The sequence below is a fragment of the Lactobacillus sp. ESL0233 genome (assembly GCF_003692995.1).
GTDB lineage: Bacteria > Bacillota > Bacilli > Lactobacillales > Lactobacillaceae > Lactobacillus > Lactobacillus bombicola.
Map to the genome: position 1 here is coordinate 1 of NZ_REHH01000006.1, position 115,343 is coordinate 115,343.

General features: G+C 34.2%; 100 protein-coding genes, 29 tRNA genes, 1 rRNA gene, 1 pseudogene and 1 riboswitch (1 of these 132 running past the window's edge). Of the genes and pseudogenes, 118 read left to right on the forward strand and 13 right to left on the reverse strand.

The genetic code is table 11. The features are described from left to right. Positions 1 to 8: 8 nt before the first annotated feature. From rrf to F5ESL0233_RS01625, 17 genes are all read left to right on the forward strand, one after another. Positions 9 to 125 (forward strand): 5S ribosomal RNA (gene rrf / locus F5ESL0233_RS01545). 4 nt (positions 126 to 129) lie between these two features. Next, positions 130 to 202 (forward strand) — tRNA-Val (locus F5ESL0233_RS01550). A gap of 4 nt (positions 203 to 206) precedes the next feature. Further along, positions 207 to 279: transfer RNA gene (locus F5ESL0233_RS01555), tRNA-Lys, on the forward strand. A 14-nt stretch (positions 280 to 293) separates the two neighbouring features. After that, positions 294 to 375 (forward strand) — tRNA-Leu (locus F5ESL0233_RS01560). A gap of 31 nt (positions 376 to 406) precedes the next feature. After that, a tRNA-Thr gene (locus tag F5ESL0233_RS01565) sits at positions 407 to 479 on the forward strand. A gap of 12 nt (positions 480 to 491) precedes the next feature. Further along, positions 492 to 563, forward strand: a tRNA-Gly gene (locus F5ESL0233_RS01570). Positions 564 to 573: 10 nt separating this feature from the next. Next, positions 574 to 659: transfer RNA gene (locus F5ESL0233_RS01575), tRNA-Leu, on the forward strand. A gap of 9 nt (positions 660 to 668) precedes the next feature. Further along, positions 669 to 742: transfer RNA gene (locus F5ESL0233_RS01580), tRNA-Arg, on the forward strand. A gap of 7 nt (positions 743 to 749) precedes the next feature. After that, positions 750 to 823: transfer RNA gene (locus tag F5ESL0233_RS01585), tRNA-Pro, on the forward strand. 37 nt (positions 824 to 860) lie between these two features. Further along, a tRNA-Met gene (locus F5ESL0233_RS01590) sits at positions 861 to 934 on the forward strand. A 13-nt stretch (positions 935 to 947) separates the two neighbouring features. Continuing rightward, positions 948 to 1,021: transfer RNA gene (locus F5ESL0233_RS01595), tRNA-Ile, on the forward strand. A 24-nt stretch (positions 1,022 to 1,045) separates the two neighbouring features. Beyond that, positions 1,046 to 1,119 (forward strand) — tRNA-Met (locus F5ESL0233_RS01600). A 2-nt stretch (positions 1,120 to 1,121) separates the two neighbouring features. Continuing rightward, positions 1,122 to 1,195, forward strand: a tRNA-Asp gene (locus tag F5ESL0233_RS01605). A gap of 6 nt (positions 1,196 to 1,201) precedes the next feature. Next, positions 1,202 to 1,274: transfer RNA gene (locus F5ESL0233_RS01610), tRNA-Phe, on the forward strand. Positions 1,275 to 1,291: 17 nt separating this feature from the next. After that, positions 1,292 to 1,362: transfer RNA gene (locus F5ESL0233_RS01615), tRNA-Gly, on the forward strand. A 4-nt stretch (positions 1,363 to 1,366) separates the two neighbouring features. After that, positions 1,367 to 1,440, forward strand: a tRNA-Ile gene (locus F5ESL0233_RS01620). 11 nt (positions 1,441 to 1,451) lie between these two features. Beyond that, a tRNA-Ser gene (locus F5ESL0233_RS01625) sits at positions 1,452 to 1,541 on the forward strand. 922 nt (positions 1,542 to 2,463) lie between these two features. Here F5ESL0233_RS01625 and F5ESL0233_RS01630 read toward each other — a convergent pair. Continuing rightward, the gene (locus tag F5ESL0233_RS01630; protein WP_122058404.1) at positions 2,464 to 3,708 is read right to left on the reverse strand and encodes an MFS transporter; all 1,245 of its coding nucleotides are present in this window, start codon (positions 3,706 to 3,708) and stop codon (positions 2,464 to 2,466) included. 126 nt (positions 3,709 to 3,834) lie between these two features. Between F5ESL0233_RS01630 and F5ESL0233_RS01635 the strand changes: the two genes are divergently transcribed. From F5ESL0233_RS01635 to F5ESL0233_RS01735, 21 genes are all read left to right on the forward strand, one after another. After that, positions 3,835 to 4,689: a helix-turn-helix domain-containing protein gene (locus F5ESL0233_RS01635; RefSeq protein ID WP_158592374.1), complete on the forward strand. Its 855-nt coding sequence runs from the start codon at positions 3,835 to 3,837 to the stop codon at positions 4,687 to 4,689. Between the two features lie 744 nt (positions 4,690 to 5,433). Then, positions 5,434 to 5,505, forward strand: a tRNA-Glu gene (locus F5ESL0233_RS01640). A 31-nt stretch (positions 5,506 to 5,536) separates the two neighbouring features. After that, positions 5,537 to 5,623: transfer RNA gene (locus tag F5ESL0233_RS01645), tRNA-Ser, on the forward strand. A 9-nt stretch (positions 5,624 to 5,632) separates the two neighbouring features. Further along, positions 5,633 to 5,706 (forward strand) — tRNA-Met (locus F5ESL0233_RS01650). A 2-nt stretch (positions 5,707 to 5,708) separates the two neighbouring features. Beyond that, positions 5,709 to 5,782, forward strand: a tRNA-Asp gene (locus F5ESL0233_RS01655). 6 nt (positions 5,783 to 5,788) lie between these two features. Then, a tRNA-Phe gene (locus F5ESL0233_RS01660) sits at positions 5,789 to 5,861 on the forward strand. 7 nt (positions 5,862 to 5,868) lie between these two features. Next, positions 5,869 to 5,950, forward strand: a tRNA-Tyr gene (locus F5ESL0233_RS01665). A 4-nt stretch (positions 5,951 to 5,954) separates the two neighbouring features. Then, positions 5,955 to 6,025 (forward strand) — tRNA-Trp (locus tag F5ESL0233_RS01670). Between the two features lie 13 nt (positions 6,026 to 6,038). Further along, positions 6,039 to 6,111, forward strand: a tRNA-His gene (locus F5ESL0233_RS01675). A 7-nt stretch (positions 6,112 to 6,118) separates the two neighbouring features. Then, positions 6,119 to 6,190: transfer RNA gene (locus F5ESL0233_RS01680), tRNA-Gln, on the forward strand. Between the two features lie 21 nt (positions 6,191 to 6,211). After that, positions 6,212 to 6,282: transfer RNA gene (locus tag F5ESL0233_RS01685), tRNA-Cys, on the forward strand. Between the two features lie 42 nt (positions 6,283 to 6,324). Then, positions 6,325 to 6,408 (forward strand) — tRNA-Leu (locus tag F5ESL0233_RS01690). Positions 6,409 to 6,521: 113 nt separating this feature from the next. Beyond that, a complete protein-coding gene (locus F5ESL0233_RS01695; RefSeq protein WP_090093387.1) occupies positions 6,522 to 7,694 on the forward strand; it encodes a glycosyltransferase family 4 protein in 1,173 nt (390 codons plus the stop codon). Next, positions 7,687 to 8,730 carry a glycosyltransferase family 4 protein gene (locus tag F5ESL0233_RS01700; protein ID WP_122058405.1) on the forward strand — a complete coding sequence of 348 codons (1,044 nt, stop codon included), beginning with the start codon at positions 7,687 to 7,689 and terminating at the stop codon, positions 8,728 to 8,730. Before F5ESL0233_RS01695 ends, F5ESL0233_RS01700 begins: the two co-directional genes overlap by 8 nt. Further along, a complete protein-coding gene (locus F5ESL0233_RS01705) occupies positions 8,730 to 9,755 on the forward strand; it encodes a lysylphosphatidylglycerol synthase transmembrane domain-containing protein (protein WP_122058407.1) in 1,026 nt (341 codons plus the stop codon). Before F5ESL0233_RS01700 ends, F5ESL0233_RS01705 begins: the two co-directional genes overlap by 1 nt. A gap of 68 nt (positions 9,756 to 9,823) precedes the next feature. Further along, entirely contained in the window at positions 9,824 to 11,884 is a 2,061-nt protein-coding gene (locus F5ESL0233_RS01710) for an LTA synthase family protein (protein ID WP_122058409.1), read from the forward strand. 69 nt (positions 11,885 to 11,953) lie between these two features. Next, on the forward strand, positions 11,954 to 12,187 hold the full coding sequence (gene secG, locus F5ESL0233_RS01715) for a preprotein translocase subunit SecG (protein ID WP_090093394.1): 234 nt from the start codon (positions 11,954 to 11,956) through the stop codon (positions 12,185 to 12,187). A gap of 71 nt (positions 12,188 to 12,258) precedes the next feature. Next, positions 12,259 to 14,571, forward strand: coding sequence for a ribonuclease R (rnr, locus tag F5ESL0233_RS01720; protein ID WP_122058411.1), 2,313 nt, complete (start codon positions 12,259 to 12,261; stop codon positions 14,569 to 14,571). Between the two features lie 9 nt (positions 14,572 to 14,580). Then, complete coding sequence (gene smpB, locus F5ESL0233_RS01725) at positions 14,581 to 15,039, forward strand: SsrA-binding protein SmpB (protein ID WP_090093397.1); 459 nt, start codon at positions 14,581 to 14,583, stop codon at positions 15,037 to 15,039. 581 nt (positions 15,040 to 15,620) lie between these two features. Beyond that, the gene (locus tag F5ESL0233_RS01730) at positions 15,621 to 16,277 is read left to right on the forward strand and encodes a nitroreductase (RefSeq protein ID WP_122058413.1); all 657 of its coding nucleotides are present in this window, start codon (positions 15,621 to 15,623) and stop codon (positions 16,275 to 16,277) included. 82 nt (positions 16,278 to 16,359) lie between these two features. Continuing rightward, on the forward strand, positions 16,360 to 17,694 hold the full coding sequence (locus F5ESL0233_RS01735) for a hemolysin family protein (RefSeq protein WP_122058415.1): 1,335 nt from the start codon (positions 16,360 to 16,362) through the stop codon (positions 17,692 to 17,694). Positions 17,695 to 17,747: 53 nt separating this feature from the next. Here the strand turns inward: F5ESL0233_RS01735 and hpt are convergent, their stop codons facing one another. Then, a complete protein-coding gene (hpt, locus tag F5ESL0233_RS01740; protein WP_090093401.1) occupies positions 17,748 to 18,317 on the reverse strand; it encodes a hypoxanthine phosphoribosyltransferase in 570 nt (189 codons plus the stop codon). Positions 18,318 to 18,517: 200 nt separating this feature from the next. On the opposite strand from hpt, the gene F5ESL0233_RS01745 reads away from it, so the two are divergent. From F5ESL0233_RS01745 to F5ESL0233_RS01790, 10 genes and pseudogenes are all read left to right on the forward strand, one after another. Continuing rightward, a complete protein-coding gene (locus F5ESL0233_RS01745) occupies positions 18,518 to 19,600 on the forward strand; it encodes a M42 family metallopeptidase (protein WP_090093403.1) in 1,083 nt (360 codons plus the stop codon). Between the two features lie 58 nt (positions 19,601 to 19,658). Continuing rightward, positions 19,659 to 19,747, forward strand: a riboswitch (TPP riboswitch). Positions 19,748 to 19,792: 45 nt separating this feature from the next. Then, the gene (locus F5ESL0233_RS01750; protein ID WP_118906717.1) at positions 19,793 to 20,371 is read left to right on the forward strand and encodes an ECF transporter S component; all 579 of its coding nucleotides are present in this window, start codon (positions 19,793 to 19,795) and stop codon (positions 20,369 to 20,371) included. Positions 20,372 to 20,519: 148 nt separating this feature from the next. Then, complete coding sequence (locus tag F5ESL0233_RS01755) at positions 20,520 to 21,266, forward strand: tyrosine-protein phosphatase (protein WP_233554948.1); 747 nt, start codon at positions 20,520 to 20,522, stop codon at positions 21,264 to 21,266. Between the two features lie 528 nt (positions 21,267 to 21,794). Beyond that, positions 21,795 to 22,784 carry a hypothetical protein gene (locus tag F5ESL0233_RS01760; RefSeq protein ID WP_122058418.1) on the forward strand — a complete coding sequence of 330 codons (990 nt, stop codon included), beginning with the start codon at positions 21,795 to 21,797 and terminating at the stop codon, positions 22,782 to 22,784. Between the two features lie 42 nt (positions 22,785 to 22,826). Further along, entirely contained in the window at positions 22,827 to 23,798 is a 972-nt protein-coding gene (locus F5ESL0233_RS01765; protein ID WP_122058420.1) for a BspA family leucine-rich repeat surface protein, read from the forward strand. Positions 23,799 to 24,062: 264 nt separating this feature from the next. Next, a complete protein-coding gene (locus F5ESL0233_RS01770; RefSeq protein ID WP_122058422.1) occupies positions 24,063 to 24,476 on the forward strand; it encodes a GtrA family protein in 414 nt (137 codons plus the stop codon). 24 nt (positions 24,477 to 24,500) lie between these two features. Then, a complete protein-coding gene (locus F5ESL0233_RS01775) occupies positions 24,501 to 25,946 on the forward strand; it encodes a glycosyltransferase family 39 protein (RefSeq protein ID WP_122058424.1) in 1,446 nt (481 codons plus the stop codon). Continuing rightward, a complete protein-coding gene (locus F5ESL0233_RS01780) occupies positions 25,946 to 26,899 on the forward strand; it encodes a glycosyltransferase family 2 protein (RefSeq protein WP_122058425.1) in 954 nt (317 codons plus the stop codon). Before F5ESL0233_RS01775 ends, F5ESL0233_RS01780 begins: the two co-directional genes overlap by 1 nt. Before the next feature lie 9 nt (positions 26,900 to 26,908). Next, the gene (locus tag F5ESL0233_RS01785) at positions 26,909 to 28,105 is read left to right on the forward strand and encodes a hypothetical protein (RefSeq protein WP_122058427.1); all 1,197 of its coding nucleotides are present in this window, start codon (positions 26,909 to 26,911) and stop codon (positions 28,103 to 28,105) included. Next, a pseudogene (locus tag F5ESL0233_RS01790) lies at positions 28,098 to 31,065 on the forward strand (LTA synthase family protein). Before F5ESL0233_RS01785 ends, F5ESL0233_RS01790 begins: the two are co-directional and overlap by 8 nt. A gap of 111 nt (positions 31,066 to 31,176) precedes the next feature. Here F5ESL0233_RS01790 and udk read toward each other — a convergent pair. Next, complete coding sequence (gene udk / locus F5ESL0233_RS01795) at positions 31,177 to 31,854, reverse strand: uridine kinase (protein WP_370448334.1); 678 nt, start codon at positions 31,852 to 31,854, stop codon at positions 31,177 to 31,179. Positions 31,855 to 32,222: 368 nt separating this feature from the next. On the opposite strand from udk, the gene F5ESL0233_RS01800 reads away from it, so the two are divergent. The 11 genes from F5ESL0233_RS01800 (at position 32,223) to F5ESL0233_RS01850 (ending at position 39,511) form a co-directional block, all read left to right on the forward strand. Further along, a complete protein-coding gene (locus F5ESL0233_RS01800) occupies positions 32,223 to 32,939 on the forward strand; it encodes a GntR family transcriptional regulator (RefSeq protein ID WP_122058430.1) in 717 nt (238 codons plus the stop codon). 10 nt (positions 32,940 to 32,949) lie between these two features. After that, a complete protein-coding gene (locus F5ESL0233_RS01805) occupies positions 32,950 to 33,639 on the forward strand; it encodes a GntR family transcriptional regulator (protein WP_122058432.1) in 690 nt (229 codons plus the stop codon). Between the two features lie 13 nt (positions 33,640 to 33,652). After that, a complete protein-coding gene (locus F5ESL0233_RS01810; RefSeq protein WP_090093411.1) occupies positions 33,653 to 34,120 on the forward strand; it encodes a PTS sugar transporter subunit IIB in 468 nt (155 codons plus the stop codon). An 18-nt stretch (positions 34,121 to 34,138) separates the two neighbouring features. Continuing rightward, the gene (locus F5ESL0233_RS01815) at positions 34,139 to 34,969 is read left to right on the forward strand and encodes a PTS sugar transporter subunit IIC (RefSeq protein ID WP_118896922.1); all 831 of its coding nucleotides are present in this window, start codon (positions 34,139 to 34,141) and stop codon (positions 34,967 to 34,969) included. Continuing rightward, entirely contained in the window at positions 34,950 to 35,771 is an 822-nt protein-coding gene (locus F5ESL0233_RS01820) for a PTS system mannose/fructose/sorbose family transporter subunit IID (protein ID WP_090093414.1), read from the forward strand. The genes F5ESL0233_RS01815 and F5ESL0233_RS01820 overlap by 20 nt, the downstream gene beginning before the upstream one ends. Before the next feature lie 17 nt (positions 35,772 to 35,788). Beyond that, entirely contained in the window at positions 35,789 to 36,859 is a 1,071-nt protein-coding gene (locus F5ESL0233_RS01825; protein ID WP_122058433.1) for an SIS domain-containing protein, read from the forward strand. A 29-nt stretch (positions 36,860 to 36,888) separates the two neighbouring features. Then, the gene (locus F5ESL0233_RS01830) at positions 36,889 to 37,884 is read left to right on the forward strand and encodes an SIS domain-containing protein (RefSeq protein ID WP_090093418.1); all 996 of its coding nucleotides are present in this window, start codon (positions 36,889 to 36,891) and stop codon (positions 37,882 to 37,884) included. Between the two features lie 12 nt (positions 37,885 to 37,896). Further along, positions 37,897 to 38,310, forward strand: a complete 414-nt coding sequence (locus F5ESL0233_RS01835) for a PTS sugar transporter subunit IIA (protein WP_122058435.1) — start codon at positions 37,897 to 37,899, stop codon at positions 38,308 to 38,310. A gap of 129 nt (positions 38,311 to 38,439) precedes the next feature. Next, a complete protein-coding gene (locus tag F5ESL0233_RS08220) occupies positions 38,440 to 38,667 on the forward strand; it encodes a hypothetical protein (protein WP_122058437.1) in 228 nt (75 codons plus the stop codon). Positions 38,668 to 38,813: 146 nt separating this feature from the next. Next, complete coding sequence (locus F5ESL0233_RS01845; protein ID WP_090093423.1) at positions 38,814 to 39,149, forward strand: PTS sugar transporter subunit IIB; 336 nt, start codon at positions 38,814 to 38,816, stop codon at positions 39,147 to 39,149. Between the two features lie 14 nt (positions 39,150 to 39,163). Further along, positions 39,164 to 39,511 carry a PTS lactose/cellobiose transporter subunit IIA gene (locus tag F5ESL0233_RS01850; protein ID WP_122058439.1) on the forward strand — a complete coding sequence of 116 codons (348 nt, stop codon included), beginning with the start codon at positions 39,164 to 39,166 and terminating at the stop codon, positions 39,509 to 39,511. 61 nt (positions 39,512 to 39,572) lie between these two features. Here the strand turns inward: F5ESL0233_RS01850 and F5ESL0233_RS01855 are convergent, their stop codons facing one another. Next, a complete protein-coding gene (locus tag F5ESL0233_RS01855) occupies positions 39,573 to 41,018 on the reverse strand; it encodes a 6-phospho-beta-glucosidase (protein ID WP_122058441.1) in 1,446 nt (481 codons plus the stop codon). A gap of 142 nt (positions 41,019 to 41,160) precedes the next feature. Between F5ESL0233_RS01855 and F5ESL0233_RS01860 the strand changes: the two genes are divergently transcribed. The 9 genes from F5ESL0233_RS01860 (at position 41,161) to F5ESL0233_RS08225 (ending at position 49,848) form a co-directional block, all read left to right on the forward strand. After that, complete coding sequence (locus F5ESL0233_RS01860; protein ID WP_090093428.1) at positions 41,161 to 41,661, forward strand: hypothetical protein; 501 nt, start codon at positions 41,161 to 41,163, stop codon at positions 41,659 to 41,661. 84 nt (positions 41,662 to 41,745) lie between these two features. Further along, positions 41,746 to 43,092: a PTS cellobiose transporter subunit IIC gene (celB, locus tag F5ESL0233_RS01865; RefSeq protein WP_122058443.1), complete on the forward strand. Its 1,347-nt coding sequence runs from the start codon at positions 41,746 to 41,748 to the stop codon at positions 43,090 to 43,092. A gap of 121 nt (positions 43,093 to 43,213) precedes the next feature. Beyond that, positions 43,214 to 43,771: a hypothetical protein gene (locus tag F5ESL0233_RS01870; protein WP_122058445.1), complete on the forward strand. Its 558-nt coding sequence runs from the start codon at positions 43,214 to 43,216 to the stop codon at positions 43,769 to 43,771. Between the two features lie 94 nt (positions 43,772 to 43,865). After that, entirely contained in the window at positions 43,866 to 44,336 is a 471-nt protein-coding gene (locus F5ESL0233_RS01875; protein WP_122058447.1) for a DNA starvation/stationary phase protection protein, read from the forward strand. 126 nt (positions 44,337 to 44,462) lie between these two features. Next, on the forward strand, positions 44,463 to 45,155 hold the full coding sequence (rpiA, locus tag F5ESL0233_RS01880; RefSeq protein WP_122058449.1) for a ribose-5-phosphate isomerase RpiA: 693 nt from the start codon (positions 44,463 to 44,465) through the stop codon (positions 45,153 to 45,155). A 22-nt stretch (positions 45,156 to 45,177) separates the two neighbouring features. Beyond that, a complete protein-coding gene (locus tag F5ESL0233_RS01885) occupies positions 45,178 to 46,107 on the forward strand; it encodes a nucleoside hydrolase (protein ID WP_122058451.1) in 930 nt (309 codons plus the stop codon). 3 nt (positions 46,108 to 46,110) lie between these two features. Further along, positions 46,111 to 46,836 carry a GntR family transcriptional regulator gene (locus tag F5ESL0233_RS01890; RefSeq protein ID WP_090093438.1) on the forward strand — a complete coding sequence of 242 codons (726 nt, stop codon included), beginning with the start codon at positions 46,111 to 46,113 and terminating at the stop codon, positions 46,834 to 46,836. Positions 46,837 to 46,990: 154 nt separating this feature from the next. Beyond that, a complete protein-coding gene (locus tag F5ESL0233_RS01895) occupies positions 46,991 to 49,390 on the forward strand; it encodes a phosphoketolase family protein (protein ID WP_122058452.1) in 2,400 nt (799 codons plus the stop codon). A 170-nt stretch (positions 49,391 to 49,560) separates the two neighbouring features. Next, positions 49,561 to 49,848 carry a hypothetical protein gene (locus tag F5ESL0233_RS08225; RefSeq protein ID WP_158593113.1) on the forward strand — a complete coding sequence of 96 codons (288 nt, stop codon included), beginning with the start codon at positions 49,561 to 49,563 and terminating at the stop codon, positions 49,846 to 49,848. Positions 49,849 to 49,900: 52 nt separating this feature from the next. On the opposite strand, the gene F5ESL0233_RS08230 is transcribed toward F5ESL0233_RS08225, so the two are convergent. Both F5ESL0233_RS08230 and F5ESL0233_RS01905 read right to left on the reverse strand, forming a co-directional pair. Continuing rightward, positions 49,901 to 50,074 carry a hypothetical protein gene (locus F5ESL0233_RS08230; protein ID WP_158593114.1) on the reverse strand — a complete coding sequence of 58 codons (174 nt, stop codon included), beginning with the start codon at positions 50,072 to 50,074 and terminating at the stop codon, positions 49,901 to 49,903. Between the two features lie 69 nt (positions 50,075 to 50,143). After that, the gene (locus F5ESL0233_RS01905; protein ID WP_122058456.1) at positions 50,144 to 50,878 is read right to left on the reverse strand and encodes a PTS transporter subunit EIIB; all 735 of its coding nucleotides are present in this window, start codon (positions 50,876 to 50,878) and stop codon (positions 50,144 to 50,146) included. 161 nt (positions 50,879 to 51,039) lie between these two features. Here F5ESL0233_RS01905 and F5ESL0233_RS01910 point away from each other — a divergent pair, with 161 nt between their 5' ends. The 22 genes from F5ESL0233_RS01910 (at position 51,040) to F5ESL0233_RS02015 (ending at position 76,584) form a co-directional block, all read left to right on the forward strand. Further along, the gene (locus F5ESL0233_RS01910) at positions 51,040 to 52,233 is read left to right on the forward strand and encodes a bifunctional UDP-sugar hydrolase/5'-nucleotidase (RefSeq protein WP_122058458.1); all 1,194 of its coding nucleotides are present in this window, start codon (positions 51,040 to 51,042) and stop codon (positions 52,231 to 52,233) included. A gap of 10 nt (positions 52,234 to 52,243) precedes the next feature. Further along, positions 52,244 to 53,416 (forward strand): nucleoside transporter C-terminal domain-containing protein, encoded by a 1,173-nt coding sequence (locus tag F5ESL0233_RS01915; protein WP_122058459.1) that lies wholly within the window; start codon positions 52,244 to 52,246, stop codon positions 53,414 to 53,416. 174 nt (positions 53,417 to 53,590) lie between these two features. Then, positions 53,591 to 56,260, forward strand: a complete 2,670-nt coding sequence (locus F5ESL0233_RS01920) for a calcium-translocating P-type ATPase, PMCA-type (protein ID WP_122058461.1) — start codon at positions 53,591 to 53,593, stop codon at positions 56,258 to 56,260. A 236-nt stretch (positions 56,261 to 56,496) separates the two neighbouring features. Continuing rightward, positions 56,497 to 57,234, forward strand: a complete 738-nt coding sequence (locus tag F5ESL0233_RS01925; RefSeq protein ID WP_165777861.1) for an amino acid ABC transporter ATP-binding protein — start codon at positions 56,497 to 56,499, stop codon at positions 57,232 to 57,234. A gap of 11 nt (positions 57,235 to 57,245) precedes the next feature. After that, complete coding sequence (locus F5ESL0233_RS01930; protein ID WP_122058463.1) at positions 57,246 to 58,061, forward strand: glutamate ABC transporter substrate-binding protein; 816 nt, start codon at positions 57,246 to 57,248, stop codon at positions 58,059 to 58,061. Further along, positions 58,058 to 58,696 carry an amino acid ABC transporter permease gene (locus tag F5ESL0233_RS01935; protein ID WP_090093447.1) on the forward strand — a complete coding sequence of 213 codons (639 nt, stop codon included), beginning with the start codon at positions 58,058 to 58,060 and terminating at the stop codon, positions 58,694 to 58,696. The genes F5ESL0233_RS01930 and F5ESL0233_RS01935 overlap by 4 nt, the downstream gene beginning before the upstream one ends. Before the next feature lie 15 nt (positions 58,697 to 58,711). Next, positions 58,712 to 59,365, forward strand: a complete 654-nt coding sequence (locus F5ESL0233_RS01940) for an amino acid ABC transporter permease (RefSeq protein WP_090093449.1) — start codon at positions 58,712 to 58,714, stop codon at positions 59,363 to 59,365. Positions 59,366 to 59,822: 457 nt separating this feature from the next. Next, complete coding sequence (locus F5ESL0233_RS01945) at positions 59,823 to 60,824, forward strand: helveticin J family class III bacteriocin (RefSeq protein WP_122058464.1); 1,002 nt, start codon at positions 59,823 to 59,825, stop codon at positions 60,822 to 60,824. Between the two features lie 376 nt (positions 60,825 to 61,200). Beyond that, complete coding sequence (locus tag F5ESL0233_RS01950) at positions 61,201 to 62,343, forward strand: CDP-glycerol glycerophosphotransferase family protein (protein WP_122058466.1); 1,143 nt, start codon at positions 61,201 to 61,203, stop codon at positions 62,341 to 62,343. A 10-nt stretch (positions 62,344 to 62,353) separates the two neighbouring features. Beyond that, a complete protein-coding gene (locus F5ESL0233_RS01955; RefSeq protein WP_122058468.1) occupies positions 62,354 to 63,778 on the forward strand; it encodes an oligosaccharide flippase family protein in 1,425 nt (474 codons plus the stop codon). Positions 63,779 to 63,785: 7 nt separating this feature from the next. Next, positions 63,786 to 64,484: a glycosyltransferase family 32 protein gene (locus F5ESL0233_RS01960; protein ID WP_090093456.1), complete on the forward strand. Its 699-nt coding sequence runs from the start codon at positions 63,786 to 63,788 to the stop codon at positions 64,482 to 64,484. Between the two features lie 2 nt (positions 64,485 to 64,486). Continuing rightward, the gene (locus F5ESL0233_RS01965) at positions 64,487 to 64,951 is read left to right on the forward strand and encodes a SprT family protein (RefSeq protein WP_122058469.1); all 465 of its coding nucleotides are present in this window, start codon (positions 64,487 to 64,489) and stop codon (positions 64,949 to 64,951) included. Between the two features lie 124 nt (positions 64,952 to 65,075). Next, a complete protein-coding gene (locus F5ESL0233_RS01970; protein WP_122058471.1) occupies positions 65,076 to 65,759 on the forward strand; it encodes a MarR family winged helix-turn-helix transcriptional regulator in 684 nt (227 codons plus the stop codon). A gap of 201 nt (positions 65,760 to 65,960) precedes the next feature. Continuing rightward, a tRNA-Leu gene (locus F5ESL0233_RS01975) sits at positions 65,961 to 66,047 on the forward strand. Positions 66,048 to 66,266: 219 nt separating this feature from the next. After that, positions 66,267 to 66,914, forward strand: a complete 648-nt coding sequence (locus tag F5ESL0233_RS01980) for a glycoside hydrolase family 73 protein (RefSeq protein WP_122024475.1) — start codon at positions 66,267 to 66,269, stop codon at positions 66,912 to 66,914. Positions 66,915 to 66,992: 78 nt separating this feature from the next. Further along, positions 66,993 to 69,233, forward strand: coding sequence for a DNA helicase PcrA (gene pcrA / locus F5ESL0233_RS01985; RefSeq protein WP_122058473.1), 2,241 nt, complete (start codon positions 66,993 to 66,995; stop codon positions 69,231 to 69,233). Positions 69,234 to 69,275: 42 nt separating this feature from the next. Then, entirely contained in the window at positions 69,276 to 71,282 is a 2,007-nt protein-coding gene (gene ligA, locus F5ESL0233_RS01990) for an NAD-dependent DNA ligase LigA (protein ID WP_122058475.1), read from the forward strand. A gap of 13 nt (positions 71,283 to 71,295) precedes the next feature. Next, on the forward strand, positions 71,296 to 72,435 hold the full coding sequence (locus F5ESL0233_RS01995; protein WP_122058672.1) for a CamS family sex pheromone protein: 1,140 nt from the start codon (positions 71,296 to 71,298) through the stop codon (positions 72,433 to 72,435). A gap of 11 nt (positions 72,436 to 72,446) precedes the next feature. Then, positions 72,447 to 72,749, forward strand: a complete 303-nt coding sequence (gatC, locus tag F5ESL0233_RS02000) for an Asp-tRNA(Asn)/Glu-tRNA(Gln) amidotransferase subunit GatC (RefSeq protein WP_118906694.1) — start codon at positions 72,447 to 72,449, stop codon at positions 72,747 to 72,749. Further along, on the forward strand, positions 72,749 to 74,188 hold the full coding sequence (gene gatA, locus F5ESL0233_RS02005) for an Asp-tRNA(Asn)/Glu-tRNA(Gln) amidotransferase subunit GatA (RefSeq protein ID WP_122058476.1): 1,440 nt from the start codon (positions 72,749 to 72,751) through the stop codon (positions 74,186 to 74,188). The genes gatC and gatA overlap by 1 nt, the downstream gene beginning before the upstream one ends. Before the next feature lie 3 nt (positions 74,189 to 74,191). Further along, complete coding sequence (gatB, locus tag F5ESL0233_RS02010; protein ID WP_122058478.1) at positions 74,192 to 75,622, forward strand: Asp-tRNA(Asn)/Glu-tRNA(Gln) amidotransferase subunit GatB; 1,431 nt, start codon at positions 74,192 to 74,194, stop codon at positions 75,620 to 75,622. 41 nt (positions 75,623 to 75,663) lie between these two features. Continuing rightward, complete coding sequence (locus F5ESL0233_RS02015) at positions 75,664 to 76,584, forward strand: diacylglycerol kinase family lipid kinase (RefSeq protein WP_122058479.1); 921 nt, start codon at positions 75,664 to 75,666, stop codon at positions 76,582 to 76,584. A gap of 597 nt (positions 76,585 to 77,181) precedes the next feature. On the opposite strand, the gene F5ESL0233_RS02020 is transcribed toward F5ESL0233_RS02015, so the two are convergent. Together F5ESL0233_RS02020 and F5ESL0233_RS02025 are read right to left on the reverse strand one after the other, a co-directional pair. Then, positions 77,182 to 78,192 (reverse strand): choloylglycine hydrolase family protein, encoded by a 1,011-nt coding sequence (locus F5ESL0233_RS02020; protein WP_122058481.1) that lies wholly within the window; start codon positions 78,190 to 78,192, stop codon positions 77,182 to 77,184. 173 nt (positions 78,193 to 78,365) lie between these two features. Beyond that, positions 78,366 to 79,076, reverse strand: a complete 711-nt coding sequence (locus F5ESL0233_RS02025; RefSeq protein WP_122058483.1) for a Bax inhibitor-1/YccA family protein — start codon at positions 79,074 to 79,076, stop codon at positions 78,366 to 78,368. 176 nt (positions 79,077 to 79,252) lie between these two features. Here F5ESL0233_RS02025 and rlmD point away from each other — a divergent pair, with 176 nt between their 5' ends. Beyond that, positions 79,253 to 80,605: a 23S rRNA (uracil(1939)-C(5))-methyltransferase RlmD gene (rlmD, locus tag F5ESL0233_RS02030; protein ID WP_122058484.1), complete on the forward strand. Its 1,353-nt coding sequence runs from the start codon at positions 79,253 to 79,255 to the stop codon at positions 80,603 to 80,605. Between the two features lie 147 nt (positions 80,606 to 80,752). Here the strand turns inward: rlmD and F5ESL0233_RS02035 are convergent, their stop codons facing one another. Continuing rightward, positions 80,753 to 81,112, reverse strand: a complete 360-nt coding sequence (locus tag F5ESL0233_RS02035) for a type II toxin-antitoxin system RelE/ParE family toxin (RefSeq protein ID WP_122058486.1) — start codon at positions 81,110 to 81,112, stop codon at positions 80,753 to 80,755. 405 nt (positions 81,113 to 81,517) lie between these two features. Between F5ESL0233_RS02035 and F5ESL0233_RS02040 the strand changes: the two genes are divergently transcribed. From F5ESL0233_RS02040 to F5ESL0233_RS02115, 17 genes are all read left to right on the forward strand, one after another. Further along, a complete protein-coding gene (locus F5ESL0233_RS02040) occupies positions 81,518 to 82,699 on the forward strand; it encodes an ABC-three component system protein (protein ID WP_233554949.1) in 1,182 nt (393 codons plus the stop codon). Further along, positions 82,689 to 82,916 carry an ABC-three component system middle component 7 gene (locus F5ESL0233_RS02045; protein WP_122058673.1) on the forward strand — a complete coding sequence of 76 codons (228 nt, stop codon included), beginning with the start codon at positions 82,689 to 82,691 and terminating at the stop codon, positions 82,914 to 82,916. Before F5ESL0233_RS02040 ends, F5ESL0233_RS02045 begins: the two co-directional genes overlap by 11 nt. After that, complete coding sequence (locus tag F5ESL0233_RS02050; RefSeq protein ID WP_122058489.1) at positions 82,900 to 84,555, forward strand: DUF2326 domain-containing protein; 1,656 nt, start codon at positions 82,900 to 82,902, stop codon at positions 84,553 to 84,555. The genes F5ESL0233_RS02045 and F5ESL0233_RS02050 overlap by 17 nt, the downstream gene beginning before the upstream one ends. Next, positions 84,536 to 84,784 carry a helix-turn-helix transcriptional regulator gene (locus F5ESL0233_RS02055; RefSeq protein ID WP_122058490.1) on the forward strand — a complete coding sequence of 83 codons (249 nt, stop codon included), beginning with the start codon at positions 84,536 to 84,538 and terminating at the stop codon, positions 84,782 to 84,784. The genes F5ESL0233_RS02050 and F5ESL0233_RS02055 overlap by 20 nt, the downstream gene beginning before the upstream one ends. 3 nt (positions 84,785 to 84,787) lie before the next feature. Next, positions 84,788 to 85,129 carry a hypothetical protein gene (locus tag F5ESL0233_RS08495; RefSeq protein ID WP_370448335.1) on the forward strand — a complete coding sequence of 114 codons (342 nt, stop codon included), beginning with the start codon at positions 84,788 to 84,790 and terminating at the stop codon, positions 85,127 to 85,129. Positions 85,130 to 85,141: 12 nt separating this feature from the next. Next, positions 85,142 to 86,692 carry a DNA methyltransferase gene (locus F5ESL0233_RS02060; RefSeq protein ID WP_370448336.1) on the forward strand — a complete coding sequence of 517 codons (1,551 nt, stop codon included), beginning with the start codon at positions 85,142 to 85,144 and terminating at the stop codon, positions 86,690 to 86,692. A gap of 3 nt (positions 86,693 to 86,695) precedes the next feature. Further along, positions 86,696 to 89,671 carry a type III restriction-modification system endonuclease gene (locus tag F5ESL0233_RS02065; protein WP_122058492.1) on the forward strand — a complete coding sequence of 992 codons (2,976 nt, stop codon included), beginning with the start codon at positions 86,696 to 86,698 and terminating at the stop codon, positions 89,669 to 89,671. A 1-nt stretch (position 89,672) separates the two neighbouring features. Beyond that, the gene (locus F5ESL0233_RS02070; protein ID WP_122058493.1) at positions 89,673 to 90,965 is read left to right on the forward strand and encodes a hypothetical protein; all 1,293 of its coding nucleotides are present in this window, start codon (positions 89,673 to 89,675) and stop codon (positions 90,963 to 90,965) included. Continuing rightward, positions 90,946 to 92,838 carry a DEAD/DEAH box helicase gene (locus F5ESL0233_RS02075; RefSeq protein WP_122058495.1) on the forward strand — a complete coding sequence of 631 codons (1,893 nt, stop codon included), beginning with the start codon at positions 90,946 to 90,948 and terminating at the stop codon, positions 92,836 to 92,838. The genes F5ESL0233_RS02070 and F5ESL0233_RS02075 overlap by 20 nt, the downstream gene beginning before the upstream one ends. Before the next feature lie 833 nt (positions 92,839 to 93,671). After that, positions 93,672 to 94,559: a restriction endonuclease gene (locus F5ESL0233_RS02080; protein ID WP_122058497.1), complete on the forward strand. Its 888-nt coding sequence runs from the start codon at positions 93,672 to 93,674 to the stop codon at positions 94,557 to 94,559. A 406-nt stretch (positions 94,560 to 94,965) separates the two neighbouring features. Continuing rightward, positions 94,966 to 96,498, forward strand: coding sequence for a class I SAM-dependent DNA methyltransferase (locus F5ESL0233_RS02085; RefSeq protein ID WP_122058498.1), 1,533 nt, complete (start codon positions 94,966 to 94,968; stop codon positions 96,496 to 96,498). Beyond that, entirely contained in the window at positions 96,488 to 97,624 is a 1,137-nt protein-coding gene (locus F5ESL0233_RS02090) for a restriction endonuclease subunit S (protein ID WP_122058500.1), read from the forward strand. Before F5ESL0233_RS02085 ends, F5ESL0233_RS02090 begins: the two co-directional genes overlap by 11 nt. A gap of 796 nt (positions 97,625 to 98,420) precedes the next feature. Further along, positions 98,421 to 99,605 carry an amidohydrolase family protein gene (locus F5ESL0233_RS02095; protein WP_090093502.1) on the forward strand — a complete coding sequence of 395 codons (1,185 nt, stop codon included), beginning with the start codon at positions 98,421 to 98,423 and terminating at the stop codon, positions 99,603 to 99,605. 48 nt (positions 99,606 to 99,653) lie between these two features. Further along, positions 99,654 to 100,655 (forward strand): NAD(P)-dependent oxidoreductase, encoded by a 1,002-nt coding sequence (locus F5ESL0233_RS02100; RefSeq protein WP_122058501.1) that lies wholly within the window; start codon positions 99,654 to 99,656, stop codon positions 100,653 to 100,655. A gap of 177 nt (positions 100,656 to 100,832) precedes the next feature. Continuing rightward, positions 100,833 to 102,062 carry a DEAD/DEAH box helicase gene (locus tag F5ESL0233_RS02105; protein ID WP_122058503.1) on the forward strand — a complete coding sequence of 410 codons (1,230 nt, stop codon included), beginning with the start codon at positions 100,833 to 100,835 and terminating at the stop codon, positions 102,060 to 102,062. Beyond that, entirely contained in the window at positions 102,059 to 103,387 is a 1,329-nt protein-coding gene (locus F5ESL0233_RS02110) for a PTS sugar transporter subunit IIC (protein ID WP_122058504.1), read from the forward strand. The genes F5ESL0233_RS02105 and F5ESL0233_RS02110 overlap by 4 nt, the downstream gene beginning before the upstream one ends. A gap of 52 nt (positions 103,388 to 103,439) precedes the next feature. After that, a tRNA-Arg gene (locus F5ESL0233_RS02115) sits at positions 103,440 to 103,512 on the forward strand. 95 nt (positions 103,513 to 103,607) lie between these two features. Here the strand turns inward: F5ESL0233_RS02115 and F5ESL0233_RS02120 are convergent. Further along, the gene (locus F5ESL0233_RS02120; protein ID WP_090092965.1) at positions 103,608 to 103,844 is read right to left on the reverse strand and encodes a DUF2188 domain-containing protein; all 237 of its coding nucleotides are present in this window, start codon (positions 103,842 to 103,844) and stop codon (positions 103,608 to 103,610) included. A gap of 367 nt (positions 103,845 to 104,211) precedes the next feature. Here F5ESL0233_RS02120 and wecB point away from each other — a divergent pair, with 367 nt between their 5' ends. Next, positions 104,212 to 105,354: a non-hydrolyzing UDP-N-acetylglucosamine 2-epimerase gene (gene wecB / locus F5ESL0233_RS02130; protein ID WP_122058508.1), complete on the forward strand. Its 1,143-nt coding sequence runs from the start codon at positions 104,212 to 104,214 to the stop codon at positions 105,352 to 105,354. Positions 105,355 to 105,389: 35 nt separating this feature from the next. On the opposite strand, the gene F5ESL0233_RS02135 is transcribed toward wecB, so the two are convergent. Then, positions 105,390 to 105,917, reverse strand: a complete 528-nt coding sequence (locus F5ESL0233_RS02135; protein ID WP_090092970.1) for a GtrA family protein — start codon at positions 105,915 to 105,917, stop codon at positions 105,390 to 105,392. Further along, positions 105,910 to 106,356 (reverse strand): flavodoxin, encoded by a 447-nt coding sequence (locus F5ESL0233_RS02140; protein WP_090092972.1) that lies wholly within the window; start codon positions 106,354 to 106,356, stop codon positions 105,910 to 105,912. The genes F5ESL0233_RS02135 and F5ESL0233_RS02140 overlap by 8 nt, the downstream gene beginning before the upstream one ends. A 136-nt stretch (positions 106,357 to 106,492) precedes the next feature. Here F5ESL0233_RS02140 and map point away from each other — a divergent pair, with 136 nt between their 5' ends. From map to F5ESL0233_RS02170, 6 genes are all read left to right on the forward strand, one after another. Further along, a complete protein-coding gene (map, locus tag F5ESL0233_RS02145; protein ID WP_122058510.1) occupies positions 106,493 to 107,320 on the forward strand; it encodes a type I methionyl aminopeptidase in 828 nt (275 codons plus the stop codon). Positions 107,321 to 107,325: 5 nt separating this feature from the next. Further along, complete coding sequence (locus F5ESL0233_RS02150) at positions 107,326 to 108,243, forward strand: YihY/virulence factor BrkB family protein (RefSeq protein WP_090092975.1); 918 nt, start codon at positions 107,326 to 107,328, stop codon at positions 108,241 to 108,243. A gap of 69 nt (positions 108,244 to 108,312) precedes the next feature. Beyond that, positions 108,313 to 109,212: a UTP--glucose-1-phosphate uridylyltransferase GalU gene (gene galU, locus F5ESL0233_RS02155; RefSeq protein WP_090092977.1), complete on the forward strand. Its 900-nt coding sequence runs from the start codon at positions 108,313 to 108,315 to the stop codon at positions 109,210 to 109,212. Positions 109,213 to 109,353: 141 nt separating this feature from the next. Continuing rightward, complete coding sequence (locus F5ESL0233_RS02160; protein ID WP_122058512.1) at positions 109,354 to 110,505, forward strand: thiolase family protein; 1,152 nt, start codon at positions 109,354 to 109,356, stop codon at positions 110,503 to 110,505. Further along, a complete protein-coding gene (locus F5ESL0233_RS02165; RefSeq protein WP_122024498.1) occupies positions 110,506 to 111,717 on the forward strand; it encodes a hydroxymethylglutaryl-CoA reductase in 1,212 nt (403 codons plus the stop codon). It begins immediately after the preceding gene. Further along, positions 111,717 to 112,880 (forward strand): hydroxymethylglutaryl-CoA synthase, encoded by a 1,164-nt coding sequence (locus tag F5ESL0233_RS02170; protein ID WP_122058514.1) that lies wholly within the window; start codon positions 111,717 to 111,719, stop codon positions 112,878 to 112,880. Before F5ESL0233_RS02165 ends, F5ESL0233_RS02170 begins: the two co-directional genes overlap by 1 nt. Before the next feature lie 94 nt (positions 112,881 to 112,974). Here F5ESL0233_RS02170 and F5ESL0233_RS02175 read toward each other — a convergent pair whose 3' ends face one another. After that, complete coding sequence (locus F5ESL0233_RS02175) at positions 112,975 to 113,259, reverse strand: hypothetical protein (protein ID WP_122058515.1); 285 nt, start codon at positions 113,257 to 113,259, stop codon at positions 112,975 to 112,977. Positions 113,260 to 113,328: 69 nt separating this feature from the next. Between F5ESL0233_RS02175 and F5ESL0233_RS02180 the strand changes: the two genes are divergently transcribed. The 3 genes from F5ESL0233_RS02180 to F5ESL0233_RS02195 all read left to right on the forward strand — a co-directional run. Then, positions 113,329 to 114,285: an alpha/beta hydrolase gene (locus F5ESL0233_RS02180; RefSeq protein ID WP_233554950.1), complete on the forward strand. Its 957-nt coding sequence runs from the start codon at positions 113,329 to 113,331 to the stop codon at positions 114,283 to 114,285. Between the two features lie 830 nt (positions 114,286 to 115,115). Then, the gene (locus F5ESL0233_RS08235; protein WP_122058518.1) at positions 115,116 to 115,304 is read left to right on the forward strand and encodes a hypothetical protein; all 189 of its coding nucleotides are present in this window, start codon (positions 115,116 to 115,118) and stop codon (positions 115,302 to 115,304) included. A 24-nt stretch (positions 115,305 to 115,328) separates the two neighbouring features. Continuing rightward, positions 115,329 to 115,343, forward strand: the beginning of a protein-coding gene (locus F5ESL0233_RS02195) for a hypothetical protein (RefSeq protein WP_122058520.1). It continues 744 nt past the right edge of the window; only the first 15 of its 759 coding nucleotides appear in the window; the start codon lies at positions 115,329 to 115,331; its stop codon lies beyond the right edge, outside the window.

The window sequence follows — 115,343 nt, forward strand, 5'->3', positions numbered from 1 at the left end:
AAAAGAAGTACGGTGGCAAGAGCAAGAAGGAAACACCTGTAACCATGCCGAACACAGAAGTTAAGCTTCTTAACGCCGAGAGTAGTTGGTGGGAGACTGCCTGCGAGGGTAGGACGTTGCCGTGCTTATGGAGGATTAGCTCAGCTGGGAGAGCATCTGCCTTACAAGCAGGAGGTCACAGGTTCGAGCCCTGTATCCTCCATTCCGAGTCGTTAGCTCAGTCGGTAGAGCATCTGACTTTTAATCAGAGGGTCGACGGTTCAAGCCCGTCACGACTCATGGCCCCATTTTTTGCGGGTGTGGCGGAATTGGCAGACGCGCTAGATTTAGGTTCTAGTGTTTTCGGACGTGTGGGTTCAAGTCCCACCACCCGTATTCGCCAATATTATTACCATATTTACATTATGCCGATTTAGCTCAGTTGGTAGAGCATCTGTCTTGTAAACAGGGGGTCGTACGTTCAAATCGTATAATCGGCATTACATATTTATGCGGAAGTAGTTCAGTGGTAGAACATCACCTTGCCATGGTGGGGGTCGCGGGTTCGAATCCCGTCTTCCGCTTTCATTACTTGCCGGGGTGGCGGAATTGGCAGACGCACGGGACTTAAAATCCCGCGGTTGGTTTCAACCGTACCGGTTCGACTCCGGTCCTCGGCATATAATGACGCGCCCTTAGCGCAACTGGATAGAGTGTCTGACTACGAATCAGAAGGTTGAAGGTTCAAATCCTTCAGGGCGCATTAATTTCGGGAAGTGGCTCAGTTTGGTAGAGCACCTGGTTTGGGACCAGGGGGTCGCAGGTTCGAATCCTGTCTTCCCGATTGTAATCTTTATTATTAATGGTTACATTTGTTTGTTGGCGGTGTAGCTCAGCTGGCTAGAGCGTCCGGTTCATACCCGGGAGGTCGAGGGTTCGATCCCCCCCGCCGCTATTTGTTCGACCTTGGACCTTTAGCTCAGTTGGTTAGAGCAGACGGCTCATAACCGTCCTGTCGTAGGTTCGAGTCCTACAAGGTCCATATGGCATGGTAATTTGTTAATATCGCGGGATGGAGCAGTATGGTAGCTCGTCGGGCTCATAACCCGAAGGTCGGTGGTTCAAATCCATCTCCCGCAATTGGTCCATTGGAGCAGTGGTTTATCTCGTCTCCCTGTCACGGAGAAGATCATCAGTTCGAATCTGATATGGACCGTAAGATGGCTCGGTAGCTCAGTCGGTAGAGCAAAGGATTGAAGCTCCTTGTGTCGGCGGTTCGATTCCGTCCCGCGCCATTTTTTGATATTTATTTGCGGGTATAGTTTAGTGGTAAAACGAAAGCCTTCCAAGCTTTAGTCGCGAGTCCGATTCTCGTTACCCGCTTTAGGGGCCTATAGCTCAGCTGGTTAGAGCGCACGCCTGATAAGCGTGAGGTCGATGGTTCAAGTCCATTTAGGCCCATCTAAATATATGGAGACTTACTCAAGTGGCTGAAGAGGCGCCCCTGCTAAGGGTGTAGATCGGGTTATTCCGGTGCGAGAGTTCGAATCCCTCAGTCTCCGCTATATAATAATAAAAGGCTGATACTTCAACGTATCGAGCCTTTTTATTTACTTTCGTAAGGAAAATGCACGGCAAAAAAGTAATTTACATGTTTAATTTTTGGATTAAAGCAATTACAGTAGCTTCGTGCTCGTTAATAAGTCGTTTTTATGATGACGTTGCCTTGCACCTTAGATCATGACTAAGAGATAAGAAATAGGGTTTACTACTACGCCGGAAGTTTTAACTTAAATGTATGCTAATCTTTTTAATTAGATTTGATAACCAACAATCGTAAAAGCGGTTACGTTATTTTTATTTATGGAGCTAGTCTACTTACTGAAGGAATTAAAAGATGATTAATTTTTTGATATACGAGGTCGAAAAAATCATTTACGTCAATCTATTAATTTGATCTTGCAACAGCTTGGAAGCGTTAAAAATACCAATTCCCAATTTTTTATTCTCTAGTAAAGAGCATAAAGGAAATTCGACCTCCATGCTTTTAAAAAAGGCGTACTGGGCTTGGTGGTACCAAGCAATTTGCCAATTGCGAAAGTGGGAGCATTTTTATCTCTACTGGCGATTTTGCCGCTAATCGCTTATTAGCAAGTATTTAGGGTGTTTTTGGTAATACCACAGAGCAAAATTGAATTTTTGGTTTGTTGCTAACAAATTGTTTTAAAATATGTTGAATAAAATTGCATGATTTAAAAATAGATTGGTAGAATTATTGTGAAATCAAAAAAATAGCTAAAATAAAAAGTCCAGATTAATTGGGCTTTTTATCTGCTATCCAGATTTAATTTCACAAATTTATTTTGGGGACGATTGTTTGTTCTGATTTAGTGGCGTTTTTTGCCTACTTTGTTTAAGGTACATTATATTAAATTGGTAGTGGTATAAATTAAGGACGGTTAAATTGAATCAATTTATTTTTAGTTATGCTGCATTTTTATTAGTAGAATAGACTACACTAACCATTGTTGCTAAAATAATTAAACAAGTTACACCTAATAGTGTTAATGCGATAGTAATACCGAACGAAGCAGTAATTGTAGTAAAAATAGTTGTCATAACTGGCGCAGTTACTACTAAAATCGTATTAAGCATTCCCATAGTTGATGACAAAATGTTTTGGTCGACTGTTTCAACAAGCCACTGTGTTAATTTAGGGCTAGCCATACCAATAAATATTGCAAGGCTTGCCATGATTGGCAGATAAATGAAAATATTTTTAATAAGCATTGTACCAATAACTACGATACTTAAAGCTGTTGAAATAATTGCGATAGTGAATAATGACATATTCTTGAATAATTTTGTGCCTACAATACTACCAAGTGCCATACCAGCAGTCATTACACCTCCTATTAGGGCAATCGTAAAACTGTATGTTCCAATGACCATAGAAGACTTATTACCGGCGATTACGATTGAAATTAAAGGTTCAATTGTTCCTAAAACTCCATTTAATAAAGCAATTACTAAAACGACTGCTAACAACCCCTTTGCCTTTTTTACTTGTTTGAATGATAAAGCAATTATTTTAAAGAACCCCTCTTCATTAACTGACGTAGTTCCTTCTTGAGGACGAGTCTTGTAATAATTACGGCCGACGCTGGCAAAAAGGGCACCTGCCACTAAAAATGTTAAGGCGTTGAAGATTGCTAGACTGGAATAAGACATGAAAAGTAATAAACCAGAACCAATGAATTGTGCAATCATATTGATAATACCGTTGATCCCACTAACAAATCCTTCAGCTTCAGCAACTTCATCATCTCCAACAATGTTAACAACTAGAGGCATTTGAAGGCCGTTAGAGTATGAGCCAGCGATATCTGATATTAAGTTAATACCAATAACAGCTAAAACTAGATTCCAACCAGCAAAGCCGCTGGCAAAAAGCAAGCCGACGATTAGATAGAGTCCAAAGCGTATAGCGGCTAACCAAACCATTAATTTGAATTTATTTTTGGTACGGTCAGCTAAATAGCCACTAAAAACTTGTAGAATTTGAGGTACTGATTCTGAAATTGAAATCAGTGAAATAGCTAAGGCATAATTTCTTAATTTACTTGCATAAGTAATAAGTGCTAAGTAAAACAAAATATTGCCTGCACCAGATAGAAAACTGGCGATTGTAAATTTTCGATAATCCTTGTTCTTTGCAAAAACGTCCATAATTTTATAACTCCTAAATTAAATATTTTATACATTAAGTTATAACGTGTTTATAATAAGGAATATCAAAAAAAGTCGTATTTGAATGTTAAACGCCAAATTTGAATGAAATTAAGAGGATCACGAATGACAATAGGACAATTGCTAAAGCAATATCGAATTGAGAGCTTGAAAACTCAAAAAGAATGGGCTGGTAATACGATTAGTACATCATATTATTCAAAAGTTGAAAAAGACCAGCACAGAATTACAGCCGAGGATCTAATTGCATTATTGCATGCTAATAACATTAAGCTGTGGGAATTTTTTGGCAGGCTTAGTCAAGAAGATAAAGTAAAATATGATGAAAACAGCGATATCGGCGAAGCAATTAATGAAGCGTTTTATCATAATGATAAGGAACAGCTTAAGGATATTAAAAATGTCATTGCAAATAGCGAAATAGTTGATAAAGAAGATCAGTTGCTATTTATAGATGCACTTATAGCTTTAGTTGGCAATCACGTAGAAGATCTTGATGAAAAAGAACGAATTAAGTTGAAAGAAAAGATTTTTAATATTTCTAATTTTGACGAAAATAAATTAGATTTGTATTGTAACTTGATGCCATTTTATGATCTTGATAGCAACTTGTTAATAAGTCGGCGAGTGATTACGCAATTTTGCCATTCTGGGAGTTCGAATGTTCAAGAAACAATATTAGGAATAGAGATAAACATGTTAATTATGTGTATTGAGAAAAGTAGATATAAAGAAACAGAATTCTTTATTCGGACAGCTGATCAAATTAGTACTAAACCAAATTTGTTTTTTTATAAAAACTGCATTTTTATACTTAAAAATATAGTGAATTATCACTATGAAAGAAAGGATGAGTATTTAAATAAAGCTCGAATGGCAATTGATCACATTAGTTCGTTAGGCATGCCGGAGTATAGCAAAGATATGAAAGACATTCTAGATAAGTATGGGAAAAATTAAAAAAAGTCGTATTTGATATTTAAAATTCAAATACGACTTTTTTATTATCTTCTGTTAAATCGAAAATATACTTAAGCTACAAAGTTTAAAACAGAAGGAGAGGAAAATATGAATACATCAACTTTTAGTTGGATCATTATCATTCACTTCTAAGTGATAAGGATGAAAAAAAACGACGAAAAATCAAACATCAGGTAATTACAAATGGAGTGCTGATAAAATTTAAAATCACCACTTTATAAAATAATATAATTAAAAAACGTTAGAAAGGAGAAATCGATATGACGAGAAAGCCACTTAGAATTGGCCCACCATGATTTTCGGTGGTCTTTTTCTTTTTTTAAAGACCTTATATGGTAGCGGATAGTTTGTTTGAAGACACCTGATTAATTCGCTAACTGCTTGATTGTTTTGGCCGCAATACATTCTTCATCTTAGTAATTACTACTGATTATTTAGGTATAGCTTACCAAGAAGTTGAGAACTATAGGATAGCTGCTCGTGTCGCACATGTCTAGATTGTTGACCGGTTAAAAATAAAGAATAGGTTTTTAATGTTATATCTTAAGAAAAAAACAAATTTTTTTCAAAAAAGTCTTGCAAGATCACTTTGAATCCTGTATTATAAATAGCGTTGTGAGTCAGCGTAATAGCTCAACTTAATTATTTTAAAAAAATGTTGACTTTCTTGCTTAAGTTAGGTATTATAATTAAGCGTTATGTGACATTGGTCATGGCAAATCTGACCCGTTGGTCAAGTGGTTAAGACATCGCCCTTTCACGGCGGTAACATGGGTTCAAATCCCGTACGGGTCATTACCACTAATATTTTGGTAAATTTACAATTGGAGGATTACCCAAGTGGCTTAAGGGGACGGTTTTGAAAACCGTTAGACGGTCTTGCCGTGCGTGGGTTCAAATCCCACATCCTCCTTTATAATATCGCGGGATGGAGCAGTATGGTAGCTCGTCGGGCTCATAACCCGAAGGTCGGTGGTTCAAATCCATCTCCCGCAATTGGTCCATTGGAGCAGTGGTTTATCTCGTCTCCCTGTCACGGAGAAGATCATCAGTTCGAATCTGATATGGACCGTAAGATGGCTCGGTAGCTCAGTCGGTAGAGCAAAGGATTGAAGCTCCTTGTGTCGGCGGTTCGATTCCGTCCCGCGCCATCAGCCTGGAGGAGTAGCGAAGTGGCTAAACGCGGCGGTCTGTAAAACCGCTCTCTCTGAGTTCGGCGGTTCGAATCCACCCTCCTCCATAATAGGGATATCGTATAAAGGTAGTACATCGGTCTCCAAAACCGCTAGTGTGGGTTCAATTCCTACTATCCCTGTTAAAACTTTATGGCGGAATTGGTGAAGGGGTTAACACACCGGTTTGTGGATCCGGCATACATGGGTTCGAATCCCATATTCCGCCCTAGAATTGGGATATAGCCAAGCGGTAAGGCACTAGACTTTGACTCTATTATGCGCTGGTTCGAATCCAGCTATCCCAATCTATTAATAAAATATTCGATGGCGGTGTAGCCAAGTGGTAAGGCAGAGGTCTGCAAAACCTTAATCGTCGGTTCAAATCCGATCCCCGCCTTTGGTTCAGTCATTGAGCTTTAAATTAATAAGTAGCTTTTATGGCGGTGTGGCGGAATTGGCAGACGCGTCAGACTCAAAATCTGGTGTCCCTTGGGACGTATCGGTTCGACCCCGATCACCGCTATAATAATTAGCCCTTCTGAAGGGCTATTTTTTTATAATTTTTTGCTTTTTTTCTTATATAAATTGCACAAGTATTAACTAATCTTTATAATACCTTTATACGGAGGTATTCAAATGAATATTGGTATTTTTACCGATACATATTTCCCACAAATAAGTGGAGTGGCAACATCAATTGAAACGCTTAAAGAAGCTCTAGAAGATCAGGGACATAATGTTTTTATTTTTACAACTACTGATCCCCATGTTGAAAAAGGACGAGTAGATGCTAATGTTTTTCGTTTTAGTAGTGTACCGTTTATTTCTTTTACTGATCGCCGAATTGCCTATAGAGGTTTTTTTGAAGCAACTAAGGTTGCTCGCGAAGTTAAGCTTGATATTGTTCATACTCAAACTGAATTTGCACTAGGAATGATAGGTAAGTATGTAGCCCATCAGCTCAAGATTCCAGCCATTCATACTTATCATACAATGTATGAGGACTATTTACATTATGTTCTAAATGGTCATTTGCTTAGACCATATCATGTTAAGCAGTTTACCAAGGTCTTTCTTAAAAACATGGATGGTGCAATTGCTCCTAGCGAACGTGTAGACGAACTTTTAAAACGTTATAGGGTTGGTATACCTATAAAGGTAATTCCAACGGGCGTGGACGTTAAAAACATGAATAAGAAGGTAAATCGTGATATTCGTCAAGAACTAGGCATTGCTGCTGATGCACCAGTAATATTAACTTTAAGTAGAATCGCTGGCGAAAAAAAGATTGACCGCATACTTAATGTGATGCCAGAAATCGTTGAAGAATTTCCTAATGTTTGTTTAGTTATTTCTGGTGATGGACCTGATGTTAAAGTATTGCAAGATCAAGTAGAGCGGTTGACCCTTGAAAATAATGTAATTTTTACTGGTGATGTGAATCATGATGACGTCGGAGCCTTTTACAAAATGGCAAATTTATTTGTTTCAGCAAGTGATACTGAAACACAAGGATTGACTTATATTGAAGCATTAGCAGCTGGAACAAAATGTGTAGTTTATGATACTGATTATACTGAAAATGTTTTTGATGATTCTGACTTTGGTCAAGTATTTACTACTCCAAGCGAGATGCGCGACAAAATTATATTCTATTTAAATAATAAGCAAACTATAATTCCTAAAGATAAACTAAAGACGAAACTCAATCAAATTTCTGCTAAAAAATTTGGTCAAGAAGTTTATCAGTTTTATCAAGAAATAATTGATAATTATCAAGAAAATTTTAAAGAGGATTCAAATGATTAGAATCAACATGTTCTCACAAGCAGATTCTGTAGCTGGTCAAGGCGTTGGCTCGGCTTACAAAGAATTGATGAGCCTACTTAGGACGCATTTAATTAATGAATTTTACGTGACAAATAATAAATATGGGATGAGTGATTTAACCCACTATCATACAATTAATCCAACTTATTATGCCAATAGTTTTTCACCAGCTAGAGGACGTAAGATTGGATATGTGCATTTTTTGCCTGAAACACTTGAAGGTTCACTTCAATTACCTTCATCTGTTAAAAAAGTCTTTTATAACTATGTCATTGATTTTTACAAAAGAATGGATCAAATTGTTGTAGTTAATCCAATTTTTATTGATAAGTTAGTTAAATATGGCATCAGACGAGAAAATATAAAGTACATTCCTAATTTTGTAACTAAAAATGAATTTTATCCCAAGAAACAAGTAGAAAAAAATGCTTTTCGTCATCAAATAGGGATTCCATTGGATAGATTTGTTGTTTTTGGAGATGGTCAGGTTCAAGCACGTAAAGGTGTCGATGATTTTGTAAAAATGGCCAAAGCTAATCCAGAGGTTCAATTTATTTGGGCTGGTGGTTTCTCATTTGGTAAAATTACTGACGGCTATGAGCATTTAAAAAAAATGGTTGACCAACCACCAAAAAATTTACAATTTACAGGGATCATTGACCGGAAAAAGTTAGTTAACTACTTAAATATTGCCAATCTTTTTGTTTTACCATCATATGATGAATTATTTCCCATGTCAGTTCTTGAAGCATTTAGCTGTGGTACGCCAGTATTATTGCGTGATCTTGACTTATATGAAGCAATTATTAGTGGCTATTATCTAAAAGGCAAGGACTTTGCTGAGATGAATGCACAACTTCGTCAAGCTGTGCAAGATCAAGCGCTCTTAAATAAATACAGTAATTTATCAATTAAAGCTAGTGAAAAATATTCAGAAAATAACTTAGCAAAAATTTGGAACGATTTTTATCATGAACAATATGAAATTGGACAAAAATTAGGGCAGATTCACTAATGAATAAAAAATATTTTTGGGGAATTGTGGTTGTTTTATTAATTAGTGGCGGAGTTTTATACTTAGACCTCAAAGACATACCTTTTGTTCACTTAATCGAAGCTGCTAAAAATATAAATGTTATTGCTTTATTTGCAGTATTTGGCCTAATGATACTATCTTATGCTTTTGAAGCGAGTATATTAGCAGTGTTAGCGAAGAGAAAGAACGAACCTAGGCGCTCAAGATGGGCTTTTTTTCGTATACCGATAATCCAAGCCTTATTTAATGCAATAACGCCTATGTCAACTGGGGGACAACCTTCACAGTTAGCAGCAATGATTCAGATTGGAATTGAAGGAGGACGGGCGACTTCAATTTTATTAATGAAATTTATTATTTATCAAATTGTAGTATTTTTTGCTTATGTAATAACGATTATTACTGGATTTAACTTGGTTGCAACCAAGTTCGCTGGCTTGGCTTTTCTGATTGCGATTGGTTTTTTACTACACATTAGTTCAATTGTCTTTTTACTAGCAATTTTTTTTGCTTATGACTGGACTAAAAGAGTGACAAATATCTTAATGGATTTATTGAGCAGATTTATTAATACTAGCCGAGTTGCTGGCTGGCGAAATGGTACTTTAGAAAAGATTGATACCTTTCATTATGAAAGTCAGAAATTAAGACAGGAAAAAAAGAAATTACTTTTGTCTGGTAGTTTAACGATATTACAGTTACTGTGTTTTTATTCGGTGCCATATTTGATATTACTAACTTTAAATGTATCGGCTGATTGGGTAAGCGTCACTCAAATGAATATTATGATTATGATGTTGATGTCAATAGTCCCAATTCCAGGAGCATCTGGTGGCGCTGAGTATAGTTTTCAGACACTTTTTGCAACATTTGTTTCTTCGCGTGGTTCATTAATTTTGGTTATGTTTTTGTGGCGTTTTGTTACGTATTTTTTTGGCATGATTTTAGGAATATTAGGCTGGATTTTTAAACCTAAAAAAATTTCTAGTACACTAGATGATTGATTTTAATTAAAAGATATAGTAAGTAATCATACTTGATTAGGATATTGGCATGGCAAAAGGAGAATAAAATGACACGAATTAAATCTTTTCTTCAATGGCTAACACAAGATAAATTGGGTTTTTTTGTCATTGTTTTAATGGCCTTTTGGCTAAAAACTTACATCGCATACTTGACCAAATTTAATTTAGGTTCAGTGGGTGCGATGCAAAACTTTTTATTATTTATTAACCCGCTTCCTGCTGCCATTTTATTGATGGGAATAGGTCTATTTTTTAAAGGGCGTAAATCATACTGGATTATTTTATTAATTGATCTATTACTGACTTTTTGGTTATTTTCTAATATTTTATATTATCGGGAATTTTCTAACTTTTTATCTGTTTCAATTATTAAGACTTCTGGTTCAACTGCAGATAATTTAGGCAAAAGTATTATAGGAATAATTCATCCAAGTGATTTTTTAGTTTTTCTAGATTTCATAATAATTATTGGATTAATATTCAGTAAGGTAATTAGGTATGATCTTCGTCCTTTAAAATTAAAATTCAATTTATTAGTAGAGGGACTAGCAGCAATATTAATTGGACTTAACTTATTAATGGCACAAAAAGATCGGTCTGGCCTTTTAACTAGAACTTTTGATAATAGTTATATTGTTAAATACTTAGGGATGAATGAATATGCAATCTATGATGGCTTTAAAACCGCCCAAACAAGTGAACAGATGGCTAAAGCTAATGTATCAGATTTGCAATCGGTAAAAAAGTATTTAAAAAGTAATTCTGTTAAACCTAATGCAACATATACTGGCGTTGCCAAAGGGAAAAATGTTTTAATTATTCATTTGGAAAGTTTTCAGCAATTTTTGATTGACTATAAGTGGAAAGGTAAGGCCGTTACCCCCAACTTAAATAAGCTTTATCATTCTAAAAATAGCCTAAGTTTTGCTAATTTTTATAATCAAGTTGGTCAAGGTAAGACATCAGATGCTGAAATGATGCTTGAAAATTCACTTTACGGCTTGCAATCTGGTTCAGCTATGTCTAGTTATGGCACATCTAATACCTTTGAGAGTGCTCCAGCCATTTTAAAGCAAAAAGCAAATTATACAACTGCAGTTATGCATGGTGGAGCAGGATCATTTTGGAATCGAAATAATGCATACAAGCAGTTTGGCTATCAATATTTTATGCCCCTTTCGTACTATGATAATAAGCCAAAATATTATATTGGTTATGGTTTAAAAGATAAAATCTTTTTTTCTCAATCAATTAAATATATAGAGCGCCTGCCGCAACCGTTCTATTTAAAATTGCTAACCGTTACTAACCATTATCCTTATGAAATCGATAAGAAAAACCAAAAAATAGAACGTACGGATACTGGTGATGAAACAGTTGATGGTTATGTTCAAACAGCGCATTACTTGGATCAGGCTGTAGGTGAATTGCTTTCTTGGATGAAAAAAACGGGCCTAGATCAAAAGACAATTTTGGTTCTATATGGTGATCACTACGGTATTTCTGGTAATCATCATCAAGCTAGCGCTGAATTATTAAAGCAAGCTGATTTTACTAATTTCGATAATTTGAAATTTCAAAGGGTACCATTAATATTTAACATGAGAGGGCTTAATGGCGGCATTAAAAAAACATATGGCGGTGAAATAGATGTGTTGCCAACTTTACTAAATTTACTTGGAATTAATAATCAAGATACTATTCAATTTGGGCATGACTTGTTGAGTTCAGCAGCGCCGCAAATTGTTGCTCAAAGAAATGGCGACTTTATTACGCCAAAATATGCAAAAGTAGGCGGAAATTACTATAATACTAAGACTGGATTAGAAATAGAACATCCTGACAAAAAATTAAAAGCTGAACTTGTTGGCCTCTCAAATAAAGTTACTACGCAATTGTCGCTATCAGACCGAGTAATTGCGGGGAATTTGCTACGTTTTTATAAGCCTAAATGGTTTAAAAAAGTTACGCCACATAAATATGATTATAATGAGAAAAAGTCTTTGAAAGATTTGTTTAGTCAAAATAAGACTTCAATGTGGTATCAGAATCATCAGAAGTCAACACAGTCGAAGTTTAAAACTGATGCACCAGAATTGGAAAAATAAAATTAGTAATAAAACATATTTTGTGCTAAAATTTAACAGTAATCGTATCTGTATATTGGAGGCAGCATATTGTATAATTTATTTATGACGCTACTAATTATTGTTTCAATTTTAATCGTTATTGTTACAATGATGCAGCCGCAAAAGCAGCAAGATGCATTAAATGCCTTATCTGGCGGTGCAGTTTTTAGTGGACAAACAAAAAAACGTGGTTTTGAAGCATTTATGGAAAAAGTGACCGCAATTTTATTAGTTCTCTTTTTTGCTTTTGCTATTGTGTTAGCTTATTTGTCCTCAAAATAAGCGTTGGTTCCTCCCAATCAAACGATGGGAGGATTTTTTTTATCTTTTTATTAAAGAATGGAGATTAGTGCATGGCACAAAACGATAAAATCTTAGCTAATGTTTTAGAGATATTTCGTCATAATCCCAAAAAACAATATCAAGTAGAACAAATTGATCGAATGTTGCGACGCGACCGCCTAGGTAACTTTTCTGATATCGTTAAAGCTTTGTCTTTCCTTGAGCAACAAAAACAAATTATCACTGACGGCAACGGACATTATCAGCTTACTCAAGAAAATATTGTTATTGAAGGAGTTTTTAAGGCTAATAGTAAAGGATTTGGCTTTGTGAGACTCGAAGATGAAGAAGCCGATGATGTCTTTATTGCTAAAGATTATACAAATTGTGCACTTGATGGTGATCAAGTGCGTGTAAAGATCACTGCTGGTGGTAACCCTTGGAATGGTAAGGGGCCAGAGGGTCAAGTCGAAGAAGTTGTTGAACATGGCATTGAGAATGTAGTTGGGGAATTTAATCCTTTAACCGATCAACAAGTTAAAGTTAGTCATTATATTGGCTATGTAGTAAGTACCAATAAAAAATTAGCAAATTACCGTATTTATGTGGGGGAAGGCGGACTACACCCACAAAAGGGTGACATTGTTAAGGTGGCAATTGAAAAGTATCCTAATGAAGCTAATCCTGATACAATGCTAGGCATTATTACCAACGTCATTGGTAATAAAAATACTCCTGGTGTTGATATTATGGCAATTGTTTCTGCTCATAACGTTCGTTGTGAATGGGATCAAAAAGCATTGGATCAAGCTAACGCAATCCCGGATCATGTGACTGCTGAAGATATGGCTAACCGAGAAGATATTCGTGAACAACCAACAGTTACAATTGATGGTGATGATTCTAAAGACTTTGATGATGCGGTTGTTTTGTGGAAATTACCTAATGGTAATTATCATTTAGGTGTTCATATTGCTGATGTTGCCTATTATATTAAGGAAAATTCTCCTTTAGACCAAGAGGCATACACTAGGGGTAACAGTACCTATTTAGTTGATCGAGTAATTCCAATGTTACCATTTAGATTATCTAATGGAATTTGTTCCTTAAATGAGGGCGAAGACAGATTAGTTTTATCATGTGATATGGAAATTACTCCTGAAGGTGAACGGGTAAATTACTGTATTCATCCTTCTGTTATGCGCTCACATGCTAGAATGACTTATAACAATGTAAATAAGGTCTTAGATTTAAATAATCATGAACCATTAGCAGAAAAATACCACAAGCTGGCGCCAATGCTACATGATATGGCAGAATTGCACAATGCACTTTATCAAAAGCGCCATCAGCGTGGTGCAATTGATTTTGAAGAACCAGAAGCTAAAATTGTCGTCGATGAGCTAGGGAAACCCGTTGATATTGTCCTTCATAATCGTGGAATTGCTGAAAAAATGATAGAATCCTTTATGCTGATAGCTAATGAAACAGTAGCTGAGGATTTTTATAAAAAGCACGTCCCATTTTTATATCGGGTTCATGAAACTCCAGATGGTGAGCGGATTAAGGGGTTCTTTGAATTTTGTAGTGCTTTTGGGTTGCAAATTACGGCTGATCCTAACCATGTTCGCCCAATTGACTTACAAAAAGTAGTTTCAAAAACATTAGAGACGCCAGAAGAAGCTGTGGTCCAGATGATGATGCTCCGTAGTTTAAAACAGGCACATTATTCAGAAGAACCGCTAGGTCACTTTGGTCTTGCAGCCAAATTTTATACGCATTTTACTTCACCAATTAGGCGTTATTCTGATTTAATGGTTCACCGTATGATTCATGAATACATGGATCAGGGAACCGATAAAGCTATTCAAGCTCATTTTGCTAGTTGTTTACCTGATGTTGCCGATCAAACTTCAACTCAAGAACGTGTGTCAATTGATACTGAACGCGAAGTTAATGATTTAAAGATGACTGAATATATGTCGGATCAAGTTGGACAACACTTTGATGCAGTTGTTTCATCCGTAACTAGTTTTGGTATGTTTATTCAGTTACCCAATACAGTTGAAGGTTTAATTCATATTTCGAATTTAACGGATGATTTTTATAGTTTTAATGAAAAAAGCATGACTTTAACTGGACGAGGAACGCACAAGCAATATCATGTTGGAATGCCAATTAAGGTTACTTTAATAAATGCTAATATTGAACAGCACCAACTTGACTTTGAAATCTATGATCCTGATGCACCTAAGAAGGCACATAATGATCGTAGGCATGGTTTTAAGAAGACGCAGGACCGTAACCGCTCTAATCATCGTGGTAAGCGGACTGGTTTTCATCAAAGCGGCAATCATCCGCATTTAAGTAAATATAAGCGGTAGGTTAAAAAATTGAAGAATGAAAAGAATGAGAATTTAGTTGCTCAGAACAAGAAAGCGCACCATGATTATTTTGTTAAAGAGACTTTTGAAGCAGGAATTGCTTTAACTGGAACAGAGATTAAATCTGTGCGAGCACGGCGGATAAATTTGCGTGATGGTTATGTTCAGATAATTAATGGATCAGCTTTTTTGGAAAATGTGCATATTAGTGAATACAAGCAAGGTAATCGCTATAACCATGAACCACTTCGAAGTAGACGCCTATTGTTACATAAAAAAGAATTATTGCGTTTAGCAAAGGCACAATCTGAACGTGGAATCGCTATTATTCCGCTTAAAGTATATATCAAACATGGCTTTGCAAAAGTATTACTTGGTGTGGGTCAAGGCAAGAAAAAATATGATAAACGGGAAACAATTAAAAAACGCGATCAAGAACGTGAAATTCGTCGCCAGTATAAAATTTAAAAATAGTTTGGCTAATTAGCAGTCAAACTATTTTTTATTAAAAATTGAGTTTATTTTGATTCATTTTATCTAGATAAACAAGCAATTTGATTTTTGGATTTAAACAATTTATTGGTTAAATCTCTTCTTAGAGCTACAGTTAAAGAAGAAAGATTATTTTTATACTTAAAAAATATAAATATAACTGGACTTTATATTGTAGATATAGATAATATAATGCTAAGGTCTAAATTTTGGCTGATTCATTTAAATTAGTTAATTATTATTTTAAGAAAGCGTAGAGTAAATTTGGGCTTGTAATATGTTATTTTATAAACTAATAATTTTAATAAAAATTATATGCCACAAGTATAATTGTAACCATTGTCTTCTGACATAAAAATTATGCTTATTTATTCAGATTTCATTTATTTGCTTACAACTGTGATATTTCGTATTATTAAAGTGTATGTGTATGTATAGTTACACTTGCTTATAATAATATACTCGGTTACCTTTTAAAAAGTAGACTATAATTTTGCAAAAGTTATTTAATTTTATATTTTAAAATATTTGCTAATAATGTGAGGATTTGAAACAAAATGGAATTTAATGATGTTTACAATAATGAACGTGTGACACGTAAGTTTACAAATCGTAAAGTCAATGAAAACTTGCTTGCTAAAATAATTGAACGTGCTAAGCAATCACCTTCACTGCTCAATTCACAGCCATGGAAGGCATATGTTTTAACAGGTGAAGCATTAAAAAAATTTAAAAAAGATGTCAAAGAGCAATTGGATGCTAACGTTGAACCAAATGAAGATTTTACCACAATGCTATCACTTAATTGGGATTTATATCCTAGTCAAAATATGGCAACAGTTGGGGCTTCACAACCCTATTTTTTTAATAATAAAATGGAATTGTTTACAGAAGCAAATAATACTATGTTTAATGCCCAAGATATAGTTTTTTTAACAATTCCGAAAGCTTCGCCTATATGGTCGGTGTTTGATCTAGGGATTTTTGCACAAAGTATTATGCTTTTAGCGATTGATGCCGGCTTAGCAATTATGCCAGCCCATTCAATGGTTTCTTATCCTAAAGTAGTAAGGAAATATACCAAAATTCCTGATGAAGAACTAGTCGGAATGGCGATTGGTCTAGGCTATCGTGACAATGCAGCAGAAGTTAATGACCCCAAGTATATTCCTAATAGATTACCTACTGAAGAAGTTTATAAATTAGTTAAGTAAAGGGATAGATTTTTCCATTAAAAGGGAGCGATTAATGTTAAGATATATGCTAAAGGATAATTAATAAAAGGTGATATAAATTTTGAATGATACCCAAATAATTATAAATTTGTTTGCTACCCTAGTAATTTTTGCTTTTGCTGCTTTTTTTGTGGCAGCAGAATTTGCACTAGTGCAGACAAGATCAAGCCAACTTGAAGATATGTTAGCTAATAATGAAGGTAATCCGCGCAAGGTTAAACATGCTCTGCGCATGGTTCATAACTTAAATGAATATTTATCAACAACTCAAGTCGGGACAACACTAGTAGGAGTAGTTTTAGGTTGGTTTTCAGCCGATACGTTTGCCGCGATAATTGAACATCTCTTAAATCTAGCACAGGTGAATTACTCTTTACTTAGATCAATTAGTGCAATTTTGGGTGTGATTTTATTAACTTATTTAGAAGTTGTAGTTACAGAAATTGTACCTAAAAATATTGCAATCGATATGCCAGTAAAGATATTGCTTAAAATTGTTACGCCTCTGCAACTTTTTCATACTCTAGTTTATCCATTTGTTTGGTTATTGAATGTTAGCTCTAATTCGCTGTTAAAGTGGCTGGGATTTGAAGCAGCTGATGAAGAAAATCAGATTTATTCTCAATCAGAAATTATCAAATTATCAAGAAAAGCTGTTCATGGTGGTTCACTTGATAAAAATGATTTAACTTATATGAAACGTGCTTTTGAATTTAATGATAAAGTTGCCAAAGATATTATGACAGATCGGACTAGGCTAATAGTTATTAATTCAGCTGATACAATTAAGAAGGCTTTAAAAATGTATCTAGATGATGGTTTTAGTCGACTGCCGGTTGTTCGTGATAATAATAAAGATGATATTGTTGGCTATATATATGCTTATGATGTGATTCAACAAAGCCAAATTGACGAACGAGTACCAGTGACAAGAATTATTCGCACAATGATTACAGTTCCAGAATCAATGCCCATTCAAGATATTCTACATTTAATGATAAAAAAACATACCCCAATTGTTTTAGTGGTTGATGAATATGGTGGAACAAGTGGAATTGTAACTGATAAAGATATTTATGAGGAGCTTTTTGGAACTGTTAAAGATGAAATTGACGATGTTTCTGATGATTATATTATTCAAGATAAGAAGGGAAACATCCGAGTTTCTGGTAAAACTACTCTGTATGATTTTGCCCGCTACTTTCGGACAGATTTAAAAAGCTTTCAAGATAGTGATATTATCACAATTGGTGGTTATATAATGGAACATTATCCAGATTTGAAAGAACATCAAACTGTAAAATTAGAGAATTTTGAATTTGAACTGGAAAGTATAGAGCAAGGATTTATGCGTTGGTTTATTGTGAAACCACCAACAAATGAAATTACCGAATAGCTAATATTAAAAAGAGGAACTATTGGTTTTAGATAGTTCCTCTTTTATTAAATTTAATTATTTTTAAGACTAGCAATAACTTCAGGTTTAAGTACCCCGATAAAACGTAAATTACGGTAAAAATTCATAAAATCTAAACCATAACCTACTACAAATTCATTGCCAACTTTTGAGCCGTAATATTCAATCTCAACGTCAGTTCTACGATTAGTTTCTTTATTCAGTAAAACACAGCATTTGACACTTTTGGCGCCACGTTTTTTCAGCAAATCTTTCACATATTTTAAAGTTAATCCTGTGTCAACAATATCTTCAACAATCAGAACGTCACGATCTTTAACATCGGTTTGTAGGTCTGAAATAAGATCTACTTTACCAGATGATTCTAATTCATTACCGTAGCTGGATACATCAAGAAAATCAATTTCTTCTTTAACATCCATTTCTCGAACAAGGTCAGTTAAAAAGAAAATTGCACCTTTAAGTGCACCAACAACCAGTGGTTGCTTGCCTGCATAGTCTTGGGTTAACTGTTTGCCTAATTTGACGCACATTTTGTGAATATCATCTTCGGTAAACAACTTATGATCAATAATACTGTTAATATTGTCGTTTTTCGGCATTTATTTACCTTTCACTTTAAACAATTTAAATTTCTAATAAAGTCGATTATATCATTTTCTAGATGAAATAGTAGATAGTTTTAATTTTTTTTGTCTATACAAGGTTTTTATTTAAAAATGAAGTTTAATTTAAATTGTAGTTTTCTTAATATAAATTTTGCTACAATTAAGAATAATAGTAAAAAATGAAAGGCTAAAAAATGAAAAAAGAAGAAGAAATTAAAATGCTTAAAGCTTTTGCAGATGCAAACGCAACCTCTGGCTTTGAAGAAGAATTTGTTAAATTGTTTACAGAAACTGTGAAGAATTACGCTGATATTAAAATTGATGGTATGCTGAATGTTTATGCAGCTAAAAAGCAAAATAAAGCTCATCGTCCAATAATCCAGCTTGATGCCCATTCAGATGCTGTTGGCTTTATTACACAGGCTGTAAGACCTAATGGTTTAATCAAATTTGTTCCACTTGGTGGCTGGGTTAAATACAATATTCCAGCTTTACGTGTCAAAATTAGAAATCGTGATGGTGAGTATATTCCAGGAGTAGTGGCAACTAAACCGCCTCATTTTATGACTGAAGCAGAGCGTAACAATGTTCCAGATGTTGCTGACATGTCGATTGATGTTGGTTCAAGCTCACGCGAAGAAACCATTAATGATTACAAAATTGACACTGGCTGTCCAATTTTTGTTGATGTAAAATGCGAATATAATGATAAGACAGGTTTATTTTTTGGTAAAGATTTTGATGATCGCTTTGGTGCAGCTGCAATGGCGGATGTTCTTGAGGAATTAAAAGATGAACAAACAAACTTTAATATCGTTGCTGCTCTTTCAAGTCAAGAAGAGGTTGGGTTACGAGGTGCGTATGTAACAGCTAGAGAAGTTAAACCCGATTTGGCGATTGTACTAGAATCATGTCCAGCTGATGATACTTTTACCCCTGACTGGTTATCTCAAACTGGTCTTAAAAGAGGACCGATGCTACGTGATATGGATACCTCATTCTTACCTAATCCTAAATTCCAACAGTATGCCTGCGATGTAGCTGATAAAAATCATATTCCTTATACGCGCTCAGTTCGTACTGGTGGGGGACAAGATGGAGCCGCTATTTACTATGAAAATGGTGCACCTACTATTGTGATTGGTATACCTGTACGATATGAACATTCACCATATTGCTTTAGTGCATACCATGATTTTAAGGCTGCAGTTGATTTAGCAGTGGCAATTATTCGTGACATGACTGAGGAAAAGCTTGCTAGTTTTAGTAATTTTTAAATACTTAATAAAATAAAATCGTGTAAGCCAAGGCTACACGATTATGCTATAATACAAAAGAAGTCACTAGGGGTGCATATAGCTGAGAAATACCCTCTGAACCTGAACGGGATAATTCCTGCGCTAGGGAAGTGTAATAGAGTAATTTACTAGGTACTCCTAATGACTTAATAGTTATTTAGGAGTATTTTTATGTTTACAAGATCATCAAAGTGGAATGTTAAATCAATTATTTTAGTTGCTTTAATCGGAATAATTATGGGTGTGATTTACACTTATGGCTTCAATTGGGCCTATAATTTAATTAAAATGGCCTTGATTCCAACAGGCTTTGCACCGGTAGTTGATACAGTTTTTACAGGTTTGTGGCTCATGGCTGCGCCTTTAGCAATATATTTTGTGCCAACTGCTGGGTCTGGTACTATTGGTGAATTATTAGCGGCAGTTGTTGAAATGGCGATTGGGGGACAATGGGGAGCAACGACTATTATATCTGGTATTCTACAGGGAGCATTAAATGAAATTGGCTTCTTCCCTAAAAAAGAACGCTATCAGAAATTTTCTTGGGCAAGTGTGATAACAGGAGCAATTTTTGCTGGCTTGGGCTGCTTTATTTTGTCATATGTGCTTTATGGTTGGGCAAAATTTAGTCTTGTATTACAAATAACAATGTTTATTACTAACTTGATTTCAGCTGTTGTTTTTGATGGTATTTTAGTTAAATTAATTATTAATATGTTTGAACGTGCTGTAAAGCCAAAAATAAGTTAATTAGAGTAAAGTAGTTGCAACTTATCCTGTCCAAAGGTTGATAGCAGATAAAACAGTTAGCAGCTATTTTTGTTTTGGTTGAAATTTGGCTCTAGCTCGAGTAAATTTTTTGATAAAAAGAATAATTTGGATATAGATAAGGACAATTATGGTAAAAGATATTACGAACTGGCGCTCATTAGGCGGTTATGTCGGTGCAAATGGGAAAAAAGTAAAAGAAAATATGCTTTTTCGGTGTGGACAGTTATTTGATTTATCTTTAGAGCAAAAGGAGGCCGTCCGAAATAAATATCAAATTAAGCAATTAATAGATTTTCGTGGTGCTGATGAACGAAAAGAATATCCAAATTATATTTGGAATGGATTAACTTATATTACGATAGATGTTCTAAAAGCTGCTGCTACTAACCAAGCTAGTCTTGATGAAATTATTTCTGCTAATGGGGATGTTGCAGGTAATATGCTAATTACATACAAGCAACTAGCCTTAACAAATTCTGCGCGTGAGGGATATCAACAATTTTTGCTGACTCTAGTTGCCAATCCCGTACCAACAGCATTCCATTGCTTTGCAGGAAAAGATCGTACTGGTGTTGCAGCAGCGTTAATTTTAAAGTGTTTGGGTGTTGGTAATCATGATATTTTTACTGATTATTTAAAGACAATTGAAGCAAGAAGCAAAGCTAATAACGAAATTTTAAAGCTTTTAAAAGGAAAATTAGATGCAGTTCAACTTGAAAGTGTAAAGGTAGCACTAACTGTACAGCCTTCGTATTTAGAATGCTATTTTAAAACAATTAAGCAGAATTATGGGGATTTTGATAATTACTTGGTAAATGGTTTGAAGTTGCCAGCTGATTTTAAGGAAAAAATGCAAGGTACTTATTTAGAATAATTAATGAAACTCTAAATTTTAAATTGATAATGAGTTGTGAAAATTATGTAATTTTCACAACTCATTTTTATAGGCAATATTATTGAATCCTAGAGATGATGTTCAAAGAAAATAATTAGAATAATAATTTATAAATTAACTTTAAAATAGCATGATTAAAATGGATAAAATAAATAGTGTAATTATTGAAATACTATATACAACAATAAAATTTGTTAAAACATAATAGTATCGTTATATAGTTGTACGCATATAGAAAAAGTATTTTATAATACTTTTTTTAGGTTTTTTTGTATAGTGTTCAAAGAAATATAAGTACGTTTTATAATAAAAGATGTATTTATATCTATAGATTGTTAAAAAATACAAATGTTATTATTGGATTTATATAAGCTAAAATCCCCATAATCACTAATTATATGGGAATTATAAATTTCAGCAGTTTAAGTTTGCTTATAAAAGTTTATGTATTACATAAATAACAATATGGTGATTAATTATTTTATATATTTAATAGAAGGAGAAAATATGAGAAGGAATATTCAATATTTTGCTAAACTTTTTACACTTTCATTATTAGTCGCTACTGGCTTATGTGTAACAAACTCTCAATATGTTTTCGCAGAATATACTAAGGATGAGCAGCATTTAACAGGAGTTGAAGCAAATAACTTAAAAGGAAATCGTGAAAAATATGCCACTATGAATGACTATAAAGAAATGGTTACATTGGCTAAGAAAACAGGCTTTCACTATTTGGATAAGCCAATCAGAATGTATGCTTGGTATAAAGATATCAATAAAGATGGAATTTACTACTTCAGCGATAATGGAACAGGGAAATATGTTAAAGGTAATTTAGTAGAAACACCTACAAAAAATAAGCAGATGACTCCCATATCTGTTGATGAATGGAGAATTATTGGAGCTTGTAATATTGATGGTAAAGGATATTTGATTAGTCATAATTTAGATGATACTGACCAATACTTGATTCGTGCTGACAATTTTATTCTCCCTAAGCGGGGATATGAAGTTAGAAAGCATCACAAAATACCTTCTTTTTATACCAAAACTGGTAAAAAAATAAAAAAGCCTACAGTAAAAATGTGTGGGATTCACTATGAAGATTTTTTAGTATCGAAAGAAATCATAAAAATAAAAGGTCAAAAATATCGTCGTGCATATGGTAGTTTTATTTACGGAACAAGTGGATATGAAAATATCTTTTATCTTAAAGAAAAGGATATCAAGAAATTGAAGCCAGCTACTTATTTGTCTGCTGATGCGGGGGTTTGGATAAAAGCAAAAGGATATAAAAATTATGATTTTTATAAGCCTAGTAAAAAGTATTACAAATATACTGAAGATGATGGGTACTATGGACAAATTACTGATAAAACTGATCCCAAAAAAATAAAATATATTAATAATCAATATAGTGATCCTTCTCTTAATGATTCTAATTCTGAAAATTATGATGAGGATGAAGATTATGATGAGAATGAAGATTATTAATTATTTGATTTAATAGAAATTAACTAATATGGGGAAAATATAATGTTTTTATTTAAAAAAAATAGTATAAAGTTTAGCAAACTTATATTAAGTTTATTATTAAGTTTATTGTTTATCTCGAATAATATTTTTTTAATAAGTTCTTGTTCCAACTTAAAAACAGTTGTAGCTAGCTATGTTAAAACTGCAAGAATTATAAAAAAATGTAAAATTTATAATCGTAATGGACATGAGATTTATCAAAAACGTTTGAAAAAAGGAAAAATAGTAAAAATATATCGGACTATTTATATCAAGAAAAATAAGTATTATTTTATTGGTAAGGGTAGATATGTTGAGGCGGCTAACATTAGAATATCTGGTCATGCATTTAAAGAATCATCAAAATATCCATCAATGGGCACAACACTCAAAATTATTAATGACAATGCTAATGATAAAAAAGTAACAAAAAATAATGAAGATTCAATTTCTGATTCTCAGGGGATAATTAATATTGGTAAATATGGCAATTGTCCTATGACTTTTGATACATTAACAGGGACTTTGCATATTTCTTCTGGTGATGATGGAAATAAACTGCGTGGAAGCGATGATAGTATAGCATCATTTATTTATCAGCAAAGATCAGGTGTTAAACCATCTGATATAAAGAAAATAAGTATTGATAATTTGGTTTCCCTACCAAGTAATTGTGAAGCAATGTTTGCAAACTTGGAAAATCTTGAACAAATTACAGGGTTAAGCAATGTTGATACTACTGATATATCCGATTTATCGTATATGTTTGCCAATGATTATAAATTAGAGAGCTTAGATTTAAGTACATGGAATATGGCAAATATTTCGGCAGATTACATGTTTAGCAATGATAGGAATTTAAATGATTTAAATCTACGTAAGTTTGATGATTATTACTCATGTAAGGGTATTTTTAGTGGTGTTAATCAAGTTGCAATTAAAGAATTGCCTTCTGATACGAGAGAACGATTAGAAAATGATGAGGAGTTGTAATTTGTAACTTTTAATATTTGTCAAAGAGAAATAGTTTGAAAAATTTCTCTTTTTTTGTAAATAATATGTTTTTATAGTAGTATATTTTGTTTTTTTATAATAAATTTCGCTTAATAATTAGAGAATGTAAAAATCAGATTTTATTTTTGGGGAATTATAGTAAACAAAAAATATATAAAGCTTAATATATCTGTAGTTATTTACAAATCAATTCTTTAATAAAGCAGATATTTGTTATGTTAAACTGAGTAATTTTTATTAAAAATGAAAATAATTACATTAATTAAAAAATATTGGCAATTGTGGTCGTATTTAATTTTTGGTGGATTAACAACACTAATCAACTTGGCCGTTTTTAACTATCTGTATATTTTTATGCATATAACAAGTTATCAAGTAGCAACTATTGTTGCATGGGTTATTTCGGTAGTTTTTGCATTTGTTACAAATAAATCATATGTATTTAGGACTAAAACTACATCATCTACACAATATTTACATGAACTGTTTATTTTTTTCTTTTATCGTAGTTTAAGTTTACTTATAGATTTTGCAATATTAAAAATTGGAATTGATTGCTTACATAGTAATGCTTTTTTAATAAAGTTAATCGATAATTTAGTTGTGATTATTATTAATTATGTTTTTAGTAAAATTTTTATTTTTAGAAAAAGCTAAATAAAAACTTTAAAGGAGTATAAAGTGGATAAAAAAGTCCCATTAGTGATTAGCAAATTTTTAAAAATTTGCTTTTTAATTTTTGCAGTTCTAATTGGATTGGGTACTTTTAATTATTATTGTGAAATAAAAAAGCAAGGAAATTTAATGTTTAGTATATCAATTATTTTGTTGGTTTCAGGATTTTTTGCATTGTTGAGCATTTGTTACTTGTTGGCTAAAATTCCAGATCAATATAACTATAATTTATATGTTTTGGTTGGATTAATTATTTTTTTTATTGCTATTTGTTTAATATGGATATTTATTACTCCTGTTCAACAAGTAAGTGATTATAATACATTTTGGCAGACTGCGAGTGATAGTATAAACGGTAAACATATCTACCAAATGGATAATGATTATTTTGCTAGATGGCCGTATCAAACTGGATTTTTAACTTATATTATGCTGGTAATTAAATTATTTGGTACAAATCTAAGAGTTATACAATTATTAAATATTTTATTTCAAGCTGTTATTTTATTGCTTGTGTATTATTTAACGCTGAAACTTTTCAATAAAGTAATACTTAGTCGCTGGAGCGTTTTTCTTTTAAGTATTAATTTAGAGTGGTTTGTTCTTAACAATCGTGTTACTAATCAATATATTAGCTTAGTCTTCTTCTTGTTATCGCTTATATTAATTTTTTCAGATAAAAAGTTTAGCTGGCTAGGTTCAGGTATCAGTTTAGCAATCGGTAATTATTTGCGACCTATAGGTATTGTATATTTTTGTGGAATAGTGGTTTTTATTGTAATTTATCGCTTAATTGCAATACCTCAAAGATATCGACAAAATTTATTTCGTTTACTTTCATTTTTAGTCACTTATTTGATTCTAACTATAGGCTTTAACTGTGTAGTTCAACAAGTAGGGTTAAATAAATATGGACTAATGAACCGAGATAGTATCTGGAAAGTTGTTACGGGGCTTAATTATAGATCTGGTGGGACTAATCGTTTATATATAACGAAGCAATTTAAAAAGACTGATAGTCGTGAAATGATGCAATTAGAAGAAAAAAAATTTGTAAAGCATAATATTCACGAATTAAATCACCAACATTTGTGGCTGAAGTTATTTATAAATAAGTTTAATACATTGTGGTCATATCCATCAAATTGCTTTGATTATACGTTGTTTAGAAAAAATTATAGCGCGCGTATATATCAAGTATTAAAGCTTATAGGATATTCTATTAATACTATCGAAATGATTTTATTATTTGTTGGCACAGTTTTTTCTATACGAGAAAAAGAAAATTATGATGAAACATTATTATTGGTTGTAACTATTTTTTATGTGATTATTCAGCTAATTATTGAAGTACAAGGTCGTTATCGAATTGAATTCACACCAGTTTTATTGGTTACTTCATCATTGGGTACAGGACTAGTTTTGAATAAAGTATCTGGAGGAACAAAATAATGGTATTAGAAAAACTTAGTATTATTGTTCCTTGTTTTAATGAGGAAGAAGTATTGCCTAAATCAAAGCCAATACTTATTGCAATACTTGAACAATTGATTGAATGTAAGGAAATTTCGACAGATAGTCAAATAATTTTTGTTGACGATGGTAGCTGTGATCATACATGGCAGTTAATTAAAGGCTACTGTACTTGTAAAAATATTTCTGGAATTAAATTGAGTCGTAATTTTGGACATCAAAAGGCTCTTTTAGCTGGATTATCAACAGCTAGTGATTCAGATATGATTGTCTCGATTGATTCAGATTTGCAAGATGATCCAAGGGCTATTGTTCAGATGGTTGAAGAATATCATAAAGGAGCTGATATTGTTTATGGAATACGCGATAAGCGTGACTGTGACACTGTTTTTAAAAGAACAACAGCTAACTGGTTTTATAAATTAATGAGTAAGCTTGGTGTAGAGATGATTCCTAATGCAGCAGATTTTCGTTTAATGAGTAAACGAGCAATAAAACTTTTACTAAGTTATCCGGAGCGGAATTTGTTTTTACGTGGTCTTATTCCAATGATTGGCTTACCTTCGGTAAGGGTTTACTTTAAAAGACATGAGCGGATAGCAGGAAAGTCTAAATATTCGCTTAAAAAAATGTTAGCCTTAGCTTTAAATGGAATTACATCTTTTTCAATTGTACCAATTAGGTTAATTATGAGTTTAGGTCTATTAATTGTTTTAATCGCTGTGTTTTTATTGTTTTATACGTTAATTCAAAACGCAAAGGGTAAGACTGAATCAGGTTGGACGTCATTAATGATTTCAATTTTGGCAATGGGTGGAGTCCAATTAATTTGTATTAGTGTAATTGGTGAATATGTAGGTAAAATTTTTAATGAAGTAAAAAGGCGCCCACGATTTATAATTGAACAAGATTTGTATCATAAAAATAATTAGGGTATTTGAATGATTAGTGATTTTGAAAAAAAAACAATTAAAAGCATTTTAAAAAAAAGACATATTATTTTTGTTTGTATTATGACGGCTTTGATTTTCGTTATGAGGATAATATTATTTAACTTTAAGTCGGCAGATTATACAATGTACTTGTTGCCCTGGTATGAAAAAATAAGCAATTTAGGAAAGATAACGGCACTTAAGCGACAAATTGGTGACTATAGTATCTTATACCAGTTCATTATTTCAGTATTAACGTACATAAATATAAATCCTTTATACTTATACAAATTTGTTTCAGTATTTTTTGATTTTGTGTTAGCATTTTTCTCCGCAAAATTAATAACTAGTATTAATAATGAAATTACTTTTTCAAAACCTTATATATTAGTAATGATTTTGCCAACTGTAATTTTTAATTCATCAATGTGGGCGCAATCATATTCAATTTATGTGAGTTTTTTAATAATTTCATTGTGGTTACTTTATAAAAGAGAATATGTGTTTTCTTTTATTTTTATAGGAGTAGCAATTGCATGCAAATTTCAGGCAATTCTATTATTACCGTTTTATATTTTAGTTTATTTAATTAGAAAAGATTTTAGTATTAGTTATTTTTTATTATCATTAATTTCAATTTACTTTTGTAATCTTCCAGGTTTTATAGCAGGTCGAAGCTTGTTAGCACCTTTTGAAATCTATAAAAACCAAACAGTGGAATTTAAAGGTCTTTTTTTTAATTTGTATAATTTTTCTACGCTTTTTTTTGATGCAACTAGAAGCCTCAGTTTAAATAATTATGTTATGTTACGTAATTGGTTAATTTTGCTAACTATAATAATTTTATTAATTGGATATTATGTTTTTTTTGATAAATTGACAGATTTTACCTTAACTAGCGTAGCGTTTTTAGAGATTGCAACATGGTCTTATTGGACATGTATCATGTTCTTACCAGAAATGCATGAACGATATGCTTATTTTGTGGACATAGTTTTACTATTATTATCCATTAATAATCAAAAAATATTGCCAATTGCGATAGTATCAGTTTTGGGAAGTTTCGTTGGTTATTTGAAATTTCTTTTAAATATTAATTATGGTAGTAGCTTTAAGTATTTAATGGCTATAGCTGAATTTATTGTGTACATATACTTTTCGCAGATTGTATTATCGAGAAAAATAGAAAGAGCAAAAAATGAATAAAGATAGAAAATTTATTAAAATAACACAAATTATCTTATACTTATTAATATCAATTGTAATATTGTTACGAATCTTTGCTGTTACAAATTTAACTAATAAAAGTAATTTTGGCTTTATGCAATTTTTCCCACAAACTATTCAGAATTTTATTTTAATTTTTATACCTATGCTATTTGGCGGAATATACAATAAAACTAGAACCTATCCTAATGAAGTTTTTCATTGTTGGATAATTGGTACTATTACTTTAATTGCATATTATTGTTGCTTTTTCTTATGTGCACCAGCATATTTTAAAATATGGAAAGTATTTAATGCATATTACCAATTATTACAAGTACATCAGTACTTTTTTCAGGAATACTCTTTAGTTTGCTAGTACAACCATACTTATATGATCTACAAAAGAAATTATCAAATAAGCAAAATATAATTATCTTATGTTTATTTACAGTTATGGGTTTTGGCTTGAGTGCAGGAACAATAGAATTTAGATATTCGATTTTTGGTATATATTTGATTCTATTTTTTGCATGGGGAATGTTTTTGTCAAATGTAAAAATCAATTCTAACTTTATAAAATTATTGCTTTTACTAGGATTTATATCATTTTTTATTGTTTTATTTGGTGTACCAGGATTTGATGCAGTTCACTGGGCACAGTTTTTAAAAAGGCATTATGGCAATTGGAATAGTCAATTCTTAAATAATCCGACTTCACCATTTATGTTTTGTCTGGCAAGTGTATTTTTTTTAATATTAAAAAAAATTATTTCTAATTGCACTCATGAGATAGTATACTATACTATTCCTATAATAGTTTTAGCGGCTGCGCCTATTTCTCCATTACTTATAAAAGTATTGCCACTAACTTCTTCTGTAATTATTAATAAATTAATTATAATAACGATTTTGATATTAATGTCAATGTTGTTGGTAGTGCTTTACAATCATTATTTATTCAAGATACGGCCATTTTCACAGATCGAGTCGTTTTTGTGCAAACAGAATAGTTTAATAGAAATTATTCAAATTTCAGAAAAAAGATTATTAAAATGGCTATCATTAAATAAAATTAATTTACAAACATTGATTTGGTTTTATTTTTTAAGTTTTTGCTCTTTTTTAATTGAGTCAGATCAATTTAGAATTCAAATTGGAACAGATCAAAATGTAAATGCTATTATTTATTTATTAAGTAAAAAATTTTTTACTATTATACTAACAGCAATTTTTTTAGAGGCATTTTTTACAATTATATATTTTTTAATTAGGCGTTATTGGACAAGTATAACTTTAGTTAGTATCTTGACAATTGGATGGGCAATAGCAAATAAAATAAAGCTAAATTTACGTGCTGAACCAATATATCCCTCAGACTTTAGTGAAATAAATAATTGGAAAACATTAATTTCAATGATTGAAATTAAAAAAATATTATATTGATAGCTATTTTTTTACTGATAATTATAATTGATATTTTCCTTGAAATTAGATATCCAATTTTTAAAAAAAAATCAATAAAAAGTGAGTTATTGTGGAGTTTGTTAAGTTTATTACTTTTAATTACACCGCTACAATCTAATCATGATAACAGCCTTTCCCATTGGCTATATCAAAGTTTTGACAATATTCCCACTTTTAGAAATCCTGAAATTGATGTTCAAACTAATGGTCCAATTTTAAATTTTTTAAATTATATAGATCTTCAGATAATGGATAAGCCTTCTAACTATTCTTGGACTGCTGTTAATCGCCTAAATAAAAAATATTATTATGTAGCAAAAAAAATAAATCAAACTAGAAAAAATAATTTTTCTAATCAAACAATTATTTTTAATTTGAGTGAAAGCTTTGTTGATCCATATTTAATACCAACCATTAAGTTTGATAAAAATACTCCCAATCCGGTTAAATTTATCCAGTCAATAAAAAAACAGTCAACCTATGGCACAATGTTAAGTGCAGGATATGGTGGTGGCACTGCTGACATGGAATGGGAAACTTTGACAGGATTAAATCTTGGTATACTTAAATCTAGACTGACACCATATGTTCAAATAGTTCCAAACTATAAATTTTATCCAACAATTGGAATGAATTTTTCTTATAAATCTACCATTCATCCATTTGTTGGCACATATTATTCACGTGTAGAAGATTATCGAAGATTTGGGTTTGATAAATTTGTGTATACTGGTTCCAAGTATAAAATCATTAATCAAAAGAAATTAGATAGAAATGTGTATAATTCTGATTTTACAACCTATGATAATGGTTTAAGACAAGTTTTCCTACAGCAAGGCGGTCAATTTATTAATTTGATTTCAATTCAAAATCACTCCGCATATAATAATTGGTATGATAATAATGAATATATTGGTAAAGTGTCTGGGAAATTAATTAATAATATAGATATTCGTTTAAAAATGGAAACTTATATTAAGGGTCTTCAATATACAGATTATGCCCTAAAAAAATTTATTGTTAGAATTAATAAAATAAAAAAGCCTATTACTATTCTTTTTTATGGTGATCATTATCCAGGTATTTTGCCACAAAAATATATAAAACGGTATCCAATTCAAATGCATTCTACACGCTATTTTATATTTGCAAATAAATATGCACGTAAACATAATGTGAAAAAAAAGTTATTGATATCTCGTAGCAAATTTGTTACTCCTTCTGATTTTATTGCAATGATACTTGAACAGACAAGTTCAAAAGTCACACCGTATCAAGCACTGTTGACTAAAGTTTATCAGGAATTACCGGCAATAACTATTAATTATTTAGGTAATAAAGGTTTTCAATTGGTAAATCAAAAAGGAAAAAGTATAAAAATAAGTAGTTTGAATAAAAAACAGCAATCTATTTTGAGAGATTATGAATTGATACAATATGATATGACTGCAGGAAAAGCATATGGATTAAAAATTAATGGATTTTATAGATAATAACAAAAATGTTAATAATATATGATTATTTTTATAATAAAATTTAGCAATATTAAATTGCTGATAAAAAATGATCTAAAATAGTTAGATAATCTAACTATTTTAGATCATTTAGTTTTTATTTGATATTTTATTTAGAACAGAATGTACTTTGGTTGTCAACATATCAATCGCAACATCATTAGTGCCACCTTCTGGAATAATGATATCAGCATAACGTTTAGTGGGTTCAATAAATTGATGATACATTGGCTTAACTGTATCAAGGTACTGTTCAATTACTGAATTAATTGAGCGCCCACGTTCTTCAATGTCTCGTTCAAGTCGGCGAATAAAACGAATATCGTCATCAGTATCAACGTAAACTTTAATATCCATTAAGTCACGAATTTTTTTACTAGATAAAACTAAAATTCCTTCAAGTATAATAATATCAACGGGTTCAGTATGAATTGTTTCGCTGCTACGAGTGTGCTCTTTAAAATTATAAACTGGCATCTCAATCGGTTTATGTTGTAATAAACTTTGCAAATGCTTAGTCAAAAGGGGAACATCAAAAGCATCTGGATGATCGTAGTTAATATTTAAGCGTACATCCATTGGCACCCCGGTGTTATCTTTATAGTATGAATCTTGCGTCATAATTAAGACATGCTCATTTTCTTGCATTTGTTCCACAATTTTATTGGCAATAGTCGTTTTACCGCTGCCTGAACCACCGGTTATACCGATTACAACGGGTTTTTCAAGTTGAGACATTAAGACACTCCTTTTTTTATCAAATAACATTTTACTTTACTTTGTCAAGAATTACCAATTGATTAGGCAAAAAATACTGATTTAGCAAATAAAATTTATTTGGATATAGTCAGAATTGGAAAAATAGTTCTCAATTGTTAAGTTAGCTAACTTGCTCGTGGCTCAGCTTAATTTAATAAGTTTTATTTTGGAAATAAGTGTATTAGATTTTGCTTGCTAGTGTACCCATTTCCCCAAGAGCTATTGACTCATTTTGTGAAAGCGATTACTATATCTTTGGTACCAAAAAATAATTATTTATCATTTATATTTTAAGAAAGTGATTTTAACGGTCATGTTTTAACCTTGATTAATTTTTAAAAGATACATTAATTACTAAAAGAGGACCAATAACTAAAATGGAATATAAAGAAAGAACAGCTGCTACGCAAGCTCAGGAATATATACAAGATTTAATTCAATTTAGGCCCGCTACTAAATTTTTGCCATCACAAAGAGAAATTGCTGAAGAACTAGGAGTTAGTCGCAATGCTGTGTTACATGCACTAGTGAAATTGAAGAGTGCAGATCAAGTTTCAACTAAGGAAAGGACAGGAATCGTTGTAAATACTAAAATTAATATTAATATGCTTGGCATGGAATCGATGACAGCAGAGATAAATGACCGAACGATTCAAATTAACCATCTAACTACTGAATTGATTTCTGTACCAAAAAATTTAACTAATTTTTTTGGTCCAACGGTAAAGAAATTAATTAAAATAAGCCGAGTACGATTAAAAAATAAAATCCCCCTAACCTATGAAACTACGTACTTTAATGCTGCAAAATTTAAAGTATTTGTTGAAATTGATTTTACTAATAAATCTTTATATGCGTTATTAAAAGATAAATACGGAATTGTCTTAGCTTATGGTAAGGAAAATATTGCTTGTAGCCTGGCAAATGAAAAAATAAGTGAAATTTTAAAGGTGAAAAAAGATACCCCGCTTTATCGCATCGATAGTTTTAATTATTTAGAGGATGCTACCCCCATAGAGGCAACTACCCAGTACCTGATTGGCAGTAAATTTAAATATCATTTTACGGCTGCTGATATTTATACTTATTTGTAGGGATAAAAAAGTGTTATTTAAAGAAGTTTATGCGGATTTGAAGTTGAAAATCAAGCAAAAGAATTATTTGCCTGGCAGTAATTTACCCACTGAGACGGAATTACAGGAATATTATCAGGTCAGTAGAACAACTATTCGCAGAGCAATTGATCAACTTGTAGCAGAAAATAAGGTTATACGAAAAAAAGGCAGCGGCTTATTCGTTGCTCCAGCAATTTCAAAGCAAAATATCTTAGAAATGACAGGTATCATTAAACAATCAGTTCCCGAACTAGCAGATATGATAAAATTTAAAGATAGTTATTTAAGGTTAGTGGGTCCATATTATGCTGATGTTTTTAATATTGGTGCTAATGAACTGCTATATTTTATTTCGTTTGTAATCAATATAAAAGGACAATTAACATGGGAAAAGTTGATTTTACCCCTAGAATATTTTCCTGACTTTGATCCAACTTGCTTAAAGATAATGTCAATTATTGAAGCAGTTAATTCTGGAAAATTAAAACCCAAGAACTTATTTCAAGATTTTCAATTAATAAGAGCAACGGATGAGATAGGCAAGCAGTTATGCATCCAAAAACAAGCGCCAGTATTTAAAATAACTAATCTTTTTTCAACTAAAGATAGCAAAATTGTAGCCGTTGAGTACAGGCTACAAGATGCTTTAACTACCAAGTACTCAATTGATTTTAATTAGTGGAGGAAAAATAATGATTAAGCTTGTAAGAGTAGACCATCGATTAGTTCACGGCCAAGTGGCCGTTTCTTGGTTCAATAGTCTAGATGTAAATACAATTTTTGTGGTTAATGATGAAGTTGCTAAGGATGATTTTCGGAAATCAGCTATTAGATTGGCTAAACCAGAGAACTCTAAATTAGTAATGAAATCGGTTGATGATAGTATCAAAGCCATTAATTCTGGGGTGACTGATAAGTATAAAATGCTAATTGTAGTTGAATCGGTGGCCGATGCGACTAAGTTAATTAAGGGTACAGGAGAAAAAATTAAAAGTTTGAATTTGGGTGGAACTAAACCACGGCCTAAAACTAAAAATTATGCAAAAACAATTAACTTAACTCCGACAGAAGCAGATCAGCTTGATGAACTTCAAGCTAGTGGGGTTGATGTTTGGATAAAGCAAGTTCCCAATGATGATAAGCGGGAATTTCATAAATAGAGTTGAGGAGTTTAAGGTATGAATGTTTATGTAACAGCAATTATTTTAGCCTTAATTGCAATGTTGGGAAATGGTGAGTATTTTTTAGGTTCATCAATGCTATCAAGACCACTTGTAACATGCACATTAACAGGACTAGTATTAGGAAATCTGCAACAAGGCATCATTATGGGTGCAACTTTGGAACTAGCCTTTGTAGGTTCATTTTCAATTGGAGGAGCTATTCCCCCAGAAATTATTTCAGGTAGTGTTTTAGGTACAGCTTTTGCTATCGGCGCTGGGAAAAGTACCGCTGTTGCTTTAACGCTTGGTATTCCTATTGCATCACTAGTTTTAGTAATTAAAAATTTGTGCTTTATCTTTATTTTGCCTTACTTTGTTCATCGAGCTGATCATTATGCAGAATTAGCTGACGGCAGTGGTATAAGTCGAATGAATGTTTTAGGAGGATTTTTTTCAGTTAACTTACCAATTGGTTTAGTGGTAGGGATTTCTTATATTTTAGGTAGCCCAGTAATTAAAGGAATTTTAAGTGTAATTCCGCAATTCATTATTAATGGTTTGGGAATTGCTACTGGGTTGCTACCAGCTTATGGTTTTGCCCTTTTAATGAAAATGATGATTAATAAAAAGAATGCAACTTTTTTTATCATCGGATTTGCGTTAGCAGTTTATTTAAAGATTTCAGTTACCGGAGTTGCCATTTTTGGAGCTTGTCTTGCCTTGATTTTAACGGGCTATTCTGCATTTAACGGTAAACCAGTAGTAAATACGGCGCCGAGTACTAATAAAACAGCTAAATTAAATACAGAAAATGGAGGTATTGACTATGAAGATGAAGAATTCTAAGTTACTTACTAAAAAAGACCTAATGAAGACTTTTTGGCGCTCATTTACAATGGAATGGGCATGGAACTATGAGCGGCAGATGAATTTAGGTTACTCCTATGCCATGGTTCCTGCCTTACGGAAAATCTATGGGAATAATAAGGAAAAATTGCAGGCTGCTTACAAACGCCACCTGGAATTCTATAATGTCACTCCATGGTTAAGTACTTTTCCATTAGGAATTTCCATTGCAATGGAAGAGCAAAATAAACTTGATCCTGAATTTGACGATGCAGCAATTAATAACATTAAGGTGGCGCTGATGGGTCCACTAAGTGGTATTGGTGATTCATTTTTTTGGGGTACTTTACGGGTGATTGCAACTGGGATAGGTACTTCACTTGCTCTGCAAGGGAATATCTTAGGTCCACTACTATTTTTGCTAATTTTTAATATTCCAGCATTATTGGTGCGCTATTATGGCTTATTTGTTGGTTATAATGTTGGTTCATCATTTATCGATAAAATTCAAAAAACAGGATTAATGGATAAGATGACCTATGGAGCATCTGTGTTAGGGTTAGCTGTTGTCGGTGCAATGGTGGCGACAATGGTGACTTTAAAAATGCCCTTAAAAATTGGTAGTGGGGCGCAAGCAACATCGATTCAAAAAATATGTGATGGGATAGTACCAGGTATTTTACCCTTACTGTTCACATTCTTTATTTTTTGGCTTGACCGAAAAGGTTGGAAATCACAGTACATTCTTCTGTTGATTGCCGCAATTGGTATATTTGGTGCCTGGTCAGGTTTATTAGGATAATATTTAAGGAGATATTTGTGAAAAGCATTGAAGATTATGTTAATTTAGAACCGCAATATTATCAGTCCGTTCTCGATAATTATCAAAGTTTGTTTGGGGACAAGTTCACCAAGGACGAGGTAACGAAATTTGATAACGTAGTAATTTATGCAACAGGGTCAAGTTCAAATGCAGCTTATGGTGCCTTGCCCTTTATGAGTAAAATTTTAAAAATGCCGGTACGAATTGAAGAACCATCAATTTCGGAAAATTATCTGTTGAATGTCAAAAAAAATACTTTGTGTTTGGCAATTTCACAAGGTGGCCATAGTTATTCAGTAGTCAAATTAATCGAACGTTTGCAAGAAGCAGGACATAAAGTATATACGCTGACTAGCGAACTTGATAGTCCGGTTGCCAAGATTAGTAAAAATCTTTTATTAATGGGGATGCCGGTAGAAGAAATGCCATATGTTAGTGCTGGTTATAGTGTGGAAATTTTAGATTTACTACTAATCACATTAACAATTGCGAGCGTAAAAAATCAAATTACTAGCGCGTGTTATCAAAAATATTTAACCGAACTGACATCAATTGTGCAGGCAATGCCTTCTGTTATTAAAAGGTCTAGTCAGTGGGTTGATTTGCATTTATCTGAATTTAGTAATGCACAAAGAATAATGTTTATTGGCTACGGAGCTGCTTATGGAGTTAGCCGAGAAGGCGAAACGAAAATAACCGAAGCTGTTCGAATCAGTTCTTGGGGTAAAGAACTAGAAGAATATATGCATGGCCCTTATTTAGGACTAAAACATGATGATTTTGTTATTTGCTTGGAGCCTAATGGAAAATTACAAAAGCGGCAAGAACTATTGCAACAATTTTTAAATAAGCATATTAAGCACGTTTACTCAATTTATGCCGGTGTGGCTCAAAATTTAGGTAGTCATGATTTAAGTCTTCAAGTAGAAACAAATGAACTGTTAAGCGCTTTATTTATGACTGTTCCGGTTCATTTACTGGCTTATCGTTTGTCGCAAAAAAAGGGAATTGATTTGCAACATTCAGCTTACCCTGATTTCGATGAAATTACAGCGTCAAAGATCTAATCATAATTTTAAAAAAGAGGAAAATACAAATGCGTAAATTTAATAAGCAAGAATTAATTCAAAGCATGGATGGTGCCCTTAAGCTAAGAGGCAAGATTAATGAAATAATTGATCCATTATTTAACAAAGGTATTTCTAATATTTGTTGGTTAGGAATTGGTGGCACCTATGCTTCAGGTATGCAAGCTAACATTCATATGAAAGAAAAGAGTGCCTTGGAAACTTTTTATCAAAATGCAGCAGAATATATTGTAACTGGTAATAAACGAATTACAGATAAAACATTAGTAATCATTTCATCTGTTACGGGTAATACTAAAGAGATGGTTGAGGCCGTCAAAAAGTTGAATGAAGTAGGTGCAACTATCTTGGGTTTTATGGATGATCCGAAAGCAAAGCTTGTCTCTAGTTTGACTTACTGCATCTCTTATCCAGAAAACGAACAACTAAAGTTCTTTATGGTTGGTGATCGCTTAATGTATCTAAATGGTGAATTTCCTGATTATGAAGACTTTTATCAAGAAATGGAGCAGTATTTCGCTCAAGACATTGCCGAAGTTAGTGTAAAAGCAGATGCTTTTGCTAAAGATTTTGCACAAAAGCACCATGATGATGCAATTCATTACTTTGTTGGCGCTGGTAATCAATGGGGGGCAACTTATTCTTATGCAATGTGTTATTGGGAGGAACAACATTGGTTAAAAACACGCGCAGTTGAAGCAGCAGAATTTTTCCATGGCATGTTTGAAATAATTGATCGTGATACTCCTGTAACCGTATATGTAGGAGAAGATAGCCAGCGACCTTTAAGTGAGCGGGTAGCCCACTTTTTACCTGAAATTTGTGGTAATTATACGATTATTGATGCCAAAGATTATGACTTACCAGGTATTTCAGAAAAATATCGTGGAACATTATCACCATTTGTTTTCCACGCAATCAATAACCGGATTGATATTCATATTGAACACTTGAATCGTCATCCGATGGATATAAGACGCTATTATCGAGCTTTAGACTATTAATTGGTGATATTTATGATTGGTGTGATAGTTTGTATGCATGGTAACTCTGCACTAGAACTAGTGAAAAGTGCGGAAATGATTTGTGGCAAGCAGGAAAATTGCTATGCAGTCAATTTTATAATGGGCGAATCATTAGATGAATTAAGCGAACAATTAACTAATAAAATAGAGTTATTGTCTCAGCCGTTGATTTGTTTGACGGATTTAAAGGGCGGTACGCCATTTAATACATTAGTTAACCTTAAAAAGCAATATTCAAATATAGAAATTGTAGCGGGCGTTAATATGCCAATGTTGCTAGAACTATTTGTTAGTCGTGAACAAATGGCAATGCCAGAATTACTTGAGACTATTATAGAAGCGGGGACAGCTGGTGTGTACCAATATGTTACTGAAAAAATAGTTGATGAAGATGAAGAATTTTAAGTCATTTTGCTTTTATGAAATATTTATTTACTAACATTATATTTTTATATATTACTAGTAACTGTAGATGCTATAATGTATTATCTCTAAAGTGCATAGTTATTAAGAATAACTAAAAGGAGTAATAATATGTCTAGGAGTTTTAATTATATTAATGGTTCAAAATTTGAAAGCTTTTTTGGTGTAATATTAATATGTTTAGCAGTGTATCAACTATTTAATAGTGTGAAATATACTAAGGGGATACTACATAAAGGAACTAACAATGGCTTTTCTTTAGGAGCAATCACGTTTTCATTTTTCTTTAGTCTAATATTATTTGTGATTGGTATTTTAGCGATTATGCAAAAATTTTAAAGACGATAGTTATGGATGTATTTAAAATTTTTAATGATAATTAAAAATTAATTTAAACATTTTATAGGTCATAATAGTAAGCGCTACCTAAAAAGTGGTATAATAAAATAAATTTTATGGATACATTCTAGGAGGAAAATTTTATTATGGCAGAACAAACAATTATGCTAAATTGTAGTGCAGGTATGAGCACATCATTACTAGTAACAAAAATGCAACAGGCAGCTCAAGAGCAAGGAATCGATGCAAAAATTTTTGCTTGTCCTGCTTCAGAAGCTTCACAACATATTGGGCAAGAAGAAATTGATTGTGTCTTACTTGGACCACAAGTTAGTTATATGAAAGATGATTTTGTCAATAAAGTAAAAGGCAAAGGAAAAGATGGTCAAGATATTCCACTTGATGTAATTAATATGCAAGCATATGGCATGATGGATGGTAAAAAAGTATTACAACAAGCAGAAGATTTAATTAACGGCTAAAACGGGAGATTAAGATGGCAGAAAATCAGACAGAAGAGCAAACTTTACAGGCTGCGATGGGTCTAATTGCCAATGGTGGTAATGCAAAAAGTTTGGCTTTTGAGGCGATTCGTCAAGCTAAAAAAGGTGATATTAAAGGAGCGCGGGCTAAGTTAGAAGAAGCTGATGCTTCTTTAAATGAAGCTCATAATTCGCAAACTGCAATGTTGACCCAAGAAGCTCAAGGAGGGCACACTAATGTAACTCTACTTGTAGTTCATTCACAAGATCATTTGATGAATGCAATTACTTTTAGAGATTTAGCAGGTGAAATGGTTGATTTGTATGAGAAATTATATGAAGCTAATTCCTTGGCAAAATAAATGAATAACAAAAAAACGAAGTTAAATTTAACTTCGTTTTTTTGTTATTCATTTATATATTTTAATTCAAATCTAAACCGTTAGTTTTAATTACTTTTTTATACCAGTCAAATGAATCTTTCCGTGAACGACTCAGGTCTCCTTCGCCAGCGTCATTTTTGTCAACGTAGATAAAGCCATAACGCTTATCCATTTGTCCTGTTCCAGCTGAAACTAAATCAATAGGTCCCCAAGGAAGGTAACCCATTAAGTCAACACCATCAATTTCTACGGCTTTTTCCATTTCAGAAATATGTTTTCTCAAATAATCAACGCGGTAATCATCATGAATAGAGCCATCTGCTTCAACTTTATCGTATGCACCAAGACCATTTTCAACGATGAATAATGGCTTATGATAACGATCTGTTAAATGATTTAAAGCAATGCGTAGACCTTCAGGATCAATTTCCCAGCCCCAATCGCTACGTTCTAAAGTTGGATTTTTGGCCACGGCTTTAGCTAAATCATTTAGTTCATCTGGCTTAACTTTTTCCGCTGAAACGGTAGTTGTTTGATAATAACTAAAACCAACGTAGTCAACAGTTCCTTCTTTTAGGACAATTCGATCTTCATCGGTAATGTCTGACCGATAACCATTTCTGTCAATATAAGCTTCAACTTCTTTAGGATATTCACCAAAAACGTGGACATCTGAGAACCAATCGCGGCGTTGTTCAAATTTGTCAGCTAATAGTACATCTGCTGAAGATGAAGTAAGAGGCCGCACAGGTGAATAATTAATCATACAGCCAATTTCAAAGTTAGGATTAATTTTGTGCCCAACTTTAACTGCCAAAGCTGATGCAACTAATTCATAATGAGCAGCTTGGTACATGGCTGCTTCTTTTTCTTTCTCACTGAGATTATTAAGAATAATTCCTGAATTTGTAGCTATTGAAAAGTCTTCATTATATGCAGATTGATTATCAATCTCATTAAATGTCATCCAGTACTTCACACTATCTTTATAGCGCTTAAAGCAGACAGTAGCAAACCGAACAAAAAAGTCAATTAATTTCCGGTTGGTGAAACCATTATATTTTTTGACTAAATTGAACGGAATTTCAAAGTGTGAAAGAGTCACTACAGGTTCAATTCCATAATGATGGCAAGTTGCGAATAAATCGTCATAAAATTTCAGACCAGCTTCATTAGGCTCTTCGTCATCACCATTAGGGAAAATTCTGGTCCAAGCGATTGAAGTTCTAAAAGCCTTAAAACCCATCTCTGCCATTAATTTGATATCTTCTTTATAGTGATGATAGAAGTCTATGGCACTATGATTTGGGTAATTCTTTCCTTCAATGACGCCATCGGTAATTTCACGTGGCTTAGTTGCTGATCCCACAGTCATTACATCGGCAATTGACATTCCTTTGCCGTCAACATTCCAAGCACCTTCTAATTGGTGCGCAGCAACGGCACCGCCCCATAAAAAACCATCTGGCATTTTTGCTGAATACATATTTTTCTCCTTTTGTCATTTATACTGATAGCGCTAACAGATTTATTTTATAATAAATTGAAGTGTTTTATCAAGTTAAATAATAATTGGCTTTTATCAGTATCTAAGGACTATAATAAAATCATAAGATGGGAGATTTTTTATGATAAATAAGAAAGAAAATCAAGCAGACTATCAACGTAAAAACCATGAAGACACTATCAAGTATTTATACTTTAGTCGTTATTTAATGTTGCGTTATATAGTGGTCATTTTTTTGTTTACTAATCTTTTTTGGTTATTAATTCTAATTCAATATCAAACGTGGCTTGGAGTTGTTATAGCAGGAATTATGACTTTAATTGCTACGGCTGCAGCGATTGAACAATTAGCTAAATTACATAATCGAAAATTAGCTGTACCAATAACGCAAGCCTTTTTGTGGCTACAATTGTTGGTTAACCTGTTATTGGCGGGGAGTCTTTTTTTACCTATTAGAGTAGACTTATTCCCTTTTATAAACACTAATAATGTTTGTTATTTAATATTAGCTATCCTTTTTATCGGTGTTATTTTAGCGTATTGGTCAATTAAGCGAATCCACCAGATTACAAATAATCGTGATAGGTACGTTAAGGTTATTGAAACTTTCAAAAATAATTAAAAAATTCTTGCATTAGTTATGAAAACGGTTACAATATTAATTAAGTAGTTTTAAAAAATTACTATTTTGAAGGGAGTTTTAAAAATGACAGAACCAAGTAAGAAACCGCTTAAGGATCGGATTGCCGCCATAGCGGGTAAATTTGCGGCAACGAGATTTGTACGGGCAATTATGGATGCGGGTTATAGTGTGATCTCGTTTTCAATTGTTGGAGCGTTTTTCTTAATTTTGACGGTGTTGCCACAGATTATTAATACACCGGGATTTATAAGCTTTTATGCGAATACGATTGGCCGATTTTCTAATTTATACCAATCAGTCTATAACGCAACAATGGGGATTATTGCCCTAGTTTTTTCCGGCACTTTTGCCTATTCTTACACTAAAATTTATCATGATGAAGAAAAACTAAACTTAGTGCCGATGAATGGGTTAATGATGTTTTTAATGGGCTTCTTTATCACGGTAGCCGAATTGGTCTGGAAGAATGGCCGAATGGAATTCGTGCAAGTTTTCAGTAAAACCCAAATGGTTGCTGGGGGTTATGAGGCCAATACTTCAGGAATTTATCGAATTGGTGCAGTCGGGATCTTTATTGGTTTAGTCGTAGCTTGGTTGACTGTCCAAATTTATCGTTATACCATTAAGCATAACTGGCAAATTAAGATGCCAGCATCAGTTCCATCTGGCGTTTCAAATTCCTTTAGTGCTTTAATTCCTGCTTTTTGTGTCGCAATTATTATTGCTGCAATTAATGCTGGATTTGTTTTAGCTGGAACAGATTTATTTAAAATTTTATTTATTCCGTTTTCCTTTATTAGTGACATTGCTGATACTTGGTGGGGTTTTTTAATTATTGTATTTTTAATTCATTTCTTATGGTGGTTTGGTATCCATGGGGCAACCATTATTAGTTCATTTTATACCCCAATTGTTTTAGCCAATATGTCTGCTAATGTTAAAGGAGCGCATCACTTCTTTGCTGGTGACCCGACTAATGCCTTTATATCTATTGGTGGCTCAGGTGCGATGTTAGGTGTTGCTATTTGGCTGGTAGTAGGAGCACGCTCTGCTCAGCTAAAGGAATTAGGTAAGGTTGAAATTGTGCCCGCAATTTTTAATATTAACGAACCATTAATTTTCGGCTTACCGATTGTATATAATATCGATTTAATGATTCCATTTGTTTGTGCACCACTTGCGTCAGGAATTATTGCTTACTTAGGAATAAGTTCACATTTGGTGCCAAAAATTATTGTGCAACAACCATGGCCGACACCGGTTGGCTTAGGTGGTTTTATTGCTACTGCTAGTTGGCAAGGAGGGGTTTTGGCGATTGTGTGTGCAATTGTTGCTTTCCTTGTTTGGTATCCATTTATCAAGCATTATGACAATGTCTTATTGAAGAAAGAACAAACTGCTACTGACTAACAATAATTAATAATATAAAAAAACTGGCTGCATTTGCAGGCAGTTTTTTATATTATTAAAGAAAGCGTTACCAAAAAGGTGCTATAATAGAAAATAGAAATAATGAAAAGAGGTATGACTGATGCTTATTTTTGGTAAAAAATTAAATTTTCGGCCATTATTAATTGGATTGTTATTTTGCTTGGGAATAGGATGCTTAGCGGCAATAATACTACAACTAATGAATATTCACCCAATTATTTGGGCTGTTTTAGCAGGAGTAATAATTTTTTTGTTGATTACTCTAGTTTATTACCCGACAGTTTTGCAGTATGAATTTAATTATTTTACTATTTCTAAGCAAGAAATAACATATTACAATTATGGTAATCGTTTCAACAAATTTAAATTATTGTTGTTGGGTAAAAATGCTCCTGTAAAGACAATTAAATTGGCTGACATTAAATCAGCTCACTTAGTTGGTAAAAATGAAATCAAAAAAATGGCTTTTACAGTGCCTTTTGATATGTTGCAAGTTTATTTTTCAGGCATTATTTCTATGCTGATGAATCAATTTGGGCTTGAACTTGTATTAAATAATGGGCAAAAAATATACCTGTCACTTGCTCGTGATCATATCTATAATCCTGAAAAAACTTATAATCAAGCTAACACAGCTATCAATATGATTAAGAAGTAGTAAGTTAAATTTTATAAACTAAATTTTGGTATTGCGACCGCTTTCTTGTTATGATGAAGAAGTAAGCAAGGTATCTGAAATGGAGGAATTCTAAATGAAATACCCAAAGACTAAAGAAGTATTAAATCAATTAGTAGCGGATTTAACGCAAATGCATATGGTCGTTCACCAACATCACTGGTATATGAGAGGAAATCGCTTTTTAAAACTACATCCATACTTAGACAAGGTAATGGACGAATTAGCTGATCAGCTTGATCAAGTTTCAGAGCGCTTAATTACGCTTGATGGCTCTCCCGTCTCAACTTTAAGTGAAATTGCTGAGAAAACAAAAATTGTGGATGAAAAGGGCAATTGGACTGAAACAATTGATGAACGTTATGCCAAAATAATTGCTGGTTATAAATACTTAGAAGGGCTTTATGAAGAGGGAATCAGAGTTAGTGATGAAGAAGGCGACTATTCAACTAATGATATGCTAACGGGTTTCCATACTGATATAGAGAAACGGATTTGGATGATGGCTAGTGAGATTAATCAAGCTCCTACTATTGATCCAGAATAATGAAACTAGCAAATAAAAAGACAGTCTTTTGGGCTGTCTTTTTTAGTGCCATGATTATTAAATTTATTTGCTATAATAAAGTTAATTTGCTGGTTATTAAAAATAATTATGAGAAAGGTGTAGGTAATGGACAAACAGAATCAAGATGAATTAAAAAAAAGAGCAGCGATCAAGGCTGCGAGTTTGGTGCGCTCAGGGATGAAATTAGGGGTAGGCACGGGCTCAACGGTCGCTTATTTAATCGATGAACTAGGTCGTCGTAAAAAAGAAGAACATTTAGAATTAGCGGCAATTGTTACGACTTCCAGCAGAAGTAAGAGACAAATGGAGCGGTGGGGCTTTCAAGTTAATGAATTAGCTGAAGTTGATCAACTTGACTTAACGATTGATGGTGCTGACCGTTTTGCTACTGACTTTTCCGGTATTAAAGGTGGTGGCGGTGCCTTGACTATGGAGAAAAATGTAGCAGTTAATTCTAAAAAAATAATCTGGATTGTTGATGAATCTAAAGTAGTTGATTATTTGAGTGGTTTTCCTTTACCAGTTGAAGTATTACCCATTTCCTGCGAGCAAAATTTTCGCCGATTTCAAGCGCAAGGGCTCAAGCCTACATGGCGCATGGCTGATGAAAAGCGATTTGTTACTCACTATGGCAATTATATAATTGATTTAAATATTGAACAAATTTTAGTGCCACAAGGATTAGCAGCTTATCTTGACCATATGGTAGGAGTAGTCGAACATGGCCTTTTTATAAATATGTGTGATGAAGTGATTATTGCTCACACTAACGGTAAAATAGAGCAACGTAAAAAATAATTTTTGTAAAGAGGGAAAACATATGACAAAAAAACCATTAATTATTAGTACTGATCCAGGAATAGATGATGTAGTAGCACTAACAATTGCCCTTTTTTCTGCTAAGCTTGATGTGAAATTAATTGCAGCAACTTGGGGTAATGTACCATTAGCTAACACTTTGGTTAATACATTAAAATTAGAAGCATTTTTAAAAACGAAGGTACCAGTTGTCTCCGGCGCAACGTGTCCTTTATTACGTCAAGCTATTGATGCTTCTGATGTTCATGGTAAAAATGGTCTTGCTGGTTATGAATTTCCTGCAGCTGATCAAAGTTTACTACAGCCAGGATTAGCGGCAAGTGCAATTCACCAAGTTGTGGAGCAAAGTTCAGAAAAAGTAACTTTAATGCAGATTGGACCAGCAACTGATTTCGCTCTTTACTTTCGGCAATTTCCAGAGGATCTAGCTAAAATTGAGCAGTTAGTAATCATGGGGGGAGCAATTGGACGCGGAAACTGGGGCCCATATAGTGAATATAATGTTGCTGGGGATCCAGAAGCTGCGCAAATTGTTTTTTCTAGCGGTGTAAAAACACTGTTGGCGCCATTAGAATTAGGTCATCAAGCTTATATTACCCAGGAAACGTTACAAGAAATTAAGCATATTGGTGATGTTGGTGATATGCTGTATAACATTATGACGAATTTACATGATGAAACAGAAACAGATGGTCGCGAAATATATGATGCCTTAGCAGCTGGAATGTTAATTGAACCAGATATGTATACTTTTAAGCCAGCCTATGTAGTTATTGATACAAAAAGCAGTAATGCTTACGGGGCATCGATGATTGATTTTGATAATTTCTTTGGTCAGCAACCAAATGTACAAGTAGGAGTAAAAATTAACCAAACTGTTTTTGCAAGCTGGCTTGTAAATGAAATTACTAAAGCAGAACAATTGAGGTAATTAATGACAGATTTTGTGTATCGCACGGTAATGCGTGATATAAAACAGAATATTTTAGAAAATAAGTACGATGGGATGCGTCTTCCAGATGAACGAAGTTTGGCAGATCATTATCAGGTAAGTCGTTCATCAATGAAAAGAGCAATGGAGCTCCTTTCACAGGAAGGAATTGTGTTTAAAAAACGTGGCAGTGGCACTTTTATTAACCCGCTATATCTAAAAAATCAGTCTCTGTTTCGTTATGATGGTTCCAATCTGGGTTTAACCGATAGTCTTAAAGTACCAGGTAAAACTCAAGGTATTAAGTTAATTGATTTTAATGTTATTCCAGCGTCAAAGGCAATTGCACAAGACCTATTTTTGGAACCTAATGATTTTGTGTATGAATTTCATCGCTTGCGTTTATTAAATGAGCAACCTTTTTTGCTGGAAACGGGCTATTTACCTATCAAAATTGTACCGGAACTGAAACCCGAACACTTAAAAAAGTCCTTATTTAATTATTTAGAAGATAAGCAGAACAAAGTTGTTACTAAGGCATTTTTAAATATTACGGTTGATTCATCTAACGAGAATGATCAAAAATGTTTGCAACTCAAAAAAACAGAGCCAGTAGGCGTAATAGAAGGAATTTTTTTCTTAGATGATGGTACTCCTTTTGAAGTATCAACCATGCGGATACATTATCAGTACATGAGATTCAATACTTTTGTTAATTTAAATCAATAAAAGACAGGCTTTTAGCCTGTCTTTTTTGAATACCATATTTTAGTAGCCTTCAAAATTGGAACGAACCAATTATAAAAATGGTTGAACTTAAATGGAAACTTGTTATAATATGTGTATCAAGTAAAACTAAAAACTTTAAAAAGGGAGAATTAAAATGGCAGTTGATTATGACTCAAATGAATTTCTTAAAAGCGTTGATGCCCATTGGCGTGCCGCTAACTACTTATCGGTTGGTCAGCTTTTCTTAATGAGCAATCCATTATTGAAGGAAGAACTTAAGGCAAGTGATGTTAAGCCTAAGCCGATTGGCCATTGGGGCACCATTTCACCACAGAACTTTATTTATGCCCATTTAAATCGGGTAATCAAAAAATATGATCTTGACATGTTTTACATTGAAGGATCCGGTCATGGTGGTCAGGTAATGGTTTCTAATGCCTACCTTGATGGTTCTTATAGTGAGCTTTATCCAGATATTCAACAGGATGAAAAGGGGATGGCCAAACTATTCAAGCGTTTTAGTTTTCCAGGCGGCTCAGCCTCACATGCTGCCCCAGAAACTCCAGGTTCAATGCATGAAGGTGGCGAGTTAGGTTATTCGATTTCTCACGGCACTGGTGCTATTTTGGATAATCCAGATGTAATTGCGGCCGTTGAAGTTGGTGATGGTGAGGCTGAAACGGGTCCTTTGGCAGCCAGTTGGTTTAGTGATAAATTTATCAATCCAATTAAAGATGGTGCAGTTTTACCAATTTTGCAAATTAATGGTTTTAAAATTTCTAATCCTACGATTGTTTCCAGAATGTCCGATGAAGAATTAACTAAGTATTTTGAAGGAATGGGTTGGCATCCGTATATTATTTCAGCTTATCAAGGTGGAGAATTTGCTGGTTATAAGGACCATATGCAAGTGCACCAAGAAATGGCTAAACTTATGGACACTGTAATTGAAGAAATTAAAGCTATCCAAAAGAATGCACGTGATAATAATGATGAATCTGTTGCCCATTGGCCAATGATTATTTTCCGCGTACCAAAGGGTTGGACCGGTCCTAAATTTGATCTTGACGGCAATCCCATTGAAAATTCATTTAGAGCTCACCAAATTCCAATTCCAGTTGCCCAAGATGATATGGAACATCAAGAAATGTTACTAGATTGGTTGCAGAGTTATAATCCAGCAGAATTATTTGATGAAAATGGTGCTCCTACTGCTATCGTAACTGCTGATAATGTTCAAGGTGACAGACGCATGGCTATGAACCCGATTACTAACGGTGGAAAAAATGCCAAACGTTTGAGTTTACCTGATTATCGTAAGTATGCTTTAAAATTTGACCAACCTGGTTCAATTGAAGCAGAAGATATGACGGAATGGGCAAAATATCTAAATGAAATTGCCAATCTTAACCCTAATGATTTTAGGGGCTTTGGTCCTGATGAAACTAAATCAAATCGATTATTTAAATTTATTGATGATCAAAAACGGCAATGGGAAGGTTCAGTTCATACCCCTAATGATGAAAATTTGGCACCAAGTGGTCGCTTAATTGATTCGCAATTGTCGGAGCACCAAGATGAAGGGTGGCTTGAAGGATATGTTCTTTCTGGACGACATGGCTTTTTTGCTACTTATGAATCATTTGGCCGCGTAGTTGATTCAATGTTGACTCAACATATGAAGTGGTTAAGAAAGGCTAAGGAACAATACTGGCGCAAGGATTATCCTTCACTTAACTTTGTAGCTACTTCAACTGTTTTTCAACAAGATCATAACGGCTATACCCACCAAGATCCAGGTATTCTTACTCATATGTATGAAAAGAATCGTCCAGACCTTGTTCATGAATATTTACCAGCTGATACCAACTCACTCTTAGCAATTTCACAAAAAGCTTTTACTGATCGTGAATGTATTAATATTCTGGTTACTTCTAAGCAAGAGCGTCCGCAGTGGTTCTCTATTGATGAAGCAACGAGAATTGCTGAGCATGGTTTATCATATATTGACTGGGCGTCTACTGATCAAAATGCTAAACCAGATGTAGTTTTTGCTTCAACTGAGACTGAGCCAACAATGGAATCGCTTGCAGCAATCGACCTTTTGCATAAGAACTTCCCAGCTTTAAAAATTCGTTACATTAACATTATTGATGTAATGAAGTTAATTAATACTGAGGATAATCCAGCAGCAATTTCTGATGCAGAATTTGAGCAACTATTTCCAAGTGATGTACCTGTTATCTTTGCTTGGCATGGATACAAGGCGATGATGGAATCGATTTGGTTTGGTCGCGGGCGTAGCAATGTTCATATTCATTGCTATGAAGAAGAAGGTGATATTACTACCCCATTTGATATGCGAGTAGTCAACCAACTTGACCGTTTCCATTTAGCAAAGGATGCAATTTTGAGTGTACCGCAATATGCAGAGCAAAGTGCTGGTTTTGTTGCTAAAATGGATCAATTGCTGGCGAAGCATCACCAATACATTAGAGATAATGGTAAGGATATCCCTGAAGTTACTGAATGGCAGTGGTCTGGCTTGAAGTAGCAATTAGTTAGCTATTTTTATAAAATGAAAAAGTTGTTAAGTCTTACTGAGAAGCATAGACTTAACAACTTTTTTGCTAGAGATAGAATTATTTCTTTGTACTCTTTTCAAAGCCCCAAAAGTAAGTGAGCAGATCCCCTGTTAAAAGTGCGGTTCCCGAACCTAGAATCATGAATCCAATTGGCTCATACATCATCATTAAGATTGAAAAAATATTATCAATTAAAAATGATTTAACCACAACGTGTAAAGAGGCACTAACTGCACCACCTAGCCCGCCAGCAATTGCTGTAATAATAATTAAACGCTTGGAAGGCATAATTAAACCATATAAAATTGGTTCGGTTACGCCTGCAAAAATTCCAGTAACTGTTACTGAACCTGCTAAACTTTCTAGTCTAGCATTTTTACTTTTAATTAAACTATATAAGAATGCACCTAAAGCAACACCAATTTGAGCCCAAAATGCGCATACGCCGACGCCACCAATGACATCACCACCATAGACTTTTAAATAATGACATCACCACCATAGACTTTTAAATTTTGTAACGTAATTGGGACGAGTCCCCAATGTAATCCTAAGACAGTCAAAAATGAGTAGGATGCTCCCAGTACTAAACCTGCTACTAATCTACTTTTGCCAAATAACCACATAATAATTGTAGAAATCCAATTACCCACTGTATTACCAAATGGCCCAAAAATTAAAACGGTTGCTGGTACTAAAATAATTAAACAAATTGTTGAATTTTAAAAAAAATGTAGTTGTTGCGGAATAATTCGTTTTAATAAACGTTCTAAAATGACATATGCCCCAATAATGACAAATATAGGAAAAACAGTAGTTGAATAATCAATCGGGTCTAATGGCATTCCTAAAAAGTTTAAACCATGTTTGCCAATTAAATGGGTAAAACAGGGTTCTAATAATGCAGCTCCTAATGCTCCGCCAACAAAAGGATCAGCCTTAAATTCTTTGGCTAAAGTAATACCAACAAAAATAGGTAAAAAATAGAAAACGGAATTGCCTGCCGCAGCTAATACCAAATATGGCGTACTAGTGGCTGATAACCAATGCAGACTAGTCAATACAGTCAGGATAGCCTTAACCATGCCTGCGCCAGACATAATTGAAAGTAAAGGCATAAAAGCGCCTGAAATAATTTTTGTCAATGAAGATTTTACTTTATTACTTGAATTAGCTTCAGGTAATTTATTTGAATCAGTCTGTTTATTAGCGGCTAATTTTTGTTGAATAATGTCATAATATTCAGCTACGTTGGGACCAATTACAATTTGATCTTGCCCGCCAGTGTGTACGATACTTAAAACACAGGATAAATCATTTAATTTTTTTTCATCAATTTTATGACTATCTTTAAGTTCAAATCTTAGTCTAGTCACACAATGGACTAGACTATTTACGTTTTGCGGACCACCAACATATTTTAAAATAGCTACTGCATCTTTATTTATTTTATCCATATATTCTCCCCGGTAAATTATATTATATTATTAATTTAATCAGATTATAATGTCAATATATAATTAATTGACTCAAAAAAATATATTGATATTTACGAACTATTTATTATAAAATTAATTGTATTGTTAACAATATTAATATTAATGCAAAGGAAAAAACAATGACTAAGCAAATAAATGTGTTAACCACAACGGATATTCACGGCTTCATTGCTAATATGGGAGAACAGCCAGCATTGGCTTTTGAGGGATTAAAAGAAAAGTATCCTCATTCATTATTAATGGATAGTGGGGACTTTTTTGTGGGGAATCCTTTAACTACCTTTTTCTGTGATCACATGACGGTTTCACCATTAGTAGATTATGCTAATGCAATTGGTTTTGATGTTATGGTACCTGGTAACCATGACTTTGATCACGGAATTAATTATTTGAAAGAGCAGGTTAAGCATTTAAATGCTGACTATGTATGTTGTAATGCTTTTTCTGAGGAAGATGAGTTACTTTTCCCACCATTTGCTATTAAAGAAATTAATGGTATTAAAGTAGGGGTTATTGGCTTAGTAACTAGTCGAATGTCAATGATTAGTGATTTTCCAGTTACCCGGGGTGTGATTGTAAAAACAGCTTTACCAGAGTTGCAAAAGCAAGTTGCCGTTTTAAGAGATCAAGTAGATCTGATTTTAGTAGGGTATCATGGTGGAATTGAACGTGACTTAGCAACACATAATGAAATCAATTATGCAACGGGAGAAGACGAAACTTTTAAATTGGTTTCACAAACTCCAGGGATTGATGGATTTAGTTGTGGTCATCAACATCGGGTTAATCATGGACAAATTGGACAAACTTTAATTGTTCAATGTGGTTATCGTGGCAATTATTATGGTCATTTAACGTTTGAATTCGATGATTATAATAAAATCATTCAGCGAAAAGAAGAAGTGGTTGCCAGTGAAACTCTACCAGTAAAAGCTGAGAGCTTTTATGATGAGCAAGAATATCAAGAATGGCTAAGTGAAGAACTTGATCTTAGTCAGTTGGTTAGCTTTTTGCAAGAGAAATTTGCGCGCACAAATTTAGGAATTTTTATCAATTTACAAGGTAAAACTAGAAAACAGGTAATTGATTCCTTTACTATTCCTTATGGTGTTAGAATTTATCATTTGACTAAGTCTGAATACACAACTTTTAGCCAACAGCCTTGGACCCTAAAAGAGGAGCATTCCCCTAATGATGCTCAAGATTTTGTTGTTTTAACAAATTCATATGATGTACCAGAGTATCGTTTGACTGAACAATTTGTTGATAATATTTTTGATGAATATTCATACTACTTAAAACAACGCGGATAAGGAGAAGAGAATGGGATTAATTGGAATAATTTTAGTTTTGGGCTTATTGTATTGGGTTAGTTTTGATCGGGAAAATATTGATTATAAATCAATTTTATATCTGTTTATTACAGAAATAATTTTGCTGTTTTTAATACTGAAAACTTCAATCGGTAACTGGATTATTAATGGGCTTTCTAGTAGTTTAAACATTATTAGTGCTTCTAGTAGTAAGGGCGTCAATTTTGTTTTCGGTAATTTGAAAAATCCTGGTGTAGTTTCGCAATTTTTCTTAGATGTGCTACTACCATTAATTTTTATTTGTGCCTTAATTGAATTATTACAGTACTTACGCATCTTACCGTTTATTATAAAATATGTTGGTAAAGTACTTAAAAAATTGTTTCACATTGATGAAATTAATGCTTTTGCAATTTTAAGTTATCCAATTGTAAGTAACGGTGTATTTGTTCCCTTTAAAGACCAGATGAAGGAAATGGCCCCTAACCAGTTGTTCACCTTGTCTATATATACTTTATCAAATACTACTTTGACAATGCTTGCTTCATACATGCACATTATTAAGTCAGAATTTATTCTTGTAGCGCTGGTACTTAATTTATTTACATCAATTATTGTCGCAAAAATTGTTGCGCCATATGATATTACGCAAGTTAATTATGAAATTTCAACTAAAAGTACAAACCAGAAATCACTTATTACACGTTTGATTGACAGTATGGGTTTGGGTTTTAAATTAGCGATTAATATTTCAATTTCAATCATTGGTTTTGTTTCTTTAATTACATTTGTTAACATTATTTTCAAATCGGCTTGCGGCAAGACTTTAACTGCTTTAATTGGCTATGTTTGTGCTCCAGTTGCATTTTTAATGGGAATTGATCCACATTCAATTGTTAGTGCCGGGACAGTTTTAGCAACGAAAGCTTTTACAAATATTTTTGTAGCAATTAATCAAATTAATATGAATGCCGTGCCAGTTAAAACCCAAGCAATCGTTAGCGTATTTTTGATTTCATTTGCTAACTTACCTAATCTAGGAACCACATTAGGTATTATGCATACTATGGTCGATGAAGAACATGGTGAAGCAATTGCTAAACACGCCTTGCGTTTATTTATGGTGGCAACTGCAGTAAGTATTATTAATGGCGCACTCGCTGGATTATTTTATTCATTTTAATTATTTATTCTTGTTAAAAATACCAAAATTATTTATAATTAAATAATCATAAGGGAGTAACAGCAATTATTTGCGGTAAGTCCAACAATCGAAGAAATACTTCTGGACTTATCTTAATTAGTGAGACTTGTGTGCTAAGCGCATGAGTCTTTTTTTAGTAATTAGGGGGTTAAAATATTGCAAGATTTTTATCATCAAACTGTCGTAGCAATTGAACAGGAATTTTCTACTTCGTGTGCTAAGGGATTAACAGACAGTCAAGTGCTTGAAGCACGAGAAAAATATGGTTCTAATAGTTTGGCAGGCAAGAAAAAAATTAGTATCTGGCAAAGGTTTTTAGCGCAATTTAAGGACTTTATGATTATCGTTTTAATTATTGCAGCTGTTTTATCGGGTTTTGTGGCTCAAGAATGGACTGATGCAGCGATTATTATGGTCGTAGTTATGTTAAATGCTATTCTTGGAGTATTTCAAGAAGCACGTTCAGAAGAAGCAATTAATGCCTTAAAGAAAATGGCTACACCGAATGCGCATGTGCGACGTGGAGGACAGATTGTAGAAATTCCGAGTCCGCAATTAGTTCCCGGTGATATAGTTTTACTTGAAGCTGGGGATGTTGTACCGGCTGATCTGCGTTTAACAGTAGCTAAAAGTTTAAAAGTTGAGGAATCAGCTTTAACCGGTGAATCTGTACCAGTTGACAAAGAAGCGACAATTATTAATGACGTAAAAGTTGCTTTAGCAGACCAGAAAAATATGGCTTTTGCTAATACTAATGTGACTTATGGGCGCGGAGAAGGTATTGTAACAGAAACAGGGATGAATACTCAAGTTGGTAAAATAGCTACAATGCTTAATAATACTGATGAAACAGATACCCCTTTGAAACGTAATCTTAATCAATTAGGCAAAACTTTAACGATCATGATTTTGCTGATTTGTGCAATCGTGTTTGTTGTTGGCTTTTTTACGAAAAGAGGAACCGAGCCAACGGATAAATTGGCAATTGACATGTTTTTAGTAGCCGTTTCTTTAGCTGTGGCTGCGATACCTGAAGGCTTGCCAGCAATTGTAACAATTATTCTAGCACTGGGTACCCAGGTAATGGCTAAGCACAAATCAATAGTACGCAAGCTTCCGGCGGTCGAAACACTGGGAGCTACAGACATTATTTGTTCTGACAAGACTGGAACTTTAACACAAAATAAAATGACTGTTGAGCAAGTTTTTTACAATAATCAACAGCATCCAGCTACACAAGCACTTGCAGCCGATAATCATGCTTTAATGACCATGGTTCTAGCAAATGATTCTAAATTAGATAATAATAATAAACTATTAGGAGATCCGACAGAAACTGCTCTAATTCAATTTGCCCTTAATCAAAAAATTGATGTTCAGCAACTTCTGCAAGTGCATAAACGGCTGCAAGAGGTACCGTTTGATTCTAGTCGGAAATTAATGAGTACCATTAATTTGGACCAGCAGCAGTATTTTGTAGCAGTCAAAGGTGCTCCCGATCAATTGCTTAAGCGTGTAACCAGAATTGAACAAAATGGTAAAATTAAGCCTATTACTGAAGAGCAGAGGGCAGCAATTGCGGCTGCCAACCAGGAAATGGCGCAAAAAGCTTTGCGAGTATTGGGGTTAGCATATAAAACTGTTGATCAGTTATATGATGAACCAACTACTGATAATGTTGAGCAAAACTTGATTTTTGCAGGATTAGTTGGAATGATTGATCCGGAACGTCCTGAAGCTAAAGCAGCAATTGCTGAGGCACATAGTGCTGGTATTAAAACAGTTATGATTACTGGCGACTATCAAGTAACTGCTCAAGCTATTGCTGAAAGATTAGGGATTTTAGCTCCTAATCAAGATGAGCGAGTAGTTACAGGTAGCCAGTTAGATAATTTTAGTGATAATTATTTGGCAGAACATGTGCCTGATTTTAGTGTGTATGCTAGAGTTTCACCAGAACATAAGGTACGCATCGTTAAAGCTTGGCAGTCACGTGGTAAGATTGTTGCGATGACTGGAGATGGCGTTAATGATGCCCCAAGTTTGAAACAGGCAGATATTGGTATTGGGATGGGGATCACAGGTACTGAAGTTTCTAAAGGTGCCAGTGATATGATTTTAGCAGATGATAATTTTGCAACAATTGTTGAGGCAGTCAAGCAAGGAAGAAAAGTATTTAGTAATATTCAAAAGGCAATTCTTTATTTAATGAGTTGCAATGTTGGTGAAGTATTAACCGTATTTATGATGACAATGCTAGGCTGGGATATTCTAGCACCGGTTCAATTATTATGGATAAACTTGGTAACAGACACACTACCAGCAATTGCTTTGGGACTTGAACCCGTTGAAAAGGGGATAATGAAAAGAATGCCGCGTGGAAAACAATCAAACTTTTTCAGTGGGGGAGTAGCCAGCTCAATTGTTTACCAAGGAATACTAGAAGGAATACTAGTTTTAATTACCTACCAATTGGGATTGAATTTTGGCCCACATGTCGGTAATACCAGCTTACAGCATCAGGATGCTTTGACAATGGCTTTCTTAACGCTGGGATTGATTCAACTTTTCCATGCGGTTAATTCTAAATATATTCACCAATCGATTTTTTCAAAAAGAACGTTTGCGAATAAGTGGTTTAATCTGGCAATTTTAATTTCTGCAGTTGTCATGTCTGCAGTTGAATTGCCGTTTATGAATCAGTTCTTTGATGTAACTGAGTTAAATATTACACAATGGCTAATAGTTTTAGTAGCTGGTTTGGGTATGATTGTTATTGTTGAAGTAGTTAAGTTTGTGCAACGTATATTAGGTAAAAAATAAATTAAATAATAAAAAAGCTCTTTGATAAAGTTAACAATTATGAAATAGTCTAAATTGTTATAATAAGAGCTTTTTGCTTGTTATTCAGCACTTTTTTAAAAGTTACCAAGTATAATTTTTTATTAAATTTATGCATATTTTCTAAAAAAATTAACCATTTATAGTATACTAGAAAACATATATTTTACTTTGCAATAAAATTTTTGTTGCAATTAAATACGAAAGAGGCGATAACAGTGTCGATGATAGAGTTCCATGACGTGCAAAAATATTACGGTCATTTTCACGCATTGCACGACATTAATTTAGAAATTGATCAAGGCGAAACCGTAGTTTTGATTGGACCTTCAGGCTCAGGGAAAAGCACCTTAGTGCGTACTGTAAATGGTCTGGAGTCAATTCAAAAGGGTCAATTGATTGTTAACGGGCACGACCTGTCAGATCCTAAGACTAATTTAAATATTTTACGTAGTGACGTTGGAATGGTATTTCAACATTTTAATTTATATAAAAATAAAGATGTACTCGAAAATATTATGTTAGCCCCTAGAATTGTTAGTCACATTCCTGAAGCAGAGAATAAGAAGCGGGCAATGGACTTACTAGAAATGGTTGGCTTAGAAAAATGGGCCCATAACATGCCTTCACAAATTTCTGGTGGACAAAAGCAGCGTGTGGCGATTGCTAGAACATTAGCAATGCGCCCAAAGCTAATTTTATATGATGAGCCAACTTCAGCACTTGATCCAGAAATGATTGATGATGTTTTGCAAGTTATAAAGAAAGTTGCTAATGATAGTGGGATGACCTCTTTAATCGTAACTCATGAAATGGGCTTTGCTAAAGAAGTAGCTAATCGAGTAATTTTCATGGATAAGGGTACAATTGTCGAAGATGATGATTGTCAAAGCTTTTTCAAACAACCAAAAACAGTACGTGCCCAACAATTTTTGAGTAAAATCATCTCTCACTAAGGAGGTTATGTATGAAAAAGAAATTTTGGCTAATTTCTCTTATGGCTTGCATTTTTCTGGTGAGTGGATGCGGTAAAAGTACAAATAACCAGTCTGTTTTAAAAGATGTTCAAAAGGCGAATACAATCACTTGGGGCGTTAAAGGTGATGTAAAATTATTTGGTTTAATTGATGTACATGATGGTCAACAAAAAGGCTTTGACGTCGATATGGCTAAGCATATTACTAAGCACATTTTAGGACCTAAAGGTCGTGCTGAATTTGTTACGACCACTTCGCAGTCGAGAATACCGCTACTTAAAAACCGAAATGTGGATGCGGTAATTGCAACAATGACGATAACCCCTGAACGAAAAAAAGTAATTTCTTTTTCTAAATCGTATTTTGATGCTGGTCAATCACTTTTGGTTCCCAAAAATTCAAAAATCAAAAGTACCAAAGATCTTAGTGGTAAAACCGTCATTGGAGTTGTTGGTGCGAATTCGGTGCAAAACATAAAAAAAGTTGCACCTAAGGCAAAAATAATTGAACTTCAGGATTATGCTCAGGCAATGAATGCTTTAAAATCTAAGCAGGGAGATGCTTTGACCACCGATAATGGTATTTTGTTTGGTCTTGCTGTTCAAAACCCAGGCTATGAAGTTCGTGGCGGAACATTTACTGTTGAACCATATGGTGTTGCAGTTGATAAAGGACAAACCGCATTTGCCGAGGCTGTTGACAAGGCAGTACTTGAGATGCAGCATAATGGTGAATATAATCGTTTGATTAAAAAGTGGTTTGGCGATGTTCCAGGTTTTAAGTATAAGGAGCTGTATCGCCAATGATTAATATTTTTACCAAATTTAGTAGCCAATTATTAATTGGACTGGGCTGGACAGTTTTTTCTAGTATAATTGCACTGTTTTTTAGTCTAATTATTGGAACAATTTTTGCTATTATGGAAGTTTTACCAAGTAAGGTAATGCGTACAATTGGTCGAGCTTATGTTGAAATTATGCGTAACATTCCATTATTAGTAATCACAATGTTTTTTTATTTAGTGATTCCCAACTATGTAGTAAAGATTAGTGGATTTACTGCTGGGACAATTGGATTAACCCTCTATACCTCGGCCTTCATTGCTGAAACAATCCGTTCTGGTATCCAATCTGTTTCTGGAGGTCAAATGGAAGGGGCGCGTTCAACGGGAATGACATATTGGCAAGCAATGCGCTATATTATTTTGCCACAAGCTTTTAAGATTGTTATTCCACCATTAGGTAATCAATTTGTTAACCTAGTTAAAAATTCATCAGTTCTAGCTTTTGTGGCGGGATTTGACTTAATGTATCAGGCTAATACAATTGCTTCGACTACATTTGATACTATTAATAGCTATTTAGTGGTAGGAATCTTGTATTTAATCATAACTCTACCACTTAGCTATTATATGCAACACTTAGAAAAGAAATTGGCTTAAGGGAGGTACATTGAAATGCAAAATTGGATTAATGCCCTTTCATGGCTTAATTTACGTTTTTTATTAATGGGCCTTTGGGTAACTATTTATATTTCGGTAATCTCCGTTATCTTAAGTTTTATTATTGGTTCCATTTTGGGTATTATTAGGTATTCTAAAATTAAATGGATTTCAAAAATTGTCGGTTTCATTATCGACATTATTCGTAATGTACCATTACTTTTGATTATTTTCTTCACTTATTTTGGGTTGCCAAATTTTGGCTTGCGGCCAGAAACAATTCCAGCTGCAATTATTGCAATGACAGTATTTGAGTCAAGTATGATTGCTGAAATTGTTCGTTCGGGGATTCAATCTGTTTCTGAAGGCCAAATGGAGGGCGCCCGTTCGACAGGGATGTCTTTTGTGCAAGCTCTCTGGCATGTAGTATTGCCCCAAGCATACAAAAACATGATACCAACCATTATTAGTCAATTTGTGTCGTTAATTAAAGATACTTCGTTGGCAACAATTATTGTTGTACCAGAAATGATGCAGCATGCGCAAGTTATTTATGGCCAAAATGCTAACTATATCTTGCCAATGTTTGCTGCTTTAGCAGTTTTATATTTTATTGTTTGTTTTACCCTGTCAGTAATTGGAAATGCGATTGGGCGGCATTTATCTTAATAAAACTGATTTTTAGTAAGTCAATGGGAGTATTTTGGAATGCCCCCAATTAATAAAACTGAATTAACGGCAACTAGTCAGAATTTATACGACTAACTATTAGTTTTAATTTCGATGAATGCAAGCTTAAAAAAGCACCTTGGAGGTTGTCTTGATTCACCTGTGGGAGTGGCAAAAGATACTACTTACATGGCTAAGACTAATTAAGCGGCTAAAGAAGAAGCTGGTGACACATTCAACAGGAAGTAAGGCACTTGTTTGTTACATTTACGAATGATGAGTTAAATCTATCCGTGGATTGGTAGTAACTAGAGTCACTTACTTGATCTAGTACTGCTAGTTATTATGAATAGGCCTTAAAGAATCCTCGTAAGTTTAAACGCTCATTGAAATAAAAAGTTATTCAAACCGCTGGCATTTTGTCAGCGGTTTTGACATTTTAAAAAAAGAGGTCCTTATGATACTGAAGCAATCAGACTTTTCTTTAACTCTTGTTAGTGAAATTTTTAATAAATTACAAGGGTTACATAATAATGTCATTCAAAAAGTAAGCATTGTTGGCCAGAATTTGTATGCCTTGCAATACAATAACCAACAAGATCCTCATAATTATGTTTATCGGGCTAGAAAAAGACGCTATCCTCTTTTTAAGCAAGTTTTTAATGCTTCCCAAATGGCGGGTGGTCATACGCAGACACTTGATTTGGCTAATCAGCCAAATATGTGGTTTATTGGTACGAAAAAAAACCACTTTAATTGGTCAACGCAATTAGCCCGCGTCACAATTCCATCTAGAAGCGCCCATACAAGCAATACCGAATTTGCTCGTTTGGCTTATCTTAACCGAGCTGGACGTGGATTGCGGGTTATAGAGCATCAGGGGGTGGATACCTATTTACCTTTTCGGGGAAATGATTTACTTAGATTTGATGCGGCTATTTCGCCGGCAGGTAAATTGTTAATGTTAGTTACTATTGATCAGCAAACTGCTACTCTGTCAAAGGGAAATAACGGTTATTTTATTCTATATGATTTAGCTGTAATTAATGCAGCTCTTGATAAAGTGGGTATTGGCTATGTTAACCTTGGTGAATTACCATATTTAAGCGAATTTTATATTAACCATATTACAGCTGTTGATAAAATTGGTTCTTTACAAGGATTTGCTCTTGATGAAAAAAGAAATGTGTATATTTCCAGCGAATTCGCGCCTAGCCAAGGTAATTTAAGCCAAAAACCACGGCGGATTATTAAAATCCCATGGGGCGCATGGGGCTCATCTAATGATCAAGGATGGCAAATTCTTGACTTTGATCAAGCGAATATTGATATTTTAGGTTATGCAACTGAGTTGGAGAATATTCAAGTGATCTCAGAAAATAATCTATATTTAACGATTTCTTATCATAATGGTGCCGGGGTGACAACACGGAGTCGAGTTTATCAAGTTAAGTGGTAAAAAAGATTGAACATTAGTGAAATTTTTAAAATTTAGGTATAGTTTAAGGACAGCTACTAAAAATAAAGGTGTCCCAATTATCCAATTAATATTAATTAAAGAAGTACTAAAACTTAAGCAACTTGTGCTTTAAAAAGGTAGACTTTTAAAGTTATCACATAGGAGCATTTTGCTGCTTAAACTTTGAATAGAAATCAAAAATTTAAAAGATTTAAGAATAATTTTAAAATAGTGTAGCAGTACTTTATTTAATCTATACTTTACTAATAGAGTTTGTTAGCGCAATATTAATTTACTAAAAAGTTTGCAATGTAAGTAAAACACTTGAAAGATTCACTATCTTTTGGGTACGCTTGGAAAATAGAAAGATTGGCTAATGAAGAATTTTCTGTTTCGTTTATATTTGAGCCTAATGAAATTTGGCGCTCGGTTTACTAAGATACAAGATAATAAAATTGTAATTCTAAATGGTGCTGGCCGTTCAGGTTCGAATGGTTATTTATTTGGTAAATATATGAAAGAAGCACATTCAGAATATAAAGTAACTTTAGTCGAACCATGGCCTTCTTCACACTTGTCCTTTGCAATTTGGCGCGAAATTGGTGCAGCTAAGTATGTAGTAACAACGCACCAGCCATTTAAAATTCATAAGAAACAAATTAATATTCAATTTTGGCACGGAATTCCCCTCAAGCGAATGGGAATTATGGCCAATAATACTAATCGAAAAACGGACTTGCGTAACCAATATTTATGGCAAAAAAATGCCGATATTGTTGCTTCTAGCTCTGATCTTTATGAAAGCTTGATGAGTGCGTGCTGTGCAATTGAAAATGACAAGTATCAGAAAGTTGGTTTTCCCCGCCTTGACGCTTTAAAGTCCCCGACAATTTCTCAATCTCAATTGTTACATGACTTATTTAAAATTGTTGATGATCAAGCTCAAATTGGGATTTATCTACCAACTTTTCGCTATGAAATGGAAGATAGCCAAGTTTTAGCCCAAATTAAGGCTGGCAATTTTTTGACCTTACCAGATTTTGATGTAGAACAGCTTAATTGTGCTTTGAAAAAACAACATCAGTATTTAGTGGTTAAATTGCATCCCTATGAAATGAGTTTTTTTGAACACTTGACTAGTCAGTTTTCTAATATTGCTTTTCTAAATAACGATTATTTGTTTGAACATGATTATGATTTATATGAATTATTAGGTGCTACTAATTTCCTAATTACTGATTTTTCATCAATTTATTTTGATTATCTAAATTTGGATCAGCCAATTATTTTTCTCACGAATTATTTGACTAAATATGAAAATACACGCGGTTTGCTGCTGAGTCCATATGAACAAGTTGTGCCTGGAATTTGTGTAAAAAACCAACAGGAACTACTTATTGCTTTAACCAATTCGGATGAATATCATTCAAAGCGACAGTATTGGCTAGATTTGACTAATCAAGTTCAAGGTCATTCATGTTGTGATGATATTTTTACTTTAATGTCAACAAACTATTAAAGGGGAAATTGTGAAAAGAACTTTTTTAAATATTTTATATAATGCTGTTTATCAAATTTTTTTAGTTTTAGTGCCATTGATAACCGTGCCTTATCTTTCGCGGATATTAGGTCCCCATACTTATGGAATTTACAGTAATGTAAATAATATTGTGCAATTTTTAATGATATTTTGTACCCTGTCAGTCTCTTATATTGGAATGCGAACAATTTCCCAAACTCGTTCCCATGGTAATCAGCAAGAACTGACTAAAGTTTTTTGGGGCTTGTGGTATTTTCAAGCAATTGCTGGGGCAGCTACAATTATAATTTTATTGGTTGTAGTTGGCCATTATCGAATTAAATATGGAAATTATTTATTACTGATGATACCATATTTGATTGCTGCCCAAGTTGATATTTCGTGGTTTTTTCAAGGACTAGCTGAATTTGGGCGTGTTGTTTTGAAAAACACGGCTGTCAAGTTAGTTTCAGTTATTTTAATTTTAGTCTGGGTTAAAGAACCAAGTGATTTATGGAAATACATGTTAATTATGTCGATTTCGACTTTATTGGGATCGCTTGTTTTTTGGTTTGATATTCATCGCTATATTGGTGGACCAGTTAAGCATTTTTATCAATTTGACACAACTATTAAAGCTATCATTACGTTATTAATTCCCCAAATTGCCACCCAAATTTATACTTCCCTGGATAAGCCAATTTTAGGTCTTTTTCAAAATTCTACCCAAGTTGCTTTTTATGATAATTCGCAGCGCATTTCTAATATGGTTTTAGGAATTGTTACTAGTATTTCCTTGGTAATTATGCCTAAAATGGCTGGTGAAGGGCAAAAGCAGCAACGAATAATTCTAAAAAAGTCATTGGATGCGACAGTGATGCTAGGAACAATGTTTGCGGTGATCATTATGGCCAATACTAAGGAATTTGTTCCGTTCTTTTTTGGCGCCAAGTTTATCCCAATGACCCCGTTAATGTTTTTCTTTGCCCTGACAATTATCATGATTCCGATGGGCGGCGTGTTTGCCAATCAGTTTGCCTTAGCCAATCATCGCGATCGAGATTATGCTATTCCAGTGATTGTAGGAGCCATTTTAGAAGTGGTTTTAAGTTATTTTTTGGATCAATTATACGGGGCAACTGGCGCAATGCTTGCAATTTTAACAACTGAATTAATCGTTTTAATCTTACGTTTACTAATTGTGCGTGATGGTTACGACTTTAAATATTCATTTCAAGAAGTTCCAAAATATTTCTTAATTGCTGGGATTGTCTTAGTAGTAGGTATGCTACTACCACAGCTAGTTTCATCAGCTTTCTTCAACATGGCAATGAAATCGCTTATTATGTTTATCTTATACATTGCCCTGATGTTTCTTTTACGGCTTGACTTTAATCAAGATTTAATTATGTTATTTAAAAAATTTTTTAAGTGAGGTTAAAATGATTCCCAAAATTATTCACTATGTCTGGGTCGGTGGGAAACCGAAACCTAAAAACATCCAGCGTTGCATGAAAACATGGCGTAAGCACTTAGGAGATTATCAAATTATTGAGTGGAATGAACAAAATTTTAATGTTCATGAAAATGAATATGTTGCCCAAGCTTATAAAGCGCAAAAGTGGGCGTTTGTTTCTGACTATATTCGGGCAAAAGCTATTTATGAGCAGGGGGGCATATATTTAGACACTGATGTTTTAGTTTTAGATGACTTAGCCGCACTATTAAATAATCGTGCTTTTGTTGGCTTTGAAAATAAGGATAACCCTTTTACTGCTGTTTTTGGGGCTGAACCCCATCATCCATTACTTAAAGATATGCTAGCTTATTATGACGGGCGTGATTTTACTTTTGATGCCAAAGACCAATTAGCCGGTGTCAATACCCTATCTGTTTCAAATATTTTGAAACAGAAGTATGGGGCAAAAGCTAATAATCAAGAGCAAGTTTTAAAAGAAAAGATTCATGTTTATCCGGATGGAATTTTATGCAATCCGTCTGCTAAATCGAAGACAATTCATGTTTTTACTGGAACGTGGATGGAAGGCGAAAAACCCTTAAAAAGAAAATTAGTAACAGCACTTAAAGTTAGAATAAAGACTAAGAAAGAAGCTGCTCTGTATGCGAAAATATTAAAATAGCAATGAATGAACAAGAACTACAAGAATTAGTTGAATTGCTATCAATTAAGTATTTTGGGCGCAAGTTTAAACATCAAGTTAAAATTAATCGGCGAATGACAACCACTGGGGGACGTTATCACTTAAATGATCACCATTTGGAAATTAATCGTCACTTTTTAGCACCACAATACAAACATGAATTAGTGGGAATTATTAAGCACGAACTGGTGCATTACCATTTACATTTAGCTAAATTAGGTTATCGTCACTCTGATTGGGAATTTAAGACCGTACTCAAACAAGTGGGCGGGTTGCGTTATGCACCCGATATTGGTTTACGGCGCCACCAGCCAGTTAGCTATTTATATCAGTGCGAATTTTGTAAACAAAAGTATGCTCGAGTACGTCCAATTAATATTGCCAAGTATGGTTGTAGCAAATGTCGTGGACACCTTAAGTTAATAAAAATGAGATCTAAAAAATAAAGCTGCAAAAGTTGTTAAATTTTTGCAGTTTTTGTTTGACAAAATGTTAGGTACGAAACTATAATTTAAGTATAAAATTAGGTACCTAACAAAAATAAAATTAGTAAGGTAAGGAGCTTTTATTATGAGTCAAACAAGTGATAACTTAATGAAAAAATTATACTTTATTATGCGTGCTAGTCGCTACTTTATGTTTGAGAATAAGCAGCCAATTTCAGGTCAAAAAAGAGTGTTGGCAGTTTTAAAATTAGAAGATGGCTTAACCCAAAATTATTTGGCAGAAGTTTTGGCATTGCAACCGGGATCATTGGCTGAATTATTGAAAAAAATGGAGGTAAAGGGTTATATTAAACGTGAAACGGACAACCAAGACAAACGGGTAAAACGAGTTTTTCTAACCAGTGAAGGAAAAGCGGAAGCAAGTCGACTGAAAGAACTCGAAAAGGCGCAAGATACTGCCCCCTTCTTTGCCGGCTTAAGTGAGAATGAGCAACAAGAATTTGGTCAGTATTTAGAAAAGATTGCTGATGGCTGGGATGAGAATCTAAAACAACAAGCGCAAAAATTTGTTGATCCAGCATTTCGGATGAAAGCAATTTCCCAGTGGCGTAAATATGCTGGCCAACATAACTTATCACGAGCAGAAAATAATAATATGTGTCGGAGAATGCAAAAGTGGAACCATTTTGCAAACTATCACGATTTTAAGCATGATAAGAGCAGAAGGTATTGCCGATTTAATGAGATGCCAGAGTATAACGCAGATTTTTGGCACCGATTTTGGCATAATGATGAAGAAGAAAGATAATTAAGTAAGGATTTTTCAAGTTTGAAAAACCCTTTTCGTTTTCAAATAATGAGTTCAGCTATGACTACTTTTACAAGTGATTTAGGTCATGATAGGTACAAGTAATTGATTATAAAAAGAGAAACGGGCAAATAAGTTAATAAAAAGCGCAGGAAAGTATTGAACTGAATTTGATTTTACAGTATACTAATTACTGTACTTGCGGGCATGGCGGAATTGGCAGACGCGCAAGACTAAGGATCTTGTGATCGTTTTTAGATCGTGGAAGTTCGAGTCTTCTTGCCCGCATCATTTGTAATGGAGTAGCAACTCCATTTTTTTGTTTAAAAATAAAATTCAAATAAAAATGTGAAATACTCTGTAATTGTTAAATTGATATCTAACTTTTATGGGGTATTTTTAAATATTAATTATCTTTTTTTATTTTAAAAATTAATTACATTCCATAATTTTAACGTGCGAGAAGGTATACTTATTGTAACAACTATTTTAAGTAAGGACTTTTTTATGGCAAAAAAACGCAGGGGTAAAAAACAATCTAACTGGCTAATTATTATAGAAACGTTTGTCATTTTGTTTGTATTAATAATTGCTTTTGTCAGTTTTAGATACTATCGTCGTCAAGCAATTGAAACAGAAAAAATCAGACAACAACAAATTGCACGGGAAGCAGCTAGACAAAAGATTATTAAGCAGCACAAAGCTTTTATTAATGAGATTGGTCCAGTTGCTCAAGAAGTTGACAAATCATATGAACTTTTACCTAGTATTACTATTGCCCAAGCATGTTTGGAAAGCAACTATGGTAAAAGTAGTTTATCGCAAAAATACAATAACTTATTTGGGGTAAAGGGTTCTAACCCTAACACGTCGGCAATTTTGACGACTAAGGAATTTGAAAAAGGAAAATGGGTTTTAGTGAAAGCACGTTTTCAAATTTATGATTCCTATGAAGCATCGATTCGGGCTCATGCTCGTCTTTTTCAACGAGGTACTAGTTGGAATAAAAATCAATATCAGCATGTTCTTGCGGCCAAAGACTATCAAACGCAAGCCCATGCTTTAGTCAAAGATGGCTATGCTACTGATCCAAATTATGCAGATAAATTAATTAAAATAATCCAGCAGTATCAACTTGATCGATTTGACAAGTAAGAAACAAACCATGCCAAATTTATATAACATTTTTGGTACAATAAGATAGCTATCAAAAATCAGACGAAGGGAATTAGAATGAGCGAAGAATCTATTTTAGCGGGCTTAAATCCGCAGCAAAAGCAGGCTGTTAAAACGACTGAGGGACCGCTTTTAGTGGTTGCTGGAGCAGGTTCTGGAAAAACCTCAGTTTTAACTAAACGGATTGCATATCTTGTTAATGAAAAAGGAATTTTACCCTGGAATATTTTGGCGATTACTTTTACTAATAAAGCAGCCGCAGAAATGCGCGAGCGGGAACGGGAATTACTTGGTTCACAAGCAGAGAGTATATGGATGTCAACTTTTCATGCATTGTGTGTGAGAATTTTACGTCGTGATGCGGAAAAAATTGGTTATAGCCAAAATTTTTCGATTGCAGATGCAGCTGAACAGCTAACCTTAATTAAGCATATCGAAAAAGAATTAAATATTAATCCCAAAATGTATGAACCACGTCGTGTTTTATCAGCTATCTCTAATGCCAAAAATGCGCTACTAACGCCTGATGCATTAAAAGCCAGCAGTTCAATGCCCTTTGAGAAGATAACTGCACAAATTTATCAAGAATACCAGAAACACTTAAAACATGACCAAATAATGGATTTTGATGATTTGATTATGCAAACTTTAGTGTTGTTTAAAACGGATGCTACAGTTTTACATTACTATCAAGCTAAGTTTCATTATTTATTAGTTGATGAATATCAAGATACCAACCAAGCACAATACGAATTGTGCCATCAACTAGCAGCTCAGCATAAGAATATTTGTGTAGTTGGAGACGCAGATCAATCTATTTATGGTTGGCGTGGTGCAAATCTGGAAAATATCATGAACTTTGAACATGATTACCAAAACGATGGTGTACAGACTATTAAATTAGAACAAAATTATCGCTCGACTGGTCATATTTTGGCAGCAGCTAACGCAGTTATCAAAAATAATCGTAACCGTAAAGCTAAAAAGTTATGGACGGATCAAGGAGAGGGTGAAAAAATTACATATTATCGAGCCCAAAGTGGTGAAGATGAAGCACATTTTATTATCAGCAAAATTCAAGAAGAAGTTGAAAATGAAAATCGTTCTTATCGTGACTTTGCCATTTTGTATCGAACTAATGCCCAGTCGCGAACCGTTGAAGAGGCTTTTGTTAAATCAAACATTCCCTATCAAATAGTTGGTGGTCATAAATTTTATGACCGAAAAGAAATTATGGATATCATGGCTTACTTAAAGCTGGTATCTAACCCAAGTGATACTATGAGTTTTAATCGAATTGTTAATACGCCAAAGCGGGGCATTGGTAATGTAAGTGTTGAAAAATTTACTAATTTTGCTCAAACTAGTAATTTGTCCTTACTTGAAGCCTTTAATCATGTAGGTATGTCAGGTCTTTCTGTTAGAATAGCTACTAAATTGAGTGATTTTGGTGCAAAACTTAAAGATGCTATTAAGTATTCCCGCAACCATAGCGTTACAGGTCTTACTGAAAAAATTTTGCAAGATTTCGGGTACATTGATGCTCTTAAAGCCGAACATACAATTGAAGCTGAAACTAGATTAGAAAACTTAGACGAATTTTTATCAGTAACTAAACGGTTTGATGATCAATATGATCAAGATAATCAATCTGAAATCTTAAGTGACTTTTTAGCAGAAGTTTCATTATTGAGTGATCAAGATGATTTAGCAAATAATGATCAGCAAGTTGCTTTAATGACACTACATGCTGCTAAAGGTTTGGAATTTCCAGTTGTTTTTTTAGTTGGAATGGAAGATGGGCTATTTCCATTATCAAGAGCATTGTTAGAAGATGATCAGTTAGAAGAAGAGCGCCGGTTAGCCTATGTTGGCATTACTAGAGCAAGACAGCAACTGTATTTAACTAATGCATACTCACGAACGATGTTTGGCAGAACTCAAAATAATCAACCATCTAGATTTTTAGATGAAATTGATGAAGCTGATCTTAAAATTGAAGGGTCAAGTTTTCCTACTTTGGGCGCGGACTCTTTTCAAGCCCAGGCTGCTCCGTTTGCGAATGTGGCTGAACGTGCCCGGGCCCAAGTTTATACACCTAAGATAAAACCAGCTGGTGCTGTGGGTGCTGAGAAAAAGGGCTGGAATGTTGGTGATCAAGTAAAACATAAAGCTTGGGGCCTAGGAGTAGTTGTTAAAGTCAATGGTTCTGGTGAGGATATGGAACTAGATATTGCTTTTAAAGAGAAGGGGATTAAACGACTTTTGGCAGCCTTTGCACCTATTAAAAAGGTATAATGAATTGAGTTAAAGTTATTATTTTGATCAGGGGGGTAGGAAATGGCTGATCTAACTCTAAATGAAGCCAAAAAAGAAGCAGCTTCTTTAAGAAAACAATTAAAGGAGTGGGCGCAAGCATATTATGTAAAAGATGCTCCACAAGTTGAAGATTATGTATATGACCAAAATTATAATCGGTTATTGGAATTAGAGCAGCAGTTCCCACAAATTGTTACGCCAGATTCGATTACTCAACAAGTTGGTGGAGAAATTGATAGTGAATTCACAAAAGTTGTTCATGAAGTTCCCATGCTTTCAATGGGGGATGTTTTTTCTAAAGAAGAGTTGACCGGATTTGATGCTCGTATTCAGCGCCAAGTTGGCCATTCAGTAGCGTATAATGTTGAATTAAAAATTGATGGTTTATCACTTAATCTTGAATATGTTGATGGGGAGCTTAAGCGGGCTTCTACACGAGGAAATGGATTGGTTGGTGAAGATGTGACCGCTAATGCTCGTTATATTGCCGATATTCCACAAAAGCTACCAGAAAAATTAACCATTGAAGTTCGGGGCGAGTGCTATATGGATAAAGCAGCTTTTGCGCAATTAAATCAAGAGCGAGATGAAAAAGGTGAAACAACGTTTGCTAATCCACGAAATGCGGCTGCCGGATCATTGCGTCAGTTAGATGCTAAAGTTACCAAACAGCGAAATTTAAGTACGTTTATTTATACTTGGGTGAATCCGCCAGCTAATATTACTAGTCAGCATCAAGCAATTACTAAATTAGATGAGCTAGGTTTTCATACAAATCAAACTGGACGCAAGCTGGCTAATTTGGACCAGGTTTTTGCCTTTATTGATGAATATACTTCAAAAAGGGATAATTTGCTATATGGCATTGACGGAATTGTTATTAAAGTCGATGATTTGAACTTACAAAATGAACTGGGAGCTACAGTTAAAATACCACGTTGGGAGATTGCCTATAAATTTCCACCGGAAGAGCAAGAAACGGTTGTTCATGAAATTAAGTGGACAGTTGGTCGAACAGGGGTAGTAACCCCGACAGCAATTATGGATCCGGTACAGATAGCCGGGACAACAGTTTCTCATGCTGTATTACATAATGTCGATTTGCTTAAACAAAAAGATGTACGAATTGGTGATACTGTCATGTTGCATAAGGCAGGCGATATTATTCCTGAAATATCACAAGTTGTACTAGCTAAAAGACCCAAAGATGCTGTCCTATACGAAATTCCAACTAAATGTCCATCATGTAAAGAAGATTTAATTCATTTACCAGATGAGGTTGCTCTCAGGTGCGTCAACCCCTCCTGCCCAGCGCAAATTGAAGAAGGCATAACTCACTTTGCTTCACGACAAGCTATGAATATTGATGGGTTAGGCCCCAAAATTGTTGCACAATTAATTACTAATGGTTTAGTTCATAACGTAGCTGATTTGTATCATTTGCAAGCAGCTGATTTGGCTAAGCTAGACCATTTTAAAGATAAGGCGATTAGTAATTTGCTAGTAGCAATTAATAATTCCAAACATAATTCTGTGGAATTACTATTAACTGGATTAGGAATAGACCATGTTGGAGCTAAAGCTGCACGGCTAATAGCGCAAAAGTTTAAAAATATGACAAAGATTATGCAAGCAGACGTGCAAGAGATAGCTACAATCGATACAATAGGCATGACAATTGCTGAATCCTTAACAACATATTTTGCTCAAAAAGAAGTTAAAGAATTAGTTACTGAGCTTGAGCAAAGTGAGGTCAATATGAATTACTTAGGTCAAACAGGACCAAGTGATATTCCTGACAACTTTTTTAAGAATAGAACTGTTGTTTTAACTGGTACTTTAGTGCAATATACCCGTAGCGAATTTACTCAAAAGTTACAAGCACTCGGAGCTAAGGTAACTAGTTCAGTATCAGGTAAAACAGACTATGTTATCTATGGTAAAGATGCTGGATCAAAATACGATAAAGCACAGAAACTGGGCGTCAAATTATTGACTGAAGAAGAAGCAATTGCTCAAGTTAAATAAAGGAATAATTAAATTGAAAAAATATTTACACGCTTTAACAATTTTTGGGCTATCTTTGACTCTAACTGCTTGTGGAAATTTGAAAAACTCCAATCTAGCTAATAATGCTAAAACTGCATCCAATTCCAGTACCAAAATCTATCAGACAACAGATACAGGGAATAATGGTTATACAGTTTTATTAAAAAATGGTCGTTATGTGACAAGCCCAATCTCTGGATTAACGGCAACAGATAATGATAATTCAGTTGACACCAGAGAACTCGAACGGGGACTCATTCAAATTTCTAAAAAAGTTTATTCAACTAATTCTTATGTTTTTCAAGAAGGGCAGTATATTACTATTACAGATGCACATGAATGGCTATCACGTAAATCTAAAGATAATAAATTAGGACTTAATCCTGCTGAAGGTAGTAAAAAGAATTATAATCCTTATTATTTAGAAGAAATTATTGAGCAGAACTATTTAACTGGCTCGGGCTCAAGTTATCATATTGGCGGTATAAGTATTGGTCTGGCCATTAATTCAATTGATTATTATCAAAAGATTAAAGATGGACCACAATATCAAGCTACAATTTCACGGGCTAAGCAAAAAGAATTTGGTCAACATGCTGCCGAGCAAATAGTACAACGTTTACGTAAGCGAAAAAATTTAAAAACTGTTCCAATAACGGTTGGTCTTTTTGCTAAAGAAAGTATGGATTCACTCGTTCCAGGAAGTTACTTTTTGAGTGGGACAGTCGCTGCTAATAGTAGTAAAATAGTTAAATGGGAAAACATTACTACTCAGTCTGAGGTATTACCAACAATTGGTAATAAAAAGGCAATTAACAGTAGTGATGCATCAAGCTTTAATAGTTTTAAAGAATCAATTCAAAACTATTTTCCTAATATTAGTGGGGTAACCGCAACTTTGCGCTATGAAGATGGCAAGTTGGTACAAGAAAACATATCAATTACGACCCAGTTTTATGGTTACGAGCAGATTCAAAGTTTTACCCGCTTAGTTTTATCAACCGCAAAAAAATATTTGGCAAATGATGTTCCAATTGAAATAAAAATTGGTTCGGTAAATGATATTCAGGCACTGGTTGCTAAAGAAACGGGAGATAATAGTTATCAAGTTCATATTTATGGTGGCGAATAGGAGGTATTAGTATGGAAATTACAGAAGAGACAATTAAGCATGTCGCAGTTTTATCGCGGCTGGAAATTAATAAAAATGATATTAGTCAGGTTACTGAACAAATGAGTTCAATTATCAATATGGCTGATCAATTATCAGAAGTGAACACTGAGGGTGTTGAAGAAACTGTCCAAGTAGTTGATCGTGATACAGTATTTAGAGAAGATAAGCCTGAACACTGGCAAAGTCGTGAAGAATTAATGAAGAATGTTCCTGAACAAGCTAATGGCTTTATCAAGGTTCCAGTGATTATTAATAAGGATGAGGACGAGTAATGAATTACTTAAATGAAGATATTGACTCATTAAATGAAAAATTGGCTCAGGGGACTTTATCAGCTGATCAATTAGCACAAGATACAGTCGCCAATATTAAGCAGACCGATGATAAGTTAAATGCTTGGATTACGGTTCAGGATGATGCTAAACCTGCTACTGATTTAGATTTTAGCAAGAATAAATTAGCCGGAATTCCAATTGCAATTAAAGATAATATTCTTACTAAAGATGTTAAAACAACAGCTGCTAGTCATATTTTGGATAACTACATTCCAGTCTATGATGCAACAGTTATTGAACGTTTAAAAGCTGCCCAGGCTACTTTTGTAGGGAAAACAAATATGGACGAATTTGCGATGGGTTCATCGACTGAACATTCATACTTTGGTATAACACATAACCCTTGGAATTTAGACAAAGTTCCAGGTGGTTCTTCTGGTGGTTCTGCGGTTGCTGTTGCTTCAGGACAAGTCGTTGCTGCCCTTGGATCTGATACGGGTGGTTCAATTCGGCAACCAGCTGCATTTAACGGTATTTTTGGGATTAAACCAACTTATGGGCGTGTTTCACGTTGGGGCTTAATTGCTTTTGCATCTTCACTTGATGAAATTGGAGTAATGAGCAAGCGGGCCAAAACATCAGCCCAAGTGCTTAATGTTATTGCAGGAGCTGATGACCATGATTCTACTCTTTCAACTAGAGCAGTTCCTGACTTCACTGAGTACATTGGTAAGGACATCAAGGGAATGCGGGTAGCGGTTGTTAAAGAGTACATGGATGCTGTTGATGGTGAGATGCGTGAAGTAATTCAAGAACAGATTACTGTTTTAGAAAATGCCGGAGCAGTTGTTAATGAGGTTTCTTTGCCATTAACTAAATATGTAGTTCCTGATTATTATATTATTGCTTCTAGTGAAGCTTCATCAAATCTACAAAGATTTGATGGTATTCGTTATGGCTATCGGGCAGAGGATACAAAAGATCTACTGGATGTTTATGTAAAATCACGTTCAGAAGGTTTTGGTGAAGAAGTTAAGCGTCGAATTATGCTGGGCTCATTTGCTTTATCAGCAGGTTCATATGACCGTTTCTTTAGACAGGCAGCAAAGGTTAGAACCATGATTTGTCAAGACTTTGACCGTATCTTTGCGGAAAATGATGTGATTGTTGGTCCAACAACAACTACACCGGCCTTCACTATTGGTAGTGAAATTTCTGATCCAATTAAGATGTATAACAATGACATTTTGACCATTTCGGCTAACTTAGCGGGTATTCCATCTGCTAGTGTACCAGCTGGTATGGTAGATGGAATGCCTGTTGGATTACAAGTAATGGCTAAGCGATTTGATGAGGGAAGTATTTTCCAAGTAGCTGACTTTATTGAACAAACTAATAAGTTTTATGAAAAGACACCAACTGGAATGGGGGATTAACAGATGAATTTTAAATCAACAATTGGGTTCGAGGTGCACTTCGAATTAAAAACTAATAGTAAGATTTTTTCACCTTCACCGGTTAGTTATGGTGCTAAGCCTAATACTGAAACAAATGTAATTGATTGGGCAATGCCTGGAATTTTACCTTATGTAAATAAGGATGTTTATCGCTTGGGGATTATGGTTGCTTTAGCAACGCACTCACATATTTTGCCAAATACTCATTTTGATCGAAAGAATTATTATTACCCTGACAGTCCCAAAGCTTACCAGATTACTCAATTTTACCAACCTTTAGCCCGTGACGGCTATGTTGAAATTGAGGTACATGGTAAAAAGAAACGGATTGGCATTCATGAAATGCATATTGAAGAAGATGCTGGTAAAAATACGCATGGGACTAATGGTTTTTCTTATGTTGATTTAAATCGGCAAGGTGTTCCACTATTGGAAGTTGTTTCTGAACCAGAAATTGCAGATCCTGATGAAGGCTATGCCTACCTTGAGAAATTACGTAAAATTGTTCAGTTTACAGGTGCTTCTGATGTTAAGATGGAAGAAGGTTCAATGCGAGTTGATACCAATATTTCTATTCGTCCCGCTGGACAAAAAGAACTTGGAACTAAGGTTGAAATGAAGAACCTGAACTCTTTTGAACATGTCCGTAAATCTTTGGCATATGAAGAAAAACGGCAAGCACAGGTCTTGTTGGCAGGAGGTCGAGTACAATTATCGACACGCCGATTTGATGAAGCAACAGGTAAGACTGTTCTGGAACGGGTTAAAGAAGGCGATGCCGATTATCGCTATTTCCCAGAACCAGATTTAGCCCCTGATCATATTAGTCAAGAGTGGATTGATGAAATTGCAGCGACATTACCACGCTCAGCCGAAGAACGCTATGGCCAATATGTCAATGAATTTGGCTTAAAGGATTACGACGCCCAAGTTCTTTTGCAAACTAAAGAAAGTTCTGATTTTTATGATAAGACAGTTGCAGCTGGGGCAGATCCACAATTAGCTGCTAACTGGATGAATACCCAAGTAAATGGTTATTTAAATGATAATCGTGTGTCTTTAGCTGATATTAAGTTAACACCTGAGAACTTAGCAGCAATGATTGAACTAATTAAGAACGGTACAATCTCTTCGAAAATTGCTAAAAAAGTTTTTGCCGAGACAATTGCTAATGGAACTGATCCTAAGAAGTACGTTGAAGACCAAGGCATGGTTCAATTATCTGATACTAGTGTGCTTGAACCAATGGTTAAAGAAGTAGTGGACAGTAATCCGCAATCAGTTGAAGACTTTAAAAACGGTAAAGATCGGGCAATTGGATACTTGGTTGGTCAAATCATGAAAAAGACACGTGGTAAGGCTAATCCTAAGGTTATCAATCAGCTTTTGAATCAAGAATTACAAAAGCGTTAAAGAGAATTTTAAAGTAATTTGAGTAATTAAGGTAGTAATTTATGACTAAAAAAGCAAGATTGATTTATAATCCTGTATCAGGTCACGAGCAGATGCCTAAAAATGTTGCTGACATTTTAAATGTATTGGAACAAGCAGGTTATGAAGCAAGCGCATTTCGAACAACACGTCAAAAGCAAAGTGCGCAAAAAGAAGCTACTCGAGCTGCAAATGCAGGCTTTGACTTAATTGTAGCGGCTGGTGGGGATGGAACAATCAATGAAGTTGTCAATGGGATTGCTTTTCTGGAAAAAAGACCACAAATGGCTATTATCCCTGCTGGCACGACTAATGACTATGCTAGAGCCTTACATATTCCGCGTGAAAGTATTAAAGATGCGGTTAAAGTAATCCTTAAACAAAAAACGCGGCAAATGGATATTGGTCAGGCGACATTTGCAAATCATACTCAATATTTTGTTAATATTGCAGCCTGTGGATCGTTAACTGAATTAACCTATGGTGTACCGTCAGAAGTTAAGTCAGCATTAGGTTATACAGCATATTTGATAAAAGGAGCCGAGATGTTACCTCATTTGACTACAAATGAATTACGCTTAACATATGACGATGGCGTATATGAAGGTAAACTTTCGATGCTGTTATTAGGGATGACTAATACAATCGGCGGTTTTGAGCAAATAATGCCAGATGCAGAATTAGGTGATGGATTTTTCCAATTAATTGTGGTAAAACCATCTGATCCAGTTAAATTATTAAGACTAATGGCCCTTGCCTTAAACGGTAAGCATGTAGATGATCCTGATATTATTTATACAAAAACACGAAGTTTAAAAATTGAGTTGTTTGGTCAAAGTATAGGTAAAGAACTTCCTGTTAATCTGGATGGAGAAATTGGTGCCTATTGCCCAGTTACTTTTAAAAATTTACAGAGGCGAATTGAATTTTTCGTTGGTGAATAAAAATAATAGTTTAGCCGTTAATTATACTGATAGTTGAAAATTAAAGTACACATAACAAATTAGACATCTTAGTCTAATTATTATGTGTATTTTTATTTTAATCATAAAAGTAAAAGTTAAATTTAGAAATTCAGTAGTTTACTAATATGTGGCGAAGAAAAAATTATTTTTATCTAGTAGAATACAGAGCAAAAAACCTGAAATTAAAAGGTTTTAGTTGATGCAATTCCTAAATTAACTATATATATTATTTTTATTCGTATAATCAGCAGCTATTGCTTTAGAAGATGCCGCAAATGAAGCTAGGATTAAAGGGCTAGTCTAAAGTGAATAATCGCTTGTTACACAAGTTATTAAAAAAGTAGTTATTGTCATTACATAACAGTTAAAGCAAGCTGCCACTACTGATAGAGATGATGAAATCAAGCAAATTCAGGAGCAATACGAAAAGGAACTTAAAAATATTGTAGGTAAATAAAATTATATTTTTGTTGATAATTATCAGTAAGTTTTATATTTAAGTAATTAAGAATATAATTTTTGTAATTAAAAAACTATCGCTTCTTATAATTGAAACGATAGTTTTTTTGTCAATTTTTAATTTGCATAATCAATATCTTCTATTGGATTAACTTTGAATTTATGGTATTCAGTTTCTTTTTCCAGCTCTGGTGTCAATTTGACACATCTAATACGTTGATTGCCGTAAGTTGAGTAATAGTAACTTTTAGATTCAGCACACATATAAGCTGAATAACAAGTATAGTCAAAAGTATCCTCAGGAGTAACAACGATTCCGCGTGGAATACTGACAGCTTCTAATATATGGTGAGCTAAACTTACAGCAGTTAATTCATCCTTGGGTTGTTCAACATTATTTTTCATAAAGGCTGTTCTAATAAAACGTGATGGTGGTGTATAGTCACCAGGTAAGCCAAAGGTACCTGAGCCTTGACTAAACGGCCTTAATGTTTTACCCAAAAATTCAATATCTTTATGTTGTTTTGGTCTAACAGAAAGGTAATTACGTAAATTAGTTTCGTGCCAGTGATAATCAGGACTATTGGTCATCACGCCAACTGAATCTCGGATAATATGTGTACCATCTTCTTGTGTTTCAATGATAACACATTTCCCAGTAGTATCAGAAAAGATATAGTGTAAAGGTGGGATAACCTTTAAAGCGGGGCTAGCTTCATTAACAATTGAAATTTTATTGGTAAATAATTCGGCCACGTCAGCTAATGAACTAGCTTGAGATAAAATTACAGAAATCACTTTATCGGGTGATACACCCCAAGTATTAGGTTCAGCCTGTTGTTTGTAGCTAGCATATCCTGGAAAATATAAAACAGCTCCTGTTAATCCAGCATCATTAATACCATCACAAGTAACTGGAGAATTATCAATATCATATTGAATACTACCCATGCCAATAAATGAATGCTTACTAGTAACTTGATCTGTCGTATTATATGAAAGGGCGAAAGTTTTGTCTTTAGGAACAAAAATAACTTGTTCAGCCATTTCCATCATAAAGTCCATTGTTCTAGATAAAAAATGTTTTTTATCCTTAGTTTCTAATGTAAAACTGCTACAACCTATCATGCTGTAACCTCCATTTGATTTTAAAAATATTATAAATTAACTATAATGAAAAGTATAGGAGGATGAATGACTATATTCAAGTGTTTTAAATTTAAATCGTAATGATACAAGTTACTACTTACTATAATCTAATTATAAAAAGGTGCAGATCATTGCGACCAGCACCTTTTTTATTAATTGCGCCTATTACCATTACCACCAAAGATTTCTAATAAAAACATAAAAATATTAATAAAGTCAAGGTAAAGTTGCAAAGCTCCCAATATTGCTAGACCATTACTTGACAATTGGTCGCCATAATTATTGTAAATAGCTTTCATTTTATTGGCATCACTAGCAACTAAACCAGTAAAAATTATTACACCGATAAAGGAAAATAGGTAAGTGACAGTTGGATTACGTAAGAAAAGATTGACTAGCCAAGCCACCATAAAGCCAAATAAAGCAGCGCTTAAATAGGAATTCCAATTAGATAAATCACGCTTAGTAAAAGTTCCAAATATAGCCATGGCAATAAAAACTGCTGCGGCAGAGATAAAGGCTGAAGTGATTTGGGTGCCGGTATAAAAGACAGCAATTAAGGCAAATTCAAAGCCATAGATTGCAGCTAAAAAGATAAGCATAATTAAAGCTGCTACTGGGTTGCGATTAGCTTTAAAACTAATTCCTAGAGATAGACCTAAGGGAACTAATAAAATTAACCAGATGATAGTAGCAGGCAGATTCATTAGTGCAGTACTAAAAACATTCATAGTCAAATAGGCTACTAAGGCGGAAATCATAACTGCGCCGCCCATCAGGGCATACATTTTAGTCAAAAAACGATTAGTTTCTGCAATAGTATGAATTTGTCGGTGATCTGAATTAGTATCAAAAATATTCATAAAAATGTCCTTTCTGTGGCTCAAATTAGTACTAAAACTAACACATTTTAAATTGGGTGTGAAGATAATTAAGCGAAGTTAAAGCAAAGTTAAAGAATAAGTCAGCATGTTACTTTTATTCAAATTTTTAGTAAAATAGAATAGTTAACCAATTGTTTGTAAAAAAGGACAAGAACATGGAAAAAAATCAAATTATTGACTTAGAAATCACTGACTTATCATATGAAGCGATGGGGGTAGCGCATTATGAAGGAATGACGGTCTTTGTAACCAGTGCAATTCCTGGTGAAATAGTCAGGGCAAAAATATTAAAAGTTAAGAAGACCTTTGCTTTTGCCAAAATTGAAGAGCTTATTAAAGAGAGCCCTGATCGTGTAAAGATTGAACTTAATCAATGGGTGCAAACTGGGCTTGCCTCACTGGCACATATTAAATATGACAAGCAGCTCGAATTCAAGCGTAACCAAGTGGTCAATTTATTGAAAAAAGCCCATCTTGATGATGTGCAAGTTGGTTCTACTTTACCTAGTCCGGAGGAGACGGGTTACCGCAACAAAGCTCAGGTACCCGTCCGAGAAGTTGCTGGTCAACTCGAAATCGGGTTCTTTAGACGGCACTCACATGATTTGGTGCCGTTAACCAATTTTTTGACAACTGATCCTGAAATTGACCGTGTCTTAGTGGCAGTGCGTGATATTCTTCGCCAATATCGCGTTCCGGCTTATGATGAAATTCATAATCAAGGTGAAGTTAGATATCTAGATGTCCGTCGTAGTAAGGCAACAGGTGAAATGATGGTAATTCTAGTATGTTTGCATAAAGACTTTGCTCAATTACCCAAAGTTGCGGCTGATATCAAAAAAATTCCGGGTGTAACTAGTTTAGTTTTAAACTATAATCCAAAGAAAACTAATGTTATTTTAGGTAAGGTGGACTACCTGATTTTTGGTAAACCACAACTTACTGATCAAATTGGTGACGTTAAGTTTAGAATTTCACCGGAAAGTTTCTTCCAAATCAATTCATTGCAAACACCGCGGCTTTATGATTTAGCAATTAAAAAGGCTAACTTACAACCAGAAGATGCGGTTGTTGATGCTTATTCAGGGATTGGCACTATTGGCTTGACCGTAGCGAAACACGTGCGTTCGGTGCGTGGTATTGAGAGCGTCAGAGATGCAGTCAAGGATGCCAATAATAATGCAAAACTAAATGATATCCGAAATGCCAAGTATGTTACTGGTAAGGCTGAAGAAATTATGCCTAAATGGGCAGAAAAAGGGATGCAAGTTGACATTATTTTCGTTGATCCGCCAAGAAAAGGCTTAACCCCAGAGTTTATTGAGGCTGCCGCTAAGACTAACCCCAAGAAAATTGTTTATATTTCGTGCAATCCAGCAACGCTAGTACGTGATCTGCAAGAATTTCAGAAGTTAGGCTATACTTTTGACCAGATTGATCCTGTCGATATGTTCCCGCAAACACCTCATGTCGAAGCAGTAACGGTGCTAGAACGAAATAAAGCCTAAAATATAAAATTCCGGACTCTATCAATCAAAATTAAAAGCATACCGTTAAATCGGCTTATTTAAGTCAAGGTATGCTTTTTTGATGTTAAATAAATTAACATTATTAAAGAAAAGATAGTATATCATAGAATTTATAGTAATTAATTCTTATTTTCTTTTGTAAATATCATTTCTTTTGCGAATCTTTAGAATGTTAATCTTAGCAATGTCATCCTTAATATCAGCAATTAACCGATATTTACCAACTCGATAACGCCATAAATTATTTAACTCACCTTTTAAAGCTTTTCCCAAAAGTCTAGGTTTATCAATTCCATCGATGTGTGAATCTAACCAGTTAATGATTCTATTTTGAGTTGGTTTATCAAGTTTCTTTTTAAAATCTTTGTCTGCTTTTTGATCAAAAGACCAAGTGTATTTGACTATTCTTGACTTATTTTCATAAGAATGATTAAAGGAAATGTTTTTATTGATCTTCTTATTTTTTTCTTTATTAACTTTTTTCATTAATAAAACCTTCTTTTCAGAGTTACCGAAACGAAGGTTATGGATAGCAAGAGTCATGTGCGAAACAGTCCAAAACTCAATCGTTTCGGAACTGCAGCAAACTTCCAGTAGCTGGTTGCAGTAAAAATTATTCAATTATCAAGCACGCTGGAACATCGTTAGCTTGACGATACATGCTGAATTAGAGAGATAAAATTCACAGTCGCTTAATTAATATTGATAAACGTATATATAACCGATATACTTAAATTGTGAATTGAATTACTATCTTTAATTCACGATTAGTATATTAGAAACAAAAATTTGATCTCGGACAGTTTGAGACAAAATCAGGCATTTTTTGTCCGAAAGTAGAGTGTGATTGATATGGAATTTTATGATTTTTTTGATATCATGTGGAGTTATATGGCTAATCCAGAAAATGAAGAGAGTAATAAGCAAGGTCGCCCTGAATTTCTTATAAGTTTGTTTGATTTAATGATTCGTACTCCGCAAACGGAAGTTGAAGATCAAATGTCGGAGGACGGAAAACTTAATCCATTAAGTAATAAGGAATTGGATACAATTAATAAGTACTGTTCTGGAACTAGGAAAATCCCTAAAAAAGATGCAAAGAATATTTTGAAAAGAATTAATAGCGGCAAATCTTTTATTGATAGAATTGAATTTACTGCACCTGGAGCAAAGAAAAGTATTAGAAATGAACTTAGAAACAAGGGGTTTAATGTAACTTCTGCTTCTTTAGGTGAAGTATGTTTTGAAATCTTGAAAACCTTTTTGAATAAATTTAATGATGGGGAGAACTCGGTTGCCCCCTCGGATTTATGGGACAATCAAAATACTATTACTCGGCTACAATTAGTTCAGGATGTTAACCTTAAATGCCCATTGTGCGGTCAAGAGTTGACAAAAGCTGGGGAGTATAAAGCAATTTCCAACTATGATATTGTTCATATTTTTCCTGATAACTTAGCAATAAAGGACAAATCGAAATTTTTCAAAATAAAAAGCGCACCCAAAGATTCAGATGCGTTGGATAATAAAATTCCATTGTGCTTAAATTGTGCCAATCTTTATCTAGAAAATCCGACAGTAGAGGACTATCAAAGTTTAGTTAATACAAAAAGGCGTATTAGCATTGAGAGCCATCTAGCAAAAGGCCTTAATCAGTTAACTTTAGAAGAAAATCTAACCAAAGTGATTAAGGGATTAAAGAATATCAAGCCTGATATGAATGTCATGCCCATTTCTTATGATGCACACAAAGTAGAAGAAAAAATCAGTAGTGATTATTCATTACAAGGAACTGTCAACTTCTATGTTATGGGGTATTACAACAAAATAAGAGATGAATTTTCTAATATGGCAGGAGATTCATTTTATTTTGATGATTTGGCAACAACAATGAAATTAGCGTATGTAAAATTCAAGCGTGAGAAATTAGATCAAGAAGAAATTTTTGAGCAGTTGGCTAACTGGATTCTCAAGAAAGCGAATTTAGAAAAAGAATATTCGATAGCAGTACGAATAATAGTTGCTTTCTTTGTTCAAAATTGTGAGGTGTTTGAAGTTGAAAATGCCAAGTAAAGTGACAGATTATAGGGAAAGTACGTTAGCAAATCTACCTAAGTTATTAAAGAGATTAAACAAGCGGGCTATGAATCCACAGCAACTTTTCAATGCAACAAGAAGAAACTTTGATGATGTGGGTGAGTTCGTTGAATCTTTAGATTGTTTGTTTATTTTGGGTAAGATTTATTTGGATAAAGAAACAGGTGTGATACACGGTGTTAAAACAGATTAGTTGTGACCAATTTATTGTTAATGGACGAGTTCGTGAGCCTATAAATTTTCATAATGGGTTAAATGTCGTATTAGGTGGTAAGAATGGAACTAATTCTATAGGTAAATCCACCTTCTTGATGATTTTAGATTTTGTCTTTGGCGGCGAAGACTACGTAAAAAAGGATAAGGACGTTCAAAAGAATGTTGGCCAGCATACGATAAATTTCGTTTTTGAGTTTAACGAAAAAAATTATTACTTTTCCAGATCTACTAAAGATTTCCAAAATATTAATGTCTGTAATGAAAGTTTTGAACCATTAGCTGATAAAAAAATGACAATTAAGGAGTATCAAAAATTTTTGGCTAAGAATTATAGCTTAGATTTACCAGGTTTAACTTTTAGAAGTGCCGTTAGTCGTTTTATTCGAGTTTATAATCGGAAGACTGTCAATGAAAAAAGGCCGCTGCAAATGTTTGAGCAAGAACAAGGAAAGCAGCAAGTTTACGGTTTATTGAAATTATTTGATAAGTATTCTCCAATTAATAAAAGAGAAGAAGCAGCGGAAAAAGCTGAAGAAGCTTATACAGTATTTAAAAATGCCGGGACATATAAATATGTGCCAATAGTGGATACCAAAAAGCAATATAAAGAAAATATTAAAAGAATCGATGACCTAAAGTTACAGCTCACAAATCTAGAATCAAAAAATAAAGAAGGTACTTTGAATTTAGATGAAATGCAAGCTGAGCGTCTTAGAGATATTCGGAATAGCTTGTCTCAACTAAGAGATTTAAAAAATAGATATACGAGCAGGCTAAATGTTGTTAAAGCTAATGAACAAGCAGGTCCTGATAAGTTTAGAAGTAACTATCGAGAATTGAAGCAATTTTTCCCAGAGGTTGACCTTGATAAGATTGAGAAAATAGATAATTTCCATCATCAGGTCACCAAGTTTTTAAAGGAAGAGTTTGAAAAAGAAAAGAATGCTCTTGAAGACAATATTTCAGACGTTAGTCGTCGCATTAGTGAATTAGTTGCTGAAGCTAGAGAGATTAAGAATGAGCAGGCGCCTAATGTTAAAACTGCCATTCTTAACGATTATGCGGATAAAAAGGCCGACCTTAAACGATTGGAAGAGGAGAATAAGAACTACGAGATGAGAAATGAGTTAAATCAAGCTAAAAAAGATCAGAAAGAAGCATTACATTCGACTGTAAATTCTCAGGTGGCGGAAGTTCAGCATACATTGAATAAAAAAATGGCTGAACTTAATGAGGAGATTTGTGGAACAGGTGCATTTCAGCCACCGCATATTGAATTAAAGGCTAACAATTATTCGTTTGAAACGATTAATGATCAAGGGACTGGTACATCATTCAAGGGGCTCATTCTTTTTGACCAAGCGTGTTTAGATTTAACGAGATTACCGTTTTTTATTCATGATTCTTTGATGTTTTCAAATATTGAAGTAGATCGTAAAAATAAAATCATTGAAATGTATGGGAAAGAAACTAAGCAAGTTTTCATTTCTATTGATACCATCGATCTTCTTTCAGCAGAAGCAAGAAAGGTGATTACAGATAATACAGTTCTAAAATTAGAACGTGGTGGTAAAGAACTATTCGGGAGATCTTGGAATGAACAACAATCAAACTAAATTAAAAATTATCTATAGGATGAGTTACAAAAAATTATGGAAATTACTCATTGACAGAGGTATGCAGAAAAAGGATTTGCAAAAGCAATGCGATATTAGCGCTGCATCCATTGCTAAGCTTGGTAAGAATGCCAATGTTACTACAGATCTTTTAATGAAGATATGTTCAGGGTTAAATTGTAACCTTGCTGATATTTGTGAGACGGAACGTATCAATATAGGAGAATAAGAAATGCAAACAGATAATGAAAAATATAATGACACTGTTCAGCCAAATACAGCATTCTTAAATGAATTGAAAGCTAAATTACCTGAATTCTTTACAAAAAATGGTTTGTTTGATTTAGATAAATTCAAAAAAGAATTGAAAAATAAGAATGTTAATGAACTTAGTGAGGGTTACCAATTAGATTTCATTGGTAAGGACTATGCGCGCCGGCAAGCTGGCGAGATGCCTCACACGGTAATTGTGCCTGATGAGAAGCAGAATCAAGGTGAAGGTAAGAACAGTAAGAACTTGTTCTTTACGGGGGATAACCTTGAAGTACTGCGTCATTTACAAAATAACTATTAGAATAAGATTGATGTGATCTACATTGATCCACCGTATAACACTGGAAGTGACGGTTTTGTTTATCCTGATTCTTTTGAATATTCCGATGATAAGTTGAAAGAGATGTTTGGCCTGGATGATGATCAAGTTGAACGATTAAAGAGTATTCAGGGTAAGTCTAATCATTCTGCTTGGCTAACTTTTATGTATCCTCGTTTAGCATTGGCAAAACGCTTATTAAACCAAAAAGGTCTAATTTTTATTTCTATTGATGATAATGAATCGGATAATCTTCATTTGTTGATGAACGAAATATTCGGTGAATCCAATTTTTTAATGCAAGTTGCTTGGAGAAGAACAGATAATCAACCGAACCTAGGCGAATTAGCGAAAGTTAAAGAATATGTTTTAGCGTTTTCAGTGAATCCTGACGCTCGAAAAGTTGGTCGTGTTCCTTTATCGGATAAAGCCCTTAATGAATATAGATATGAAGATCAAAATGGAAAGTTCAGACGAGGAATTTTATTAGATAAAACACGTGGAAGGTTTAAGTATCCTATTAAAACCTCAAGTGGAAATGAAGTTAATGGACCATGGATGATAACGGAAGACCAGTTTAGAAAATTAGATAAGAAAGGATTAATTTATTGGACAAATAGTGGAAGGGAGTTACCGTATAAGAAAACTTATCTTACTGACAACAAAGGTGCCATTGTTAATGATTTTTGGGGAATTGAAGCAGGGACTAATCAAAGAGCGAGTTCTGAATTTCTTAGCCTGATGGGAAAAAGGTACTTTGATTTTCCTAAGCCAACAAGCTTAATAAAGCAAATTTTACATTTGAGTAGCTCTGATGCATTAATTTTAGATTTTTTCGCTGGTTCTTCCACCACTGCTGATGCGGTTATGCAATTAAATGCTGAAGACGGGGGACATCGTAAATTTATCATGGTGCAGTTACTAGAAAAAACATATCATACTAATAAAGATGGCAAAGAAGTACCAACACCAGGTGGTAAGGCAGCTTATGATGCTGGCTTTAAGTCGATTGATCAAATTTCTCGTGAACGAATTCGACGTGCAGCAAAAAGAATTCGTGAGGATAATGAATTAACTTTACCTGAAGACTTTGATGACAGCTTTAAGCATTATCGTGTAGTGAAACCTGTTAAACAAACTCTTGAAGAAATTGAAGATTTTGATCCAGACAATACTAACCTCTTTACTAATATGGTGGATGGTTTCTCTAGCCAAGTATTAAATATAGATGGAGATGCTACTGGAGAAGAGACAATCTTAACTACTTGGTTAGCCAAAGATGGTTATTCTTTTGATACCAATGTTGAAGAAATTAAGTTTGGTAATTACTCAGCTCATCAAGTTGAGGATAATCGTCTCTACCTAATTAATGAAGGTTGGGGAGCAGATCAAACTAGAGAACTATTGAATCAATTGGGTACTCATCAACTGGAAGTTCAGAGTGTGGTTATCTTTGGCTATTCCTTTAACGTCGCCGAACTTCGCGAACTAGAAAATGGTCTGAAGCAGTTAGATAGTAAAGTCACTTTGATCAAGAGGTACTAAGCCATGAAGATTAAACTAGAAACTTTACAGCATCAAACTGACGCTCTGGCTGCCATTGATAAATCTTTTCCCGGAATGGATACGATGAGTGCTAATCCAGATGCTAATTATATTTATGCTAATCCTTTAATTAGATATCGTTACAACGACAAGGCTAATATTGATATCAAAATGGAAACGGGTACTGGTAAGACATACGTTTATACCCGAATGATGTATGAATTACATCAAAAGTACGCTTTATTTAAGTTTGTTATCGCTGTGCCAAGTCCGAGTATTAAAGAGGGAACTCGTAACTTTATCGAAAGTGACTATGCCAAGCAGCATTTTAGCGAATTTTATGAAAATACTCGCATTCAATTAAACGTCATTAATGCGGGGGATTTTAGTGCGCGTTCAGGACGACGGAACTTCCCGGCTCAGCTATCAGAGTTTGTCGAAGCAACTAGGCAGAATGCTAACCAAATTGAAGTTTTGCTGGTTAACCAGGGGATGCTGCACTCTAAGTCCATGCACCGTGATGACTATGATCAGACTTTGCTTGGGGGAGAAACTTCGCCAATTAAAGCCATTGCAGCAACGAGACCAGTTGTAATTATTGACGAGCCACAACGTTTCCCACGGGGCAAGAAGTTTTACGAAGATATTGAAGCTATGAGCCCCCAGCTGATTGTTCGTTTTGGGGCCACTTTCCCAGAAACGACCAGTGGTCGTAGCAAAAATAAAGTTACTAAGATTGATTACTATCGTGGTGAGCCCCAGTTTAACCTTGACGCAGTTGACAGCTTTAACCAAGGATTAGTCAAGGGAATTGATATTGACTATCCTGATATACCAGAAGAACAGGCTAACAATTTATATAAGGTGAAGCAAGCTAAGGCAAAGGAACTAATTATTACTAAAGGCAAGAAAGAATACTCACTTAATGTCGGAGAAAATTTAGTGGATGTTGATTCGGGGTTTGAAGGTAACATTACTTATGTTGGTGGAACAGATTGTGAATTATCTAATGGATTAGCTCTTTCAAAGGATATGAAGTTAATTCCTGGTACTTTTGCCCAAAACTATCAGGACGAAATTATCTCGCAAGCATTGGATTGTCACTTTAAAGCCGAAGAGGAAAACTTCTTGCGCCCAAATTCAGGAGACAATGCTCCTAAAATTAAAACATTATCTTTATTCTTCATTGATAGTATTTCAAGCTTTCGTGGGGAAGCTAATGGTAAAGGCTGGTTGGCTCGTGATTTTGAAACAATTTTGATCAAGAAACTGAAAAAGTTAATTGCCCGTTATGAACTAGCGATGGATGATCGTGAAAAAGAATATTATTCATTCTTACAAGCTACCTTAAGGAGCCTTCAGTCCAAGCATCAGGACGTATATGCTGGATACTTTAGTGAAGATCGTGGTAGTTCGGATGCTGACATTCAAGCCGAGGTCGAAGATATTTTGAGTAATAAGGAAAAGTTACTTAGTTTTAAGGATGAGGATGGAAACTGGTTGACTCGTCGTTTTCTGTTTTCCAAATGGACGCTCCGTGAAGGATGGGATAATCCGAATGTTTTTACGATTGCTAAACTAAGGACTTCTGGTTCAGAAATTAGTAAGATTCAAGAAGTTGGTCGTGGATTACGCTTACCGGTTGATGAAACTGGACACCGCTTAAACCAAGATGAATGGCAAAGTCGGCTTTCATTCTTGATTGGTTATGATGAGCGCGATTTCGCTCAGAAATTAGTTGGTGAAATTAACGATGATTCGCCGATTAAACTAAACCAAGAGGAACTTACGGATGACATGATTAAGCTGATTGTGCAAGTCAGACAAAAGACTGCTCCTCAATTTAATGAAGACCAGTTACTTGATGATTTAGATGAGCATAACGTAATTACCCGCTCTAATAAATTTAAAGATGATGTGAAACTCGATGGGCAAACTATGTCTGGCTACGATGCTTTGTGTCAACTTTATCCTGAACTTGAACAACAAACCAAAGTTGCTAAGGGCAAGGTTCGTGATAAGAATTCTAAGGACAATATTGTAGTTAGGTTGCGTAAGCAAAACTGGCAGCAGTTGAAGAATTTATGGCTGCAGCTAGCTAAGCGGCAGATGATTAAGTTTGATCCATCAGTTAATCAGGATGCCGAAATCGTTGCCCGCAATGTTTTTAATGACAGCGACAATAAGATTTTTGTTTTACAACGCCCACAAATGGTTCATCAGGAAGTTATCACTGATAAAAATGCAGCATTTATAAGAGAAACACAGGCTGATTATAATACAGATTACCTGACCATGAACTACGGTAAGTTTCTCAAAATATTAGCTCAACAAACAGATCTCTCAGTCAATTTGCTAAATAATTTGATGATTAAGGCCATCAAGCGTCTGAGGAACAATACGAATTACATTAATGAAAAGACACTAGAGAATCTAATTCGGACTTTTAATAATCAGTTCAATAAACGTATCAAGACTTCATACAGCTATGAACCATTAAACTTTTCCGCATCAACTTCGATTTACAATGCGAAGGAACAAGAATTTGTAGATTCAGTACCAGCTAGTTTGTTAGGTGTATACCAGTCAAATTCGACTTCTGATGAGAAGTACTTGTATGATCGACCACCACTTTACTATGATAGTGCCGATCCAGAATTAAAAATTTTGAAGCGATCATATGGTCCTAGGATTAGTGTTTTTGGCAAGTTACCAAAGAAAGCTATCAAGATTCCACGATTTGATAACGGAACAACTACACCTGACTTTATTTTTAAAATTGAACATGGTTATAAGCCAATCTATTTGGTTATTGAAACCAAAGCTGAAAACATGCGTCTAGGTGATGAAGAAATTCATATTATTCAACAGAAGTACTTTGACCAGTTGAAAGAATCAGGAGTTTATTACCGAATGGCTACTAGTGAACAAGAAGTACACGATTTGATTAATAAATTAGAAAATGGGGAGCTGAGTTAGGATGATATCGCTAATTCATTTAGCTAAAGAAGGTAAATTAGAAAAAACGGGTGCCAAACCTAAACTGCCAATTAAAGTTGATGGTGTAAGCTCAGAGACTCTTGATGTCTATAAAATTCCTTTGGAGTACCTTTACTATAATGATAAAAATGGCCGAATTGCGACTGGTATTTCACAATATCAGGACGAATTGCATCCGGCAAATGATCAAGAGGATCCACAATACAACAATTTTGTTGCTAAGTTGATTGAACAAGACAATTCATCAGCACTGAAACGGACAGAAAAATCGATTCAAGAGTCAGGCCAACAGGTATATGGCTATGTCCTTGATGATGGGCGGATTATTGATGGGAATCGTCGTTTTACGGCTCTACGTGGTATTCATCAATCAACCGGAAGAACAGTATATTTTGAGGCAGTTGTTTTACCATTTTCATATGACAATACTACTGAGCGGGCTAAGATTAAAAAACTAGAATTGGCCATTCAAATGGGAGTTGAGGAACGGCAAAATTATGATCCGGTTGATCTAGCGGTGGACATCTATCAAACTACTAGTGGCAATGATCCAATTATGACTCGAGCCGACTATGCAGCCGACTCTCATATGCGACTTACTGAAGTTAAGAAATACTATGATGGGGCAGTATATATGAAGAGGTTCCTGGAGTTTATTGGCGCACCTGAAAATAATTTCAATATCATCAAAGAAAGTAAAGTTTGGTCACTTTTTTATGAAATGGGTAAATCCCTTTCCAAAAACTTTGGTGATGAACCAGAATCACAGGTTCGTAAGAATGAAACCATGAATTCATATTTTGGCGTGATTCTTTATCAAATTCATGTCGGAGTTAGTGGTAATACTGCCCGTACTCATATTCGTGAATATAGTAAGAACATTGTGAATAGTGTAGATAATGAAGATTTCAACGATGATGTTGCCGATATGGTAGATGATTTATCAGATTCACTTCAAGATGAAGAGATTTGTTCGACATCGGATTTAATGCAAAGTTTAACTGACGAAAACGAAACAGTTGAGGCCCTGGGTGATACTTTTGATGCTTATATGCGGAATGCCCGTAACAGTGAATCTGTCGATAAGTTTATCCGTAATATCAAGCAAAATGTTAAATACTATCATGATTTAAATGAGGATGGTGGCTTAATTGGAAGTTTGCGTTATAACGAAGTGAGTGAAGATCAGTTAAAAGAATTACAAAAGTATATGCGTGATTTAAATCAATTAAGTAAGGAGCTTTTTAGTAAGTATGGTGATGAAATCAGATAGTCCAATTATCATCAAAAATGATGAAGACCTGTTTCAATTAATAGATGATACTCACCGTACTCTAGAAACCAAGACGGCTCAGCGTGGGTTAGCAATTTTTGCTCCTTATTTTAAAGATTCTAAGCAACGAACCTTTAAAAAAGATTTGACTTACGTCCAGCTGCTGGAGTTAGTAAAGAAACTTAATCGACGTTTGCAACGTAAAGGATTGCCAGAGGTTGAAACTAGTAATAAGTTCGATCAATTTGTACAACAGGGCCAGTACTATATTAAAGAACAAAGTCAGGCAGGCTTGACTATTAAAGATGATGATCATCGTTGGCTGCATGAGTTCGAAAACTTCAAAAAAGTAGTTAACCAGGAAATTACGCGGCCACTAAAGCTAGAGCAAGAAAAAGCTAGTTTCTTCATGACCATCATGAAACGAGCGGCTAATTTTTCGGTACCTGGTGCTGGTAAAACCGCTATGATGTATGGAACTTTTGCTTATTTGTCTAGTCCTCAAGTAAATGAAGTCGATAAGCTCCTAGTAGTATCTCCTTTAAATGCCTTCGCGGCTTGGCGGACAGAATTTCAAGAAGTTTTTGGGCCTAAGCGAGAACTTCACTATTTCAATATGCGGGATAAAAAGTATAATAATAATCTCGGCGCAATTAAGCATGATTGGATTCAGGCTGATGTGATTGCCATCAATTATGAATCATTGCAAAGTAAGTTAAACATTATTAATGACTTATTGGATGCCAAAACAATGTTAGTCTTTGATGAGGTTCACCGGGTAAAAGGTATCGGTGGTCAACGTGCAAAAGCTGCATTGAGTTTAAGTCAAGCTCCGCACTATCGCTATGTTTTGACGGGGACACCAATTCCGAATGGATTTAGGGATATCTACAATTTTTTGCATTTAATGTACCCTGATGAATATTCTTCGTTCTTTGCTTGGGACTTAACGACCCTGAACACTATTGACCCAGAGGACGTGAATAAGAAGCTAGCGCCATTTTTTTGGCGGACCACCAAGGAAGATTTACATGTCCCCAAGTCTGATCCAGATATTATCAAAGAAGTGGCTCCATCTAAAAATCAGGAGTTATTGGCACAAGAAATTTACGAAAATGAAAATGGAACACTGGCAACCTTCATCAGACTACTACAGGCTTCAACTAATCCAGAATTGCTTAGTACTAATATCAACTATAAAGAATTAGGACTTGTTGATGCTGACTCAGGCGTTTGGGATAAGCAGGCTATCACAATTGAGAAAGAAAATATTAGTAGCGGTGAAGCATACAAGAAGTATGATCTAACCAAGATAGAAGCGCCTAAGTTTGAAATGGGTATTGACTTGATTGATAAATTAGTCAGTCAAGGAAAGAAAGTACTGGTCTGGGGAATGTTTGTTGGCACTATGCAAAAGATTACTGATACTCTTAATAGTATGGGCATCAAAACCACTTTAATTTATGGTGCAACTCCTAAGCAGGACCGTGAAGGACTGATTAACAATTTTCGGACGGGAGATGCACAGGTACTAGTTTCAAATCCTAATACTTTAGGTGAATCAATTTCTCTTCACCAGACGGTACATGATGCGATTTACTTTGAATACAACTTCAATCTAACTTTTATGTTGCAGTCGCGAGATCGAATTAATCGGTTAGGATTACCAGCGGACCAATACACTCGATATTACTATTTGATGACCAAAGGTGATGTTGCTCATATGAGCTTCATTGATAATACGGTTTATAAAAAATTGAAAGATAAAGAAAAAATTATGCTTGATGCCATTGATGGCCAATTACTTGTGCCAGAATATACCGATGATTATCTGCAAGAAGTTAAAGACATAGTTATGGGTAGGTATAAGTAGGAAGATAAGTAATTATGAAACTATTGTTCCATCTACTTAATACAACTAAAAACAAATTACAAGAACTATTAAATATATGGTAAACAAAGATATATGGCTTGAAAACTTGCAGAAGCAAATAATTGATATGTGATGAAGCGGTTTATTGTGTTAAAACATTTTACGAATGGAAAAATAGCTCTAAAGTTACTTTAATGGAATTTTGATGAATTTCATCAAGTAAGTTTAGGATTTAAGCTATAATACTTTCGACAAGTGTTTTAGTTGGATTTTGATTTTAATGTTTTCACATAAATACTTTCAAATTTTGTAATTTTATAGATACCAGTCATATCAAATTAATGCTTTTGGCTAATGTGCAATGGGCAAAATTAGCTAGTAGCATGTTTAAATAGTAACGGTAATGAAACTGACAAAAATAATTTAAGTATAGAAAGTTATCTGGCAAAAGAGCTTAATTTTTAATTTGTAACAAAATTATATGGTAAAATTCAGCTGTTGCAGTGTTATTTGATTTTTTAACTTCATTAAATATATGGGTGAGAATAAAAAAAATAATGTTTTTAATATTGTATTGCATTATGCTTATAAATTTAGAATTATTGTTTGCTGCAAATATTTTGAAATATTATATTTTTGTATATTCTTATTTTATTTCTATAATTGTATGTATTTAAATAAAAAGAATTATTACTTTAATTCTAGATTGAAATTTATCACTTAGATAGCTTGAGCGAAAAAAGTAAGATGATTTTAGTTTTTTAATTAATAAAATATTTAGTTACAAAAAATTTTAAGTATAATGTATAAGCAATAGAGGAAAGGATATATAGATGGCTAACAAACAAATTGACATTGAAAATGTAACAATGAGAGAAGTCTTAATTGCCATTAAACGTTTGGGAGGTCAAGCTACCAGAAAAGAAATTAGAGCAGATATTCGTGATAACTCTACTGTAATTTCTGAAAATGAAGTAGATAAAACAAGAGTTTCTCAAAAGACTGGTGTCCGTTATAGTCCATTTGCTTATACACTTAATTATGCAGTTAAATATTTGCTTACTACAGGTTACTTGCTTGATGCTGATAATCATCAAGTTGAGTTATCAGCAAAAGGACGTAGTGTCAATTTGGCAACTTTTACTGCCGAAAAAGACGTTCGACCATTTTTGGAAGATAATAGTTCAAAAGATTTAAAGACCAAAAACTTAGCTGAGATTGTGTCAACTAAGTTTTCAACTGATAGGGAGGTAGTCGAGGACCAGTGGCGGCAAGACTTGCTTTCGGCTTTGATACAAATGAATCCATCAAAATTTGAACTCTTTTGTCGAGGTCTCTTGACTAAAATGGGTATTGATGTCGATGATACAATTGGTGTTAGTTATGTTGCTGATGGCGGTTTGGATGGCTTTGGTTATGTGCGTTCAGATGATTATCGAACTACTCGAGTTGCCCTGCAAGCTAAACGCTGGCAAGGAAATGTTCCAGCACCAGAGATTGATAAATTTCGCGGAGCAATGGATAAGTATAACGCGGAATTTGGTATTTTTATTACAACAGCAGATTTTACCCGGGGTGCAGTGAAAGCCGCAAGGCAGGGTACGAGAATGATTACTTTGATTAATGGGGACGAAATTTGTAATTTGGTTGCCCAATATCATTATTATGTTGAACCAGTAACGACTTATCGTTTAAAAAGTTTTTATACTGATCAGAACTAGTACGGTTGCACGGTTAATAAGAAGATAAGTGATTTAATTTGGTTATGATACTCTTTATTAACTTTTTAAAAAAACTTGTTGTTCCATTACTGGAGACAGCAAGTTTTTTGGTATGGTTAATAAATTTAATAAGTAAAAAGGTCGAGCCACTTCTATGATAAAATATAGAAATTAAAAGATATAAATCCATAGGAGATGAGGTAGCTAGCTAGCGATTTAACTGAAAATATGATAATTAAGAGCATTTTGTTTCAATGGCAAGATTAGGTAGACAAGTGACTAAAATAAAATTAACCAGTTGAATATTTATTTCTTATGGTTAAGTAACGATTAGAAATACTTTTTTATTTAAGCATTATTTTAAAGAGGCTTCAAATTAACTACAAGAACTAAAGGAAACAGATTAATGGTAAAAAAGATAAGCGAATTAGGTATTGAAAACAAATTATGGCAAACCGCAGATGCTTTGCGTGGAAGCATGGATTCATCTGAATATCGTAATGTGGTTTTAGGATTGATTTTTCTAAAATATATTTCAGATTCATTTGAAACTAAACATCAAGAACTTTTGAAGTCTGATTATCCAGAAAAGTCTGAGAATCCAACAGAATATAAAGTTGCAAATGTTTTTTGGGTACCAAAGCAAGCGCGTTGGGATGTAATTCAAAAAGCAGCTAATACACCGCAAGTTGGTAAAGTAATTGATCGAGCTATGCGCGAAATCGAAAAAAATAATACCTCACTTCGAGGGATTTTGAGTAAGGAGTATGCTTCGCCCGATTTAGATAAAAGTCGCTTAAGTGAGGTTGTCGAATTGATTTCTGACATTAGTTTAGGCTGTGCCAGAGCTATGCGCTCTGATGTGTTGGGGCGTGTCTATGAATATTTTTTAATTAAATTTGCCGCCCAAGAAGGAAAAAAGGGCGGAGAATTTTATACTCCTCGTTCGATTGTACGCACCTTAGTGGAACTGATTGAGCCATTCAAAGGCAAAATTTATGATCCTTGTTGTGGATCAGGTGGAATGTTTGTGCAATCTGATAAATTTGTTGTAGAGCATCAAGGAGATGTTTCTGATTTATCAGTTTATGGCGAAGAATCCAATCCTACGACTTGGAAATTAGCTAAGATGAATCTAGCTATTCAAGGAATTGATAATAATCTTGGTCCACAGCAAGGGGATACCTTTACCAATGACTTTCATAAAAATGAAAAGTTTGACTTTGTTTTAGCTAATCCACCCTTTAATGTAAAAAATTGGAATGGTGAAAAGCTGATAGATGATCCACGTTGGAAATATGGAATACCCCCAATTGGTAATGCCAATTATGCTTGGATTGAGCATATAATTAGTAAACTTGCTCCAGACGGAAAAGCAGGCTTTGTCTTAGCTAATGGAGCATTGTCAACTTCAACTAAGGAAGAATACGAAATTCGCAAAGCTTTACTTGAGGACGATAAAATTGATGCAATTGTAGCTTTGCCTGATAAGATGTTTTATTCAACTGGTATTGCTGTATCGCTTTGGTTTGTAGATATGGATAAGCAATCGAGCGATGAGCGCAACCGTAAGAATGAAACTTTATTTATTGATGCCCGCAATTTAGGCGAAATGGTTGACCGTAAGCATCGTCGCTTCTCTAAGGAAGATATCAATAAGCTAGCGACAATCTATCATGCTTATCGTGGAACTATCGACGAGCAATATAAAGATATTGCTGGTTTTTGCAAAGTAGTCAAATTATCTGAAATTGCGCAGAATGATTATGTTTTAATTCCAAGTCGTTATGTAGGAATAGCCAAGCAAGCCAAAGTCGGTGAGTCATATGAAGCACGAATGACCAAACTGACTAGTGACCTTAAAGAACAATTTGCTAAAAGTGACAAGTTGCAAAATGATGTTCGACAAGTGCTGAAAGGTCTGGGTTATGAAATATAGATCTATTGGTGAAATATGCACAAAAATAACTGATTATGTGGCAAATGGTAGTTTTAAATCCTTAAAAGAAAATGTTATTTATACAAATGAATCGCAGGGCTATGCAGTTTTGATCAGGCTCACTGATTATAGAAATAATTTTAAAGGACCATTTCAGTATATAAATAAGGCTGGTTATCAATTTTTAAAGAAAACGAAACTTTATGGCGGAGAAATTATTATTTCTAATGTTGGTACTCATTTAGGTACCACCTTTAAAGCTCCGCAACTTGATAAGCCGATGTCTTTGGGACCGAATGCAATTGTAATTGATACCAAGTATAATAATGATTACTATTATTACTTTTTATCTAGTCCCAGTGGCCAGGACTTAATGAAAACAATTGTTTCTGGTAGTGCACAGCCCAAGTTTAATAAAACTGCTTTTAAGCGTCTATTGGTTCCAGTTCCTCCATTAGAAGAACAGGAACGGATTGCTAATATATTTTTGCAAATTGATAAAAAAATCGCACTTAATATACAAATAAATGAAAACTTACTTGCTCTAGCAGAAACTATTTTTAAAAAGTATTTCCCCAATGTGAACTCCGGTAAGGAAAAGATTGGTTCATATATGGCTAATTTTGATAAATTCAGGCGACCAATTGCTAATCGGAAGCGTCTAGCAATACAAGGTAAATATCGCTATATTGGTGCAGCTGCTGTCAATGATTATATTGATAAATATAATTTTGATGGCATTTATTTACTATTAGGTGAAGATGGATCAGTTGAAGACAAGGATGGTTATCCAGTCTTACAATATGTTTTTGGGAAATTTTGGCCTAATAATCATGTTCATGTTCTTCAAGGTAAACATGTTTCGACGGAATGGTTATATTTATTCTTTAGGCAAAAAAAGGTATCAACGATTATCACTGGTGCAGTGCAACAAAAAATATCGCAAAAAAATCTCAATTCATTAACCGTTAAGATACCAGCCAAAGATGAATTGGTAAAATTTGATCAAATTATTCAACCCTTATTTACAAAAATTAGAGCAAATGAAACTGAAAATATGGAACTGGCTGAAATAAAGCAAGTCTTATTCAGTCAGTTTTTCGATAATCATAGAGAAGTACGGTAGAAGAGGCATTAAATAAATTTATTAAGTTTTTTTTATAAAATTCGGTTTAGTATTTTTTTTTAATTTATAGTTTAATATAGTTTTTTGTATCCGCTAGCTAGCACTAAAATTAATAAATATATTCTTACTTGGGTAAACATTTACTAATATTTGTAAATGTTTATCTCAAGCTGAACTAAGACGATTGTCAACAATGGTGATTTATTAAACTATTGAGCATGAATCATTTTTATAAGCTACTCTTATATTTGATAAAAAATTGGCTAGAAAAGGGATAGATTTTAGGTCAATTTCATTACAATTGTCTACTAAATTTGCTACTGCGGATAGTACCACTAATCTAAGTTCATCGAGCATACGAACAGATAATTAAGTTGCATATTAGTAGTTGTATTTGGAGGTGCAATTACTTTGCCAGCGGAATTTTCTGTTAAATACCTGGATGTAGCTGGGATTCTATTATAAGTAAATTTAAAGCTTGCCCTAATTTTTATTGACAAGATATGTATAGGATGCTAAATTAAAAGTTAATTAAATATGATTTAAAAAGGCAATTACTCGATAAATTAGTAATGAAAGTATTAGTGAAAGTTTTAAATACTATGGGCACTACTTTTATTAGTGTTAACTAATTATCTTAGTTGGTATTTACTAATTTATAGTGGTATAGTGCAATCAATTGTTAGATAATTAATCGGGCTTTATTACGGAAGTAATAGATAAATTTAAAAGTGGTAACATGAAGCACTTGTCCTTGTATTGGGATAAGTGCTTTTTTATAAAGGGAGTTTTTAAGATGACGCAAACAGTTTTTTTTAATTTTAATTTGTTTAATGGTGAAGATGAAGAAGTAAAACCCAATAGTTATTTATTAGTTGATGATGATACAGGTAAAATTATTAAAGTAGGGTCTAATACTTTACCCAAGGCTGATCAGATGGTTGATTTGACTGGTCAATATGTAATTCCAGGTTTGATTAACTGCCATACTCACATCATTATGGATCCACAGACACCAGATGGTGATAGTTCAGCAAATGTTGTTGAAGCAACTGTTAGAGCAGTTAAGCATTTGCATGAGCTATTAAAGTCAGGTGTAACCTATATTCGTGAATGTGGCAGTACGTATGATATCGATATTGCCCTTAATAACTTAATAAAGAGGGGAGAATTGACTAATGTACCAGAAATTTTACCTTCGGGCCGTCCATATTCAATGACCGGTGGCCACGGCGACATGCCTAATTTTGGTCACTTGGTTGATTCTCCTGATGAAATGCGTAAGGCTGTTCGTCAAGGCATTAAAAAAGGTGCTAGAACAATTAAAGTAATGGCAACTGGTGGGGTAATGACTGAAAATGATTTTATGGATGATCCTCAGCTTAGTGAAAGTGAAATTCATGCTGCTGTTGAAGAGGCACATCATAAAGGATTTACTGTTGCTGCTCACGCTGAGGGTAATCCGGGAATTATGAATGCCATAAGAGCAGGTGTTGATAGTGTTGAGCATGGCTTTTATGTTAACGATGAAGAAATAGAACTGATGCTTAAAAAGGGTACATATTTAACACCAACAATTGTTGGTGCTTGGGCATTTATTGCATATGCTCCCGGTAAAATTCCAGAATGGGAAATGGCGAAAATTGCCTCGGCTTGGAAAGATTTACGGCAAAATATTACCCACGCCAAAAATTCTGGCGTACCAATAACATTGGGAACAGATGCTGGAACGCCATTTAATGATTTTAAGATGACGCCGCAAGAGTTGCCTTTGTTAGTTGAACAAGGCTTTACCAATTTTGAAGCTTTACAAACTAGTCGAAATTCTGCTAAGTTAATGAAAATTGATGATGAATATGGTTCATTAGTAGCCGGTAAATTTGCCGATTTCTTGGTTTTAAAGAAAAATCCTCTTGCTGAAATTACAGCTGTTACCCAAGTTGATAAAGCTGTTTATAAGAAAGGTAAAAAAGCTTATTAATATTAAAAAGGTAAAAAGAAGCTTCTATGACTATAAGGAGAACGAATAATGAAGGCTTTATTATACAATATGACGCCTGAACAGCAGGTATATGTAGATAAATGGAATCACAACCACGTTGAAGATGAATTGCAAACTACAGTTAAAAAACTTGATGCTGAAACTGTTGAACTTGCAAAAGGGTTTGACGTGGTTAGTGTCTTACAAATTTTTGATATTAATGAAGAAGCTGTTTATCGTAAACTTGCTTCTTATGGTATTAAGCAAATTGCCTTGCGGTCAGTTGGCTATAATATTATTAATTGGGAATTTGCACATAAGTATAATCTAATTATTACTAATACGCCAGCTTATTCTCCCCGAGCAGTAGCTGAAAATACCCTTACTTCTGCTATGTATCTGTTGAGAAAATGGGGTCCAATTTTTAAAAATGAATACGAAGATTTAAACTTTGTGCGTAGTGAAGATTTGATTAGTGATGAAATCTATAATCAAACTATTGGCATTATTGGTGTTGGTCGAATTGGTGGGGCAGTTGCTGAACTGTTTCATGCTTTAGGTGCTAAAGTAATCGCCTATGATATTGTGGAAAATCCTGCCAATGAAGCTTTTCTTGATTACACTGACTTTGAAACTGTCATTAAAGAAGCTGATATTTTAACCTTGCACACACCATTTGAACCTGGGATGGACAATATGATTGGGGCTGCTGAATTTAAAAAAATGAAAAGTACAGCCTATATTATAAATGCAGCTAGAGGGCCTCTAATTGATACTCAAGCTTTAATTACAGCATTAAAAAATAGAGAAATTGCAGGTGCTTCGCTTGATGTGATGACTGGTGAAGAAAATATCGTAATGAAAAAATTTACTAATATTGCCGAATTACCTGCGGATTATCAGGAACTAGCAAAAATGCCTAATGTTGTTTTTACTCCTCATTCCGCATATTATACTAAAACTGCGGTTAAAAATATGATTGAACAGAGTATGACTGACGTTAAGCGGGTATTGAACGGACAAAAACCAATTTATTTGGTAGAAGAATAAACTTAATTAATGACTGTTTTAAAACAGTCATTTTTAGTTATTAGCGAATTTATTTCTGGAAATTATACAAAAAATATTGATATGATAGACTAGTAGGATGAGAACAAGACATTTATAACCTGTAAACAATAACTTTTTTGTTAAGTAGACATAGAATATGGACAAGTTAAAATAATAATGAAAACAGAAATTCAATCAACCTTGGCTAGATTAGGCTTTAATCAACCAACATTAATTCAAACAAAAACAAGAGAGGCAATTTTAAGTGGTGAAAGTTGTATTGCATTAGCTAAGACCGGAACGGGCAAAACTTTAGCTTATGCAATACCTAGTTTAGAAAAAGTTAAAGTAGGTGAAGCAAATAGTCTAGTAATTTTTGCTCCGACAACTGAATTAGCTGTACAAATTCGGCATGCAATTAATCCATTTCTTGATGAGTTGAACTTAAAGGGAATTAGTTTGGTCGGCGCTGGAAATCGTAAACGCCAGGAAGATAACTTAAAGAAAAAGCACCCAGAAGTAATTGTGGCTACTCCTGGGCGATTTTTTGATTTTTTTTCAAGTGGTCGTATTAAAGTCAATCAGATTAGCACCTTGGTAATAGATGAAGCTGATGATATTTTGGAATTTAGTAAAATGGAATTACTTAGTTCTCTAGGACAAAACTTACGTTCTGATGCCCAGATTTTATTATTTGGCGCAACAGAATCAGAAATTACGCGTCAAGCTGACGAGCTGTTTGCACGCAACTTTGTTTTAATTGATGTTCGTCCAGACCAGAAAACAACGGTAAAAAACTATTTTTTGCAAGTTGATAATACGCACAAACTAGATTTTATTCAGCGTTTAGTAAGGCTTAATAATTTTAAGGGAATTTTGTTTTTTGACTCTAATCAAACAATGATGCGATTTGCGGGGATTTTAGCTCATACTAAAACTAAATTTGATCTTTTGGCAAATGAATTCAGTAAACAAAAAAGAGCAGAAGCCCTACACAATTTTAAAGTAGGCCACCTAAAATTATTATTGGCAACTGATTTAGCGGCACGTGGCTTAGACTTAACGGGAGTTACTTATGTTATTAATTTTGATATTCCTAGTGAAGCTAATACATATTTGCACCGGGCTGGACGTACAGGCAGGATGGGGGCTAATGGATATGTTGTCACTTTAGGCAATGATCATGATTTTCGTGACTTAAAAAATTTACTAGTTAATTCTGTTGAACTTGAGCGTGTTTATTTTGGCAAAAATCGTTTATCTCAAAAATTACCTCTTAAAAAAGCAGTCACTGCAGAAAAAGAAGTTACTGAGACCGCTAATAAAAAGCGAAAAAGCAATAAAAAGCGACATCGTAAAAATAAGGGTTATCATCCACATTATTTAAAAAAGAAGGACCAAAAATGAGTCGATTAGTAGCTTGGTTAGAAGATTATATTTTGCCCTTAGCTAACAAGTTAGGACAAGCCCATTGGCTAGTTGCCTTAAGGGATGCATTTATTTCAATAATGCCGATCACAATAGCTGGATCGCTCGCTGTGTTAATCAGAAGTTTAATTATAGTGGCAAGAGATGATTTAGGTTGGACAACTTTTGCCTGGGTAATGCAGCCGCTTACCTTAATCAGTAATGTGGTATGGCGTGGTACTTTTGCCTTATTTGCGATGTTTTTGGCAATGTCTTTAGGTTTTCATTTGGCTAAAAGCATCGAGGTTGATCCCATTGCTGGTGCTATTGTTTCTTTATCGTCTTTGGCCATGAGTATTGCTAATTTAACCAAACTTAGTGTTAATGGTAAGGTTGTCTCAATCCACCAATCATTTAACATTTCACAATTTTCAACGACGGGTATCTTTACTGCAATTTTGTTTGGCACAATTGGGGTTTCAATTTTTGCGCTTTGTTGTAAGGCACGGCTAACTTTACATTTATCAACTACTTTGCCCTATGCTGAACAAAAAGCATTTGACTCTTTAATTCCTGCTATTATTGCAATTTTTAGTGTCGGGTTGATTAACTTTGTCTTTCAAACAATTACTGGTACCTATTTTGGCAACTGGCTATTAGCCACTTTACAAGTACCCTTAGTTAAGATGGGACAAGGATTTGGTATGGTAATGCTAGTTACTTTATTAGTGCAAATCTTTGGCTTTTTCGGTATTAATGGACTAAGCGTTTGGGCACCAATTTTAGACTCAATCTGGTTAACGGCTCAGAATGTTAATGTAACAGCGGTTAGAACAGGGCATGATGTACCTTTTCTTTGGGTGCGTGGTTCTTTTGATGCTTTTGCTTGGTTTGGTGGAACTGGTGGCACCCTTATGCTAATTGTATCTATTTTGCTCTTTTCTAAACGGAGTGACTATCGCACTATTGCTAAGGTGGCTTTAGCACCAGGCATTTTTAATATTAATGAACCCATTGTCCTTGGCTTACCGGTTGTACTTAATCCAATTTACTTTATTCCATTTATAGTTGCGCCATTGGTGAATGTGGCATTTTCATATTGGGTGAGTGCCTTAGGTCTAGTTAATCCTGTTCAAGTAGCAGTACCAAGTATTATTCCACCAATTATTGGACCATTCTTGGCGTGTAATTATGATTGGCGTGCAATTATCTTATGTCTTATTAATATGGTAATTGCTCTGGCCATCTGGACACCATTTGTAATTGCAGCTGATAAAATTGCTGAAGCTAGTACGTCGCGTTCATATTATATTAGACAATATTAATGTAAAAAAAGTTGGCTTTTATCATTCAAATTTGGTAAAGTTAACTATGCATGACCCTGTAGTTCATCTGGATAGAACAATGGTCTCCTAAACCGTAGAGGTGAGTTCGAATCTCACCGGGGTCATTAACTTAAGACTATAAAGCTTGATATATCAGTTCCAAAAAGGCTTCAACTAAAAGTTGAAGCCTTTTTTGTAGCTAATTTATAAAAGATAAATTTTAGCCTTTGTCTTTGGGACTATCATTGCCATATGAATTTTTAAGATTAATTTGACCATTTTTCTTTTGACTAATTAACTCGCCCTTATTTTTTTGCGCTAATTGTTTGCCAAAGGCTAACGCATCTTCTTTGCGATCAAAGACTTTACGAGCTCGTTCAGCGCCTTCAACTTTAACGGCCCATTGCTCGCCATGGGTAGTAACCCAAACATTTTTACCATTTTTTTCTTCACTCATTGTGTTTACCTCTTTTCTATTTATTTAGACACTATTAATTATACAGCACATTTTAGAAAGCGTTATCATTTTTGCATTAGATAAATTGTAGCCAGAGGTGACTCTAAAATAATTACCATTAAAATAGCGGCTATTATAAATCCTATTGTAGCAATTAAAAATAGCTTTTTTCGTTGGTAGCTATTTTTTTGCCGATCAAAGCTAAAGACAAGACTAAAGCTAGAGACAATGATTAAAATACTGGTGAAAAGCAGTAAAGTAAAGTTGTAGTTCATCGGTTTCCTCATAATTAAAACGATTATAGTAATTAAAACATAAAAACTTGTTTTTTGGCAGTTAAGTTATTACTATTAAAATGGAGGTTTTTATGACTAAAATAAAAGTAATGATGGTTTTCGGCACAAGACCGGAAGCAATTAAAATGGCACCGCTAGTACTGAAATTACAAGCCGATGATCGCTTTGATGAAATCACCGTAGTTAGTGCACAACATCGAGAAATGCTTGACCAGGTACTTACCATTTTTAATATTCAGCCGGACTATGATTTTAATATCATGAAAAAGAATCAATCATTAGAAGAAATCACCGCAAAAGTAATGCTTGATCTTGCTAATGTGATTAAAAAAGAAGAACCAGACCTTGTTTTAGTACATGGCGATACTACAACTAGTTTTGCGGCTAGTCTTGCTAGCTTTTATGAGCAGTGTCCAATTGGTCATGTAGAAGCTGGTCTTAGAACTTGGAATAAATATTCGCCATTTCCTGAAGAAATGAACCGCCAAATGACAGATGATTTAGCTGACTTATATTTTGCGCCAACTAAAACAAGTAAGGCCAACTTACTACAAGAAAATCACCAACTAGAGCGAATTTTTGTTACCGGTAATACAGCAATCGATGCACTCGAACAGACAGTTCAATCAAACTACCATCATGATGTGCTGGACTTAATTCAACCAGGTAATCGGATCATTTTGGTAACAATGCATCGGCGTGAAAATCAAGGCCAACCAATGAGACGAGTTTTCAAAGCAATGAAACAGATTGTTGCTGAACATGATGATGTAGAAATTATTTATCCAGTTCATCTTTCACCTAAAGTTCAAGAAGTTGCTTATGAAATTCTGGGTAATGATTCTCGGATACATTTAATTGCTCCTTTGGATGTCGTCGATTTTCATAATTTAGCTAAAAGAAGTTATTTTATTATGACGGATTCAGGTGGTGTACAAGAAGAAGCGCCAGCATTAAATAAGCCCGTACTAGTTTTAAGAGACACCACTGAGCGTCCTGAAGGAGTTAAAGCTGGTACATTGAAATTAGTTGGTACGCAACAAGCTGATGTCCGTTCAGCAATGCGTGAACTACTTGATAATAAAGATATTTATTTGCAAATGGCTAATGCCCAAAATCCTTATGGTGATGGTCATGCTTGTGAGCGAATTATGGAAGATATTGCTTATTATTTTGCTGATGGTCAAAAGCAACGACCAGCCGATTTTGAATAAAAAAATAAGTCACAATTATGTGACTTATTTTTTTACTATTTTTTTGCTTGATGTGACTTAATTTTTCTTTTAGCTCGTTCAATCATTGTTGATTCTTGGGCTTGAAATACGGAACGAGTAGTTAAATAATTAAAAATACCAACTAATACCTGATCAATAATTTTAACCCAAAGCGCGTTTAGTCCGAGCCAAGAAAGCCCAACTAGCATAATTAAGCTATCAGGAATAAGACTAATAATGCGGTAGGTAAAAAAGACAATTAACTTTTGCCAAGTGGAGTGCTTTTGATCAACATTATTAATAAAAACAGCTTTTTGATTAAACACAAACGAAGCTAAGTTGGAAATAATAAACGCAATTGTATTAGAAATTAAAACGGCACTGTGCCACCATTTATGCAGGATCATAAAAACCACGGTATTGATTAATGCTGCAATAAATCCAAAAATCATGTAAACCACAAGATTGCGATGTTTTGTGACTACTTTTTGTGCTAAATGATGAATTTTAGGATCAGTAATTGAATTAAATCTGTCAGTATTTATTTTTTTATCCTTAATCATTTAATTGGTCAGCCATTTCTTTTGCCGCATTTTCAATTTTAGAAATTGCTTCATCATCAGGTGCGTTTTCAATGGTAACTGGTTTAGTAATTTCCTTAGCTCCTACTTGTTTAAACATTTTTTCAAAATCAAAAACATTTTCGCAAAAATGGTCAGCATAAACCAGATCACCGCTACCCAGTACAGCAAAATATTTTCCAGTTAAGTTTAATTCTTTTAACTGTTCGTAAAAATCTGATATTTCATCGGTCATTGTACCTTCACCATAGGTATAAGTGACAAATATGCATAAATCACTGCTTAAATAATCGTTGGCATCAGTGAATTCAGCTTCGCTGGTTTCCACATCAAAACCATAATCTTGTAACTCTTCTTCTAAGATATCGGCTATATCTGCATTATTGCCAGTCATACTAGCATAAACAATTCTTGCCTTCATATTTTTTCATGCCTTTCACATATTTTCTATCATAGTATTATACATAACTTTGAACACTTAACGAAACTCTTTAGTAAACTTTTAAAAAACGCTATAATGTAAATAAATATCATTTTTTATAGAGGAGAAGTTAACTTTGATTACTATTAAATCCATTCGAGAATTAAAGGGGATGCAGGCTTCAGGACGTTTATTAGCGTCAATGTTTGAGTCTTTACGTGATGTAATTCAACCAGGAATAACAACCTGGGCAATTGAAGAATTTTGCCAAGAATTTGTAAACAGTCGTGGCGGTCGCTTATCTGAACAAGGCTTTGAAGGTTATAAGTATGGCACCTGTATTTCGATAAATGATCAAATTGCTCATGCAACTCCGCGTCGAGATACGATTTTACAAAATGGTGACTTAGTTAAAGTTGATGTAACGTGCAATTTAAATGGTTTTGAAACTGATTCATGTACAACTTATGCTGTTGGTGAAATTTCAGAAGCTGACCGTGATTTGATGGAAGTTACAAAAAAGTCAATGTATTTAGGAATTGATCAAGCCATTTTAGGTAACCGCATTGGGGATATTGGTGCCGCCATCCAACACTATGTAGAAGATGAGCACAATTATGGTGATGTAAAAGAATTGGTTGGTCATGGTATTCAGCCTAGTATTCACGAAGATCCCGAAGTTCCTCATTGGGGTAAAGCTGGCCATGGTTTACGCCTTCGCGAGGGTATGACCATTACCTGTGAACCAATGGTAGAAGCTGGTGGAGATTGGCGGATTATTCAAAAGACAGTTGATGATCCAAATGATGATTGGGTATTTTATGCTACACCAGATGGTTCTAAATCGGCTCAATTTGAGCATACTTTTGTAATTACGGCAGATGGTCCTAAAATTTTAACACTGCAAAAGCCATATGATGGGTTAGAAAAATATTTACCTCACTTTGATGAAATGGATGATTAAGGTGGATGGGTAAAAAAGTTGCAACAATTAGCCAACGGCTAGCTTTGTATTATAAAACAATCTCACTTAAGTTTACGCAAGGTGAGGTATTAACAAGTGCAATTTCAATGGCCTATTATGTTTTGTTTTCAATATTTCCTTTAATTATTATTATTGGAAATATCTTGCCATTACTTCACATTGACACTGCACCAATCGCTAGCTATTTGAAACTGATTTTTCCTGATCGAATTGCTGGGTTTATTATGCCAATTATTAATTCGCTTTTAAAAAATAACTCAACTGGTTACATTTCTTTTGGTATTATATTGGCATTGTGGTCAGTTTCTTCCTTGGTTAATGCGATTCGAATTGGAATGAATCGTATTTATGGTGTACGAAAAGTTGAGTTGCAACAAAATTGGCCGATTGCAGTATGGACAAGATCAATTACAATAATTTTAACTAATTTGATGATTATTAGCTTTAGCTTGCTTAGTTTAACTTTTATTTTTGGTCAACAAATATTAGAATTTTTACGACCAATCTTTGCAATTTCAGTAGGCGAGTTGGAGAAGATATTCAATTTCCGCTATCCGGTCGTAATTATTACAATGATTAGTAGCTTGTATTATTTAAATTATTTTTTACCCAATATTAAACTTAAAAAAAGAGTTATCTGGCCAGGGGTTTTTACAACTTTGCTAGGTTGGTTAAGTCTATCCTGGCTTTTTAGTTATTATTTACATCATTTTCATATTAGCTGGGAAAATTATGGTATTATCGGTACTTTTATTATTTTCATGTTATGGTTGAATCTCTGTTCAATTCTTTTTCTAATTGGTACTTGCGTGAATGCAGCAATAGTATCGCTTAATTATGGCGAAGTGCAATATTCTGTGGGACATTTAGCCGAATATATTCAAAAAAAACGGCACCATTAATTACTGGAATCGAATAGTTGAATCTGATATATTAAGCACTGAAAGAATGTAAAAGAAAGTGTATAAGGTATGAAAGTAAGGAAAGCCATTATTCCGGCAGCTGGTCTTGGTACGCGGTTTATGCCTGTTACCAAAGCAATGCCCAAAGAAATGTTACCAATTGTCGATAAACCTACAATTCAATTTATTGTTGAGGAAGCAAAAAACTCTGGAATTGAAGATATTTTAATTGTTACTGGAAAAAATAAGCGAACAATTGAAGATCATTTTGATTCTAATCCTGAATTAGAGCAAAATTTACAAGAAAAGGGCAAAACTGGGCTATTGAAGATGTCACAAGAGATAACTCACTTGGGTATCAATATTTATTATACGCGGCAACCGTATCCTGCTGGATTAGGTGATGCAATAGCTCGAGGGCGCAGCTTTGTGGGCGATGAACCCTTCGTTGTAATGCTTGGTGATGACTTGATGATGGACGAGGTTCCACTAACAAAGCAATTGATTAACTGTTACAATGAGACGCATGCATCGACCATCGCGGTGATGCCGGTACCACATGAAGAAGTCTCTAAATATGGGGTAATTGAACCAGCTAATGAGATTATGCCGGGGTTAATTAACGTTAAGTCTTTCGTAGAAAAACCGGCTATCGATAAGGCGCCAAGCGATTATGCAATTATTGGACGCTATTTATTAACACCTGAAATTTTTGCAATTTTAGCTAAGCAAAAGCCAGATAAAGGTGGAGAAATCCAATTGACTGATGCCATTGATACCATGAATAAGACGCAACGCGTGTTTGCCCATGTCTTTAAGGGGACGCGCCACGATGTTGGTAATAAAGAAAGTTATCTTGAAACTTCGGTTGAGTATGGATTGAATCATGCGGAAACTAAAGATGCCTTGCGGAAATATATTATTAATTTAGGTCAAAAACTTCAAGCTGAAGAGCAAAAGAGTAAGTAATATTGGGTATTAAATTGAAGCCACTGTTAAGTGACTTCTTTTTTGTGTAAATTTTTCTAAATGTCAGTTTAATTACTATTAATCGTTTCTAAAATTAAGTAATATCGAATTGAATAATTTTTATACTGGGGGACAGACTTGATGAAAGATATTTTCATTGTTGCGGCTAAGAGAACACCTTTTGGTCGTTACCGCGGATTATTTGCGCAAGAAAGCGCAGTAGACTTGGGTACTATTGCTTTACGTGAAACACTAAAAAGTATCGGGTTAAAGGCTACTGAGCTGGATGCTCTTTTTATGGGTAACGTGTTGAGTGCGGGGTTAGGACAAAATATGGCCCGTCAAGTATCTTTAAAGGCTGGAATGAGCCAAAAAAGTACAAGCGTTACAATAAATGATGTTTGTGGTTCAAGTTTAAAAGCTCTGCGCCTTGCCCAAGGGCAAATGGAGTTAGGTGACTTTGATTTAGTGGCCGTTGGCGGCTCTGAAAGTATGACTAATGCGGTATATTATGCTAAAGATAAGCATGATTCAAACTTGCAAAGTGAAATGCTTAATAATGGACTAACTGATGCTTTTTCGGGCCTGCATATGGGCCTTACAGCGGAAAAGGTAGCAGATAAGTACCACGTTTTGCGTTCAGAAATGGATGAATATAGTCTTAATTCACATCAAAAGGCAACTAGGGCAGTAAAAAATGGTTATTTTGAGAACGAAATAATCAAAATTACTCATGGCAAAGAAGTAATTGATTGGGATGAAAATATTCGTGCAGATACTAGTATGGATGCTTTAAATAAATTAAAACCAGTATTTAAAGAACATGGGCAAATAACAGCTGGTAATGCTTCACCACTAAGTGATGGTGCTAGTATAGTAATTTTAGCCACTCAAGACAAAGTTGAAGAATTAAATTTGCAACCACTAGCACGTCTAGGAGCATATACTGAAGCTGGTACGGACCCGGCTTATATGGGCTTTGCACCTTATTTTGCAGTTAAAAAATTATTAGATATATCTAAGCGTCAAATTGCTGATTATGATGTAATTGAAGTTAATGAGGCGTTTGCTGCTCCAAGTATAGCATTGGCTAAAGCTCTATCAATTCCAATGGATAAACTAAATATATTTGGTGGTGCTATTGCCATAGGGCATCCTTTGGCAGCAACCGGAACTAGGCTAGTTGCTACTGCAATTAATGAATTGCAACACGTTACTGGTAAAACAGCCTTGGTTACACTTTGTATTGGTGGTGGTCAAGCAATTGCTTATGAAATAAATAGAGATTTTTAAATGAAGTTTTATGAATTAACTCCGGAAAAAAGGCGCTTATGGCTTAAACAACAAGGGATTGAACTAGATGAGATTGATCAGCAAACTTTACATGCACTTAATCAGTTGAGTGAGAATGTTGTAGGACAATTAAGTTTGCCAGTTGGTTTGGTCAAAAATTTACGAGTTAATGATCATAGCTACTTGGTCCCATTGGTAACTGAAGAGCCCTCAGTAGTTGCGGCTGCTAATCATGGCGCTAGTCTATTTGCTCAAAGTGGTGGTGTCACAGCAAGAAGTTTTCGAAATGGTATTTATGGTCAGATTGTTTTAGAAATTTCTGAAGCTTTTATCATTGATAATTTAAAAAACGATTTACCTAACTTAATTGCTAAGACTAATAAGCAGTTTGCTAGTTTAGTTAAGCATGGTGGTGGAGTTAAGGAGGTTAAAATTAAGCGGCAAAATACGCTGCTTTACCTAAGGGTATTAATTAATCCAGCAGAAGCTATGGGTGCTAATCGGGCAAACTCAATTTTGGAGTATATGGCTAGCGAGTTAGCTAATTACAGTGGTATTAAGAAAAAATTGTTTGCAATTTTATCAAATTACCCCAGTCAATTAACTTCTTGCAAGGCAAAATTGCATGTCAGTCTAGTTGGCGGGGCAGAAGTCGCAAGTCGAATAGCTTTGTTAAGCCAAATTGGACAAACGGATCCGTATCGAGCCGTGACTAATAATAAAGGAATTATGAATGGAATTGATGGTGTCCTTTTAGCAAGTGGTAATGATACTAGAGCTGTTGAAGCAGCTTGTGGTGTATGGGCTAGCCGTCAGGGAACTTATCGCAGCTTAAGTAGTTGGCAAGTTGAAGGTGAAAACTTATTAGGTCAATTAACCGTTCCTTTAGCGCTTGGAACCGTGGGCGGATCAATTAATTCCCGAAAAGATGTCCAGCAAAATTATCGTATTTTGGGGCAAGGAATAACTAGTCAAGTTTTAGCTAATATAATTGCTGCAGTTGGCTTAGCCAATAATTTAGCTGCTTTACTGGCAATTGCTACAACAGGTATTCAAGCAGGACATATGAAATTGCAGGCTAGAAATGTTATTGCTAATCTTGTTGCTAGCCCGCAGGAAAAAAGGGATGTTCTAGCCTTAATGACTAAGCAACATTTATATTCGCAAACAGACGCACAAAAATTTTTGAAACAATTAAGAGAGGAAAAATAATGCAGGTTGGAATTGATCAAATTGGTTTTTATACACCAAACAAATATGTAGATATGCTAGATTTGGCACATGCTCGAGGAGTAGAGCCCAATAAATATTTAATTGGCATTGGTCAGAGTAAGATGAGTGTAGCCGATCAATCGCAAGATGCTGTTTCAATGGGGATTAACGCAACTTTAAGTTATATTAATAAAGTGGATCTCGAACAAGTTGGTTTACTTATTATGGGTACGGAAAGTGGCGTTGACCAATCTAAATCAGCTTCACTCTTTATTAAAAGTGCTTTAAAGTTGCATCCCGAGGTGCGAACTTTTGAAATTAAGGAGGCATGTTTTGGGATGACTGCTGGCATTATGGTTGCGCGTGACTATGTTCGTTTACATCCTGAACATAGCGCAATTGTGATTGGTAGTGATATTGCGCGGTATGGCTTAAAAACGGGTGGTGAAGTAACTCAAGGTGCTGGTAGTGTTAGTGTATTGATTAAGGCCAATCCGCATATACTTGCGTTAACTAGTGGTCATAGTGCTTATAGTGCTGATATTAATGATTTTTGGCGCCCAAATAATTCAGCAGTTGCCTTAGTTGATGGTAAATATTCTACTGAGGTTTATTTAGATTTCTTTCAGCGGACTTTTCAAGCATATAAGTCTAAGCAGAAAATAACAACGGCTGATTTTACGGCAATTTTATATCATTTACCTTTTGTTAAAATGGGCTTGAAGGCGAATCGACTAGCAGTAGCAGAGCAAGATGCAAAAACGAAAAAGCGTTTGGAAACAAATTTTACCGCCTCTACTTTATATAGTAAGCAGGTTGGTAATATTTATACTGCCTCACTTTATTTAGGATTATTGAGTTTATTAGAAAATGGTACACTATCAGCTGCAGACACAATTGGACTATTTTCTTATGGCTCTGGGGCAATGGGTGAGTTCTATGCCGGAAAAGTAATGGCTAATTATGAGCAAGCCTTGAATAAGGTGGCCGATGAGAAAATGATTGCGCGTAGACAACAACTAACTATTGCTGATTATGAGCAAATTTTTAAGCAAGCTTTACAATTCCCAGCGGATAATATTGAATTAAGCAGTGATGAAGCTCCTGGATATTGGTATTTTGCCGGTACTAAAAATCATGTTCGTCAATATCAACGTAAATAATTTGAGAGGATCAATTCGATCCTCTTTTTTGGTGAATAACAACTAGAAAAAATTCATAAAAGAATTGTATTAAATAAAATTTTTAATGACGGTCTTATTGAAGATAAATTGCATTTTTTTCTGGCACAATTTGGACACCATATAAAGTAAATTTTTGCTCATTTAGTAGCACATAAAGCGGAATACTTAAGCCGTGTAAATTTTTAACTAGGTAAATGACTTTGGCCTTTGTCATTGGCAATTTCCCGGGATATAACAGACCTGCGCTACTAGTAATTTTTAACTGCGTAAGTGGGTAAACTTGGTTATCAATACTAAAAAATAATTTGGTTCGTTGATTTAAATCGGCAGTCAATTGTAATAAATCAGTTAATCTCATAAATTTCATCCTATACAAACTAAAAATGTTATACTATTGAATATTGTATTAAGAAAAGGTGGCTTCACATTGAAACGAATAAAACACAAAAAGTTGTGGCTATCATTGAGCGCAGTTACTTTGCTGGTTTTTGTTATCTTCATTGGAGCAGGATGCTATTTCTTCAAAATGGCATGTGTTCCTGGACCTAAGAGTTTTTTGAGTTCTTCGAGCAATAAACTCAAAAAATCTGATCCCCTATATAAAGAAAAGCTGTGGTTTAAAAAAATTAATAAACAAAAATGGTATATTAATTCTGCTGATAATCGTTATCAGTTAGATGCTAATTATATCCCTAAGTCTGGTTCAAACAAAACCGTAATTGTTTTACCAGGTTATATGGATACTAAAGAAGACATGGGTGAGTACGATGCTCTTTTTCACGAGTTAGGCTACAATACTTTAACACCTGATCCTCGTTCACAGGGTAAGAGTGAAGGAAAGTATATTGGCTATGGTTGGCCCGAAAAAGATGATATTAAAAAATGGATTGACTTAGTTCTGGAAAAAAACGGTGCTAAGCAACAAATTGTGGTTTATGGTTTGAGTATGGGAGCAGCCACTGCAATGATGGTTAGTGGATTAAAATTACCGCACCAAGTCAGAGCCTTTATTGAAGATTGCGGCTATACCAGTGTTAAGGATGAAATTGAGCATGAGGCACAAGTTCTTTATAATATGCCAGCATTTCCGCGCTTTCCATTAGTTGAAATCTTGAGTGGTATTAATAGAATTAAGGTTGGGTATTTTATGAATGATGGCTCAAGTGTTAACCAATTACATAAAAATCAACGTCCAATGTTATTTATTCATGGTGATCGTGATACATTTGTTCCTACTAAAATGGTTTATACTAATTACTCTGCAACTAGAGGTCCTAAAAAGTTGTGGGTAACTCCTAATTCTAAGCATGCAAAGTCTTTTGCTGATCATCCTAAGCTTTATCGGCAAAAGATTGGTGATTTTTTGTCGCAGTATGTGAAGTAATTATTGACGGATAAAAAGAGTTGACACAGTTTGAATGATTGGACCATAAATTTTAATAATTACTAGTCTAAGGCTTGATGTTGATTTTTAATCGATATTAAGCCTTTTAGTCGGCTCAAGTGAAACAGCCAACCGGCCGCAAAACAATTTGCTATCAATTTAAGCTTAATTATAGCAAATATTGCATAACCTAATTTTTTCATTTGCAGTCCGCTTTGCTGGTAAAAGTTTTGAAAAACAAAATCGCTCAGGATACAGTTTTCGCTAATTTTTAGCATTAACAAGCAAATTGACAATAAATACTTTACCTGCTGGCGGCTTCTCTAGGCCCAGTTAAAACATTAAGCAAAGTTATTTTGCCGGCACCACTATTGGTCTGCTTCGAGGTTGCAGTTAATGCTTTCGAATATATTTTTTTCTTGATTATGCAAAGGTCCGCGTAAAAATAGACAAAAGTCAAAATTAAATTTTTTTATTAATAACTAAAGTTAATAATTAAAAAAAGTTTGACTTATATGTAAAAATTAAATAAAATTATCATAATTTATCAAAGCCTGATAGCTTGGATGAAAACATGCATGTTATAGAAACTTCTCAATGAATCATTTGAGTTAGGTCTTGTGTTGCTAGAAATTAACAAAGATAAAAAAATCATTCTTATCTGATGAAGATTTTGTATCATTAAATAATATATATTCAACTAATGATGCATTTTGTTCATTTAATTGTGGGATAATCCAAGAATATTCCGAACTATTACCACTTGCAAATGCTATGAACGCTATCGATGGTAAAAGAGATCAACTTAATAGATTATTACAGGTCTTAATATGTATATAGTTAAAGATGATTTAGGGAATCTTTTAGTACCGGGCACATTGGGCTATAAATGTTCTATGGATGTTAATACTGGTGCTACAGGAGTATTAATGAATCTTTGTGATACTAGAGCTAAAGATAAATGGAATTCATGGTTTCCTGTTTTAGGCGATAAATTCAAATTATTTCAAAAATATTAGGTAATATTCACGGAGATTTCTGTTATGAAAAAAAGGTTT

Excerpts from the sequence above, each read along its gene's own strand:
- F5ESL0233_RS01630 (WP_122058404.1), bottom strand. The coding sequence starts at position 3,708 with ATGGACGTTTTTGCAAAGAACAAGGATTATCGAAAATTTACAATCGCC.
- F5ESL0233_RS01635 (WP_158592374.1), top strand. The coding sequence starts at position 3,835 with ATGACAATAGGACAATTGCTAAAGCAATATCGAATTGAGAGCTTGAAA.
- F5ESL0233_RS01695 (WP_090093387.1), top strand. The coding sequence starts at position 6,522 with ATGAATATTGGTATTTTTACCGATACATATTTCCCACAAATAAGTGGA.
- F5ESL0233_RS01700 (WP_122058405.1), top strand. The coding sequence starts at position 7,687 with ATGATTAGAATCAACATGTTCTCACAAGCAGATTCTGTAGCTGGTCAA.
- F5ESL0233_RS01705 (WP_122058407.1), top strand. The coding sequence starts at position 8,730 with ATGAATAAAAAATATTTTTGGGGAATTGTGGTTGTTTTATTAATTAGT.
- F5ESL0233_RS01710 (WP_122058409.1), top strand. The coding sequence starts at position 9,824 with ATGACACGAATTAAATCTTTTCTTCAATGGCTAACACAAGATAAATTG.
- rnr (WP_122058411.1), top strand. The coding sequence starts at position 12,259 with ATGGCACAAAACGATAAAATCTTAGCTAATGTTTTAGAGATATTTCGT.
- F5ESL0233_RS01730 (WP_122058413.1), top strand. The coding sequence starts at position 15,621 with ATGGAATTTAATGATGTTTACAATAATGAACGTGTGACACGTAAGTTT.
- hpt (WP_090093401.1), bottom strand. The coding sequence starts at position 18,317 with ATGCCGAAAAACGACAATATTAACAGTATTATTGATCATAAGTTGTTT.
- F5ESL0233_RS01745 (WP_090093403.1), top strand. The coding sequence starts at position 18,518 with ATGAAAAAAGAAGAAGAAATTAAAATGCTTAAAGCTTTTGCAGATGCA.
- F5ESL0233_RS01750 (WP_118906717.1), top strand. The coding sequence starts at position 19,793 with ATGTTTACAAGATCATCAAAGTGGAATGTTAAATCAATTATTTTAGTT.
- F5ESL0233_RS01755 (WP_233554948.1), top strand. The coding sequence starts at position 20,520 with ATGGTAAAAGATATTACGAACTGGCGCTCATTAGGCGGTTATGTCGGT.
- F5ESL0233_RS01760 (WP_122058418.1), top strand. The coding sequence starts at position 21,795 with ATGAGAAGGAATATTCAATATTTTGCTAAACTTTTTACACTTTCATTA.
- F5ESL0233_RS01765 (WP_122058420.1), top strand. The coding sequence starts at position 22,827 with ATGTTTTTATTTAAAAAAAATAGTATAAAGTTTAGCAAACTTATATTA.
- F5ESL0233_RS01770 (WP_122058422.1), top strand. The coding sequence starts at position 24,063 with ATGAAAATAATTACATTAATTAAAAAATATTGGCAATTGTGGTCGTAT.
- F5ESL0233_RS01780 (WP_122058425.1), top strand. The coding sequence starts at position 25,946 with ATGGTATTAGAAAAACTTAGTATTATTGTTCCTTGTTTTAATGAGGAA.
- F5ESL0233_RS01785 (WP_122058427.1), top strand. The coding sequence starts at position 26,909 with ATGATTAGTGATTTTGAAAAAAAAACAATTAAAAGCATTTTAAAAAAA.
- udk (WP_370448334.1), bottom strand. The coding sequence starts at position 31,854 with ATGTTATTTGATAAAAAAAGGAGTGTCTTAATGTCTCAACTTGAAAAA.
- F5ESL0233_RS01800 (WP_122058430.1), top strand. The coding sequence starts at position 32,223 with ATGGAATATAAAGAAAGAACAGCTGCTACGCAAGCTCAGGAATATATA.
- F5ESL0233_RS01810 (WP_090093411.1), top strand. The coding sequence starts at position 33,653 with ATGATTAAGCTTGTAAGAGTAGACCATCGATTAGTTCACGGCCAAGTG.
- F5ESL0233_RS01815 (WP_118896922.1), top strand. The coding sequence starts at position 34,139 with ATGAATGTTTATGTAACAGCAATTATTTTAGCCTTAATTGCAATGTTG.
- F5ESL0233_RS01820 (WP_090093414.1), top strand. The coding sequence starts at position 34,950 with ATGAAGATGAAGAATTCTAAGTTACTTACTAAAAAAGACCTAATGAAG.
- F5ESL0233_RS01830 (WP_090093418.1), top strand. The coding sequence starts at position 36,889 with ATGCGTAAATTTAATAAGCAAGAATTAATTCAAAGCATGGATGGTGCC.
- F5ESL0233_RS01835 (WP_122058435.1), top strand. The coding sequence starts at position 37,897 with ATGATTGGTGTGATAGTTTGTATGCATGGTAACTCTGCACTAGAACTA.
- F5ESL0233_RS08220 (WP_122058437.1), top strand. The coding sequence starts at position 38,440 with ATGTCTAGGAGTTTTAATTATATTAATGGTTCAAAATTTGAAAGCTTT.
- F5ESL0233_RS01845 (WP_090093423.1), top strand. The coding sequence starts at position 38,814 with ATGGCAGAACAAACAATTATGCTAAATTGTAGTGCAGGTATGAGCACA.
- F5ESL0233_RS01850 (WP_122058439.1), top strand. The coding sequence starts at position 39,164 with ATGGCAGAAAATCAGACAGAAGAGCAAACTTTACAGGCTGCGATGGGT.
- F5ESL0233_RS01855 (WP_122058441.1), bottom strand. The coding sequence starts at position 41,018 with ATGTATTCAGCAAAAATGCCAGATGGTTTTTTATGGGGCGGTGCCGTT.
- F5ESL0233_RS01860 (WP_090093428.1), top strand. The coding sequence starts at position 41,161 with ATGATAAATAAGAAAGAAAATCAAGCAGACTATCAACGTAAAAACCAT.
- celB (WP_122058443.1), top strand. The coding sequence starts at position 41,746 with ATGACAGAACCAAGTAAGAAACCGCTTAAGGATCGGATTGCCGCCATA.
- F5ESL0233_RS01870 (WP_122058445.1), top strand. The coding sequence starts at position 43,214 with ATGCTTATTTTTGGTAAAAAATTAAATTTTCGGCCATTATTAATTGGA.
- F5ESL0233_RS01875 (WP_122058447.1), top strand. The coding sequence starts at position 43,866 with ATGAAATACCCAAAGACTAAAGAAGTATTAAATCAATTAGTAGCGGAT.
- rpiA (WP_122058449.1), top strand. The coding sequence starts at position 44,463 with ATGGACAAACAGAATCAAGATGAATTAAAAAAAAGAGCAGCGATCAAG.
- F5ESL0233_RS01885 (WP_122058451.1), top strand. The coding sequence starts at position 45,178 with ATGACAAAAAAACCATTAATTATTAGTACTGATCCAGGAATAGATGAT.
- F5ESL0233_RS01890 (WP_090093438.1), top strand. The coding sequence starts at position 46,111 with ATGACAGATTTTGTGTATCGCACGGTAATGCGTGATATAAAACAGAAT.
- F5ESL0233_RS01895 (WP_122058452.1), top strand. The coding sequence starts at position 46,991 with ATGGCAGTTGATTATGACTCAAATGAATTTCTTAAAAGCGTTGATGCC.
- F5ESL0233_RS08225 (WP_158593113.1), top strand. The coding sequence starts at position 49,561 with ATGAATCCAATTGGCTCATACATCATCATTAAGATTGAAAAAATATTA.
- F5ESL0233_RS01905 (WP_122058456.1), bottom strand. The coding sequence starts at position 50,878 with ATGGATAAAATAAATAAAGATGCAGTAGCTATTTTAAAATATGTTGGT.
- F5ESL0233_RS01910 (WP_122058458.1), top strand. The coding sequence starts at position 51,040 with ATGACTAAGCAAATAAATGTGTTAACCACAACGGATATTCACGGCTTC.
- F5ESL0233_RS01915 (WP_122058459.1), top strand. The coding sequence starts at position 52,244 with ATGGGATTAATTGGAATAATTTTAGTTTTGGGCTTATTGTATTGGGTT.
- F5ESL0233_RS01930 (WP_122058463.1), top strand. The coding sequence starts at position 57,246 with ATGAAAAAGAAATTTTGGCTAATTTCTCTTATGGCTTGCATTTTTCTG.
- F5ESL0233_RS01935 (WP_090093447.1), top strand. The coding sequence starts at position 58,058 with ATGATTAATATTTTTACCAAATTTAGTAGCCAATTATTAATTGGACTG.
- F5ESL0233_RS01940 (WP_090093449.1), top strand. The coding sequence starts at position 58,712 with ATGCAAAATTGGATTAATGCCCTTTCATGGCTTAATTTACGTTTTTTA.
- F5ESL0233_RS01945 (WP_122058464.1), top strand. The coding sequence starts at position 59,823 with ATGATACTGAAGCAATCAGACTTTTCTTTAACTCTTGTTAGTGAAATT.
- F5ESL0233_RS01950 (WP_122058466.1), top strand. The coding sequence starts at position 61,201 with ATGAAGAATTTTCTGTTTCGTTTATATTTGAGCCTAATGAAATTTGGC.
- F5ESL0233_RS01960 (WP_090093456.1), top strand. The coding sequence starts at position 63,786 with ATGATTCCCAAAATTATTCACTATGTCTGGGTCGGTGGGAAACCGAAA.
- F5ESL0233_RS01965 (WP_122058469.1), top strand. The coding sequence starts at position 64,487 with ATGAATGAACAAGAACTACAAGAATTAGTTGAATTGCTATCAATTAAG.
- F5ESL0233_RS01970 (WP_122058471.1), top strand. The coding sequence starts at position 65,076 with ATGAGTCAAACAAGTGATAACTTAATGAAAAAATTATACTTTATTATG.
- F5ESL0233_RS01980 (WP_122024475.1), top strand. The coding sequence starts at position 66,267 with ATGGCAAAAAAACGCAGGGGTAAAAAACAATCTAACTGGCTAATTATT.
- pcrA (WP_122058473.1), top strand. The coding sequence starts at position 66,993 with ATGAGCGAAGAATCTATTTTAGCGGGCTTAAATCCGCAGCAAAAGCAG.
- ligA (WP_122058475.1), top strand. The coding sequence starts at position 69,276 with ATGGCTGATCTAACTCTAAATGAAGCCAAAAAAGAAGCAGCTTCTTTA.
- gatC (WP_118906694.1), top strand. The coding sequence starts at position 72,447 with ATGGAAATTACAGAAGAGACAATTAAGCATGTCGCAGTTTTATCGCGG.
- gatA (WP_122058476.1), top strand. The coding sequence starts at position 72,749 with ATGAATTACTTAAATGAAGATATTGACTCATTAAATGAAAAATTGGCT.
- gatB (WP_122058478.1), top strand. The coding sequence starts at position 74,192 with ATGAATTTTAAATCAACAATTGGGTTCGAGGTGCACTTCGAATTAAAA.
- F5ESL0233_RS02015 (WP_122058479.1), top strand. The coding sequence starts at position 75,664 with ATGACTAAAAAAGCAAGATTGATTTATAATCCTGTATCAGGTCACGAG.
- F5ESL0233_RS02020 (WP_122058481.1), bottom strand. The coding sequence starts at position 78,192 with ATGATAGGTTGTAGCAGTTTTACATTAGAAACTAAGGATAAAAAACAT.
- F5ESL0233_RS02025 (WP_122058483.1), bottom strand. The coding sequence starts at position 79,076 with ATGAATATTTTTGATACTAATTCAGATCACCGACAAATTCATACTATT.
- rlmD (WP_122058484.1), top strand. The coding sequence starts at position 79,253 with ATGGAAAAAAATCAAATTATTGACTTAGAAATCACTGACTTATCATAT.
- F5ESL0233_RS02035 (WP_122058486.1), bottom strand. The coding sequence starts at position 81,112 with ATGAAAAAAGTTAATAAAGAAAAAAATAAGAAGATCAATAAAAACATT.
- F5ESL0233_RS02040 (WP_233554949.1), top strand. The coding sequence starts at position 81,518 with ATGGCTAATCCAGAAAATGAAGAGAGTAATAAGCAAGGTCGCCCTGAA.
- F5ESL0233_RS02045 (WP_122058673.1), top strand. The coding sequence starts at position 82,689 with ATGCCAAGTAAAGTGACAGATTATAGGGAAAGTACGTTAGCAAATCTA.
- F5ESL0233_RS02055 (WP_122058490.1), top strand. The coding sequence starts at position 84,536 with ATGAACAACAATCAAACTAAATTAAAAATTATCTATAGGATGAGTTAC.
- F5ESL0233_RS08495 (WP_370448335.1), top strand. The coding sequence starts at position 84,788 with ATGCAAACAGATAATGAAAAATATAATGACACTGTTCAGCCAAATACA.
- F5ESL0233_RS02065 (WP_122058492.1), top strand. The coding sequence starts at position 86,696 with ATGAAGATTAAACTAGAAACTTTACAGCATCAAACTGACGCTCTGGCT.
- F5ESL0233_RS02070 (WP_122058493.1), top strand. The coding sequence starts at position 89,673 with ATGATATCGCTAATTCATTTAGCTAAAGAAGGTAAATTAGAAAAAACG.
- F5ESL0233_RS02075 (WP_122058495.1), top strand. The coding sequence starts at position 90,946 with ATGGTGATGAAATCAGATAGTCCAATTATCATCAAAAATGATGAAGAC.
- F5ESL0233_RS02080 (WP_122058497.1), top strand. The coding sequence starts at position 93,672 with ATGGCTAACAAACAAATTGACATTGAAAATGTAACAATGAGAGAAGTC.
- F5ESL0233_RS02085 (WP_122058498.1), top strand. The coding sequence starts at position 94,966 with ATGGTAAAAAAGATAAGCGAATTAGGTATTGAAAACAAATTATGGCAA.
- F5ESL0233_RS02090 (WP_122058500.1), top strand. The coding sequence starts at position 96,488 with ATGAAATATAGATCTATTGGTGAAATATGCACAAAAATAACTGATTAT.
- F5ESL0233_RS02095 (WP_090093502.1), top strand. The coding sequence starts at position 98,421 with ATGACGCAAACAGTTTTTTTTAATTTTAATTTGTTTAATGGTGAAGAT.
- F5ESL0233_RS02100 (WP_122058501.1), top strand. The coding sequence starts at position 99,654 with ATGAAGGCTTTATTATACAATATGACGCCTGAACAGCAGGTATATGTA.
- F5ESL0233_RS02105 (WP_122058503.1), top strand. The coding sequence starts at position 100,833 with ATGAAAACAGAAATTCAATCAACCTTGGCTAGATTAGGCTTTAATCAA.
- F5ESL0233_RS02110 (WP_122058504.1), top strand. The coding sequence starts at position 102,059 with ATGAGTCGATTAGTAGCTTGGTTAGAAGATTATATTTTGCCCTTAGCT.
- F5ESL0233_RS02120 (WP_090092965.1), bottom strand. The coding sequence starts at position 103,844 with ATGAGTGAAGAAAAAAATGGTAAAAATGTTTGGGTTACTACCCATGGC.
- wecB (WP_122058508.1), top strand. The coding sequence starts at position 104,212 with ATGACTAAAATAAAAGTAATGATGGTTTTCGGCACAAGACCGGAAGCA.
- F5ESL0233_RS02135 (WP_090092970.1), bottom strand. The coding sequence starts at position 105,917 with ATGATTAAGGATAAAAAAATAAATACTGACAGATTTAATTCAATTACT.
- F5ESL0233_RS02140 (WP_090092972.1), bottom strand. The coding sequence starts at position 106,356 with ATGAAGGCAAGAATTGTTTATGCTAGTATGACTGGCAATAATGCAGAT.
- F5ESL0233_RS02150 (WP_090092975.1), top strand. The coding sequence starts at position 107,326 with ATGGGTAAAAAAGTTGCAACAATTAGCCAACGGCTAGCTTTGTATTAT.
- galU (WP_090092977.1), top strand. The coding sequence starts at position 108,313 with ATGAAAGTAAGGAAAGCCATTATTCCGGCAGCTGGTCTTGGTACGCGG.
- F5ESL0233_RS02160 (WP_122058512.1), top strand. The coding sequence starts at position 109,354 with ATGAAAGATATTTTCATTGTTGCGGCTAAGAGAACACCTTTTGGTCGT.
- F5ESL0233_RS02165 (WP_122024498.1), top strand. The coding sequence starts at position 110,506 with ATGAAGTTTTATGAATTAACTCCGGAAAAAAGGCGCTTATGGCTTAAA.
- F5ESL0233_RS02170 (WP_122058514.1), top strand. The coding sequence starts at position 111,717 with ATGCAGGTTGGAATTGATCAAATTGGTTTTTATACACCAAACAAATAT.
- F5ESL0233_RS02175 (WP_122058515.1), bottom strand. The coding sequence starts at position 113,259 with ATGAGATTAACTGATTTATTACAATTGACTGCCGATTTAAATCAACGA.
- F5ESL0233_RS08235 (WP_122058518.1), top strand. The coding sequence starts at position 115,116 with ATGTATATAGTTAAAGATGATTTAGGGAATCTTTTAGTACCGGGCACA.